This is a genomic window from Pseudomonas sp. I8001 (assembly GCF_013385345.1).
In the GTDB taxonomy this organism is placed as follows: Bacteria; Pseudomonadota; Gammaproteobacteria; order Pseudomonadales; family Pseudomonadaceae; genus Aquipseudomonas.
On record NZ_JACAQC010000059.1, the window covers coordinates 57,672 to 170,599 of the forward strand.

The 112,928-nt window shown below is 61.5% G+C and carries 108 protein-coding genes and 2 pseudogenes (2 of these 110 cut by a window edge); 70 read left to right on the top strand and 40 right to left on the bottom strand.

Translation table 11 applies throughout. The annotated features are described in order from the left end of the window. From HX839_RS29050 to HX839_RS29065, 4 genes are all read left to right on the top strand, one after another. Window positions 1-515: the final stretch of a methyl-accepting chemotaxis protein gene (locus HX839_RS29050; RefSeq protein ID WP_177009413.1), read on the top strand. Its footprint begins 1,120 nt before the window's first position; only the last 515 of its 1,635 coding nucleotides appear in the window; its start codon lies off the left edge, out of view; the stop codon is at window positions 513-515. 191 nt (window positions 516-706) lie between these two features. Next, window positions 707-1,270 (top strand): nicotinamide riboside transporter PnuC, encoded by a 564-nt coding sequence (gene pnuC, locus HX839_RS29055; RefSeq protein ID WP_003215352.1) that lies wholly within the window; start codon window positions 707-709, stop codon window positions 1,268-1,270. Next, entirely contained in the window at window positions 1,267-1,788 is a 522-nt protein-coding gene (locus tag HX839_RS29060; protein WP_177009475.1) for an AAA family ATPase, read from the top strand. The genes pnuC and HX839_RS29060 overlap by 4 nt, the downstream gene beginning before the upstream one ends. Before the next feature lie 141 nt (window positions 1,789-1,929). Next, on the top strand, window positions 1,930-3,447 hold the full coding sequence (locus HX839_RS29065; RefSeq protein WP_177068076.1) for an FAD-dependent oxidoreductase: 1,518 nt from the start codon (window positions 1,930-1,932) through the stop codon (window positions 3,445-3,447). Here HX839_RS29065 and ggt read toward each other — a convergent pair. Beyond that, window positions 3,444-5,168 (bottom strand): gamma-glutamyltransferase, encoded by a 1,725-nt coding sequence (gene ggt, locus HX839_RS29070; RefSeq protein WP_003215346.1) that lies wholly within the window; start codon window positions 5,166-5,168, stop codon window positions 3,444-3,446. The two genes, HX839_RS29065 and ggt, sit on opposite strands and share 4 nt — an antisense overlap. Window positions 5,169-5,319: 151 nt before the next feature. On the opposite strand from ggt, the gene HX839_RS29075 reads away from it, so the two are divergent. Then, window positions 5,320-5,976 carry a TetR/AcrR family transcriptional regulator gene (locus tag HX839_RS29075; protein ID WP_003215344.1) on the top strand — a complete coding sequence of 219 codons (657 nt, stop codon included), beginning with the start codon at window positions 5,320-5,322 and terminating at the stop codon, window positions 5,974-5,976. A gap of 121 nt (window positions 5,977-6,097) precedes the next feature. Here HX839_RS29075 and HX839_RS29080 read toward each other — a convergent pair whose 3' ends face one another. From HX839_RS29080 to HX839_RS29095, 4 genes are all read right to left on the bottom strand, one after another. Then, window positions 6,098-9,634: a molybdopterin cofactor-binding domain-containing protein gene (locus tag HX839_RS29080; protein ID WP_177068077.1), complete on the bottom strand. Its 3,537-nt coding sequence runs from the start codon at window positions 9,632-9,634 to the stop codon at window positions 6,098-6,100. Window positions 9,635-9,650: 16 nt separating this feature from the next. Further along, window positions 9,651-10,127 carry a (2Fe-2S)-binding protein gene (locus HX839_RS29085; RefSeq protein ID WP_087692683.1) on the bottom strand — a complete coding sequence of 159 codons (477 nt, stop codon included), beginning with the start codon at window positions 10,125-10,127 and terminating at the stop codon, window positions 9,651-9,653. A 256-nt stretch (window positions 10,128-10,383) separates the two neighbouring features. Next, window positions 10,384-10,818, bottom strand: a complete 435-nt coding sequence (locus HX839_RS29090; protein ID WP_003215338.1) for a MarR family winged helix-turn-helix transcriptional regulator — start codon at window positions 10,816-10,818, stop codon at window positions 10,384-10,386. Window positions 10,819-11,007: 189 nt separating this feature from the next. Then, a complete protein-coding gene (locus HX839_RS29095) occupies window positions 11,008-12,060 on the bottom strand; it encodes a 2,5-dihydroxypyridine 5,6-dioxygenase (RefSeq protein WP_102369162.1) in 1,053 nt (350 codons plus the stop codon). Window positions 12,061-12,368: 308 nt separating this feature from the next. Here HX839_RS29095 and HX839_RS29100 point away from each other — a divergent pair, with 308 nt between their 5' ends. The 16 genes and pseudogenes from HX839_RS29100 to HX839_RS29175 all read left to right on the top strand — a co-directional run bounded on the left by HX839_RS29100 (window position 12,369) and on the right by HX839_RS29175 (window position 32,454). Then, window positions 12,369-13,502: an FAD-dependent monooxygenase gene (locus HX839_RS29100; protein ID WP_003215332.1), complete on the top strand. Its 1,134-nt coding sequence runs from the start codon at window positions 12,369-12,371 to the stop codon at window positions 13,500-13,502. Beyond that, window positions 13,499-14,308 carry an alpha/beta fold hydrolase gene (locus HX839_RS29105; RefSeq protein ID WP_177068078.1) on the top strand — a complete coding sequence of 270 codons (810 nt, stop codon included), beginning with the start codon at window positions 13,499-13,501 and terminating at the stop codon, window positions 14,306-14,308. Before HX839_RS29100 ends, HX839_RS29105 begins: the two co-directional genes overlap by 4 nt. Before the next feature lie 11 nt (window positions 14,309-14,319). Further along, window positions 14,320-15,072 (top strand): hypothetical protein, encoded by a 753-nt coding sequence (locus HX839_RS29110; RefSeq protein ID WP_003215329.1) that lies wholly within the window; start codon window positions 14,320-14,322, stop codon window positions 15,070-15,072. 139 nt (window positions 15,073-15,211) lie between these two features. Next, complete coding sequence (locus HX839_RS29115; protein WP_003215327.1) at window positions 15,212-15,844, top strand: N-carbamoylsarcosine amidohydrolase; 633 nt, start codon at window positions 15,212-15,214, stop codon at window positions 15,842-15,844. A 222-nt stretch (window positions 15,845-16,066) separates the two neighbouring features. Continuing rightward, on the top strand, window positions 16,067-17,377 hold the full coding sequence (locus tag HX839_RS29120) for an MFS transporter (RefSeq protein WP_010169608.1): 1,311 nt from the start codon (window positions 16,067-16,069) through the stop codon (window positions 17,375-17,377). Between the two features lie 27 nt (window positions 17,378-17,404). After that, the gene (locus HX839_RS29125; protein ID WP_008436139.1) at window positions 17,405-18,487 is read left to right on the top strand and encodes a nucleoside hydrolase; all 1,083 of its coding nucleotides are present in this window, start codon (window positions 17,405-17,407) and stop codon (window positions 18,485-18,487) included. A 71-nt stretch (window positions 18,488-18,558) separates the two neighbouring features. After that, window positions 18,559-19,842: a glycosyltransferase gene (locus HX839_RS29130; RefSeq protein ID WP_102369165.1), complete on the top strand. Its 1,284-nt coding sequence runs from the start codon at window positions 18,559-18,561 to the stop codon at window positions 19,840-19,842. Between the two features lie 71 nt (window positions 19,843-19,913). Then, window positions 19,914-20,819 (top strand): AraC family transcriptional regulator, encoded by a 906-nt coding sequence (locus tag HX839_RS29135; RefSeq protein WP_003215319.1) that lies wholly within the window; start codon window positions 19,914-19,916, stop codon window positions 20,817-20,819. Between the two features lie 336 nt (window positions 20,820-21,155). After that, window positions 21,156-22,466 (top strand): sugar ABC transporter substrate-binding protein, encoded by a 1,311-nt coding sequence (locus HX839_RS29140; RefSeq protein ID WP_003215317.1) that lies wholly within the window; start codon window positions 21,156-21,158, stop codon window positions 22,464-22,466. A 178-nt stretch (window positions 22,467-22,644) separates the two neighbouring features. Beyond that, window positions 22,645-23,571: a carbohydrate ABC transporter permease gene (locus HX839_RS29145; protein ID WP_003215314.1), complete on the top strand. Its 927-nt coding sequence runs from the start codon at window positions 22,645-22,647 to the stop codon at window positions 23,569-23,571. 10 nt (window positions 23,572-23,581) lie between these two features. After that, entirely contained in the window at window positions 23,582-24,412 is an 831-nt protein-coding gene (locus tag HX839_RS29150) for a carbohydrate ABC transporter permease (protein WP_003215312.1), read from the top strand. A 37-nt stretch (window positions 24,413-24,449) separates the two neighbouring features. Beyond that, window positions 24,450-25,553: an ABC transporter ATP-binding protein gene (locus HX839_RS29155; protein WP_102606106.1), complete on the top strand. Its 1,104-nt coding sequence runs from the start codon at window positions 24,450-24,452 to the stop codon at window positions 25,551-25,553. Between the two features lie 18 nt (window positions 25,554-25,571). Continuing rightward, window positions 25,572-27,053 (top strand): mannitol dehydrogenase family protein, encoded by a 1,482-nt coding sequence (locus HX839_RS29160; RefSeq protein WP_008436132.1) that lies wholly within the window; start codon window positions 25,572-25,574, stop codon window positions 27,051-27,053. A 146-nt stretch (window positions 27,054-27,199) separates the two neighbouring features. Beyond that, window positions 27,200-28,681 (top strand): xylulokinase, encoded by a 1,482-nt coding sequence (gene xylB, locus HX839_RS29165; protein WP_177068079.1) that lies wholly within the window; start codon window positions 27,200-27,202, stop codon window positions 28,679-28,681. A 12-nt stretch (window positions 28,682-28,693) separates the two neighbouring features. Beyond that, window positions 28,694-29,632, top strand: a complete 939-nt coding sequence (locus tag HX839_RS29170) for a carbohydrate kinase (protein ID WP_177068080.1) — start codon at window positions 28,694-28,696, stop codon at window positions 29,630-29,632. Between the two features lie 156 nt (window positions 29,633-29,788). Next, window positions 29,789-32,454 (top strand): annotated as a pseudogene (locus HX839_RS29175) (autotransporter outer membrane beta-barrel domain-containing protein). Window positions 32,455-32,456: 2 nt separating this feature from the next. On the opposite strand, the gene aqpZ reads toward HX839_RS29175, so the two are convergent. Then, window positions 32,457-33,149, bottom strand: coding sequence for an aquaporin Z (gene aqpZ, locus HX839_RS29180; protein ID WP_177068081.1), 693 nt, complete (start codon window positions 33,147-33,149; stop codon window positions 32,457-32,459). A 278-nt stretch (window positions 33,150-33,427) separates the two neighbouring features. On the opposite strand from aqpZ, the gene HX839_RS29185 reads away from it, so the two are divergent. Then, window positions 33,428-33,688, top strand: coding sequence for a DUF2790 domain-containing protein (locus HX839_RS29185; RefSeq protein ID WP_003215297.1), 261 nt, complete (start codon window positions 33,428-33,430; stop codon window positions 33,686-33,688). A 162-nt stretch (window positions 33,689-33,850) separates the two neighbouring features. On the opposite strand, the gene HX839_RS29190 is transcribed toward HX839_RS29185, so the two are convergent. Together HX839_RS29190 and ilvA are read right to left on the bottom strand one after the other, a co-directional pair. Next, window positions 33,851-34,126, bottom strand: coding sequence for a DUF1652 domain-containing protein (locus HX839_RS29190; protein ID WP_003215295.1), 276 nt, complete (start codon window positions 34,124-34,126; stop codon window positions 33,851-33,853). 505 nt (window positions 34,127-34,631) lie between these two features. Continuing rightward, window positions 34,632-35,651: a threonine ammonia-lyase, biosynthetic gene (gene ilvA / locus HX839_RS29195; protein WP_177068082.1), complete on the bottom strand. Its 1,020-nt coding sequence runs from the start codon at window positions 35,649-35,651 to the stop codon at window positions 34,632-34,634. Window positions 35,652-35,909: 258 nt separating this feature from the next. Between ilvA and HX839_RS29200 the strand changes: the two genes are divergently transcribed. Continuing rightward, window positions 35,910-36,113, top strand: a complete 204-nt coding sequence (locus HX839_RS29200; protein WP_003215288.1) for a ParD-like family protein — start codon at window positions 35,910-35,912, stop codon at window positions 36,111-36,113. Then, on the top strand, window positions 36,110-36,865 hold the full coding sequence (gene map / locus HX839_RS29205; protein ID WP_177019825.1) for a type I methionyl aminopeptidase: 756 nt from the start codon (window positions 36,110-36,112) through the stop codon (window positions 36,863-36,865). The genes HX839_RS29200 and map overlap by 4 nt, the downstream gene beginning before the upstream one ends. 135 nt (window positions 36,866-37,000) lie before the next feature. Here the strand turns inward: map and HX839_RS29210 are convergent, their stop codons facing one another. Both HX839_RS29210 and HX839_RS29215 read right to left on the bottom strand, forming a co-directional pair. After that, the gene (locus HX839_RS29210; RefSeq protein ID WP_177035602.1) at window positions 37,001-37,942 is read right to left on the bottom strand and encodes a magnesium transporter CorA family protein; all 942 of its coding nucleotides are present in this window, start codon (window positions 37,940-37,942) and stop codon (window positions 37,001-37,003) included. Between the two features lie 6 nt (window positions 37,943-37,948). Then, window positions 37,949-39,535, bottom strand: coding sequence for a RimK family protein (locus tag HX839_RS29215; protein ID WP_003215278.1), 1,587 nt, complete (start codon window positions 39,533-39,535; stop codon window positions 37,949-37,951). Between the two features lie 94 nt (window positions 39,536-39,629). On the opposite strand from HX839_RS29215, the gene HX839_RS29220 reads away from it, so the two are divergent. Then, a complete protein-coding gene (locus tag HX839_RS29220; protein WP_003215276.1) occupies window positions 39,630-40,730 on the top strand; it encodes a GNAT family N-acetyltransferase/peptidase C39 family protein in 1,101 nt (366 codons plus the stop codon). On the opposite strand, the gene sfnG is transcribed toward HX839_RS29220, so the two are convergent. Continuing rightward, entirely contained in the window at window positions 40,714-41,805 is a 1,092-nt protein-coding gene (gene sfnG, locus HX839_RS29225) for a dimethylsulfone monooxygenase SfnG (RefSeq protein WP_177068083.1), read from the bottom strand. The two genes, HX839_RS29220 and sfnG, sit on opposite strands and share 17 nt — an antisense overlap. A gap of 263 nt (window positions 41,806-42,068) precedes the next feature. Here sfnG and HX839_RS29230 point away from each other — a divergent pair, with 263 nt between their 5' ends. Continuing rightward, window positions 42,069-43,304 (top strand): acyl-CoA dehydrogenase family protein, encoded by a 1,236-nt coding sequence (locus HX839_RS29230; RefSeq protein ID WP_177009426.1) that lies wholly within the window; start codon window positions 42,069-42,071, stop codon window positions 43,302-43,304. Here HX839_RS29230 and HX839_RS29235 read toward each other — a convergent pair. Then, the gene (locus tag HX839_RS29235; protein WP_008430805.1) at window positions 43,301-44,086 is read right to left on the bottom strand and encodes a sulfite exporter TauE/SafE family protein; all 786 of its coding nucleotides are present in this window, start codon (window positions 44,084-44,086) and stop codon (window positions 43,301-43,303) included. The genes HX839_RS29230 and HX839_RS29235 overlap by 4 nt on opposite strands. Window positions 44,087-44,168: 82 nt before the next feature. Next, window positions 44,169-44,948 (bottom strand): class I SAM-dependent methyltransferase, encoded by a 780-nt coding sequence (locus HX839_RS29240; protein WP_003215268.1) that lies wholly within the window; start codon window positions 44,946-44,948, stop codon window positions 44,169-44,171. 137 nt (window positions 44,949-45,085) lie between these two features. On the opposite strand from HX839_RS29240, the gene HX839_RS29245 reads away from it, so the two are divergent. The 5 genes from HX839_RS29245 to HX839_RS29265 all read left to right on the top strand — a co-directional run bounded on the left by HX839_RS29245 (window position 45,086) and on the right by HX839_RS29265 (window position 48,895). Then, complete coding sequence (locus HX839_RS29245; protein ID WP_003215266.1) at window positions 45,086-45,607, top strand: DUF3455 domain-containing protein; 522 nt, start codon at window positions 45,086-45,088, stop codon at window positions 45,605-45,607. A gap of 70 nt (window positions 45,608-45,677) precedes the next feature. Beyond that, window positions 45,678-46,205 (top strand): sigma-70 family RNA polymerase sigma factor, encoded by a 528-nt coding sequence (locus HX839_RS29250; protein WP_177068084.1) that lies wholly within the window; start codon window positions 45,678-45,680, stop codon window positions 46,203-46,205. Continuing rightward, window positions 46,202-46,885 carry an anti-sigma factor domain-containing protein gene (locus tag HX839_RS29255; RefSeq protein WP_003215263.1) on the top strand — a complete coding sequence of 228 codons (684 nt, stop codon included), beginning with the start codon at window positions 46,202-46,204 and terminating at the stop codon, window positions 46,883-46,885. The genes HX839_RS29250 and HX839_RS29255 overlap by 4 nt, the downstream gene beginning before the upstream one ends. Window positions 46,886-46,999: 114 nt before the next feature. After that, entirely contained in the window at window positions 47,000-48,253 is a 1,254-nt protein-coding gene (locus tag HX839_RS29260; RefSeq protein WP_087692701.1) for a chloride channel protein, read from the top strand. An 87-nt stretch (window positions 48,254-48,340) separates the two neighbouring features. Beyond that, window positions 48,341-48,895, top strand: coding sequence for a UPF0149 family protein (locus HX839_RS29265; protein ID WP_177068085.1), 555 nt, complete (start codon window positions 48,341-48,343; stop codon window positions 48,893-48,895). Window positions 48,896-49,030: 135 nt separating this feature from the next. Here the strand turns inward: HX839_RS29265 and HX839_RS29270 are convergent, their stop codons facing one another. Beyond that, window positions 49,031-49,660 carry a lytic polysaccharide monooxygenase auxiliary activity family 9 protein gene (locus HX839_RS29270; RefSeq protein WP_102369181.1) on the bottom strand — a complete coding sequence of 210 codons (630 nt, stop codon included), beginning with the start codon at window positions 49,658-49,660 and terminating at the stop codon, window positions 49,031-49,033. A gap of 212 nt (window positions 49,661-49,872) precedes the next feature. Further along, on the bottom strand, window positions 49,873-50,226 hold the full coding sequence (locus HX839_RS29275; protein ID WP_177019822.1) for a DUF1428 domain-containing protein: 354 nt from the start codon (window positions 50,224-50,226) through the stop codon (window positions 49,873-49,875). Between the two features lie 174 nt (window positions 50,227-50,400). On the opposite strand from HX839_RS29275, the gene HX839_RS29280 reads away from it, so the two are divergent. After that, window positions 50,401-51,201, top strand: a complete 801-nt coding sequence (locus tag HX839_RS29280) for an isocitrate lyase/phosphoenolpyruvate mutase family protein (protein WP_177068086.1) — start codon at window positions 50,401-50,403, stop codon at window positions 51,199-51,201. Here HX839_RS29280 and HX839_RS29285 read toward each other — a convergent pair. After that, window positions 51,198-52,097, bottom strand: coding sequence for a LysR family transcriptional regulator (locus tag HX839_RS29285; protein ID WP_003215249.1), 900 nt, complete (start codon window positions 52,095-52,097; stop codon window positions 51,198-51,200). The two genes, HX839_RS29280 and HX839_RS29285, sit on opposite strands and share 4 nt — an antisense overlap. Window positions 52,098-52,211: 114 nt before the next feature. Between HX839_RS29285 and HX839_RS29290 the strand changes: the two genes are divergently transcribed. The 5 genes from HX839_RS29290 (at window position 52,212) to HX839_RS29310 (ending at window position 56,171) form a co-directional block, all read left to right on the top strand. After that, window positions 52,212-53,111 (top strand): NAD-dependent epimerase/dehydratase family protein, encoded by a 900-nt coding sequence (locus tag HX839_RS29290; protein WP_008430823.1) that lies wholly within the window; start codon window positions 52,212-52,214, stop codon window positions 53,109-53,111. Further along, a complete protein-coding gene (locus HX839_RS29295) occupies window positions 53,108-53,938 on the top strand; it encodes an SDR family NAD(P)-dependent oxidoreductase (protein ID WP_032898621.1) in 831 nt (276 codons plus the stop codon). Before HX839_RS29290 ends, HX839_RS29295 begins: the two co-directional genes overlap by 4 nt. An 11-nt stretch (window positions 53,939-53,949) precedes the next feature. Beyond that, complete coding sequence (locus tag HX839_RS29300; RefSeq protein WP_102605861.1) at window positions 53,950-54,408, top strand: nuclear transport factor 2 family protein; 459 nt, start codon at window positions 53,950-53,952, stop codon at window positions 54,406-54,408. Window positions 54,409-54,492: 84 nt separating this feature from the next. After that, window positions 54,493-55,749 (top strand): 3-phosphoshikimate 1-carboxyvinyltransferase, encoded by a 1,257-nt coding sequence (aroA, locus tag HX839_RS29305; RefSeq protein WP_177068087.1) that lies wholly within the window; start codon window positions 54,493-54,495, stop codon window positions 55,747-55,749. Window positions 55,750-55,781: 32 nt separating this feature from the next. Next, complete coding sequence (locus tag HX839_RS29310; protein WP_177009432.1) at window positions 55,782-56,171, top strand: hypothetical protein; 390 nt, start codon at window positions 55,782-55,784, stop codon at window positions 56,169-56,171. Window positions 56,172-56,699: 528 nt separating this feature from the next. Here HX839_RS29310 and HX839_RS29315 read toward each other — a convergent pair. The 3 genes from HX839_RS29315 to HX839_RS29325 form a co-directional block, all read right to left on the bottom strand. Further along, a complete protein-coding gene (locus tag HX839_RS29315; protein ID WP_008436400.1) occupies window positions 56,700-56,918 on the bottom strand; it encodes a hypothetical protein in 219 nt (72 codons plus the stop codon). A gap of 153 nt (window positions 56,919-57,071) precedes the next feature. After that, the gene (locus tag HX839_RS29320) at window positions 57,072-57,446 is read right to left on the bottom strand and encodes a tautomerase family protein (RefSeq protein WP_008436392.1); all 375 of its coding nucleotides are present in this window, start codon (window positions 57,444-57,446) and stop codon (window positions 57,072-57,074) included. A 4-nt stretch (window positions 57,447-57,450) separates the two neighbouring features. Beyond that, a complete protein-coding gene (locus HX839_RS29325; RefSeq protein ID WP_008436391.1) occupies window positions 57,451-57,729 on the bottom strand; it encodes a carboxymuconolactone decarboxylase family protein in 279 nt (92 codons plus the stop codon). Window positions 57,730-57,836: 107 nt separating this feature from the next. Here HX839_RS29325 and HX839_RS29330 point away from each other — a divergent pair, with 107 nt between their 5' ends. Then, on the top strand, window positions 57,837-58,694 hold the full coding sequence (locus HX839_RS29330; RefSeq protein ID WP_177009435.1) for a LysR substrate-binding domain-containing protein: 858 nt from the start codon (window positions 57,837-57,839) through the stop codon (window positions 58,692-58,694). Here HX839_RS29330 and HX839_RS29335 read toward each other — a convergent pair. Next, window positions 58,691-59,296 carry an NAD(P)H-dependent oxidoreductase gene (locus tag HX839_RS29335; RefSeq protein ID WP_177068088.1) on the bottom strand — a complete coding sequence of 202 codons (606 nt, stop codon included), beginning with the start codon at window positions 59,294-59,296 and terminating at the stop codon, window positions 58,691-58,693. The genes HX839_RS29330 and HX839_RS29335 overlap by 4 nt on opposite strands. A gap of 90 nt (window positions 59,297-59,386) precedes the next feature. Here HX839_RS29335 and HX839_RS29340 point away from each other — a divergent pair, with 90 nt between their 5' ends. Beyond that, window positions 59,387-59,989 carry a TetR/AcrR family transcriptional regulator gene (locus HX839_RS29340; protein WP_177068089.1) on the top strand — a complete coding sequence of 201 codons (603 nt, stop codon included), beginning with the start codon at window positions 59,387-59,389 and terminating at the stop codon, window positions 59,987-59,989. On the opposite strand, the gene HX839_RS29345 is transcribed toward HX839_RS29340, so the two are convergent. Then, complete coding sequence (locus tag HX839_RS29345; protein WP_177019813.1) at window positions 59,986-60,660, bottom strand: GNAT family N-acetyltransferase; 675 nt, start codon at window positions 60,658-60,660, stop codon at window positions 59,986-59,988. The genes HX839_RS29340 and HX839_RS29345 overlap by 4 nt on opposite strands. 123 nt (window positions 60,661-60,783) lie before the next feature. Next, entirely contained in the window at window positions 60,784-61,674 is an 891-nt protein-coding gene (locus HX839_RS29350) for a LysR family transcriptional regulator (protein WP_003215222.1), read from the bottom strand. Between the two features lie 111 nt (window positions 61,675-61,785). Between HX839_RS29350 and HX839_RS29355 the strand changes: the two genes are divergently transcribed. The 7 genes from HX839_RS29355 to HX839_RS29385 all read left to right on the top strand — a co-directional run bounded on the left by HX839_RS29355 (window position 61,786) and on the right by HX839_RS29385 (window position 69,768). Beyond that, a complete protein-coding gene (locus HX839_RS29355; RefSeq protein ID WP_177068090.1) occupies window positions 61,786-63,012 on the top strand; it encodes an MFS transporter in 1,227 nt (408 codons plus the stop codon). A 46-nt stretch (window positions 63,013-63,058) separates the two neighbouring features. Beyond that, window positions 63,059-63,769, top strand: a complete 711-nt coding sequence (locus tag HX839_RS29360) for a FadR/GntR family transcriptional regulator (RefSeq protein WP_008436372.1) — start codon at window positions 63,059-63,061, stop codon at window positions 63,767-63,769. 106 nt (window positions 63,770-63,875) lie between these two features. After that, complete coding sequence (gene lhgO, locus HX839_RS29365) at window positions 63,876-65,069, top strand: L-2-hydroxyglutarate oxidase (protein WP_003215216.1); 1,194 nt, start codon at window positions 63,876-63,878, stop codon at window positions 65,067-65,069. A gap of 58 nt (window positions 65,070-65,127) precedes the next feature. Further along, window positions 65,128-66,453: an MFS transporter gene (locus tag HX839_RS29370; RefSeq protein ID WP_008436370.1), complete on the top strand. Its 1,326-nt coding sequence runs from the start codon at window positions 65,128-65,130 to the stop codon at window positions 66,451-66,453. Between the two features lie 81 nt (window positions 66,454-66,534). Next, window positions 66,535-67,392 (top strand): CAP domain-containing protein, encoded by an 858-nt coding sequence (locus HX839_RS29375; protein ID WP_003215212.1) that lies wholly within the window; start codon window positions 66,535-66,537, stop codon window positions 67,390-67,392. Window positions 67,393-67,531: 139 nt separating this feature from the next. Further along, on the top strand, window positions 67,532-67,951 hold the full coding sequence (locus HX839_RS29380) for an organic hydroperoxide resistance protein (protein WP_177042206.1): 420 nt from the start codon (window positions 67,532-67,534) through the stop codon (window positions 67,949-67,951). 140 nt (window positions 67,952-68,091) lie between these two features. Next, entirely contained in the window at window positions 68,092-69,768 is a 1,677-nt protein-coding gene (locus HX839_RS29385; RefSeq protein ID WP_177068091.1) for an ATP-binding protein, read from the top strand. Window positions 69,769-69,771: 3 nt separating this feature from the next. Here the strand turns inward: HX839_RS29385 and HX839_RS29390 are convergent, their stop codons facing one another. After that, window positions 69,772-70,899 (bottom strand): sensor domain-containing diguanylate cyclase, encoded by a 1,128-nt coding sequence (locus tag HX839_RS29390; RefSeq protein WP_177009439.1) that lies wholly within the window; start codon window positions 70,897-70,899, stop codon window positions 69,772-69,774. Between the two features lie 150 nt (window positions 70,900-71,049). Between HX839_RS29390 and HX839_RS29395 the strand changes: the two genes are divergently transcribed. From HX839_RS29395 to HX839_RS29405, 3 genes are all read left to right on the top strand, one after another. Then, window positions 71,050-71,577 carry a GNAT family N-acetyltransferase gene (locus HX839_RS29395; RefSeq protein WP_177009440.1) on the top strand — a complete coding sequence of 176 codons (528 nt, stop codon included), beginning with the start codon at window positions 71,050-71,052 and terminating at the stop codon, window positions 71,575-71,577. 133 nt (window positions 71,578-71,710) lie between these two features. Further along, window positions 71,711-72,751: an alpha/beta fold hydrolase gene (locus HX839_RS29400; protein ID WP_177068092.1), complete on the top strand. Its 1,041-nt coding sequence runs from the start codon at window positions 71,711-71,713 to the stop codon at window positions 72,749-72,751. Then, window positions 72,751-73,260 carry a cytochrome P460 family protein gene (locus HX839_RS29405; protein WP_003215197.1) on the top strand — a complete coding sequence of 170 codons (510 nt, stop codon included), beginning with the start codon at window positions 72,751-72,753 and terminating at the stop codon, window positions 73,258-73,260. Before HX839_RS29400 ends, HX839_RS29405 begins: the two co-directional genes overlap by 1 nt. Here HX839_RS29405 and HX839_RS29410 read toward each other — a convergent pair. From HX839_RS29410 to HX839_RS29425, 4 genes are all read right to left on the bottom strand, one after another. Beyond that, on the bottom strand, window positions 73,241-73,474 hold the full coding sequence (locus HX839_RS29410) for a molybdopterin-binding protein (RefSeq protein ID WP_008436351.1): 234 nt from the start codon (window positions 73,472-73,474) through the stop codon (window positions 73,241-73,243). The two genes, HX839_RS29405 and HX839_RS29410, sit on opposite strands and share 20 nt — an antisense overlap. A 164-nt stretch (window positions 73,475-73,638) precedes the next feature. Then, on the bottom strand, window positions 73,639-75,048 hold the full coding sequence (locus HX839_RS29415) for an OprD family outer membrane porin (RefSeq protein ID WP_177068093.1): 1,410 nt from the start codon (window positions 75,046-75,048) through the stop codon (window positions 73,639-73,641). Between the two features lie 204 nt (window positions 75,049-75,252). Continuing rightward, a complete protein-coding gene (locus HX839_RS29420; protein ID WP_003215190.1) occupies window positions 75,253-76,662 on the bottom strand; it encodes an amino acid permease in 1,410 nt (469 codons plus the stop codon). A 77-nt stretch (window positions 76,663-76,739) separates the two neighbouring features. Beyond that, entirely contained in the window at window positions 76,740-77,774 is a 1,035-nt protein-coding gene (locus tag HX839_RS29425) for a histone deacetylase family protein (RefSeq protein WP_177068094.1), read from the bottom strand. Window positions 77,775-77,892: 118 nt separating this feature from the next. Here HX839_RS29425 and HX839_RS29430 point away from each other — a divergent pair, with 118 nt between their 5' ends. Further along, on the top strand, window positions 77,893-78,393 hold the full coding sequence (locus tag HX839_RS29430; RefSeq protein ID WP_008436349.1) for an Lrp/AsnC family transcriptional regulator: 501 nt from the start codon (window positions 77,893-77,895) through the stop codon (window positions 78,391-78,393). A gap of 140 nt (window positions 78,394-78,533) precedes the next feature. Here HX839_RS29430 and HX839_RS29435 read toward each other — a convergent pair whose 3' ends face one another. Then, a complete protein-coding gene (locus HX839_RS29435) occupies window positions 78,534-79,571 on the bottom strand; it encodes an alpha/beta fold hydrolase (protein WP_177068095.1) in 1,038 nt (345 codons plus the stop codon). Between the two features lie 153 nt (window positions 79,572-79,724). Here HX839_RS29435 and HX839_RS29440 point away from each other — a divergent pair, with 153 nt between their 5' ends. Further along, window positions 79,725-81,356, top strand: coding sequence for a sensor domain-containing diguanylate cyclase (locus HX839_RS29440; protein WP_177068096.1), 1,632 nt, complete (start codon window positions 79,725-79,727; stop codon window positions 81,354-81,356). Window position 81,357: 1 nt separating this feature from the next. Here HX839_RS29440 and HX839_RS29445 read toward each other — a convergent pair whose 3' ends face one another. Further along, entirely contained in the window at window positions 81,358-82,263 is a 906-nt protein-coding gene (locus HX839_RS29445) for a LysR family transcriptional regulator (protein WP_177068097.1), read from the bottom strand. Window positions 82,264-82,364: 101 nt separating this feature from the next. Here HX839_RS29445 and HX839_RS29450 point away from each other — a divergent pair, with 101 nt between their 5' ends. The 4 genes from HX839_RS29450 to HX839_RS29465 all read left to right on the top strand — a co-directional run bounded on the left by HX839_RS29450 (window position 82,365) and on the right by HX839_RS29465 (window position 85,038). Next, window positions 82,365-82,961, top strand: a complete 597-nt coding sequence (locus HX839_RS29450; protein WP_177068098.1) for an NAD(P)H oxidoreductase — start codon at window positions 82,365-82,367, stop codon at window positions 82,959-82,961. A gap of 32 nt (window positions 82,962-82,993) precedes the next feature. Further along, window positions 82,994-83,587, top strand: coding sequence for a hypothetical protein (locus tag HX839_RS29455; RefSeq protein ID WP_177068099.1), 594 nt, complete (start codon window positions 82,994-82,996; stop codon window positions 83,585-83,587). After that, window positions 83,577-84,332 (top strand): hypothetical protein, encoded by a 756-nt coding sequence (locus tag HX839_RS29460; RefSeq protein WP_177068100.1) that lies wholly within the window; start codon window positions 83,577-83,579, stop codon window positions 84,330-84,332. The genes HX839_RS29455 and HX839_RS29460 overlap by 11 nt, the downstream gene beginning before the upstream one ends. A gap of 85 nt (window positions 84,333-84,417) precedes the next feature. Continuing rightward, a complete protein-coding gene (locus HX839_RS29465; protein WP_177068101.1) occupies window positions 84,418-85,038 on the top strand; it encodes a LysE family translocator in 621 nt (206 codons plus the stop codon). Window positions 85,039-85,040: 2 nt separating this feature from the next. On the opposite strand, the gene HX839_RS29470 is transcribed toward HX839_RS29465, so the two are convergent. Further along, window positions 85,041-85,745 (bottom strand): CerR family C-terminal domain-containing protein, encoded by a 705-nt coding sequence (locus HX839_RS29470; protein WP_003215166.1) that lies wholly within the window; start codon window positions 85,743-85,745, stop codon window positions 85,041-85,043. Between the two features lie 99 nt (window positions 85,746-85,844). Here HX839_RS29470 and HX839_RS29475 point away from each other — a divergent pair, with 99 nt between their 5' ends. Genes HX839_RS29475 through HX839_RS29485 form a run of 3 tightly spaced genes read left to right on the top strand, consistent with a single transcriptional unit; the run spans window position 85,845 to window position 89,948 of the window. Then, the gene (locus HX839_RS29475; protein WP_008436342.1) at window positions 85,845-86,957 is read left to right on the top strand and encodes an HlyD family secretion protein; all 1,113 of its coding nucleotides are present in this window, start codon (window positions 85,845-85,847) and stop codon (window positions 86,955-86,957) included. Next, entirely contained in the window at window positions 86,950-88,530 is a 1,581-nt protein-coding gene (locus HX839_RS29480; RefSeq protein ID WP_177068102.1) for a DHA2 family efflux MFS transporter permease subunit, read from the top strand. Before HX839_RS29475 ends, HX839_RS29480 begins: the two co-directional genes overlap by 8 nt. Then, a complete protein-coding gene (locus tag HX839_RS29485; RefSeq protein WP_008436338.1) occupies window positions 88,527-89,948 on the top strand; it encodes an efflux transporter outer membrane subunit in 1,422 nt (473 codons plus the stop codon). The genes HX839_RS29480 and HX839_RS29485 overlap by 4 nt, the downstream gene beginning before the upstream one ends. A gap of 155 nt (window positions 89,949-90,103) precedes the next feature. On the opposite strand, the gene HX839_RS29490 is transcribed toward HX839_RS29485, so the two are convergent. From HX839_RS29490 to HX839_RS29500, 3 genes are all read right to left on the bottom strand, one after another. Then, window positions 90,104-92,299: an OsmC domain/YcaO domain-containing protein gene (locus HX839_RS29490; RefSeq protein WP_087695051.1), complete on the bottom strand. Its 2,196-nt coding sequence runs from the start codon at window positions 92,297-92,299 to the stop codon at window positions 90,104-90,106. Window positions 92,300-92,400: 101 nt separating this feature from the next. Next, window positions 92,401-93,195, bottom strand: a complete 795-nt coding sequence (locus HX839_RS29495; RefSeq protein WP_177068103.1) for an alpha/beta fold hydrolase — start codon at window positions 93,193-93,195, stop codon at window positions 92,401-92,403. A 128-nt stretch (window positions 93,196-93,323) separates the two neighbouring features. Continuing rightward, window positions 93,324-94,208, bottom strand: a complete 885-nt coding sequence (locus HX839_RS29500) for a LysR family transcriptional regulator (protein WP_003215152.1) — start codon at window positions 94,206-94,208, stop codon at window positions 93,324-93,326. 112 nt (window positions 94,209-94,320) lie between these two features. On the opposite strand from HX839_RS29500, the gene argC reads away from it, so the two are divergent. Next, the gene (gene argC / locus HX839_RS29505; protein ID WP_177068104.1) at window positions 94,321-95,253 is read left to right on the top strand and encodes an N-acetyl-gamma-glutamyl-phosphate reductase; all 933 of its coding nucleotides are present in this window, start codon (window positions 94,321-94,323) and stop codon (window positions 95,251-95,253) included. Here the strand turns inward: argC and HX839_RS29510 are convergent. After that, window positions 95,237-96,367: an epoxide hydrolase family protein gene (locus HX839_RS29510; RefSeq protein ID WP_177068105.1), complete on the bottom strand. Its 1,131-nt coding sequence runs from the start codon at window positions 96,365-96,367 to the stop codon at window positions 95,237-95,239. The two genes, argC and HX839_RS29510, sit on opposite strands and share 17 nt — an antisense overlap. Before the next feature lie 122 nt (window positions 96,368-96,489). Here HX839_RS29510 and HX839_RS29515 point away from each other — a divergent pair, with 122 nt between their 5' ends. Continuing rightward, window positions 96,490-97,371 (top strand): LysR family transcriptional regulator, encoded by an 882-nt coding sequence (locus HX839_RS29515; RefSeq protein ID WP_003215146.1) that lies wholly within the window; start codon window positions 96,490-96,492, stop codon window positions 97,369-97,371. A gap of 16 nt (window positions 97,372-97,387) precedes the next feature. On the opposite strand, the gene HX839_RS29520 is transcribed toward HX839_RS29515, so the two are convergent. Further along, window positions 97,388-97,756, bottom strand: a complete 369-nt coding sequence (locus tag HX839_RS29520; RefSeq protein WP_177068106.1) for a hypothetical protein — start codon at window positions 97,754-97,756, stop codon at window positions 97,388-97,390. Between the two features lie 121 nt (window positions 97,757-97,877). On the opposite strand from HX839_RS29520, the pseudogene HX839_RS29525 reads away from it, so the two are divergent. Next, window positions 97,878-97,973: pseudogene (locus HX839_RS29525) on the top strand (AAA family ATPase); the annotation flags it as partial. 81 nt (window positions 97,974-98,054) lie between these two features. Beyond that, a complete protein-coding gene (locus HX839_RS29530) occupies window positions 98,055-99,113 on the top strand; it encodes an FAD-binding oxidoreductase (RefSeq protein WP_177068107.1) in 1,059 nt (352 codons plus the stop codon). 43 nt (window positions 99,114-99,156) lie between these two features. Here HX839_RS29530 and HX839_RS29535 read toward each other — a convergent pair whose 3' ends face one another. Further along, window positions 99,157-99,720 (bottom strand): recombinase family protein, encoded by a 564-nt coding sequence (locus HX839_RS29535; protein ID WP_177068108.1) that lies wholly within the window; start codon window positions 99,718-99,720, stop codon window positions 99,157-99,159. 316 nt (window positions 99,721-100,036) lie between these two features. On the opposite strand from HX839_RS29535, the gene HX839_RS29540 reads away from it, so the two are divergent. Next, window positions 100,037-101,104: a fatty acid desaturase gene (locus HX839_RS29540; protein ID WP_177068126.1), complete on the top strand. Its 1,068-nt coding sequence runs from the start codon at window positions 100,037-100,039 to the stop codon at window positions 101,102-101,104. A gap of 71 nt (window positions 101,105-101,175) precedes the next feature. After that, window positions 101,176-102,321, top strand: coding sequence for an EstA family serine hydrolase (locus HX839_RS29545; protein ID WP_008436310.1), 1,146 nt, complete (start codon window positions 101,176-101,178; stop codon window positions 102,319-102,321). Between the two features lie 176 nt (window positions 102,322-102,497). Here the strand turns inward: HX839_RS29545 and HX839_RS29550 are convergent, their stop codons facing one another. Next, on the bottom strand, window positions 102,498-103,064 hold the full coding sequence (locus HX839_RS29550) for a hypothetical protein (protein WP_177009453.1): 567 nt from the start codon (window positions 103,062-103,064) through the stop codon (window positions 102,498-102,500). Window positions 103,065-103,305: 241 nt separating this feature from the next. On the opposite strand from HX839_RS29550, the gene HX839_RS29555 reads away from it, so the two are divergent. After that, window positions 103,306-103,926, top strand: coding sequence for a LysE family translocator (locus HX839_RS29555; RefSeq protein ID WP_177068109.1), 621 nt, complete (start codon window positions 103,306-103,308; stop codon window positions 103,924-103,926). Window positions 103,927-103,996: 70 nt separating this feature from the next. Then, a complete protein-coding gene (locus HX839_RS29560) occupies window positions 103,997-105,160 on the top strand; it encodes a GGDEF domain-containing protein (protein ID WP_177068110.1) in 1,164 nt (387 codons plus the stop codon). 13 nt (window positions 105,161-105,173) lie between these two features. Here HX839_RS29560 and HX839_RS29565 read toward each other — a convergent pair whose 3' ends face one another. Then, window positions 105,174-105,653: a VOC family protein gene (locus HX839_RS29565; protein ID WP_087695027.1), complete on the bottom strand. Its 480-nt coding sequence runs from the start codon at window positions 105,651-105,653 to the stop codon at window positions 105,174-105,176. A gap of 96 nt (window positions 105,654-105,749) precedes the next feature. On the opposite strand from HX839_RS29565, the gene HX839_RS29570 reads away from it, so the two are divergent. Beyond that, window positions 105,750-106,718, top strand: a complete 969-nt coding sequence (locus HX839_RS29570) for an alpha/beta hydrolase (protein ID WP_177068111.1) — start codon at window positions 105,750-105,752, stop codon at window positions 106,716-106,718. A 292-nt stretch (window positions 106,719-107,010) separates the two neighbouring features. After that, entirely contained in the window at window positions 107,011-107,874 is an 864-nt protein-coding gene (gene dapA / locus HX839_RS29575; protein ID WP_177068112.1) for a 4-hydroxy-tetrahydrodipicolinate synthase, read from the top strand. 148 nt (window positions 107,875-108,022) lie between these two features. Here the strand turns inward: dapA and HX839_RS29580 are convergent, their stop codons facing one another. Both HX839_RS29580 and atzF read right to left on the bottom strand, forming a co-directional pair. After that, window positions 108,023-108,709 (bottom strand): GntR family transcriptional regulator, encoded by a 687-nt coding sequence (locus HX839_RS29580; protein WP_177068113.1) that lies wholly within the window; start codon window positions 108,707-108,709, stop codon window positions 108,023-108,025. A gap of 2 nt (window positions 108,710-108,711) precedes the next feature. Further along, window positions 108,712-110,511, bottom strand: a complete 1,800-nt coding sequence (gene atzF / locus HX839_RS29585) for an allophanate hydrolase (RefSeq protein WP_177068114.1) — start codon at window positions 110,509-110,511, stop codon at window positions 108,712-108,714. A 265-nt stretch (window positions 110,512-110,776) separates the two neighbouring features. Here atzF and HX839_RS29590 point away from each other — a divergent pair, with 265 nt between their 5' ends. Continuing rightward, window positions 110,777-112,153 (top strand): cystathionine beta-synthase, encoded by a 1,377-nt coding sequence (locus tag HX839_RS29590; RefSeq protein ID WP_003215116.1) that lies wholly within the window; start codon window positions 110,777-110,779, stop codon window positions 112,151-112,153. Next, window positions 112,150-112,928 carry the 5' portion of a cystathionine gamma-synthase gene (locus HX839_RS29595; RefSeq protein ID WP_008436288.1) on the top strand. 388 nt of this gene lie beyond the right edge of the window, so 779 of the gene's 1,167 nt are visible here — the first part of the coding sequence; its start codon is at window positions 112,150-112,152; the stop codon falls past the right edge of the window. Before HX839_RS29590 ends, HX839_RS29595 begins: the two co-directional genes overlap by 4 nt.

Below are 112,928 nucleotides of genomic sequence, written 5' to 3' on the forward strand. Positions count from 1 at the left end.
TTGGCGGCGTGCTGGAAGTGATCCGCTCGATTGCGGACCAGACCAACTTGCTGGCCCTCAACGCCGCCATCGAAGCGGCCCGCGCCGGGGAGCAAGGCCGTGGTTTTGCGGTGGTGGCCGACGAAGTACGGCTGCTGGCCCAGCGCACGCAAAAATCCACGGCAGAGATCCAGGCGATGATCGAGCGCCTGCAAGGCCATTCGGAGGCAGCGGTCAAGGTCATCAGTGACAGCCACCAGGCCTCGCAACTGACCATCGAACAAGCAGGCCAGGCGGGAGCGAGCCTGACTGCCATCGGCCAGGCGCTGCGTAATCTCAACGGGCTGAACGCCTCGATTGCCAGTGCCACGTTGCAGCAGGCGCATGTGGTGGAAGACATCAACCAGAACGTCACCCAGGCAGCCGGCTTGTCCCACAGCACCGCGCTGGCGGCGCAGCAGTCCAGCGTCGCGAGCGCGCACTTGAAAGGCCTGAGCGAACAACTCGACAGCCTTCTGCGCCAATTCAAGGTCTGACGCCGATGATCGTTCCCACGCTCTGCGTGGGAACGCATCCTGTGACGCTCTGCGTCACCGTTGCGCAGAGCCGGGACGCGGAGCGTCCGGAACTGCATTCCCACGCAGAGCGTGGGAACGATCTATCGTCGCACCGCCGCTCCCACATTGGTTACAATCAGCGCCCTCTTCGACTCCCCCAAGGAACCGCCATGTCCGGGCTTGAACTGTTTGCCGCCGCCCTGGGGGTGATCGCTGTCTGGTTGACGGTTAAACAGAACCCGTGGTGCTGGCCCATCGGCCTGGTGATGGTGCTGCTGTACACCTGGATCTTCTTCGATGTGAAGCTCTACTCCGACATGCTCCTGCAAGTGATCTACGCCGCCCTGCAACTCTACGGCTGGTGGCAGTGGACCCGCGCCGGTGAGGTCAAGCAAGGCCGGCAAGTCACCAGCCTGGGCCTGCAACCGATCCTGCAAGGCCTGGCTGTGGGTGCTGTGGGCAGCCTGTTGCTGGGCGCAGCCATGGCCCACTGGACCGACGCCGCCCAACCCTGGCTGGACGCGGCCCTGACCGGCTTCAGCCTGGTGGCGCAGATGTGGATGGCGCAAAAACGCGTGCAGTGCTGGCCGTTGTGGATCACCGTGGATGTGATCTTCGTCGGGCTGTTCCTCTACAAAGGCCTGTACCTCACCGCCGCGCTCTACGCCTTGTTCACCGTGATCGCCGTGCAGGGCTGGCGTGAATGGCGCGCCGACCCGGCGTTGCACGCATGAAGGTGGTGGTACTGGCCGGCCCGGAATCCAGCGGTAAAAGCTGGCTGGCCGCCCAGTTGCAGGCACATTTTGGCGGGGTAATGGTGGGCGAATACGTGCGTTATTTCATCGACCACCACCAGCGCGATACCACCCTGGCGGATATCCCGGAGATCGCCCGGGGCCAGTTGGCCTGGGAAGATGCCGCCCGCGCCGCGCAGCCGGCGTTGCTGATCCTCGACACCAACCTGCTGACCAACAAGCTGTGGAGCCAGACCCTGTTTGGCGACTACCCGGCGTGGCTCGACAGCGAACTGCTCGCCCGCCACTACGACCTGCACCTGCTGCTGTCGCCGGAAGACGTGGAGTGGACCGCCGATGGCCAGCGCTGCCAGCCGGAGTTTGCCGATCGCCTGGCGTTTTTTCAGGCCAGTCGTGACTGGCTGGAGCAACATCATCTACCGCTACGGGTCATCCGTGGGGATTGGCAAGCACGCCAGGACCAGGCCTTTTCAGCTGTGGAACAACTGCTGGATTGACCGGCGGGGACGGTTTTCATGCACCGCTCGTTAGGCACGACCCACTTTCAACGCTCTGGCGCGCAGGGCTGAAGACCGGTTATCGGGTCAACGCAGTCCTCTACCCGGGGCACAGGTCAATCCTTAAAAGGAGATTGGCCTATGAACATGCGCATCGTTGCCCGCTTGATCAACTTGCCCGAAGACCGTGGCGTTCGTGTTGAAACCGCCGCCCATCACATCCTGCTGGTGCGTTCGGGTAGCGAGGTTCGTGCCTATCAGGCGGATTGCCCCCACGCCGGGGCGCCCCTGGAGCAAGGCGTGGTCTGTAACGGGAGGATCATTTGCCCGTGGCACAAGGCGGCCTTCCGGGTGGATGACGGCCAGGTCTGCGAGCCGCCCGCGCTGGTGCAGCTCAAGCAGTACCCGGTGCAGATTCACGACGGCGTGGTCAGTGTGGGCGACGAGGCACTGCCCTCGCCCGTTGCCCCGCACACCAACGATTCGCGCTGCTTTATCGTGATTGGCGCCGGTGCAGCCGGTTCGGCGGCCGTGGCCACGCTGCGCCGCAAGGGTTTCAGCGGCCGGTTGTTGTGGATCGACCAGGAACAGGACCCCGCCTACGACCGCACCGCCCTGAGCAAATTCGTCATCTGCGGCGAGATGCCGCCGCAGGAAACACCGCCCTTGCTGGACGAGGCCACCTGCCACGCGTCGCGGATCCACGGCGAAGTGCGCCACCTCGACCCTCAAGACAAGCGCCTCGAGCTTGCGGACGGTCGCCACTTCGACTACGACGCCGCACTGCTGGCCACCGGCGGCGAAGCCAGGCCGCTGGATGTTCCGGGCACCGTACTCAACAACGTGTTCGTGTTGCGCTCCCGGGACGATGCGGCGCGTATCGTCAAGGCGGCTCAACCGGGCACATGTGCAGTGATCATCGGCGACAGTTTTATCGGCCTGGAAGCCGCGTCCGCCTTACGCAAGCGCGGGTTGACGGTGCAGGTGGTGGGCCGTCACGAGATTCCGCTGGCGGCTCAACTGGGCAAGCGCATCGGTGCCTCACTGCGCCAATTGCATGAAGCCAACGGCGTGATATTCCACACCGCCAGCGAGCCTGCACGCCTGGAAGGCCACATGGACGTGACGACGGTGGTGCTGAAAAACGGCCACAGATTGGCCGCAGACCTGGTACTGATAGGCGTCGGCGTCACGCCTGCCACGGGGTTTGTCGAGGGGCTGGAAAAAGCCGAGGACCAGTCGCTGAAAGCCGATGCCGGTTTGTCTGTCGCGCCCGGACTATGGGCGGCGGGCGATATGGTGACCTTTCCATGGAACGGCCAACCCGTGCGCATCGAACACTGGCGTGTGGCGCAGCAACTCGGGGTGCTGGCGGCGCGCAATATGCTGGGCGCACAACAGGTGTTTGCCGATGTGCCGTTCTTCTGGACGTATCACTTCGGCAAGACCTTTGAACTGCTGGGCCACCCCCGCCACTGGAATCAGCTCCACGTGGAAGGCGACCTGCAGCGCCACGACTTCATCGCCCTGCTCTGCCAGGGCGACGAAGTGGAAGCGGTAGTTGCCTGTGAACATCAGCGGGCCATGGCGCTGCTCTCGCAACGCCTGAAGCACCCGCTGAAGAAGGCCGAGGTGCTGGAGCTGATCCGCGGGCTTTAGTAGCCCAGTGACAACCCGGTATTGCGCCGAGGGTCGTTAGCCCCATAGAAACGGTTATTGCCGACCGGCTTGCCGTCCAGGGACGGCGCGCCTACCAGGATCGCCGCCAGGTGGTTAGCGTCCTGCGGGCCGGCAAACTTGTGGCCCCAGCCTTCGAGGATTTTCTGGGTGTCGGGGCTCAGGGCAAAGCGTTCGATATTGGTCGCCTCAGGCAGCCATTGCTGGTGGAAACGCGGGGCGTCCACGGCTTCCTGGATGTTCATCTTGTAGTCGATCACGTTGAGGATGGTCAGCAACGTGGCCGTGATGATACGGCTGCCACCCGGCGTACCCACCACCATCACCGCCTTGCCATCCTTGGTGACGATGGTCGGGCTCATGGACGACAGCGGCGTCTTGCCCGGAGCAATGGCGTTGGCTTCGCCCTGCACCAGGCCGTACATGTTCGGCACGCCGATCTTGGAGGTGAAGTCGTCCATTTCGTCGTTGAGGATCACCCCGGTCTTGCTCGCCATCACGCCCGCGCCGAACCAGTCGTTGAGGGTGTAGGTCACCGAGACCGCGTTGCCCCACTTGTCGACGATGGAGTAGTGGGTGGTGTTATTGCCTTCGTGGGGCGAAACGCCCGGCTTGATGTCCTGGGAGATCCCGGCTTTCTGCGGGTCGATGGCAGCGCGCAGTTTGGCGGCGTAATCCTTGTCCAGCAGGTGCTCGACCGGGTTCTGCACGAAGTCCGGGTCGCCGAGGTAGCTGTTGCGGTCGACGTACGCGTGGCGCATGGCTTCGATCTGGTAGTGCAGGCCCTGGGCCGAGTGATAGCCGAGGTCGGCCATCGGGTAGCCTTCGAGGATGTTCATGATTTCGCAGATGACCACCCCGCCCGAGCTCGGTGGTGGTGCGGACACCACGTGGTAGCCACGGTAGTCACACTCGATGGGCGCCAGTTCGCGGGTCTTGTATTTGTCCAGGTCGGCTTGGGTGATGATGCCTTTGCCCGATTGGCTGGAATCCACAATCGCCTTGGCTACCCAGCCTTTGTAGAAGCCATCGGTGCCCTTGGCGGAGATTTCCCGCAGGGTTTTCGCCAGGTCTTTCTGCACCAGCTTCTGGCCCACCAGCATCGGCTCGCCGCCGTGCAGGAAGATGCCGCGCAGGTCTTTGTCTTTCTTGAATTCGTCAGTAGCGGTGTGCAGCAGGTCGACATCGCCCTGCTCCAGGGCAAAACCGTCTTCGGCCAGCTTGATCGCCGGGGCGATGACCTGGGCGCGCTTGAGGGTGCCGTATTTGCTCAGCGCCAGTTCCATGCCCGACACAGTGCCGGGAACGCCGACCGCCAGGTGGCCCTTGGAGCTGAGGTCCGGGACCACGTTGCCGTCCTTGTCCAGGTACATGTCGGCGGTCGCGGCCAGCGGGGCTTTTTCGCGGAAGTCGAGGAAGGTCTTGCGGCCGTCGGCCAGTTGCACGGTCATGAACCCACCGCCGCCCAGGTTGCCGGCCGCCGGGTACACCACGGCCAGGGCGTAGCCCACCGCCACCGCCGCATCCACGGCGTTGCCGCCGGCCTTGAGCACATCCACGCCCACATGGGTCGCCAGATGCTGGGCGGTGACCACCATGCCATTTTCGCCAGCCACCGGGGCCTGGGAGGCCGCCTGCACGCCGCTGACAGTCAGCACCAGCGCGGTGGCAATCAAAGTTCGGGTAAACGGTTGGTATTTCATCCCTGGCTACTCTTTATTAGAAGAACTCGAAAGTAATACTTTTCCGATCCAAGCCCCAGCGTTATGCCGCGTTTGTGACAGAGCCTGTCGGTAACGGAATAATGCCCATGCTATATTCCGGGCCTTTACGCCGCGCAGCAGAGGCTTTTCGATGGTGATCAAGAAGACCGGTATCCGCGCCCAGCAAGCCGACCAGACCCGCGCGCGGATTCTCCAGGCGGCGGTCAAGGTCTTCACCCGCGACGGCTATTCCGGCGGGCGTGTGGAAAGCATTTCCCGCGAGGCCGACTCCAACGACCGCATGTTGTATTACTACTTCGGCAGCAAGGAGCACCTGTTTGTGTGTGTGCTGGAGCACACCTATGAACAGTTCAACAAGGCCGAAAGCAAGCTCAAGCTCGACCTGACTGCACCGGTGCAAGCGTTGCAGGCGCTGGTGGGGTTTATCTGGAATTACTACGTCAAGCATCCCGAGTTTGTGGCGATCCTGAGCATCGAGAACCTGCACCAGGGCAAGCATGCGAAGCAGTCGGGTGAACTGCGGCGGTTGTCCGGGGAGGCAGTTGGGGTGTTGCGGCCGATCATTGAAGCGGGCCAGGCCCAGGGGCTGTTTCGTGAAGATGTGGACATCAAGCATGTGTACTTGATGATTGCTTCGTTGTGCTACTTCTATAACTCCAACCAGCACACGCTGAGTTCGTTTTTGGGGGAGGATTTGGCGGATAAGACCCAGCAGCGGGATTGGCTGGGGTTTATCAGTGATCTGGTGTTGCGCGGGGTATGCGTGACACCGCCCATCCAACGGTAGAACCTGGATCTAAATGTGGGAGCGGGCTTGCTCGCGAATGCGGTGTATCAGTCAATATATTTGGCGACTGACGAACCGCTTTCGCGAGCAAGCCCGCTCCCACATTTTTTGACCGTGTGAATCAATGGGTACCGGGATTGGCTCGCAGGTGTGCCACGGTTTGCTCCAGGCCTTCCCACTGCGGTGCATGGGGTGCGAAGCGCCCGCGCAGGTAGGCGGCCAACTCCGCCACTTGGGTGTTCGACAAACTGTCCTTGAACGCCGGCATGTAACCCAGATCCTTGGTCGCCGGAGTGCTGATCCCTTGCAAAATCACCTTGATCAGGTTGTCCGGTTGATCGCTGTGCACATTGGTATTGGTCGCCAGTGATGGGCTGACGCCGAACAGCTTCGGGCCCTGCCCGTCGGCATGGCAGGCCTTGCATGAACCTTCGAATACCCGTCGCCCATTGGCATTGGGCACCGTCGCAGCTGCCACCACCTGCGCTTCGGCGGCGCCGCTGTCGTTCAGCGAAGCCAGGTATACCGCCATCGCGCGGATGTCGGTCTTGGGCAGTTTCGCCAGTTCAGTCACGACCGGTCCCATCGGCCCCGTTGCCACGCCATGGGCATCGGAATAACCAGTGCTCAGGTAGCTGAACAATTGGTCTTCGGTCCACGGCGTCGGCGCCTTGGACAAGCCATTCAAGGCCGGCGCTTCCCAACCGTCCACCCTGCCGCCCGCGAGGAACGCCTTGCCGCCCTTCTCCGCCCCCATCAGGTTGCGCGGCGAATGGCACGCCGCGCAGTGCCCCAAACCGTTGACCAGGTAAGCGCCACGATTCCATTGCTCGCTGCGCTGGGGCTGCACGCTGATTTCCCCACGGCGCAGGAACAGCGCATTCCAGCCGGCCATCAACGGCCGGATATTGAACGGAAACTTCATCGCATTCGGCACCGGTGCCTGGCTCACCGGTGCCTGGGACATCAGGTAGGCATACAGCGCCTGCATGTCGGCATCGTTGATATTGCGAAACGCCGTATAGGGAAACGCCGGGTACAGGTTGCGCCCGTCGCGGCCAATGCCGTCGCGCATCGCCCGCTCGAACGCCGGGTAGGACCAGTTGCCAATCCCGGTTTTCTCATCCGGGGTGATGTTGCTGCTGTAAAGGGTGCCGAACGGCGTATGCATCGCCAGCCCGCCGGCATTGGGGGCACCGCCCGGTGCCGTGTGGCACACCGCGCAATCCCCCACGGCGGCCAGCAAGCGCCCGCGCTCCAGCGTGGCCTTGGACCAGGTGCCTGCACTGGGCGGCGCAATCGGGGCAATTTCGCTGTGAAACGGCCACGCGGTAGCAGCCATGCCCAGCACCGCGCCAAAGGCGGCGAACAATGAGCCGAACAACCATTTGCGGCGCTTTTCCGGGGACTTCGCCGGCTCGCCCAGGGTGCCTGCATTCAGCGCCGCCAATACCCGCTCGGGGGTAATCGGCAGCTCGCGAAAACGGATGCCGGTGGCGTCATAGATCGCATTGGCAATCGCCGCCGCGCTGGGCACCGAGGCCGACTCACCGGCGCCCATCGGGGGCTGGTCCTGGCGCGGCATCATCAGTACGTCGATCTGCGGCACTTCCGGGAAGGTCAGGATCGGATAACCGCCCCACTCCTTGCTCGCCACGGTCGACTCTTCAAAGGTCACGCGTTCCTTGAGCACACGGCTGGTGGACTGGATCACATTGCCGTGGATCTGATGCTGCACCCCTGCGGGGTTGATCATCATCCCCGAGTCATGCCCGATCACCACCCGCGTCACCGAGACATCGCCGGTCTGCTTGTCGATGGCCACGTCCGCGACCCACGCCGCCCACGCCGCACCGAAGCCGGGGAACTTGCTGTGGATGTAACGCGCGTAGGCAAAGCCCCGACCACGCAGCAGGTGGTCCTCATTCGCGGTTTGCATCGGCGCGGTACGCGGTGCCCAGTTGGCGCGTTCGGCGGTGGATTTCACCAGGTCGATGGCGCGCTCGTCCTTCAGGTAACGCAGGCGGTACTCCACCGGGTCGACCCCGGCGGCAAACGCCAGTTCGTCGATATAGGATTCATGGGCGAAGGTGTTGGGCAACGCCGACACACCGCGCATCCACGAGGCGCGAACGATCGGCGCCATGTCGTTGATGGTGACGCGCATGTTCGCGATGTCGTAGGGCGGGATCGAGGTGCGGTCGCCCATCTCGAACATCGCCGCCACCGGCTCGACCCGGCCGGTCAACAGCAGCGCCAGGGTGGGCGCGCCGTTGGACGGGTAGCTGGTTTCAAAGTCATAGGCGGCGATGCTGCCGTCGGCGTTCAGGCCGCCGTCGACATCCATCAATTGCGCGGTGCCCTTGGGCTCCCACAGGTGCTCCTGTTCGCGGGTCAGTTGCACCCGCACCGGCTTGCCCACCGCACGCGACAGCAGCAAGGCGTCGGCGCATACATCATCGGCGCAGTTACGGCCGTAGCAGCCGGCGGCCTCCATGCGAATCACGTCGATGGACGCTTCCGGGCATTCCAGCAACCAGGCCAGGTCGGCCCGCAGCAGGTGCGGGTTCTGGCTGCCCGACCAGACGCGGCTGCCACCGGGCTGATAATCCGCCACGCCACAGGACGGGCCGATGGAGCCGTGCATCTGGTATGGCCACAGGTAGGTGCGCGGCATGCGCTGGCTGGCGGCGGCCAGGGCTGCGTCGACGTTGCCCTGGTCGAGCACGGTGCGGCGTACCCGCGGGTTGTCGCGGATTGCCTGCTCCACATCGCTCATGTCCGGCAGTGGGTGGTTCCAGGGTTTCCAGTGCACCTGCAGTTCCTGGGCGGCCTTGATTGCCTGCTCTTCGCGCAAGGCCACCACGCCGACAAAATCACGGATCACCACCACCGCAACAATGCCCGGGATATGGGCGATGGAAGACTCGTCGACCTTCAGCAGGCTGTTGCCGACAAAGTCACCGCAATCCAGGCCCGCATACGGTGGGCGGATCACCCGACCGTGGAGCATGTCCGGCACGCGCATGTCGTGCACGTACGTCAGTTCGCCGGTGGCCTTGCCCGGGATATCCACCCGGGCTGCGCCCTTGCCCACCAGGCGGTAATCGGCGGTGGCCTTGAGCGGTGCATCGCCGCTGATGCGCAGTTGGTCATGCTCGCCCGTCACCAGTTCGCCATAAGTGATGGTGCGCCCGTCTTCGCCGCGGATAACGCCTGCGTCGACCTTGAGACTTTGAGCATTTACGGACCAGCGTTGCGCCGCCCGCGCCAGCAGGAAACGCCGGGCTTCGGCGGCGGCATTGCGCAGCGGAATCGCGGAGATCTGCAAGGTTGCGCTGGCAATGGTCGCGCCCTGGTTCGGCGCACGCTCGGTGTCGCCCAGCACCATGCGCACCTGGTCCATGGTCAGGTCCAGTTCTTCAGCGACGATCTGCGCCAGGGAGGTGCGAATGCCGGTGCCCAGGTCCACGTGCCCGTTGAAGGCGTACACCAGCCCATCATCGTTCACTGCGATAAACAGCCCCAGCTCCTTGGGCTTGACCGTCGGTGTGCCGCCTTTGGCCACCGGCCCCGAAGGTGGCAGCACATCGTCGACGATCAGCAGGACGCCGGCCTTGGCCAGCCATTGGTCGCGGGAAGGGATTGCGTCAGTCATGGTCATCGATCCACGTTCAAGGCATTTGGCGGGCGGCACGCAGCACCGCGCGGAGGATTTCGATATGGGTGCCACAGCGGCAGAGGTTGCCCGACAGTTCGCTGCGCACCTCGGCTTCGCTGGGGTTGGGATTGCGGTCGAGCAAGGCCTTGGCGGTCATGATCATGCCGTTGAGGCAGTAGCCGCACTGGGCGGCCTGTTCATCGATGAAGGCCTGCTGCACCGGGTGCGGGGTCTGGCGGGTGCCGAGGCCTTCGAGGGTGACGATGTTGCGGCCCACGGCACCCGACAGGGGGAAGACGCAGGAGCGTGCAGCCACGCCGTCGATGATCACCGTGCAGGCGCCGCACTCCCCCAGGCCGCAGCCGTATTTGGGGCCGTTGAGTTGCAGGTCATTGCGCAGGATCAACAACAGCGGGGTGTCGGCCATTGCGCTGACTTCGCTGGTGTGGCCGTTGACCTCAAGCGTTACCGTGATGTTCTGGCTGGTCATTCGCTTCGCCCGTTGGATTTGGTGAAGTGTCCACTACATCAAACAGTCAAAAAAAAGCGTCGCGTACCTGGGGTCTCGCGACACACTTGACGGGTGAAGTGGTTACTACATCAACGTAGAGCAAAAACGGTGCCAGAAGATGGATGAATAGCTGTGGCGAGGGAGCTTGCTCCCGCTGGGTTGCGAAGCGACCCCAAAAGATGGGCCTGCTGCGCAGTCCGGCGGGAGCAAGCTTCCTCACCACAGGGGATCGGGGTCAGGTTTGGGGGTCTTCGATCATTTTGCGTAGCAGGAAGAGTACGGCGACGCGTTCGGCGGGGTTGAGGTTGCTCAGGGTCAGTTCGGTGATGGTGGCGGCGCAGGGCACGGTTTGCTGCACCAGGGCGGCGCCGGAGTCGGATAGGTTGACCACGACTTTGCGTTTGTCCTGCGGGTCGGGTTCGAGGGTGATCAGTTCGCGGGCCTTGAGGCGTTCGACGATGCCACGGATGGTCGCCTGGTCGACGGCGGTGGCCTTGACCAGTTCGGTGAGCGAACTTGCACCGTGATCGCGCAGGGCGCACAGGGTGACGAACTGCACGGCGGTGAGCTGGGAGTCGCCGACGTTCTGCTGGAAGATCGCCAGGTGACGCTGGTAGGCCTTGCGCAGCAGGTGGCCGACTTGCTCGGAGAAAACGTAGGAATCAGGCACGGCGGGCTCGGGAAGGCGGTGGTCGATGGGGTGGCATGATGGCGGGGTTGTGGAAATGACTCAAGGATCTCATTGCCGGAACGCGGTTGAAATGTGGGAGCGGGCTTGCTCGCGAATGCGGTGTGTCAGGTGGCGCATGTGTGACTGACGTACCGCATTCGCGAGCAAGCCCGCTCCCACATTGGATGTTTAGTGGGCCAGGGAGGCCTTGGGGGCTACGACGTCGCCGGCGATGACTACGGCCTCATCATCGAGGTAGACGTCGCAATTGCGCAGCGGGATGTCCATGTGGCACGGCGTCTTGCGGGTGCCGCCGACTTCGGTGTTCGGGCCGGTGGAGAACAGGAAGTTGCCGTAGAACGCGCGGGCGTCCATGCACATGCCGTCGTTCTTGTCGTGCAGGCCCATGGCCGTCCATTGCGCCCGTGGCTGCAGGCCCCAGCCGATGTGGGAGATGCCATATACCTCGGGGTCGTCGAAGTATTTCATGTAGTCGCGCAGGTATTCGGCCTCGAAACCACCGTGGATTCTGGTGATGAAGCCCTTCTCGATCTCCAGGGTGATTTTCTCCCGGGTGTAGGTCTTGAACGGCAGCAGGATGTCGCCGATATCCAGCACCAGCACGCCCTCTGCAGTTTCCTCATTGGGCCAGGAGAACAGGAAGCCGCTCGGCCAGTGGTCCCAGCGTCCCGGTTCGTCGGCAAAGCCGTATTCGGTGACGGACGGGTATTGCCCCAGCGCCGCCCGGAAATCACTGCCGGCGCGGGATTTGACGTGGATCGAGCGGGCTTTTTTCAGCAGTTCTTCAGCGGCCAGCACGCGCACTTTGTCCTCTTCGGTCGGCAGCATGCGCGCCAGCACTTCCGGGGGTTCAACCGCCAGCAGGATGCGCGTGCCGGTCTTGAGGATCTGTTCCTGCTCCGGCGAGTGCAACAGCATCATGGTGTCGACGATCAGGTCTGCCGCTTCCAGCGCCCGCTGCGCCGCGATATTGCCGGTCAGGGCAGTGTCGCCACAGTAGGCCGTCATGTCATTGCCCATCGCCCGGGGATGGTTGAACGACGGCAACTCCACCGCATACACCTTGGCCCCCAGGCGCTGCGCAGCGTCCATCGCGGCGCGCACGGTGCGCGGGTCGGAGTAATGGCTCTTGAGCACGGCGACGCTCTGGGTCGGGTCGACCTTCGAGAGCTTCAACACATGCTCAAACATCTGGGTCAGTTCGCAATCACTTACCGGCATTTCCTGTCTCCTCAGCTGCTGCACCAAGATCTTGCAGGGCGCTTCACTCTAGTGCGTTTTTATAGCGTATACGCCAATTAATCACGATAAGAACTGATTTCATCATGGACTGCAAGCACCACGCCAAAACGTTACGAATCCACACAAGCCCAGTTATATATGGAGATAACCGGTTACAAGGGATCGATATGGCCAAAAAAACAATTTTTCAGGCGTGGGCTTTTCATTTGAAAAAATGAGCGTATACACTTTAAAAACCTTGCGGACAGACGCCGCCGGCCATTATTCGAAAAAGAGGACCACGCCCCATGGGAAGCACACAAAAAATCGCAATCGTCGGCGCCGGCCTTGGCGGTGCCGCCGCTGCCACCCTGCTGCAACAGGCAGGGTTCGACGTGGACATCTACGAGCAGGCGCCGGAGTTTTCCCGCCTGGGTGCCGGGATCCACATGGGCCCCAACATCATGAAAATCTTCCGCCGCATGGGCATCGAAAAACAGCTGGACCTGATGGGGTCGCACCCCGAGCACTGGTTCAGCCGCGATGGTGAAACCGGCGACTACCTGTCACGCATTCCCCTGACTGGCTACGGCGCGTCCTACATCACCGTGCATCGCGGCGATCTGCACGCGCTGCAGATGTCCACTCTCAAGCCCGGCACCCTGCACTTCAACAAGCGCCTGGAAACCCTTGAAGAAACCGATACCCAGGTGCGCCTGACTTTCGCCGACGGCGAGGTAACCTACGCCGACATCGTGATCGGTGCCGACGGCATCAACTCGCGCATTCGTGAAGAGCTGCTGGGTGCCGAAAAACCGTTGTACAGCGGCTGGGTCGCGCACCGTGCGCTGATCCGTGGCGACCAGTTGGCCAAGTACGACCTGAAGTTCGAAGACTGCATCAAGTGGTGGACCGAGGACCGGCACATGATGGTCTACTACACCACCGGCAAGCGCGACGAGTACTACTACGTCACCGGCGTGCCGCACCCGGAATGGGACTTCCAGGGCGCCTTCGTCGACAGCAGCCGGGAGGAGATGTTCGACGCCTTCAAGGGCTACCACCCGACCGTCCAGGCCCTGATCGAATCCACCGAAAGCGTGACCAAATGGCCGTTGCGCAACCGCAACCCGCTGCCGTTGTGGAGCCGTGGTCGCCTGGTATTGCTGGGCGATGCCTGCCACCCGATGAAACCCCATATGGCTCAGGGCGCCGGCATGGCCATCGAAGACGCCGCGATGCTGACGCGCTGCCTGCAGGAAACAGGGATCGGCGACTACCGCACCGCGTTCGAGCTGTATGAAGCGAACCGCAAGGAACGCGCGTCCCGGGTGCAGGCCGTGTCCAACGCCAACACCTGGCTGCGCACCCAGGAAGATCCGGACTGGGTCTACGGCTATGACCTCTACGCCCAGCAACTGAAATCGGGGGTGGCGGCGTGAGCAGCTTTCTCTATGGCGGCAACGTCCAGGCCAACGGTATCCGCCAGCATTACCTGCGTTACGGCGGCAAGGGCCCGGCACTGATCCTGATTCCCGGCATCACCAGCCCGGCGATTACCTGGGGTTTTGTCGCCGAACGCCTGGGTTTGCACTTCGACACCTACGTGCTGGACGTGCGCGGTCGCGGCCTGTCGTCCACCGGACCGGAGCTGGACTACAGCGCCGACACCTGCGCCGATGACATTGGCGCGTTTGCCGACGCCCTGAAGCTCGACAGTTATCACCTGGTCGGCCATTCCATGGGCGCGCGGTTTGCCGTACGCAGTGCGGTGCGCCATCCACAAAGTGTCAACCGCGTGGTGTTGATCGACCCGCCGATGTCCGGCCCGGGTCGCCGCGAATACCCAAGCAAACTGCCGTGGTACGTCGATTCGATTCGTCAATCCCAGGTCGGCATGGATGCAGAGGCGATGCGCGCCTTCTGCGCCACCTGGACCGAGGAACAACTGCAACTGCGCGCCGAATGGCTGCACACCTGCTACGAGCCGGCGATCGTGCGTGCGTTCAATGACTTCCATACCGTCGATTTCCATCAGGACCTGCCGCACCTGGAGGCTCCTGCCCTGCTGATTGTTGCCGGACGCGGCGGTGTAATTCAGGCCGAAGATGTCGCGGAAGTCCGACAGTTACAGCCGACCCTACAGGTCGCCCATGTGCCAAATGCAGGACACATGATCCCCTGGGACGACCTTGAAGGCTTTTTCGCTGCCTTCGGCGACTTCCTCGGCCAGCCCCTGACTGCATAACGGAGACCATCATGCTCAAGCCTTATCGCATCGGCCAGATTGTGCCGAGCTCCAACACCACCATGGAAACCGAGATCCCGGCGATGCTTAACGCGCGCCAGGCGATCCGCCCGGAACGTTTCACCTTTCACTCCAGCCGCATGCGCATGAAGCAAGTGCGCAAGGAAGAACTGGCGGCCATGGACGGTGAGTCCGACCGTTGCGCCATCGAGCTGTCCGACGCCAAGGTCGACGTGCTGGGCTACGCCTGCCTGGTAGCGATCATGGCCATGGGGCTGGGTTACCACCGCAAGTCCGAGCAACGCCTGCGCAAGGCCACCGCCGACAACGACGCCAACGCCCCGGTGATCACCAGCGCCGGCGCCCTGATCGAAGGCTTGAAAGTCATGGGCGCCAAACGCATCGCCATTGTTGCGCCGTACATGAAACCGCTGACCGAACTGGTGGTGAACTACATCCGCGAAGAAGGCTTTGAAGTGGTGGACTGGCGCGCCCTGGAAATCCCCGACAACCTCGAAGTGGCCCGCCACGACCCGGCCAACCTGCCGGCGATTGTTGCCGGGATGAACCTGGAAGGTGTCGACGTAATCGTACTGTCGGCCTGCGTACAAATGCAGTCGCTGCCCGTGGTCGCGAAGGTCGAAGCCCAGACCGGCCTGCCGGTACTCACCGCCGCCATCGCCACCACCTACGCCATGCTCAAGGCCCTGGACCTGGAACCCATCGTCCCCGGCGCCGGCGCCCTCCTGTCGGGAGCCTACTAAAAACGCTTTTGTGGCGAGGGAGCTTGCTCCCGCTGGGGTGCGAAGCGCCCCCAAAAAAACAGGCCTGCTACGCAGCCCAACGGGAGCAAGCTCCCTCGCCACAAGGTTATGTGCACTGTCCATTACCGAGGACTGAAAGATGAGCGAACAATCCGCCGACGCCAACTACCAGGGCGTCTGGGGTAACCGAATCGGCTTCGGCAAAAAATCCGCCCTGCTGATGATCGACTTCATGCAAGGCTATACCACCGAAGGCGCGCCACTGTTTGCCCCCGAAGTGCGCATCGCCGTGGCCGAAAGCGTCGAGCTGCTGGCCTGCGCCAGGCGTCACGGAATCAGCGTGGTGCACACCAATATCCGCTACCATCCGGGCCATTTCGCCGACGGCGGTATCTGGGTAAAAAAGGCCCCGGTGATGAAAGACATGGTCGAGGGCAACCCCCTCGCCGCCTTCTGCACCGAAGTGCTGCCCCTGGCCAATGAAGTGGTCATCACCAAACAATACGCCAGCGCGTTTTTCGGCAGCAGCCTGGCCCCGATGCTGCACGCCCAGGGCATCGACACCGTGGTGCTCGCCGGCTGTTCCACCAGCGGCTGCATCCGGGCCACCGCAGTGGATGCGGTGCAACACGGGTTTCGTACCATCGTCGTGCGCGAATGCGTCGGCGACCGCCACCCGGCGCCCCATGAAGCCAACTTGTTTGATATCGACAGCAAGTACGGCGACGTGGTGAGCAAGCAGGAGGCGATGAGCAAGTTCAAGGAGCAATAACGCGTCAACAGGAACCACGACAAAGAGCGTGGTCCGGAAAAAACTGAGCGCCCACGCTGGAATGCAGTCGAATGTGGGAGCAAGCCCGCTCCCACACTTGATCACCTCCAACAGGGCACCTCAGTCTTCTGTCACTGCCTTTGGAAGTCGCTTTCACAGCACTCCGAAGTGCTGAAAAAGCGGCCGTATAAAAACCATAAGTCACCGCCAGGAGACACCCCAATGCCCATTGCGAATGCAGCGCCCGCGACTACGGTCGCCGATCCGGTCCACACGCTCTACCACAAGATCACCTGGAAGCTGATTCCGTTCCTGTGTTTCTGCTACCTCGCGGCCTACCTGGACCGCATCAACATCGGCTTCGCCAAACTGCAGATGCTCGACCAGCTGCACTTCAGCGAAACCGCGTTCGGCCTCGGTGCCGGGCTGTTTTTTGTCGGCTATATCATCTTCGAAGTCCCCAGCAACCTGATCCTGGAAAAGGTCGGGGCGAAGATCTGGATCGCCCGCATCATGATCACCTGGGGCCTGCTGTCGGCCTGCACCATGCTGGTCACCTCCACCACCCAGTTCTACATCCTGCGGTTCCTGCTGGGTGCGGCCGAAGCCGGGTTTCTGCCGGGCGTGCTGTATTACCTGACCACCTGGTTTCCCACCCATCGCCGGGGGCGGATCATCGCCCTGTTCATGATCGGCCTGCCGCTGTCCAGCGTGATCGGCGGCCCTTTGTCGGGCTGGATCATGGGCCACTTCGACAACATGGCCGGCCTGCGCGGCTGGCAGTGGCTGTTCCTGATCGAAGCGGTGCCCAGCGTGCTGCTCGGTGTGTGGACCTTCTGGGCGCTGCCCAATACCTATCAGCAAGCCAAGTGGCTGTCGCCGGAAGAAAAAACCCTGCTGGAAAGCGAGCTGCGCAAGGATGACGCCGACGGTGCCGGCAGCAAACACAGCTTCCGCGACGGCTTCTTCAACCTCAAGGTGTGGATGCTCGGCGGTATCGACTTCTCGATCCTGCTCAGTGCCTATGCCATGGGGTTCTGGATGCCCACATTCATCCGCAACGCCGGGATTACCGACACCTTCCACATCGGCATCCTCACGGCCCTGCCCAGCGTAGCGGCACTCTTGGGCATGCTGCTGATCGGCGCCAGCTCCGACAAACACCGCGAACGCCGCTGGCACATCATCGTGCCGTTCTTCATCGGCGCGGCGGCGATGGCTACCAGTACGTTCTTCACCCATAACGTGGTCGCCACCGTGGCGCTGTTTGCGATTGCCTCGGCGGCGATCATCGGTGCGGTGCCGGTGTTTTTCAGCCTGCCGGCGACCTTCCTGAAAGGCACCGCAGCGGCCACCGGCTTTGCCCTGGCCTGCTCGCTGGCGAACATCGCGGGCCTGGTGAGCAACTCGCTGATGGGCGTGGCGATTGACGTCACCGGCAGCAGCGCAGGGGCCTTGTGGTTTTTTGCCGGCTGCCTGATTCTCAGCAGCTTCCTGGTGATCGCCTTGCCGGCGAAGCTGGTAAACCGCTAACAACAACAATTTTTCGGGTGAGTCTCCATGCAAGGTTTCATCAAGCGCTGTGCCCTGCTTGTCGCCGTGGGCCTGTGTGCCGGTACGGCGCAGGCCGCAGAAAAGGTCATCTTCGACACCGACTTCAACGTGCTCAACGATGACGGCCAGGCCTTTATCATGCTCGCCCAGCTGCACGGGCAAAAACGCATCGACCTGCTGGGCATGACCCTGGTCAGCGGCAACGCCTGGGTCGACCAGGAACAGGTCGACGCCCTCAAGGCGGTGGAACGCATGGGTGTGGAGAAGGAAGTCGGCGTGTATTCCGGCGCCGCCTACCCGCTGCTGCATGACTACGCCACCTATGAGGCGGAAAAAGCCCTGTTCGGTTCCGGCTGGCCGGGTGCGTTCAAGAACCCGCGGCCAACCAGTGCCTCACAACTGGTCGCGCCACCGGACGGCCTGGCGACCCACACCAGGCTGCGCAAAGAAACCGCCGCCCAGTTCATCGTCGACAGCGTACGGGCCAACCCCCACGAGGTAACGATCCTGGCGGTCGGCCCACTGACCAACATTGCCCTGGCGATTCGCTCGGCACCGGACATCGTGCCGCTGATCAAGCGCATCGTGTACATGGGCGGCGCGCTGGAGATTCCGGGCAACACCACGCCGGCGGCGGAGTTCAACTGGTGGTTCGACCCGGAGGCGGCGAAGATCGTGTTGCGCTCGCCCATCGAACACGTGATTTTTCCCAACGATGTCTGTGAGAAAGTCACCTTCGACAAGTCGGTGTATGAGCGGGTGATCGCACACAAAGGCCCGATTGCCGACCTGTACAAGCACGAGTTCGGGCCACTGTTCGCCAAGGACCCGGCTTACCACAGCTTCACCTGGGACAGCCTGCCGGCACTGTTTCTCGTGAACCCCGGGATCGTCACCGAATCCCGCGAGCTGTGGGTGGACGTGGATGCCACCTTCGGCGCCGACTACGGCCGGGCACTGGGCTACAAGAAAGGCGCGCCGGTCGGCACGCAAAAGGCCAAGGTGGTCTTCGCGGTGGACCAGAAGCAGTTCTGGGACGGTTATGTAGGGTTGGTGACGCTGCCGACGCCGGTCAACATCTTCCGCTGAGTGCGCCGGAACTTGAGGGGCTGTGGTTTAATTGCGCGCCTTTGCCCAGCCCTTCAAGGAATCCGTTGTCGATGAATCAGCCCGCCACCAAAGTCCTGGTCATTGGCTACGTCTGGCCAGAGCCTCGCTCCTCGGCGGCCAGCGGGCACATGATGCAGATTCTGGAGAGTTTCCTGGCCCAAGGCTGGGACATCACCTTCAGCAGCCCGGCGGTCACCGGCGAACACAAGGCCGACCTGCCCGCCCTGGGCATTCGCGAATGCGCGATCGAGTTGAATAACAGCAGTTTCGACGCGTTTATCCAGCAATTGGCTCCGGATATCGTGCTGTTCGACCGTTTCATGATGGAAGAACAGTTCGGCTGGCGCGTGGAAAAATCCTGCCCGAATGCTCTTCGGGTGCTGGAAGCATCCGACCTGCAAAGCCTGCGGGACGCCCGCCACCAGCGCCTCAAGGATTTCCTGAAGGCGCACCCCGAAGCTGATGACTTCGACGCGCTGTTCAGCCGGGACCTGGCCGCCGAATTCGATGACATGGCCGATACCGACCTGGCCAAGCGCGAGATCGCTGCGATCTACCGCTGCGACATCAGCCTGATGATCTCCGATGTGGAAATCCAGTTGCTGACCGAACACTTCAAGGTGCCCGCTGCCCTGCTCCACTGGTGCCCGCTGATGCTGGCGCCGCCCACCGAAGCCTTTGCCCCCTTTGAGGACCGTGCCCACTTCCTGAGCATCGGCAATTTCCGCCATGCGCCGAACTGGGATGCGGTGTTGTGGATGAAGAACAGTGTGTGGCCGCTGATCCGCCAGCAATTGCCCGGCGCTCAACTTCACGTGTACGGCGCCTATACGCCACCCAAGGCCACCGCCCTGCACAACCCGGCCCAGGGCTTCCACGTGATGAATTGGGCCGAGGATGCATTGCAGGTCATGAGCGCTGCGCGTATCTGCCTGGCGCCACTGCGCTTTGGTGCCGGGATCAAGGGCAAGCTGGCCGACGCGATGCTCTGCGGCACACCCAGCGTTACCACACCGATTGGCGCCGAAGCCATGGGCGAACCGTGGCCCGGCGTGGTCGAACACAGCGCCGGTGCACTGGCGGCTGCGGCGGTTGCGCTGTATCAAGACCCGCCACGCTGGACCCAGGCCCAGGAAGATGGCCGGCAGTTACTGGCCCGCCGTTACGCCCACGACCTCCACGGCCCGGCCCTGGTGGAGCGCCTGGAGCAGTGCCGCCGCCAGTTGGCCGAGCACCGTCGGAACAATTTCACCGGCAGCATGCTGCGCCACCACCTGCACAAAAGTACCCAGTACATGGCGCAGTGGATCGAGGCGAAAAACCGTACGCTGTAGACACAGACGCTGGCGAGGTGGCGCGCAAGGGGGCATTATCCTTTTCGCAACCACAATAAAGCGACTGCAGCATGACCCGAGCAGCGAGAATCACCGATCCATCCTACGAGCTGATGGACGATCACAACGGTCTGTCCATCATCTATCGCCAACACGGCTTCCCGTGCCCGTTGGTGCGCTGGCATTTCCACAAGGAATACGAGCTGCACCTGATCGTTGCCAGCTCCGGCAAGGTGTTTATCGGCGACTACATCGGCAACTTCTACCCGGAAAGCCTGTTCCTCACCGGCCCCAACCTGCCCCACAACTGGATCAGCCAGGTGGCCGAGGACGAAGTGGTGCCCAAGCGCGACATGCTGGTGAACTTCACCGACGAGCTGTTCGACGGCGGCAGCCATGTCTTTGCCGAGCTCAAGACCCTGGCGCCACTGCTGGAACGGGCGCAATACGGCATCGAATTTCGCTGCAAGAAAACCATCGCCCAGGCCATGACCCTGATGCAGCGCATCGAGGACGCCCAAGGCATGGCGCGCCTGGGGCACTTCTTCATCCTGATGGAAGTGCTGAGTGCCTGCGAGGACTACCAACTGCTCTCCGGCGTGACCACGCCGCAACTGGCGGATGAACACAGCATCGACCGCACCAACCGCGCGGTGGACTACATTTTTGCCCACTACGCGCGGGAGCTGTCCCTGGAAGAGGTGGCCGAATACCTCGGCATGAAACCCACCTATTTCTCCCGCGTGTTCAAACAAGCCACCGGCCGCACCTTCATCGAATTCGTCAACCGCCTGCGTATCAGCAAGTCCTGCGAGCTGCTGGCCGATGGTGACAAGGCCGTGACCGATGTGTGCTTCGAGTCAGGCTTCAACAACATCTCCAACTTCAACCGCCGCTTCCAGCAGCTCAAGGGCATGACCCCCTCGCACTACCGGCGCCTGGCGGTGCAGCGCCTGACCGAGCAGAACCTCGCCTGAAAACGCGCGCTCCTGTGGGAACCCGCTTGTGTGGGAGCGGGCTTGCTCGCGAATGCAGTGTGTCAGGCAGCGCAAATGTCGGCTGATTCACCGCCTTCGCGAGCAAGCCCGCTCCCACATTTGCATCGCGCTCACGCAGGAAGCCGATCGCTCCCAGCGAATCGTTTCAGCAATTTTCCGCCTCAGTGCAAAAAAGTATCAGTAAAAGTGCTCCCAAGGATTTGTCAGCACGTCAATTGAAGGCTGTAATCAACGCACACTCTTCCAGCTGTCGTGGAAGACACAACAACAATAACTGTCCTTCTGCAGCCCCTGGGCGCAGAAATGGAGTGCGCGATGAAGTTCACAGCCAAAGCTCTGCTTGCCTGCACCTGCATGACCCTCAGCGCCGTCAGTCTTGGCGCGCAAACCCTGACCATTGCCACCGTCAACAACAGCGACATGATCCGCATGCAAAAGCTCTCGAAAACCTTCGAGACCGAGCATCCGGAGATCAAGCTGAACTGGGTGGTACTCGAAGAAAACGTCCTGCGCCAACGCCTCACCACCGACATCGCCACCCAGGGCGGACAGTTCGACGTGTTGACCATCGGCATGTACGAAGCTGCACTCTGGGGCGCCAAAGGCTGGCTGGAACCGATGAAGGACCTGCCTGCTTCCTACGACCTGGACGACGTTTTCCCTTCCGTGCGTGACGGCCTTTCCGTCAAGGGCTCGCTGTACGCCCTGCCGTTCTACGCCGAAAGCTCCATCACCTACTATCGCACCGACCTGTTCAAGGACGCCGGGCTGACCATGCCCGAGCACCCGACCTGGACCCAGATTGGCGAATTCGCCGCCAAACTCACCAACAAGGACAAGGAACAGTACGGCCTGTGCCTGCGCGGCAAAGCCGGTTGGGGCGAGAACATGGCGCTGATCACCACCCTGGCCAACGGCTACGGTGCACGCTGGTTCGATGAGAAGTGGCAACCGGAATTCAACGGGCCAGAGTGGAAAGACGCACTGAACTTCTACGTCGACAACATGAAGAAATCCGGCCCGCCGGGCGCTTCCAGCAACGGTTTCAACGAAAACCTGGCGCTGTTCAACAGCGGCAAGTGTGCGATCTGGGTCGACGCCAGCGTCGCCGGCTCGTTCGTGACCGACAAGACCCAAAGCAAAGTGGCTGACCACGTCGGCTTCACCTTTGCCCCGCACGAGAAGACCGACAAAGGTACTTCGTGGCTGTACTCCTGGTCCCTGGGGATTCCAACCAGTTCCAAAGCCAAGGACGCTGCCAAGGTGTTCACCACCTGGGCCACTTCCAAGGAATACAGCCAGTTGGTCGCCAAGACCGACGGGATTGCCAACGTACCGCCAGGTACCCGCAAATCGACCTACAGCGACGAATACATGAAGGCCGCGCCGTTTGCCAAGGTGACGCTGGAATCGCTGAAAGTCGCCGACCCGAAAGACCCGTCGGCCAAGCCGGTGCCGTATGTGGGCATCCAGCTGGTGACCATTCCTGAATTCCAGGCGATTGGTACCCAGGTCGGCAAGTTCTTCTCCAGCGCACTGACCGGTGGCTCCACTGCCGAAAAAGCCCTGGCGGATGCACAGACCTTCACCGAACGCGAAATGAAGCGGGCCGGTTATCCCAAGTAAAGCGGTCTCACCACACTGAATGTGGGAACCCGCTTTATGTAGGAGCCGGGCTTGCCCGCGATGCAGACAACTCGGTCTGTCAGTTTCACCGAGGCGCTCTCATCGCAGGCAAGCCAGCTCCCACATTTGACCGCACTCCGACCCGCATTCCGCATGTACCTGACTGGTCCTGATCACCATGAATACCACCACTGCCCAAGTGCAAACCGCTACGCCGGACAAGCCGCGTAAAAGCCGCCTGATCAACCCCGGCTGGTTCCTCGTCAGCCCCTCGGTGGCCTTGTTGCTGCTGTGGATGATCGTGCCGCTGGGCATGACCCTGTACTTCTCGCTGATTCGCTACAACCTGCTCTACCCCGGCGAAAACCAATTCGTGGGGCTGGAGAACTTCACCTACTTCATCACCGACTCGGGCTTCCTGCCCGGCGCCACCAACACCCTGTTGCTGGTGGGCAGCGTCTTGCTGATCAGCGTGGTGTTTGGCGTATTGATCAGCGCGCTGCTGGAAGCCAGCGAGTTCTTCGGTCGCGGCCTGGTGCGGGTGTTGCTGATTTCACCGTTCTTCATCATGCCCACCGTCGGTGCGCTGATCTGGAAGAACCTGATTTTCCATCCGGTGTCGGGGATCCTCGCCTACGTGTGGAAGCTGTTCGGCGCCCAGCCGGTGGACTGGCTGGCCCATTACCCCTTGCTGTCGATCATTATCATCGTGTCCTGGCAGTGGCTGCCCTTCGCGATCCTGCTGCTGATGACCGCCATGCAGTCCCTCGACCAGGAACAGAAGGAAGCCGCCCGCCTCGACGGTGCCGGCGCCATCGCGATCTTCTGGCACCTGACCCTGCCGCACCTGGCACGTCCGATTGCCGTGGTGGTGATGATCGAAACGATCTTCCTGCTCTCGGTGTTCGCCGAAATCTTCACCACCACCAACGGTGGCCCCGGCTACGCCTCGACCAACCTCGCCTACCTGATCTACAACCAGGCGCTGGTGCAGTTCGACGTGGGCATGGCCTCGGCCGGCGGCTTGATTGCCGTGGTCATCGCCAATATCGCGGCGATCATCCTGGTGCGGATGATCGGCAAAAACCTGACTGACAAGCCTTGAGGGCCGCGCCATGACGCTTCAACAATCCCGCCGCCTGCAAAGCGTGCTGCTCGGCACCCTGGCCTGGGCCATCGCGATCCTGATTTTCTTCCCGATCTTCTGGATGGTGCTGACCAGCTTCAAGACCGAAATCGACGCGTTCGCCACGCCGCCGCAGTTCATCTTCACGCCGACGCTGGAGAATTACCTGCACATCAACGAGCGCAGCAACTACTTCAGCTACGCCTGGAACTCGGTGCTGATTTCCTTCAGCGCCACCGCCCTGTGCCTGCTGATCTCGGTCCCGGCCGCCTACTCCATGGCGTTCTACGAGACCAAGCGCACCAAGGGCACGCTGCTGTGGATGCTCTCCACCAAGATGTTGCCGCCGGTGGGCGTACTGATGCCGATCTACCTGCTGGCCAAGAGCTTCGGCCTGCTGGATACGCGCATTGCGCTGATCATCATCTACACCCTGATCAACCTGCCGATCGTGGTCTGGATGGTTTACACCTACTTCAAGGACATCCCCAAGGACATCCTCGAAGCCGCCCGCCTGGACGGCGCCACCCTGTGGCAGGAAATGGTCCGGGTGCTGCTGCCGATCGCCAAGGGCGGCCTGGCTTCCACGGTGCTGCTGTCGCTGATCCTGTGCTGGAACGAGGCGTTCTGGTCGCTGAACCTGACCTCGTCCAACGCCGCGCCGCTCACCGCGTTGATCGCCTCCTACTCCAGCCCCGAAGGCTTGTTCTGGGCCAAATTGTCTGCCGTGTCGACCCTGGCCTGTGCGCCGATCCTGATCTTTGGCTGGATCAGCCAGAAACAGCTGGTCCGCGGTTTGTCCTTCGGCGCCGTGAAGTAACGGCTCCTTCAAAAATATTTAGAAGCGGAGGCCCATCATGGCCAACCTGAAAATCAAGAATCTGCAAAAAGGCTTCGAAGGCTTCTCCATCATCAAGGGCATCGACCTTGAGGTGAACGACAAGGAATTCGTGGTGTTCGTCGGCCCGTCGGGCTGCGGCAAATCCACCCTGCTGCGCTTGATTGCCGGCCTTGAAGAAGTCACCGAAGGCACCATCGAGCTGGATGGCCGCGACATCACCGAGGTCACCCCGGCCAAGCGCGACCTGGCAATGGTGTTCCAGACCTACGCCCTGTACCCGCACATGAGCGTGCGCAAGAACATGTCGTTTGCCCTGGACCTGGCCGGCGTCGACAAGAAGATTGTCGAGAGCAAGGTCAACGAAGCAGCACGTATCCTGGAGCTGGGCCCTTTGCTTGAGCGCAAGCCAAAGCAGTTGTCCGGCGGCCAGCGCCAGCGTGTCGCCATTGGCCGTGCGATTGTGCGTAACCCGAAGATCTTCCTGTTCGACGAACCCCTGTCCAACCTCGATGCCGCCCTGCGAGTGCAGATGCGCCTGGAGCTGTCGCGCCTGCATAAAGAGCTGCAAGCCACGATGATCTACGTGACCCACGACCAGGTCGAAGCCATGACCCTGGCCGACAAGGTTGTCGTACTCAACAGCGGCCGCGTGGAACAGGTGGGCTCGCCGCTGGAGCTGTATCACCAGCCGGCCAACCTGTTTGTCGCAGGCTTTTTGGGCACGCCGAAAATGGGTTTCCTCAAGGGCAAGGTCACTCGCGTTGACCCACAGAGCTGCGAAGTCGAACTGGACGCCGGCGGCCGCATCAGCCTGCCCCTGAGCAGCGCGAGCTTGAGCGTCGGCAGCGCCGTGACCCTGGGCATTCGCCCGGAGCACCTGGAAATCGCCGCGCCGGGGCAAGCCACCCTGACCGTCACCGCCGACGTCGGCGAGCGCCTCGGCAGCGACACCTTCTGCCACGTGATTACCGCCAGCAAGGAGCCGTTGACCCTGCGGATCCGTGGCGACATGGCCAGCCAGTATGGCGAGACCCTGCAGCTGTACCTGGACCCGACCCAATGCCATCTGTTCGACGCTGAGGGTGTTGCCGTGGCCCGCCCACTGCGCGCCGCCGCCTGATTTCGCGAGAATTTCCCGATGAAACTGAACAAGCAAAACCTCACGCAACTGGCGCCCGAAGTGCAACTGCCGGCCTATGCGATTGCCAATACCAGCCAGGGCATCGCGCACATCGGCGTTGGCGGGTTCCACCGCGCCCACCAGGCGTATTACACCGATGCTCTGATGAATACCGGCGTTGGCCTGGACTGGAGCATTTGCGGCGTGGGCCTGCGGGCTGAAGACCGCAAGGCGCGGGACGACCTGGCCGGCCAGGACTACCTGTTCACCCTGTATGAACTGGGCGACACCGACGACACCGAAGTGCGCGTGATCGGCTCCATCAGCGACATGCTGCTGGCCGAAGACGGCGCCCAGGCGTTGATCGACAAGCTGGCCAGCCCGCAGATTCGCATCGTCTCGCTGACCATCACCGAAGGCGGCTACTGCATCGACGACAGCAACGGCGAGTTCATGGCCCACCTGCCGCAGATCCAGCATGACCTGGCCAACCCGGGCTCGCCGAAAACCGTGTTCGGGTTTATCTGCGCGGCGTTGACCCAGCGCCGGGCCGCCGGGGTGCCGGCATTTACCGTGATGTCCTGCGATAACCTGCCCCACAACGGCGCCGTGACTCGCAAGGCGTTGCTGGCCTTCGCCGCGCTGCATGACGCCGACCTGCACGAGTGGATCAAGGCCAACGTGAGCTTCCCGAATGCGATGGTCGACCGCATCACGCCAATGACCAGCACCGCGCACCGCCTGCAACTGCATGACGATCACGGCATCGACGACGCCTGGCCGGTGGTCTGCGAGCCGTTTGTGCAATGGGTGCTGGAAGACAAGTTCGTCAACGGCCGCCCCGCGTGGGAGACGGTGGGCGTGCAGTTCACCGATGACGTGACACCGTATGAAGAGATGAAGATCGGCCTGCTCAACGGCAGCCACCTGGCATTGACGTACCTGGGCTTCCTGAAGGGCTATCGCTTCGTCCACGAGACCATGAACGACCCGTTGTTCGTGGCCTACATGCGCGCCTACATGGACCTGGACGTCACGCCCAACCTGGCGCCGGTTCCGGGTATCGACCTGACCGAATACAAGCAGACCCTGGTGGACCGCTTTTCCAACCAGGCGATTGCCGACCAGCTGGAGCGCGTGTGTTCCGATGGTTCGTCGAAGTTTCCCAAGTTCACCGTACCGACCATCAACCGCCTGATTGCCGATGGTCGCGAGACCGAGCGTGCTGCGCTGGTGGTGGCGGCCTGGGCGTTGTACTTGAAAGGCGTGGATGAGAATGGGGTGATCTACCGCATTCCAGACCCTCGCGCCGAGTTTTGCCAGGGGCTGGTGACGGAAGATGCGTTGATCAGCAAGCGGCTGCTGGGGGTGGAAGAGATTTTTGGTACGGCTATTCCCAACTCGCCCGAGTTTGTGGCAGCGTTTGAGCGGTGTTTCGAGAGCCTGCAGGATGTGGGTGTGAGCAAAACGCTGGAGCGGCTGCTCGCCAATCTCAACTGACGGAACCGAATCAAAAATGTGGGAGCGGGCTTGCTCGCGAAAGCGGTGGATCAGTCAATATTTGCATAACTGACACACCCTATTCGCGAGCAAGCCCGCTCCCACATTGACCGAGTTCTCCATAACAATATGCTGAGCGACCTACCATGACCCAGCAAAACCTCTACCTCGGCATCGACTGCGGCACCCAGGGCACCAAGGCCATTGTCCTCGACGCCAGCAGCGGCAAAGTCCTGGGCCTGGGCGCCGCCAGCCACACGCTGATCAGCGGTGCCAACGGCCGCCGCGAACAGCACACCCAGGAGTGGCTGGACGCGTTTACCGAAGCCACTCACCGCGCCTTGCAACAGGCCGGTGTGGACGGCCAGGACATCCTCGCCATCGGCGTTTCCGGCCAGCAACACGGCCTGGTGTTGCTGGATGACCAAGGCCAGGTGCTGCGCCCCGCCAAGCTGTGGTGCGACACCGAAACCGCGCCGGAAAATGATCGCCTGCTGCAACACCTGGGCGGTGAAAGTGGCTCCCTGGAACGCCTCGGCGTGGCCATCGCGCCGGGCTACACCGTGTCCAAGCTGCTGTGGACCCGCGAACAGCACCCGGAGGTGTTCGCACGCATCGCGCATATCCTGCTGCCCCACGACTACCTCAACTACTGGCTCACCGGCCGCGCCTGCGCCGAATACGGCGATGCCTCCGGCACCGGTTATTTCAACGTGCGCACCCGTGAATGGGACCTGGCACTGTTGCGCCACATCGATCCCGACGGGCGCCTGGAAGCTGCGCTGCCCGAATTGATCGAGGCCAACCAGCCCGTGGGCACCATCCTGCCAGCCATCGCCGAGCACCTGGGCATCAACCCGAACGCCCGGGTGTCCAGCGGCGGCGGCGACAACATGATGGGCGCCATCGGCACCGGCAATATCGCCCCCGGCGTGATCACCATGAGCCTGGGTTCATCCGGTACCGTGTATGCCTTTGCCGATCAGGCCAATGTCAGCCCGCAGGCGTCGGTGGCGACTTTCTGTTCATCCAGTGGCGGCTGGCTGCCGTTGATCTGCACCATGAACCTGACCAACGCCACCGGGGTCATCCGCGAGCTGTTCGACCTGGATCTGGTGGCGTTCAACGGGTTGGTGGCCCAGGCACCGATCGGCGCCGACGGCGTGAGCATGCTGCCGTTCCTCAATGGCGAGCGGGTGCCCGCCCTGCCCCACGCCACCGGCAGCCTGCACGGCCTGACGATGACCAATCTGACCCGCGCCAACCTGTGCCGCGCCGTGGTCGAAGGCACTACCTTCGGCTTGCGCTATGGCCTGGACCTGCTGCGCCAGACCGGCCTGCAGAGCCAGAGCATCCGCCTGATCGGCGGCGGCTCGAAAAGCCCGGTGTGGCGGCAGATGGTCGCGGATATCATGAACACCGAAGTGGTCTGCACCGAACAAAGCGAAGCGGCGGCCCTGGGTGCGGCAATCCAGGCCGCGTGGTGCCAGTCCGGTGAAAGCCTGGCGCAGTTGTGCCAGCGCTGCGTGAGCGTCGACGCAGCCAGCCGCACACTGCCGGATGCCGGCAGCGTCAGCGCCTACCAGCAGGCTTATGAGCGTTATCAACAGCACGTGGCATCCCTTTAAGAGCGAACGAATATGTATTTGGTATGTGGCGAAGCGCTGTTTGATTTTTTCAGCGAGGACGATGCCAGCGGCAAGGCATCCAGGGTCAATTACAAGGCGATTGCTGGCGGCTCGCCGTTCAACGTCGCGGTAGGCTTGCGTCGACTGGGAATCGACGCGGGCTTTTTCGCCGGGATCTCCGACGACTACCTGGGCCGACGCCTGTTGCAGGTGCTCAAGGACGAAGGCGTGGGCGAGGAGTACCTCGTGGAATTCTCAGCGCCCACCACCCTGGCAATGGTCGCAGTGGGTGCCAATGGCTCACCGCAATACAGCTTTCGCGGTGAAGGTTGCGCCGACCGCCAGTTGCAACTTGAGCATCTACCGGCGTTGGGCGACGAAGTGCGTGGCGTACACATCGGCTCGTTCTCACTGGTGGTGCAGCCGATTGCCGACACGTTGCTGGCCCTGGTACGCCGGGAAAGCGGCAAGCGCCTGATCAGCCTCGACCCCAACGTACGCCTGAACCCGGAGCCGAACATCGAGCTGTGGCGCGCCCGTGTGGCCGAGCTGGTCAAGCATGCCGACCTGATCAAGGTCAGTGACGAAGACCTGCACCTGCTCTACCCCGGCCAAACCCCGGAAAGCGTCCTGCAAGGCTGGTTGCAGCACCGTTGCCAGCTGGTGTTCCTGACCCGCGGCGGCGACGGCGCCACGGTGTTCAGCCGCCAGCACGGCAGCTGGTCGGCGCCAGCGGTCAAGGTGGTCATGGCGGACACGGTTGGTGCTGGCGATACCTTCCAGGCCGCGTTGATTGCCTGGCTGACCGAGCAGCAACTGGACTCGGTGGAGGGCCTGCAACAGCTGACCCGGGAGCAGATCAGCAGCATGCTCACCTTCGCTATCCGCGCCGCGGCACTCACCTGCAGCAAGACCGGTCCGGACCTGCCCTATCGTCGTCAGTTGGACTGACAAACGCGGCAAAAAAATCAATATGCCACTATGTAAGCCACGTATCACGTGGCTTACAGCCCTGCGGTTATCTGTCCGAAAATTCTGCATTGTGTAAAAAACTGTACTAGACCCAAGAAACATGTGCAGTTTCTATAACAAAAACAGGGCAGATCCATGCGCAATAAACGGACTTTTCAGCCTCGCGCCGTGTTGGCTGTCGGCATCCTCTCACTGCATTACCTGGCCCCCCAACAAGCCCTGGCGGCTTGCGTGTTCACCCCGGGTCCTGGCAACGATGCCTACACCTGCGACAGCGGGAGCAGTCCGACTGGCTTACGGACCTTGCCGGCAATAACACCCTGACCCTGCCCGCAGGCGGCACGGGCACCATCAACGGCAATATCACTTTCGGCGCCGGCACTGATTTTGTCGACATGAACTCCGGGCGCATTGTCGGGAGTATCACCCAGGGCGACGGTGCCGATCGCTTCCAAATCAGCGCCGGCACCGTGACCGGTGCGGTTTCCCAGGGCAACGGCATCGATGATTTCGTGATGAGCGGCGGGCAGATCCAGTCCCTGGCCCAGGGCGATGGCCGCGACACGTTCCTGATGACCGGCGGCACCATCGTCGGCGCTTTCGAGGATGGCGACGTGGCCCGGCAAACCGCAGGCACCATCGGCCGGGTCGACATGAAGCTCGACAACAACATCTACGACATGCCCGGCGGGTCGATCCTCGGCAACCTGGTGACCGGTTTCGGCACGGATACCATCATCGTCTCCGGCGGCAGCATCGGCGGCAATATCAGCACCAGTGGCGGCAACGACAGCATTACCGTCAGTGGCGGCGTGATCAACGGCGAGATCCGCGCCAGTGTCGGCAACGACACACTCAACTGGCTCAATGGCGGCCAGATCAAGTCCGCGGTGCTGATGGGCGATGGCGACGACACCGCGCTGCTCAGCGGCCTCGACGAAAACCTGCTCGGCACGACGCCTTCGATTGACGGCGGCCTGGGCAACGACCAACTGACCTTCGACAACACCACTTCCAGCACAGCCGCGCGCTATATCGGCTAGGAAACGGTCAACCTCAACAACAACGCGCGTTTCGACCTGGCCGGCGACTTTTTCCTCGGCGACAGTGCCAGCAATACCGGCACCTTCAACATCGATGGCAGCAGCACCCTGGGCGTGACGCAAGGCAGTATCCGCCCCTACACCGCAGGCGCACTGGCCACCCTGAATAATGCCGGCACCATCGACATGACCAGCCGCAGCAACAGCGCCACCGATACGTTGACGGTGTACGGCAACTACGTCGGCAACAATGGGCAGCTTTGGTTGCAAACCGTGCTGGGCGACGAGAACTCGGCCACCGACAAACTGGTAGTGTCTGACGGGACCATCAGCGGGCACACACAAATGACCGTGAGCAATCTCGGCGGCCTGGGCGGTCTCACACAAAACAGCGGGATCGAAGTGGTGCAAGCCCTCAACGGCGCCACCAGCAGCACCGATGCATTTGCCCTGAAAGGCTCGGTATCCGCCGGAGCTTATGAGTATCTGCTGTTCAAAGGGGGTGTCACTGCCGGCACGGAAAATAACTGGTACTTGCGTTCGTCGGTGGTCGCCGTGCAGCCACCGGTGGTGCCACCTGTCCCGCCGACGCCACCGGTGGTGGTGCCCGTTCCGCCGATTCCGCCAGTGCCGCCCGTGGTCGCGCCGGATGAACCGCCCGTGGAGCCACCGACCTCGCAACCCGTCGCCCCGGTCGAGCCCCCTGCTCCACCGCCCAGCCAGGTCGCGGCTGCCACCTCGCCGGAGTCGGCAGCGAGCAACCCGGTGTTGCCTGCCGCCATCGCCGGGGCCGAGCCGATTCCGTTGTATCGCCTGGAGGTGCCGGTGTACTCGGTGGTCGTCCCGGCCGCGCAGTTGATGACCCTGCAAGCCCTGGGCACCTTCCACGACCGCCAGGGCGAACAAAGCCTGCTCAGCGAGACCGGACCGGTTCCGGCGGGCTGGGGCCGTGCCTATGGCAGTGACTTCAACAAGAGCTGGTCGGGTACGGTATCGCCAAGCTTCGACGGTTCCATCAAGGGCTATCAAGTGGGCCATGACCTCTACGCCTCCGAGACCAGCGGCGGACAGCTCCAGCGTTTCGGCCTGTTCATCGGCCAAAGCCGCCTGCAAGGTGACATCAAGGGCTTTTCAATGGGCTTCCAGGACAACCGCTCCGGGCGGGTCAAGCTGGATGGCGATAACTTCGGCGCCTATTGGACCCTCACCGATCCCAAGGGCTGGTACGTTGACCTGGTGGCCATGGGCACGCGCTTCGACGGTGACAGCAAGTCCGACCGTGACGTGAAGATCGACAACAAGGGCCACGCCCTGGCCCTCTCGGCAGAAGCCGGCTACCCGATTACCGTCTCCGAACACTGGGTGGTGGAACCCCAGGTGCAGGTAATCAACCAGCAGATTGACATGGACCACCAGAATGACGGCATTTCCAAAGTTTCATTCGATTCCCAGGACTACTGGACCGGCCGCCTCGGCGCACGCCTGAAGGGGCGTTACCTGGTGCAGAACACCCCGATCGAACCGTATGTGCGAGCCAACGCCTGGCGCACCTTCGGTGGCAGTGACACGGTGACCTACGACGACGTGGACCGGATTAAAACCGATCACAAGTCATCCACTGCCGACCTCGGTGTGGGCGTTGTCGCCAAGTTGTCGTCCACCGTCAGCGTGTACCTGGCGGCGGACTACAACACCCAACTGGACAGCAACACGCTGGAGGGTTTCAGCGGTAACGCCGGGGTACGCATGAGCTGGTAGGCTCACGCCTCCCGGGGGCAGGTAACCGCGCGGGCAACGATGGCGCCCACCACCGCACCCGCTATCGGTGCCGCCCAGAATAGCCACAACTGCATCAGGTATTCCCCGCCGGCAAACAATGCCGGCCCGGTGCTGCGCGCCGGGTTGACCGAGGTGTTGGTGACGGGGATGGCCACCAGGTGAATCAGCGTCAGGGTCAGGCCAATGGCAATCGGCGCAAACCCGACCGCCGAACCCGGGCCGGTGACACGCATGATGATGAACACAAAAAAGAACGTCGCCACCGCCTCGACCACCAACGCGGCCAGCAGGCTGTACTGCCCGGGGCTCAACTGGCCATAGCCGTTGGCGGCGAAAGCACCCACTTCAAACCCCGGACGGCCACTGGCGATCAGCGCCAACACGGCGGCGGCGACAATCGCACCAGCCACCTGGGCAATGATGTACGGCACCACGTCCCCCCCCGGCATCCGGCGTCCCACCCACAAGCCGATAGTCACCGCCGGGTTGAAGTGCGCACCGGAAATACTGCCCACCGCGTAGGCCATGGTCAGCACCGTCAAGCCAAAGGCCAGGGCGACACCGGCAAAGCCGATCCCAAGCTCCGGAAACGCCGCGGCCAGTATCGCGCTGCCGCACCCGCCGAAGGTCAACCAGAACGTCCCAAGAAATTCTGCTGCGATTTTCTTTTGCAAACCAACTCCACCCAATGCCAACGCCATCCGATTGATGGACCCGGCGGCGACGGTAGCAAGCGGGGTTAACCGGCTCGTATCAGACTTTTCCGGTTAAAGCGCGCGAGATATCGACGGTGCTGAAGATGAAGCTTTTGTCAGTAAAGCCTCACTTAATCGATGGTTAATCCCCCCGGACGACAGTTGAGTCGACCGCACTCGCATGGCACCCGCCATTGCCCAGGGCGGCCGCGGCCCATCACGTTGTTGGGCCTGCGAACGACTTGCGGAGAAACACCATGAAACTGCGTACGTTAATGCTCGGCGCTGCACTGGCCCTGACGGCTGTAACGGGGATGGCGCAGGCTGACACCGCCCCCGTCATCACGCCTTACCACTACGGCGAGAAGATGGATGTGCAGAAGGTACTTGCCATGCACGAACCCGACACCAATGTCTGCAAAGTGATCAATGCCGATATCAAGTTCGTGGACAGCCAAGGGAAAGTCCAGGACGTGGGTTATCGCAAAATGTCCGAGGCGTGTGATTTCCAGAACTGATGTGATTGCAGCGCCGTTGCAGGGGGGAGCGAGCTCGCTCCTGCGGTCGCCAGGCGTTACCCTTGCCGGCCGCTTCACGGCCGAAAGGATCACGGAAACGGCGTTGGGCCTGGCATTTATCCAGGCCCGCAAGTCTTCACTGACTGAAGCTCAACCGTCCGTTTAATAGAAAGGACGCGCGCCGGCTCGTTTGAGGGCCGGGGCCTGGGTGTGGGTATGCTTGAGGTCTTCACGCAACTCGGTAATCAAGTTGCAGATCGCCCGACTGCTGTCGAGCTTGTTGGCGCAAATGCCGGTGACCACCAGGTCGACCCGGTCATGATCGATCTCGTGATAGACCTTGACCGTCAGCGAGGCGTCCGACGCCTTGGTGACTTCACAGCGCTTGGGCAGAAAACTTCCTTCAATGATGCCGCGTAGTTCCAGATCCGAAAGCATGGCCGACCTCTCCTTTTATGAGATTGCCAATCGATTGTTATCAATATTCTTATTGCTGGCGACCGTGATGAGACGTTCACCTTTTTGCGCCTTGCCAGCCCTGGCAGACGGCTTCACGTACCCAGCCTACTAGGCCGTTCAGAGTTGCGTTGGATCCTTTCCTCATAAGCGACAACGTTACTTATATAAGTTACGTGGCAGACCGCCATTAACCCGTTCGTTTGGGGGATCAGCAGCGGTATTTGTTGCTCATTCAGAGTTGTAACAGGATCTTATGAAGCATTAAACATGCCGTCGGGCATGGACTGCCAAGGCCCAGGAAAATCGGCATATTCGAACGAAATACTGGCCACCGACTCATGCATCCTGCAATAAGCACCGGTTGGCGTCATGCAAATTGAAAGACTGTAAAAACAAGCGCCTTCCCCAAACTATTTCCAGCGGAAATAAACACCCTCCAAACGGGTGGCTGCGACTAACATTAAATTTTCATTAGATTAAACGTTTAACCTGCTTGAGCCGCCACTCGTTCGGCAACATGTCGCAAACTATCAAAGTTAATATTGGCCCCCGAGTTGATCGCCACCCATGTTTGTCCCTGGATCCCGGTCTTCGCGACATGCTTGCGGATACCCGCCACCGCCAGCGCCCCCGAAGGTTCGGTAATTGATCGCGTATCGTCGTAGATCAGCTTGATGGCGCTGCACAGTTCGTCATTGCTGACGGTGATCACCTCATCCACGTGGTGTCGGCAGATTTCAAAACCATGGGCGCCTATCTGGGCCACGGCAGTCCCGTCGGCAAAGCTGTCGACGCTCGGCAGCACCACCCGGCTCCCTGCGCGCAAGGCTGCCAGCAGGCAACTGGAGCCTTCGGGCTCGACGCCGACGATGCGCACTTCGGGGCGCAGGTATTTGACGTAGGCCGCGATACCGGCGATCAATCCGCCGCCGCCCACGGGGACAAAGATCGCGTCCAGCGGGCCCTGCTGTTGGCGCAGCACTTCCATGCCCACGGTGCCCTGCCCGGCAATCACGTCCGGGTCGTCGAATGGCGAGACAAAGGTACTGCCTGTGGCCTCGGCCAGTTGCAACGCGTGGGCCAGGGCAAATGGAAAGCTCGCCCCGTGCAACACCGCCTCGCCGCCTCGGGAGCGCACGCCCAACACTTTCAACTCCGGGGTGGTGCACGGCATGACAATCGTCGCCTTGATCCCCAACTCCCGCGCAGCCAATGCCACGCCCTGGGCATGATTACCCGCAGAAGCAGTGATCACGCCCCGCGCCTTTTGCTCGGCACTGAGCTGCATCAGTTTGTTGTAGGCGCCACGAATCTTGAAGGAAAAGGTCGGTTGCAGGTCTTCGCGCTTGAGCAGGATCTGATTGTCCAGCAATGCCGACAGCGCCGGCGCCACCTGCAACGGCGTACGCACCGCCAGGTTGTAGACCGGAGCGGCCAGGATCTTCTTCACATAGTGCTCAAGCAATCCCGAATCCTGGGGCTGGCTCGCGGGGCGGGTACTCATGGATGTCTCCTGGGTGTTTGCAGGGCCCTGGAGACGGAAAAACAAAACCCGCCTCTAGGGCGGGTTTGGGTGCAGCCGTGTGCTATCCCGCCAAATGAGGAATGGCGGTAATAATGCTTGGCTGGCAACGAAAGGTTTGAAATGTCATGAATCAAAATTAACCGGCGCCATCCGGCAAGTCAATGGCGAAACGCCAGGCTTTACGCGAAGCATACGAAACGTATACGCTTTGTATATCAACCCTGCACAGTGAAGCTTATGGGCATCGTCAAGATCACCGACCAATTGCACGAACAACTCCGTCTGGCCAGCGCCACCATGGACCGTTCCATCAACGCCCAGGCCGAGTTCTGGATCAAGATCGGCCTGCTCGCCGAGCTCAATCCGCACCTGGCCTATAACGACCTGATCAACAAGCTGTTGCTGGACAAACCCGACCTGATCCGGGGGCGCAGCGAATGATCAAGACCACCGAACAACTTGCCGTGATGCGCGAATCCGGCCGCCTGTTGGCCCAGGTGTTTACCATGCTCGACGGTTTTGTCGCCGCCGGCCAGTCGACCCTGGAGATCGACAGCGCGGTGGAAGCCTTCATCCGCAATAACCTGCAATCGCGGCCGGCGAGCCTGGGCCAGTACGACTACCCCTTCTGCATCAATACCTCGATCAACGAGGTGGTGTGCCATGGCATGCCCAGCGCCAAGGCCGTGCTCAAGGACGGCGACATCGTCAACATCGACATCACCCTGGAGAAAGGCGGCTATATCGCCGACTCCAGCAAGATGTACATGATCGGCAATGTCTCGCCCAAGGCCCGGCGCCTGGTGGAAATGACCTTTGAAGCGATGTGGGCCGGCATCCGCCAGGTCAAGCCCGGCGCACGCCTGGGGGATATCGGCTACGCCATCCAGAACCATGCCCAGAGCAACGGCTACAGCGTGGTGCGTGAATATTGCGGGCATGGCATTGGCCGCGAGATGCACGAGGACCCGCAGGTCCTGCACTTCGGCCGCCCCGGTACCGGGCTCGAACTGCGTGAAGGCATGGTGTTTACCATTGAGCCGATGCTCAACCAGGGCAGCGCCAAGGTGCGCAGCTTGAAGGATGGCTGGACGGTGGTGACGCGGGACAACAGCTTGTCGGCGCAGTGGGAACATACGGTGGCGGTGACGCGGGATGGGTTTGAGGTGCTGACGTTGCAGCCGGACGTCTGAATGGCGCACATCCCCTGTGGGAGCGGGCTTGCTCGCGAAAGCGGTGTGACAGTCGCCATCTACAGTGACTGATCCACCGCTTTCGCGAGCAAGCCCGCTCCCACATTTAGACCTCAGTGATATTCAGGATTTTAGTCATACTGCCTTGTCGCCACTCCCCGCAATCCGCTTCAACCCCAGCACCATCAACCCCGCCCCGAGTCCCATCGCGGCCATGAACAACGGGTACGAAATCCACCACGGCGTGCCCGCCGTCATCATGCTGAATTCCGACATCCCGCCCACGCTGGCGATCAGGTTCAACGGCAGGAACACCACGTTGATCAGCGTCAGCTTGCGCAGCAGGTTGTTCATGCTGTTGTTCATCAGGTTGCCCCGGGCGTCGATCAGCCCGGAGAACACGTTGGAGTAAATCTCCGCCTGCTTGTAGCACTGGTTGTTCTCGATAATCAGGTCATCGATCAGGCCCAGTGTTTCAGCGCTGAAATGTTCCTTTTCCCCATGGTTGCGCAGGCGCGTCAGCACCGCGCCGTTGCTGTGCAGGGCGTTGATGTAATAGATCAGGCTTTCGCTGAGGTTGAACATCTGCATCAGGTGGCGATTGCTCATCGATGCATTGAACTGCTGCTGCAGTTCCCGGGCGACCATCTTGATCACCTTGAGGTGGCCCAGGTAGTGATGGATGTTGTTGAGCAGCAAGTCCAGCAACACATCCAGCGGCGTGCGCAATGGCCGGCGCGCACCCAGCCCGGAGAGCTGGCTGTCGTCGGTGGCGATCACCAGGAGTTGTTCCCCGGAAAACAGCAGGCCGCAGGACGATACTTCAAACACCAGGTTGCCGCCGCCCGAATAGTTCTCCGGGCGCTTCCAGATCAGGAACAGGTTATCGGGGTGGAACTCGATGCGCGACACTTCGTCCGGGTCCAGCGCCGAAGCCAGGGCGTGTTCATCGAGCTTGTAGCAGTCGCGCAGGTACTTGCGCTCGTGGGGGTCAGGATTGCTGAACAGCAAGACATCCCCGCCGTCCCCCAGGCTGTTGTACAACTTGCCATCGGTTAATTCAAAGCGCTGGATCATCGCGCGTCACCACACCTGGCCTTGACGCTTCAACTCCAGGCGTCGCACGAACTCTTCCAGTACCAGGGAATACAAGTCGTCTTGCAGGTAGGCATCTTCGATGCCGGCGTCCATGTTGGGGTTGTCGTTGACCTCGATTACCACCACCTTGTCGCCGGACTGCTTGAGGTCGACGCCGTACAGGCCGTCGCCGATCAGGTTGGCGGTTTTTACCGCCAGTTCCACCACCGCCTTGGGGGCTTCGTGAACCGCCAGGGTGCGGCACTCGCCGTTGATGTCCTGGCCGATGGCCTTGTGGTTGTAGATCTGCCAATGCCCCTTGGACATGAAGTACTGGCAGGCAAAGATCGGTTTGCGGTTGAGGACGCCGATGCGCCAGTCGTACTCGGTGTAGAAAAATTCCTGGGCCAGCAGCAACACGGAATGCTCGAACAGTTCGGCGGTGGCGGTCAGCAGCGCTTGCTGGCTTTCGACCTTGATCACGCCGCGGGAGAAACACCCGTCGGGGATCTTCAGCACCAGCGGGAAGCCGAGGCGCTCACCCACCCTTTCGAAATCTTCGGGTCGCTCCTTGTAGAGAATTTCGGTGGCGGGCATGCCCAGTTGATGGCTTTTCAGCAGGTCCGTGAGGTAGACCTTGTTGGTACAGCGCAGGATCGAGGCCGGGTCGTCCATCACCACCAGCCCTTCGCTTTCGGCCTTTTTCGCGAAGCGGTAGGTGTGGTTGTCGACGCTGGTGGTCTCGCGGATCAGCAGGGCGTCGTATTCGGCCAGGCGGGCGTAGTCCTTGCGTTCGATCAGTTCCACGTCGATGCCGAGCCCCTTGCCGACCCGGACGAAATTTTCCAGGGCGCGGGCGTTGGACGGCGGCAGTTGTTCCTGCGGGTCGTGCAGGATCGCCAGGTCATAGCGGGCCAGACGGCGGGAGCGCGGTTGACGCCAGATCTTGCGGCTGAAGTTGTCCAGGGCATTCGCGAATTGGTCTTCCTGGTCATCACGCAACTTGTGCAATACGCCAGACTTGATGCCTTCGATGTGCCAGCCGTTATTCTTGCGAAACTCAACTAACAGGATCGGGCAGGGAAACGCTTCAAACAATTGGCGGGCCAGATCCTGCAAGGGTTCAATATTGGTCCGACCAAAGTAAAGTGTCAGGGTAAAGCCTTCAGTGTTGCTGTAGAGATGATGACTCAAGGCTTTATCGAGGGTTTTATCCAGGTCATCCAGGGCCAGGCCGTACAGGGACTTTTTCGTCAGTTCGCTGATGGTGCGCACCGACGGAATCACCTTGTGCCCCCGCGCCTCGGCCAGCAGCGAGCAGTAATAGCCGTGCCCCAGGTACTTGTAGCTGCGGCACAGGTTGATCACCTGCACGCGCTTGCCCGTCTCGTTTTCCCGGGTTTGCTCAAGGTATTCCTGGGCGGTGACGATGTCTTCGCTGGGGAAGTACGAGGCCCAGTCTTCCTTGCGCTCGACAATGATCACGACTTGACTTGCACTCTTGGGAGGGCTGGAAAAATAACCGTTGGAAGTTATTGTCGCCGCCACTGTTTGCTCGGATACTTCACGCCAATGACCTTGTACCGCTGACATATTGATTGATCCGCTTTAGAGAACTAGACCTTTTCTATTAAGCACGATCTTTTAGAGAAGTCCCGTTTCGTTACGCAACTTTTACGGCGGTCACATGGCTCTTTCCTTTCGCGTTGCAACACCCGATGACGTGCCTGCATTGGTGGCATTGGAACAGCACTGTTTCACCACGGACCGGCTCTCCACCCGCAGCTTCCAGTGGATGGTCAGTCGCGCCCACGGGCAACTGCTGGTGGCAGAAAAACACGGCGAATTGCTGGGCTACGCCCTGGTGTTGTTCCACCGGGGCACCTCCCTGGCGCGCCTGTACTCCATCGCCATCGCCGAGTCTTCCCGGGGCCTGGGCCTGGGCAAACAGCTGCTGACGCGCATCGAAGCCTGTGCGGTGGAGCATGACTGCGCCTACCTGCGCCTGGAAGTGCGTACCGACAACCCCGGCGCCATCGCCCTGTATGAGCGCAACGGCTACCGGCGCTTTGCCCTGGTCAACGACTACTACGAAGACCACGCCCCTGCCCTGCGCCTGGAGAAACGCATCCTCCAGCACCAGGACGCGCGCGCCTTGAGCGTGCCCTATTACCAGCAAACCACCGACTTCACCTGCGGCGCCGCCAGCCTGCTGATGGCCATGGGTGCCCTGGAACCTGCGCGGGTGGCCCAGCGCCGGGAAGAACTGCAGATCTGGCGCGAGGCAACCACCGTGTTCATGACCGCCGGCCATGGCGGCTGCAGCCCCCAGGGTTTGGCGCTGGCCGCCTGGCGCCGGGGCTTTCGCGTGCGCATGCAGGTCAATGTCAGCGGGCCGTTGTTTCTCGACGGGGTGCGTGATCAGCATAAAAAAGACGTCATGCGTTTGGTGCATGACGCCTTCGAGGAAGAGTTGGCCTTGAGCGACGTTGAGCAAGTGCTCGGAGGCCCGCTGGATTTACCCCAGGTGCTGCGCGAAGGCGGCCAGCCGCTGGTGTTGATCAGCAGCTACCGCCTGACCCGCTCCAAGTCGCCCCACTGGGTAATCGTCACCGACTGCGACGAAGACTTCGTGTACCTGCACGACCCGGACGTGGATCACAGCCAGCACCGCCAGCCCATGGACTGCCAGCATCTGCCGGTCAGCCATGGGGAGTTCGAGCGAATGTGCCGGTTCGGCAATAACAAATTGCGGGCAGCGGTGGTGGTGTTCAGGCGACTTGCTTGATCCCGGCCTTGGCTTCCAGTTCGCGCACCAGCGGTAATACACGCTTGCCGAAGTATTCCACTTCTTCCTGAAAGTGCAGGAAGCCGGCCAGTACCAGGTCCACGCCGACCGCCTTCAAGGCGACGATGCGCTCGGCAATCTGCTGCGGGGTGCCGATCAGGTTGGTCTTGAAGCCGTCGTTGTATTGCACCAGATCCTCGAAGGTCGACTTGGCCCAGTTGCCCTCACCTTCCGGTGACGCCTTGCCAGCCTGTTTCGCCGCATCGCCAAACGCGTTGACGGCTTCCGGGTCGGCCTGCTCGATGATTTGCGCGAGCACGGCGCGGGCTTCTTCCTCGGTGTCGCGAGCGATCACAAACGCATTCACACCGACTTTCACCGAATGGTTATTGGCCGCCGCCTTGGCGCGAATGTCATCGACCTGGGCCTTGATGCCTTCCGGGGTATTGCCGTTGGTGAAGTACCAGTCCGACACCCGTGCCGCCATGTCCCGCGCGGCCCGCGAACTGCCACCCTGGAAGATTTCCGGGTGGGGCTCGCCCACTGGCTTGGGCTTGAGGCTGTAGTTGTCGAAGCGGTAGAAATCACCCCGGAAGGTGAAGTTGTCCTGGGTCCAGATGCCTTTCAGGGCGCGGATGAATTCCTCGGAGCGGCGATAACGCTCGTCGTGCTCCAGCCAGTGTTCGCCGATGGCCTGGAACTCGCCCTTGAACCAGCCGCTGACGATATTGACGGCAACGCGGCCGTTGGTGAGTTGGTCGATGGTTGCCAGTTGCTTGGCCGCCAGCGCAGGTTGCCAGGGGCCGGGCAAGATTGCCGCGATCACCTTGAGCTTGGTGGTGGCCGCCAGCAACGCGTGGCTGAACGCGACCGACTCATGCTGGTATTCGGCGCCATAACCGGCGGTGAAACGAATCTGTGTCAGGGCGTATTCAAAGCCGGCTTCTTCAGCCAACTGCGCCAGCTTGCGGTTGTAGTCGATGCCCCAGTGGGTGCGCTGTTCGATCTTGCTGACCACCAGCCCCCCGCTGACGTTGGGCACCCAGTAGGCAAATTTGACGGCTTGCTGACTCATTGGACTGTACCTCGCGGATTGGCATGTACGAGGTGTGGAGCAGCAACTGTGCCAGTGGGCGTGAGAGGCCCGCACTACCGGCCTTCGAGCGCGGAAACAGGCGAAAAGCAGCCTGCTCCGAGCTGTCGTGGATTGCAGCGGTTTGTCGTTTTGCTGTTGCAGGAACAACAGTTGAATCGGCACCCGTCCCGTAAATACGTGCCTTCGCGCCCGGCATGGACCGTGCAATAGCTCACCTATCTCACTGCCCAGGAACCGTCCCCATGACCGAACATCACGTGATCAATCCACTGTCCACCGGCGTCGATTATCACGCCCTGGCCGAACGCTTCCGGCCGATTTTCCAGCGCATCGCCGAGGGTGCCGTAGAGCGCGAACAAACCCGCGCCCTGCCCTACGAGCCGATCCAATGGCTCAAGCAAGCCGGCTTTGGCGCCGTGCGCGTCCCAGTGGAATACGGCGGTGGCGGCGCCTCCCTGCCCCAGCTATTCGAACTGCTGATCGAACTGGCCGAAGCCGACTCCAACGTGCCCCAGGCCCTGCGCGGGCACTTCGCGTTTGCCGAAGACCGCCTGAATGCCGCCCCCGGCGCGGCGCGAGACCTCTGGTTCAAACGCTTTGTCGACGGTGACATCGTGGGCTGCGCCTGGACCGAAATCGGCAGCGTGGCCATCGGCGATGTCGTCACTAAAGTCAGCCCCGACGGCGACAAATGGAAACTCAACGGTGAAAAGTTCTACAGCACCGGCAGCCTGTTTTCCGACTGGATCGACGTCTACGCCCAACGCAGCGACACCGGCGGCGATGTGATTGCCGCCACCCGCACCCGCCAGCCCGGCGTGGTGCAAAGCGATGACTGGGACGGCTTTGGCCAACGCACCACCGGCAGCGGCACCTCGCGTTTTACCGATGCGGTGGTGGAGGCGGAAAACGTCATCGACTTTGCCACGCGCTTCAAATACCAGACTGCGTTCTATCAGTTGGTGCTGCTCGCCACCCTTGCCGGCATCGGCCGCGCGGCCCTCAAGGATGTGGCGCATCAGGTGCGCAGCCGCAAACGGATCTACAGCCATGGCAATGCCGCCCATGTGAGCCAGGACTCGCAGATTCAGCAGGTGGTGGGTGAAGTTGCAGCGCTGGTGTATGCGGCCGAAGCCAGCGCATTGAAAGCCGCAGTTCCAGCTCAGCGGGCTTATGTGGCGCGGTTCGGTGGGGACGATGCCGTGGAGCGCGAAGCCAATGTGGCCGCCGAAATCGAATCAGCCACGGCGCAGGTGGTGGTCTCGGAACTGATCCAGCGCGCCACCACTGAACTGTTCAACGCACTGGGGGCTTCGGATGTGCGCCAGGGCAAAGCCCTCGACCGGCACTGGCGCAACGCCCGCACCGTGTCGTCCCACAACCCGGTGATCTACAAGGCGCGGATTGTCGGCGACTGGGTGATCAACCGCACCGAGCCGCCGTTTGTGTGGCAGATCGGCAATGGGCCGGCGCGTTAAAACGCCAGCTTGAAGCCGATCATCACCAGCATGAACGCCAGGCAAGGACGCAATATCCCGTCCGGGACCTTGCCGGCCATGTGGCTGCCGACATAAATCCCCGGCAGCGAGCCCAGCAATAGGAAGCCCAGCAGGGTCCAGTCCATGTTGCCCATGCTGGCGTGGCCGAGGCCGGCGACCAGGGTCAGCGGCACGGCGTGGGCGATTTCGGTACCCACCAGGCGCTTGGTGGCCAGGAACGGGTACAGGATAAACAGCGCCACCGTGCCCAGGGCACCGGCGCCGATGGAGGTCAGGGCCACCATGGTACCGAGGACAGCGCCGGTGATGATGGTCAGCGCATTAAGGTTGCGCGGCGCCATCTTGTAGTCGTCGCCGGCATGCCGCTGGGCAAAGGCCAACAGCTTGTTCTTGAACAGGATCGCCGTGGCCGTCAGCAGCAAGACCACGCCCAGGGACTGCTTGATCACCGCGTTCAAGGCGGCGGGGTCGGTGTCCAGGCTCTTGAGAAACCACAAGGTCAGCAACACGGCGGGCACGCTGCCCAGGGTCAGCCAGCCGGTGATGGTCCAGTCGATGTTGCGATTCTTGCTGTGAACCAGCACCCCGCCGGACTTGGTGATGGCGGCGTACAACAGGTCGGTGCCCACGGCGGTGGCCGGGTTGATGCCGAACCAGAGCAGGATCGGCGTCATCAACGAGCCCCCGCCTACACCGGTCATTCCCACGATAAATCCAACAATCAGGCCAGCAATCGAGAAACCAAAATTACCTACATCCATTACCACTACCTGCGGCCTTATAAAATTCTGGCCGCAGCATAGCGATTTTTCTTATAACTACTTATATCAAAACGATCTGACTTTATGCCTTTCTGATCAGCCGCTGGCTGCGATAAGCCTGGGTCTGGTACGGAAACGCAACCGTCTCACGGCCGCGCAAGGCCGGATGCGTGTTGATCAGCGACTGCAACTGCTCAGTCACCTGCGCCTTTTCTGCCGGTGGCAATGCGGCGATAAAGCTCACGGAAAGGAAGCGGTCCATGATCACTTCCTGGGGGCTGCCGACATGGCTGTAGGGGAAGCAGGTCATTTCGGGGGCGGAAAAATACTCGCCGGTAAAGGCCTCGCGCCAACGCCCGGTATGAAAGCGCGGTGTGTCGCCCTCGTAGGGCGTGATGATTTCGGTGATGGCCGCGACCCAGTCCACCGACTCATCCCGCACATTCCAGATCAACCCAAGGCGACCGTCCGGCTTGAGCACCCGGTGAATTTCCGCCAGGGCCGCTTCCGTGGAAAACCAATGGAACGCCTGGGCACACACCAGGGCATCAGCGGTGGCCGCCTCCAGGGGGATGGCTTCAGCGGTGCCCGACAGCAGGCGCACCTGGGGCAGCAGTTTGTGCAACTGCGCCCCCATTGCCTCCACCGGCTCCACTGCGATCAACGTCGGCGCCACGGTGCTGAGCAAGCGGGTGAACTTGCCGGTGCCGGCGCCCAGGTCGATGACCGTGGAGTGGGGATTGATCTGCAGGGCGTCGGTGAGCCAACCCGTGAGTTGCCGTGGATAGTCCGGCCGGCCTTGGGCGTACGTGACGGCCTGAGTAGAGAAACCCTGTTGAGCAGACTTGTGAACACCGGTCATCGTCAATCTCTCCTCTGGTAGTGCGGGGGCCCACAGTGTGCGCCCTTGAAGATTTATTTTCTAATCGCTGCATCCGTTTGCGCGTGCCGTGGGTAGTACAGGTAGCAGCGCCTTGCTGCCCTTATGGAGAGACACCGATGAACGCCAAAGCCCTGTTCTGCGTGACCTGCCTGTTCGCCGCTGCACCGACTGCCTTTGCCCAGACCGGTTTACCCGACAGCATCAAGGTGCCGGACGGCCACAAGGTGACCATGGAAACCACCGGAGTCGGCGAAATCACCTACGAATGCCGGGACAAGGCCAATGCTGCCGGCCAGACCGAATGGTTTTTCGTCGGTCCCAAGGCGGTGCTCAATGACCGCAGCGGCCAGCAGGTCGGCAGCTACTTCGGCCCGCCGGCCACCTGGCAGGCCAAGGATGGTTCGAAAGTCACCGGCACCCAGTTGGCCGTGGCGCCGTCCAGCCCTGGCAACCTGCCTTATCAACTGGTCAAGGCCAACCCCGCCGAAGGCAAGGGCGCGATGAGTGGCGTCGCGTATATCCAGCGGGTGGCCCTCAAGGGCGGCGTTGCGCCAGGCACGGAATGCACGGCGGCCAACAAGGGCAAGCAGGAAGTGGTCAAGTACCAGGCCGACTACATCTTCTGGGCGGCCAACTGACCAGATTCGTCTACGCTGCTGCCAAAGCGCCCCGGGCTCACCGCCGGGGCCTCCACCTGGAAACCTGTCTTTGCCTGAAGCCGATTTTGACTATCAAGCCTGCCTGCTGGCCTGCGCCCGTGGCGAACAACCGGCCTTGCGCCGGCTGTATCAACAGGAAAGCAGCCGGCTGCTGGGGGTCGCGTTGCGCATCGTGCGTAACAAGGCGGTGGCCGAAGATATCGTGCATGACGCCTTCATCAAGATCTGGAACGGCGCGGCCAGTTTTGACCCGCACAGAGGCTCGGCCCGCGGCTGGGTATACAGCGTGACCCGGCACCTGGCGCTAAATGCCGTGCGCAGCAATGGACGCGAAGTGCCCCTCAGCGAAGAGCATGAAAGCGCAGCGCCCACCAACACCTTCGACTATCAGGCGCACTCGGGACGAATCTACAGCTGCCTCGAACAACTCGACCCGGCCCGCCGCAACTGCATCCTGCATGCGTATGTAGACGGTTATTCCCACAGCGAAATCGCGCACAAACTCGGCACCCCGCTGGGTACCGTGAAAGCGTGGATCAAACGCAGCCTCGCGGCATTGCGTGAGTGCATGGCATGAACAGCATCGACGAACTGGCCAGCGAATATGTGCTGGGCACCTTGCCCACCGAGCAACGCACCGAGGTGGAACAGCGCCTGGCCACCGATGCCGACTTGCGTGCGGCAGTGGACGCCTGGGAACAGCGCCTGCTGCCACTGACTGAACAGGCCGCCCCGGCAACGCCTTCGGTGTATTTATGGCGACGCATCGAGCGCAGCCTGGGGCATTCAGCCACCCGGGACTCGCCGGTCTCATGGTGGAACAGGCTGGCGTTGTGGCGCGGACTGGCCGGCGCCGGCATCGCGGCGAGCCTGGTATTGGCGACACTGCTGTTGACCCGTACGGCCGCCATCAACCCGACCGCGTATGTGGTGGTGCTGGTAGCCCCGCAAAACCAGGCCCCGGGCTGGGTAATCCAGGCGAGCAATACCCAGGAAATCCAGCTGATTCCCCTGGGCATCATGGAAGTACCGGCAGACAAGACGCTGCAGTTCTGGACCAAGGGCGAAGACTGGCAAGGCCCGGTGTCGCTGGGCTTGGTCAAGCCTGGGCAGACCTTGTCTGTGCCCCTGGACAAACTCCCGCCACTGGCGCCGAACCAGCTCTTTGAGCTGACCCTGGAAAATCCCGGCGGGTCGAAAACCGGCAAGCCGACAGGTCCGATTCAGGCAATTGGCCGGGCCGTTAAAGTAATCTGAACGTAATGCAATGTTGTGGAAGGCCAGTTCGCGCATGTGCATTACATCTCGGGGCTATGGCGTCACCATTGCGCTATAGAATCGGGCTCGGAAACCCGGCTCCCTGGACCCTTCATGCCCTCAAAAACCCGTTCGCTGCTGATTCTCGCACTCGTCGTCATCTTCACCGGCATCGGCGCCGGCCTGGGCGGCATGCTCCTCGCCTTGCTGCTGCACGGCATCCAGCATCTGGCCTACGGCTACAGCCTCGACAGCCTGATCAGCCATGAAACCTTTTTGCTCGGCGTCACCGCCGCCGCGCCCGAACGCCGGGTGCTGGTGCTGATCACCTGTGGCCTGGTGGCCGGTGTGGGTTGGTGGTTGATCTACCGCTATGGCCGGCCACTGGTGAGCATCAAGCAAGCGGTCTCCGCCCAGGCACCGATCATGCCGCCCAAGACCACCCTCGCCCACGCCGTGCTGCAAATCATCACTGTGGCCCTCGGCTCGCCATTGGGCCGTGAAGTGGCGCCACGGGAAGTCGGCGCGCTGGCCGCCACCTGGTTGTCACAACGGGCGCGACTGGCGCCGGACATGCATCGGCTGATCGTCGCCTGCGGTGCGGGCGCCGGGCTGGCGGCGGTGTACAACGTGCCGTTGGGCGGCGCGGTGTTTGTGCTCGAAGTGTTGGTGGGTGTGTTCAGTTGGCCGGCGGCAGTGATTGCGTTGGCCACCTCGGCCATCGGCGCGTCGGTGGCCTGGATTGGCTTGGGCGCAGAGGCGCAATACGTGGTGCCGCACTTTGTGCTCAGCCCTGGTTTGATCGCCTGGGCGCTGGCCTGCGGGCCGGTGTTTGGCCTGGCCGCCTACGGATTCAACCGGCTGACCGGCGCGGCCCGCAGCAACGCCGCCCGTGGCTGGCGGTTGCCGGTACTGTCGTTGATCAACTTCACGATCATCGGGGGCCTGGCGATTTTCCTGCCGCAGATCCTCGGCAACGGCAAGGGCCCGGCGCAACTGGGCTTTGACAATGAGCTGACCATCGGCCTTGCCGCGGTGCTGCTGGTGGTCAAGGTACTGATCACTGCGAGCAGCCTGCGCGCCGGTGCCGAAGGCGGTTTGCTGACCCCGGCGCTGGCCAACGGCGCCCTGCTCGCCATCATCCTCGGCGGCGCCTGGAGCCTGTTGTGGCCCGGCGTGCCGCTGGGGGCGTTCGCGATCATCGGTGCGGCGGCGTTCCTGGCATCGAGCATGAGCATGCCGTTGACGGCAATCGTGCTGGTGGCGGAATTCACCCGCATCGACCATGACTTCCTGGTGCCGATCATTCTCGCGGTGGCAGGTTCGATGTGCATGAGCAAGCTGTGCGTCCTGTGGGAAAAGCGTTGAAGAAGCTGGATTAAAACCCCGACACGCGCCATCCTCCGCGCTTTAAGCCGCCCCATCAGCGGCGTTCCACGCACAAAGGATATGCCCATGCACGACCACCCCCTCGCCCCCGCCGATTTCGAGTTCATCGACGACACCCTGCTCAAGTACGGCGACGACCACTCGGTGCTGAACCTGGCCGAGCTCGACGGTTACTTCACCGCCCTGGTTTCAAGCCCCGCGCAGGTGGAGGTTGCCGAATGGTTTCCCGGTATCTTTGGTGGGCAGAACCCGGATTGGGAAAGCCCGGAAGAAGCTGGCCAGTTCCTTGAACTGTGCGTGCGCCATATGAACGCCATTGCCACGCAACTGGCGACCGACGCCAAGGGTTTCAAGGCACGTTTCGAGGAAACCGAGCATCAGGACCAGCCACTGACCCTGGCGGAAGAATGGTGCTTTGGTTATATCCGTGGCGCCGCTATCGGCAACTGGCCAGAGCTGCCTGCCGAACAGGCCGGGCAACTGGAAAAGATTTCCTGGTGCGCCGAGCAGGACAACTTTGAACTGCCGGCAGACCTGGATGTAAATGCCCATCAGCAACGGGTAGCCGCTATCGAACCGGCCGCCCGTGCGTTGCACGACTACTGGTTGGCCCAGCGCTGAACGCAACACCTGTGGCGAGGGAGCTTGCTCCCGCTGGGGTGCGAAGCGCCCCCGATTTTCAGGGCTGCTCCGCAGCCCAGCGGGAGCAAGCTCCCTCGCCACATTTTTTTGTTTTGCCTCCGGGTTCAGTTGCCGCTAGTTGAAATCGACGTCAAACGCCTGATAGAACGCATTGCCGGTGTTGGCCACGATCCACATCAACACCAGCACATGCCGGCCCTTCTTGCCCTTGGGCAATGTCACCTGATGTTCAACCTTGGCCTTCAGTTCAGCCGAGTGCTGGTAATACGGCACCTGGGTATAGAAGTCCTCGAAGAACGGTTTGGGCTCCAGTTGAGCGCGGCTGATGCGCTGCTTGGGGTCCCAACCGTCCTTGGTGATCAACCAGCGATAGCCACGGGTCACGTGCGCGGCGGTGTAAGCCCACTGCACCTTGAATACCTGGCCGGCTTCAACATTCAACAACGGCCAGTTAAACGGGGTGTTGAGCTTCTTACCCATTTCTTCGTCGGTGAAGTTCACGCAGTCGCGGGCATCGGTCTTGCCGCCGCTGAGGATGTGCCCGTCGGCGGGGGGCGTGACGCTCTGATCGTCAGTTTCGTAAGGTGCCGGAAACGGGCCGGCGTTGAGGGCCGGGAAGTTCTTGCCGCCTTCCATTTCGTTGACTTGCCAGTTTTCCAGCAGGCCACGCTCTACCGCCACCGAGCCACGACTGGCGGGTGTCACGACGCGACCATGCCTGAGTTGAGTCTGGGGTTTGTTCATTTCAGTCACTCCTTGATTGAAGACTTCCCCTCATGGGAAGCGCCTTGAACTTAGCCCACCTCGCCGGGTTGTCTACCCGACGTTTCTGTCAGACAAATCGCGTCAAGTCCTTGTTTTGCAGAGTTTTCGCACTGGTCTTGCACCAGAGTTATCGTCGGTCCTACCCTGCGACAGGCGATCGGACTACAGCCGCCGTCCATGAACGCCTGGCCTCAGGTGTTGAGGATCATCTCAAATCCGCCATAGATCATCCGTTGCCCATCAAACGGCATCGGATTGACGTCTGCCTTCAGGCGCGGGTCTTCCATCACCTTGCTCATCCCGGCGTCACGCACCTGCCGCGACGGCCAGACGATCCAGGAAAACACCACGGTTTCATCCTCCTTGAGCTTGACCGCCATGGGAAACGAGGTCACCTGCCCCTGAGGTACATCATCGCCCCAGCACTCGATGATATTCAGCGCACCATGTTCCTTGAACACCACGGCGGCGGCCTTGGCGTGCTGGATGAATTGTTCGCGGTTTGCGGTGGGCACTGCGATCACACAGCCATCTACGTAAGACATGATCACTCTCCTGATTCGACGGGTTGTTGTGCCTGTAGTCGATCCATCAGGCGCTCAATCGACATCAACGTGGGAAATGTCGACCAGTGGTGTGTTATCGATTGCGATGCCGGGCCGATTCTTGATATGACAGGCGCCTTCAACAACAAAGCCCACTCAAAGGACTGACCCGCCATGACCGCCCACGCTACCGCCTTCCACGCCCTGCACCATGCTCAACTGTTTATCCTGCCCAACGTCGCCGATGCCGGCGGCGCGCGCCTGGTGGCGCAACTGGGCAGCCAGGCCGTCGCCACCAGCAGCGCGGCCGTTGCCTGGACCCACGGCTACAAGGACGGCAATCAGCTGCCGCTGCCGCTGCTGGTCAGCACCGTGCAATCCATCGCCCGGGTGATTGACGTGCCGCTGAGCGTGGACATCGAGGCCGGTTATTCCGACGACCCGGAGCACGTGGGCCGGGTGATCAAGGCGGTGATCGACGCCGGTGCCGTCGGGATTAACATCGAGGACGGTGCCGGCACGCCTGAACTGCTGGCCCGCAAGATCGAAGTCGCCCGTCGTGTGGCGGACAACTGTGGCGTGAAGCTGTTTATCAATGCCCGCAGCGACGTGTATTTGAAAGGATTGGCCCCGGAGCCACAGCGCCTTGAAGAACTCCTCAAGCGCGCCGCGTTGTACCAGGGCGCAGGCGCCGACGGACTGTTTGCCGCCGGCATCCACCTGGAGCACGAAATCCAGCAGCTCTGCCAGGCGACCAACTTGCCAGTCAACGTGCTGGCCTGGGCCGGCCTGCCCGCGCCCGAGACGCTGCAAGCCTTGGGCATACGCCGCCTCACGGCCGGCTCGAGCATCGCCGAATTCCTGTATGGCGCCATGCACAGCCTGGCCGAAGGTTTCCTGCGAACCGGGAAGCTCGATACCCATGAGCTGAAGTCGTTCACCTACGGCGACTTGAATGGCCGCATGCCGGGTTAAGACGTCCCACGTACCAACGGCATATTGGCGACAATAAATTCGATAAACACCCGCAGCTTGGGCGGCACCTGCCGCCCCGACGGCCACAGCAGGTTGAACTGGCCGCCCTCACAGGTGTAATCCCCAAGCACCTCCACCAGATGCCCGGCCGCGAGTGCCTCGCGCACCACGAAGTCGGCCGCATAAGTCAGGCCCTGGCCTTGCACCGCCAGCTCCATGCGTCCTTCCACCGAATTGCAGATCATCGAGCGCGGCAGCTCAAGCTCCAGCGCTCGCTCGTCGCGGCGCATCTGCCAGGCCTGGAGTTTGCCGGAGGCGGGAAAGCGGAAATGGATGCAGCGATGTGCGTGCAGGTCTTCCGGGCAACGCGGCGTTCCGTTCCGAGCCAGATAATCCGGGGAGCCAACGACCAACATTCGATAGGTGCCCAGCGGACGCGCCGACAGCCCGGAATCCTTCGGCACGCCGCTGCGGATCACCGCGTCGAAACCTTCGGCAATCACGTCCGCCAGGCGGTCGTTGAAATCCAGGTCCAGCTGGATCTGCGGGTACAGCGCCTGGAACTCGCCGAACATCGCCAGGAACGGCCGCGCAATCATCGGCAGGCCAACCCGCAGCGGGCCCTGGGGCGCGACAAGGGTTTGCGACAGCTCTTCACCCGCCACTTCCAGCTCCGCCAGTACCCGCCGGCAGCGCTCGACAAACTGCGTGCCCTGGGCCGTGAGGGTGATGCTGCGGGTGCTGCGATGAAACAGCCGCACACCAAACTTTGCTTCCAGCCGGGCGATGCTCTTGCTCACCGCCGACGCCGAGATGCCCAGCGTCCTGCCAGCGCCGACAAAACTGCGGGCTTCAGCTGCCGCGACAAACACGCCGATGGCATTCAGGCTTTCCATACGCTTACCCATTAAGGACTCTGGAGTCCATTCTAAACAGAACTAAGGCCTGTTTTTCCGCTAATTGTTCACGCCTATGGTGGTGGCTCGTTCCCCAGCCACAGGCTTTTTCCCATGAAGATTTTCCTTACCGGTGCCAATGGTTTCGTCGGCGGCAGCGTTGCCCATCACTTGATCGCCCAAGGGCACAGCGTGCGCGGCCTGCTGCGCGACCCGCAGAAAGCCGGCCGCTTGCAGGCCCAGGGCATCACCCCGGTGATCGGCAGCCTGGATGACCGCCAATTACTGATCGACGAAGCACGCCAGGCCGACGCTGTGATTGATGCCGCCAACAGCGACCACGCCGGTGCCGTCGACGCGTTCATCGAGGCGCTGCGTGGCTCGGGCAAACTGCTGATCCACACCAGCGGCTCCAGCATCATCGGAGATGACGCGTTGGGCAATACCTTGTCCGAACACATCTTTGACGAAGACACCCCCTTCATCATCGAGGCCCCCAAGCAAGCCCGCTACGACATTGACCTGCGCATGATGGCTGCCGCCGACCAAGGTATTCGCAGCGTGGTGATCTGCCCGAGCAACATCTATGGCGTGGGCCATGGATTGACCGATCACAGCTTCCAACTGCCGTTCCTGATGGCCCGTGCCCGGGAAACCGGGGTGATGCGTATCGTCGGGGCCGGGGTCAATCGCTGGTCCAACGTGCACATTGATGACGTCGCGCAACTGTTCCTGCTGGCCGTGGAAAAAGCCCCGGCCGGCGCGTTTTACTTTCTGGAAAACGGTGAGGCGTCGTTTATCGATATGGCCGCCGCACTGGCCAAGCGCATGAACCTGGGCGCGGTGCAGTCATGGCCAGCCGAAGAAGCCGAGCAACATTGGGACCCGATGCATGTGCATTACACCTTCGGCACCAATAGCCGGGTCAAGGCCAAGCGCGCTCGCGCCGAGCTGGGTTGGGCGCCGCGTCACGCTTCGATCCTCGACTGGATCGGCAGCGAGATGCCGCTATGAGCCGAGTCTGGATGATTACCGGCAGCGCCGGCGGCCTGGGTGCCGGCATCGCCCGCGCGGCGCTGGTTAACGGCGACCAGGTGGTAGCCACCGACCTTGACCTGGCCCGTCTGGACCAGACCTACAGCAGCGACCAGGTGATGACCGCCGCGCTGGACATCCGCGATGAGCAACAGGCCCAAACGGTGGTGACCGCAGCAGTGGCGCGATTCGGACGCATCGATGTGCTGGTCAATAACGCAGGCTACGGACAGTTCGGGCCATTCGAGGAAGTCGAGCCCGAGGCCATCGAGCGTCAGTTCGCGACCAACGTATTCGGCACCTTCAACGTAACCCGCGCAGTGCTGCCGGTGATGCGCCGCCAGCGCAGCGGGCACCTGGTGATGATGTCGTCCAATGGCGGCTTCAAGGGCGTGCGTGGGGCCTCGATGTATTCGGCGTCGAAGTTTGCGATTGAAGGGTTTTCCGAAGCCCTGGCCGAGGAAGTCGCCGAGTTCGGCATCCGCCTGACGCTGTTGGAGCCCGGGGCGTTTCGTACTGACTTTCTCGACAGCCGCACGCTCAAGCTCGGCACCCGGGCACTTGAGGATTACGCCGAATTTCGCGCCCGCACGCTGGCGGTCTTCGAGGCTCGTAATCACCGGCAAATCGGCGACCCGTACCGACTCGGCCTGGCGGTTGTGCAATTGGCGGCTCTGGCAGCACCGCCGTTGCGCTTCGTCGCTGGCAGCGATGCGCTGAGTGTCGTCGAAGCCAAGCTGGACCAGGTTCGCGCCGATCTTGAACGCTGGCGCTCGCTGTCCACCTCCACCGATTTTCCTCAATAAAGGCCTCTGTCATGACTGACCTCATCACCCGCGTAGAACAGCTGGAAACCCGCTTCGCCCTGGAGCGCCTGATCAGTGAGTACGCCCACGCCTTCGACGCCCGCGACGAAACACTGCTGCGCAGCATCTGGCACGACGACGCACGGCTGGACCTGGGTGCCGCGTTTGGCTGCCATGACGGCGTCGCCGCGATCATAGCTTCCGCCCACCTCAACTGGGCAGCCATGCCGCATATGCATCACTGGATGGCCAACCCGCTGATCGACATCAGCGGCGATACCGCCAGCGCGAGGGTTGCGGTGGATTGCCTGTGCACCCATAACGAACTGGGGCAGGTGCAGATCAGCGGTCTTTATCACGATCGGTTCGAACGCCGGCAAGGGCAATGGGCGTTCAGCGAGCGGCGCTTTGAGCTGCATTTCCTGACACCACTGGCCGCCTGGAAGCCGGTGGCAGGGCTGGAGGCGTAGATCCATGCTCGACAAGGGTGGCGTGTTTGGCCGATTATTCGTGTCCGCCAAACGCCACCCGCCTTGAAGCAGGAGCCTTGTACCTTGAGTTCGCAGAAAACCGTGACCGTTACACCGCCCAACTTTCCTCTGAACGGCAAGGTAGCGCCCCCCGGCTCCAAATCCATTACCAACCGTGCCTTGCTGCTGGCGGCCCTGGCCAAGGGCACCAGCCGCTTGAGCGGCGCGCTGAAAAGCGATGACACCCGCCACATGTCGGTGGCCCTGCGGCAGATGGGTGTGGTGATCGATGAACCGGACGACACCACCTTCGTCGTCACCAGCATTGGCAAGCTGCAATTGCCGGCGCAGCCGTTGTTTCTCGGCAACGCCGGCACCGCGATGCGCTTTCTCACCGCCGCCGTGGCCACTGTACAAGGCACCGTGGTGCTGGACGGCGACGCCTACATGCAAAAACGCCCGATCGGCCCGCTGCTGGCGACCCTCGGCCAGAATGGCATCCAGGTCGACAGCCCTACCGGTTGCCCACCCGTGACCGTCCATGGCACTGGCCGCGTGCAAGCCAAGCGTTTCGAGATCGACGGCGGCCTGTCGAGCCAGTATGTGTCGGCGCTGCTGATGCTGGCGGCGTGCGGCGAAGCCCCGATTGAAGTAGCGCTGACCGGCAAGGACATCGGCGCCCGTGGCTATGTCGACCTGACCCTGGACTGCATGCGCGCCTTCGGTGCCCAGGTGGACATCGTCGATGAAAGCACCTGGCGCGTGGCCCCCACCGGCTACACCGCCCACGACTACCTGATCGAGCCTGACGCTTCCGCTGCCACCTATTTGTGGGCCGCCGAAGTGCTGACCGGTGGCCGCATCGACCTCGGTGTCGCCCCGCAGGATTTCACCCAGCCCGATGCCAAGGCCCAGGCAGTGATCGCGCAGTTCCCGCACATGCAACCGGTGGTTGTCGGTTCGCAGATGCAGGACGCAATCCCCACCCTCGCCGTGCTCGCCGCGTTCAACAACACACCGGTACGTTTCACGGAACTGGCCAACCTGCGGGTCAAGGAATGTGATCGGGTGCAGGCCCTGCATGACGGTCTGAATGAAATCCGTCCGGGCCTGGCGACCATTGAAGGTGATGACTTGCTGGTAGCCAGCGATCCGGCCTTGGCGGGTACCACCTGCAACGCGCTGATTGACACCCACGCCGACCACCGCATCGCGATGTGCTTTGCCCTGGCGGGCCTGAAGGTCTCGGGGATCAGGATCCAGGACCCGGACTGCGTCGGCAAGACCTATCCTGAGTACTGGAAAGAGCTGGAAAGCCTTGGGGTCCATCTGACCTGGTAAGCCGCCGGCGCCGGTAACGGGAGGGAGACTGCATGACAATTCGCCAACCCTGCCCACCCGGCGTCTGCGACTGCAATCGTGAGCAACTGCTCGACCTTCCCGGCGCCGATGTGCGCATCCTGCAACTGACCCGCCAGGAAGAAAAACGCCTGCTCGAACGCCTCGAAAACCTGCAAAGCCTGCCCGACCTTGAGCGCATGCAACAGCTGATGTACCAGCAACTGGGCATTCGCGTGCATATCGCGCCGGGTCATACGGAAGTGAAGACGATGCGCGGGATTCAGATCGTTATCGATGACTTGCCGGGGTTGTGTCGCAAGACCCGACAGTCGATTCCGGCAGCGATTCGCAAGGGAATGGAGAAACGGCCGGAGATTGCGTATCGGTTGCTGGATGCTCATGACTTGTTTCGCGAGGGTTGAGGGCAGCCTTCCATTTGCGGCGATTTTCACGCTTGAGTCTGCGGGCCTGTTGGTATTCGAGGCGAGCCTGGGCCATCTCCTGAGTACGCGGGGGCCGAAAACCGGCTTTGTAACGCTTGCGTTCGTGGCGAAGTAGAACGAGTTCTGCGCGCATTTGGCGGTGGCGGTGAGTATTGAGCAGGTAGAGGCTTAGCAGCGGGAACAGCAGCCCCGTTGTGTAGATAAAAACATGGGGCTGATAGCTGTAGGTGAACAGCACAATGAAAAAGCTCATCACACAACTGCCTGCCAGTATCCAGACGCCCCAGTCGCGACCTCGGAGGATAAGAAAGTTGCCCGCTGACAAGATAATGGAAGCGATGCCCACATCCAGCCCCGTGTAACTACGATAAGCAGGCACGCCTCGCATGTAGGTACTACCCATCGACGACCCCGCTACCGCAAGAGCAAAAAGCGCAAACATAAAAGCACAGACGAAAACCGGAAAATAGTGAGCCATAAAAGCTCTAGGGGAATTTCTCAGTTCCATTATTCAAACTCTTCATATAGGCCGATGGCCAGTGTCCGGATATTCCCGGAGACGCCGCTGCCTATGACACTCATGGTTGCACCCACTCCTGCCCCCGCAATCGCCGGGTCAGCATCGATCGCGGCAAACAACCGGCCGAGGTCGATACTGCCTTCGATCCGTTTGCGGGTGGTGCGATAGGCAGCTGGAAAACCGTCCTTCAAGACGCTGGAAGTCATTCCTTTACTCCTGGATTCCACAAGAGCGCAAAGAGTAAGACTGAGCCGCCTGAAAGGTTGTCAGAAAGGTCCTCCTTTCCAGACTGACATTTCCCGATCACCTCTCCATACCTTGTGGGCAATCATTCCAATTGGAAAAGTACGCCCGTGCTACTAATTCCCTCTTCCCCCCGCAAACGACCACTCATCCGCCGCCGTCGTCGTAATCACTACCATCACATCCTCAGGGCTCAGCCCAATCGCAGCCTCCAGCCGCTCCACCAACACCTGGTAAAACCGCCGTTTGGTCTCGGTATCACGAGGTTTACCGCCCGTGATCGCGATAAGTACATAGTCGTGGCTGCGCGGGCCGCCCAAATAGTTGGGGTCGATGATCATCTCGCCAATTTCGTGCTGGTGGATCACGTGGAAGCGATCCGCGTCAGGAATCTTGAAGCTCTCAACCAGGGCATCATGCAATCCCTGTGAAAGCGCTTGCAGATATTCAGGGGATTTCCCGCGGTGCAGGGAGATTCGAGCGTAAGGCATGGGGTTACTCCGCAGGATGGATGGCTGCCAACAGGTTCAGCGCCGACGCCGCTGTCGGCCAGCCGGAGTAAAACGCCAGGTGAGTGATGACTTCACCCAGTTCCTCGACGCTCAAGCCATTGCCAACCGCCCGCTGCAAGTGAAACGGTAGTTGCTCCAGACGGTACATCGCCACCAGTGCCGCCACGGTGATCAGGCTGCGCTCCCTGGGCGACAGGCCCTCGCGCTCCCAGATATCGGCGAACAGCACGTCGCGGGTCAGCTCGGTAAATTTGTTGCTCATGGACGCTCGCTCCGACAATTCAGTTGACGGGCAAAAACTAGCAAGCCAGGATCATTCCGAATATCAGATTTAATAGCATCCACCATCCCGTTTTAATGGACCATTCAATGCGCCGCCCCACCTTCGACCTTGATGTACTGCGCACCTTCGTCACCGGCGTCGAGCTGAACAGCTTTGCCAAGGCGGCGGATCGCCTGGGCCGTTCGACCTCAGCCGTCAGCGCGCAATTAAAGAAACTCGAAGAACAGGTCGGCACGCCGGTGCTGAGCAAATCCGGGCGTGGGCTGGTGCTGACGCCGGTGGGTGAAGCGCTGCTCGGCCACGCCAGGCGGTTGCTGGACCTCAATGACACTGTCTTCAGCAGCCTTAACGAAACCCAAACCGCAGGCACTTTGCGCCTCGGTTTGCAGGAGGATTTCGGCGAGCATGTGCTCAGTGACATCCTGCGGCGCTTCGCCAGGCTTTATCCGATGATCAGCCTTGAAGTGCGGATAGGCCGCAATGCCGAGCTGTTGACCCTGATCGACAGCGCGAGCCTGGACCTGGCGCTGACCTGGGAAACCGGTCAGACATCGTCCTGCCGCACCCGCCTGGGGCAAACACCCATGCACTGGATCGGGCCCCGGGACAAACCCCAACTACCGCGCGCCGAGGACGCGCCGCTGCCGCTGGTGATGTTCGAGGCACCCTGCGTATTGCGCAGCGCCGCCACCGAAGCCCTGGACCGCGCCGGCATTGCCTGGCGCATTGCCTTGACCAGCCCCAGCGTGGGTGGGATCTGGGCGGCGGTCGATGCCGGGTTGGGTGTGACCTTGCGCACCCGTATCGGTTTGCCTGCGCACCTGCGTGTACTCGACGGTCTGCCGCCGGTGCCGTCCCTTGGCTATGAATTGCATTGCAGCCATCCAGCGCCAGGCGCTGCGGTCGCACAGCTGGCAGCGCTCATACAGAGCAGCCTGGTTTAGGCGGTTTCGCAGGGTTGCAGGGTGACGAACAGTTGTCGCCCCAACTTCGCCGCCGTCTCCAGATGCTGTTCGGCAGCGCCGCTTTCCGAGTCCAGCAGCAGCTCGGATGTCAGCACTTTCGCACCGCAGTAATCAAAGATCCCATGGTCGATTTGCGTGCGCATGGCGTCGGCATAGCCGTGGCGTTCAAACACCCCTTTGTCCGCCCCGCCAACGCCCAGTAAGTGCACCTGCAAGTGGCCGAGTTTTTTCACCACCTTCGTCTCAAGGCTGTAGTCGATCGCCCAACCGTTGACGAATACCCGGTCGATCCAGCCCTTGAGCAAGGCCGGCATCGACCACCAGAAGATCGGGAACACCAGCACCAAGGCGTCGGCGCGGTCGAGTCGGGCCTGTTCGGCCAGTACGTCGGCCGGCGGCGTGGCGCGGGTGCGGTGCACTTTATGGTCGGCGGCGTTGTAACGCGGGTCGAAACCTTCAGCGGCGAGGTCGGCGATTTCAAAGGTGTGGCCGGCGGCGGTTATGCCGGCAGCCGCCTGTTTGGCGAGGCTGTGGGTCAGGGAGTGTGAGTCGTGGTGAGCAACAACGATCAGCGCGTGCATGGCAGTGACTCCGTCGGGGTAGCGATGAGAAGGCAAATTGAGTAGGCTTGAGCTAAGTTACCGTTGGTACGTTACTTTTGGTATATAAGCATGTCAAGCGATCAATCCCCTGCCCCTCGCCGCCGCTTGTCCCGGGATGACCGGTTGCGCCAGCTGCTCGACGTGGCCTGGCAACTGGTGCGAGAAGAAGGCACCGATGCCCTGACCCTGGGGCATCTGGCTGAGTTGGCCGGCGTTACAAAGCCGGTGGTGTATGACCATTTTGGCGATCGCGCGGGGCTGTTGGCCGCGCTGTATGAAGATTTCGACGCCCGTCAGAACCAGGTATTTGCCGCCGCAATCGAGGCCAGCGAACCCACCCTGGACGACCGCGCCTGGGTGATCGCCTCGTGCTACGTCGATTGTGTGTTGCTACAAGGGCGGGAAATTCCGGGAGTGATTGCGGCCCTGGCCGGCAGCCCGGAACTGGAGACCATCAAGCGTGAGTACGACGCAATTTTCCTTGGCAAGTGTCGCGATGCCCTCTCCCCCTTTGCCGTGGACGGTGTGATTGGCCAGCCCGGTTTACGCGCAATGCTGGGCGCGGCGGACGCCTTGTCCCATGCTGCGGCCAGCGGGGAGATCAGCCCGCTGGAGGCGCAACAGGAGCTGTTTGCGAGCATCAAGTCGATGGTGAGTCGAGGCGCGCGTTAGCCCAGCCTTGCGTGCACAAACATCCGAGCCTTGTGGGTCATCTGGTCGAAGTGACGATCACGCTGTTTTTCGGCATCGACCATCGCCCGCTTGCCGTGCTTTTGCAGGAGGTAGGTGTGGATCTGCCGCACCTCCAGCGAGCTGTAGATCGACGCCACATCCAGCAACCCCATCAAGCCGTCAGTGCTGTAGTCGCGGGTGTTCATCAACACCTGGGTACCGCGCACACCGCGCAGTTGAAAGCCCATGGACTCGAACGCCGGGACCTTCTCCACTGCGCAGGTCAGTTCGGCATGCGGGTAGCGAGCCAGCATGTCCTGCATCATCGCCCGCGCCACGCCTTTGCGCCGATGGCTGGCGTGCACCGCCATGTAAGCCACGCCGCACGCCTCGGGATCGTCCTTCACCGGCAGGTACAGCAGGAAGCCGATCACCTGCTCCTGCGCGTCCAGCGCGACGATCAATTCCACCGCAATGCCCTTGGACCCGTCCAGCGCTTCCAGGTACAGGTGCACCTCGTAGCCGATGGCGTACTGGTAGACGTTGTACAGCAGGTTGCTTGGCGGGATGGCGACCATGCTGATGTCCGTCAGGTAGTCGACCACCATCTGCAGGATCTGCGCGTTGATCGGCTCGGGGCATGGGGTTTCGTAATGGGTAAGGCTGAACATTTGAATTCCTGGTGTTTCATTTTAAGGCCCGGCGGATTGTACCTGCTGAAGGGCCGCCGTGGACCCGCAAGCCCCCATTGTGGCGAGGGAGCTTGCTCCCTCGCCACAAGGGGGCTGCTCGGCTCATTGCGCACATACCTCCCGCAGGCAACCGCGCAGCCAGCGATGGGCCAGGTCGGCGTCCAGGCGCGGGTGCCAGAGCATCGATACGGTGAAGTCCGGGAACACGAACGGCAGCGCAAAGCGGTAGAGGTCGCTGTGCAGGTTGGCGGTATGCCGCTCCGGCACGCTGGCGATCAGGTCGGTGCTGCGGGCCAGGGCCAGGGCGGTCGAGAAGCCGGCGACGATGGTCACCACGTCCCGGGTCAGCCCGAGCGCTTCAAGGGCTTGATGGATCTGGCCTTGATCACGGCCACGCCGGGACACGTAGATGTGCTGGCCTTCGGCGAAGCGCTGCGGCGTGACTTCGCCTTGGCTGAGCGGATGGCCCTTGCGCACCACGCCGATAAACCGGTCGCGGAACAGCGCCTGGGTCAGCACCTCGGGGCTGGCGCTGCTGTCGACCACGCCGGTTTCCAGGTCGACACTGCCATCGCGCAGCGGCGTACTGCCTTTGTCCGGCTTGTGCACGAAGCGCAACCGCACGCCAGGCGCTTCCCGGGCGATCCGCGTCAACAGCGCCGGGCCGAAGTTTTCAACAAATCCGTCGCTGGTGCGCAAGGTGAAGGTGCGTACCAGTTGGCTCACATCCAGCGTCGCAGCGGGTCGCAACACCGCTTCGGCGTCCTGCACCAGCTGGCTGACCTGTTCGCGCAACGCCAAAGCGCGCGGCGTGGGTACCAGGCCGCGGCCGGCACGGACCAATAACGGATCGCCGGTGGTTTCCCGAAGTCGCGCCAGCGCCCGGCTCATCGCCGACGGGCTCAGGCGCAAGCGTTGAGCGGCACGGGCGACGCTGCCTTCGGCGAGCAACACATCCAGGGTGACCAGCAGATTGAAATCAGGTGTCGACACGGCAAACCTCATAGGGCGTTTGGCGCACGTATAAAGTGCAACTGCTGCGCCTTCCGCCATGTTAGGTGACGGCGTAGATTTCTGACAGCGGTCAAACCCTGGAGCCTCTTGATGAAATCACCTGCACCCCGTGGCGATCTCGTCGCCCTGTCACTGTCCATGTTGCTGGCGTCCTTGGGCACCAGCATCGCCAACGTCGGCCTGCCGAGCCTGGTGCAGGCGTTTGATGCATCGTTCCAGGCGGCGCAGTGGGTGGTGCTCGCCTACTTGGTGGCGATTACCGCGGTGATCGTCAGCGTCGGGCGACTGGGCGACCTGATGGGCCGCAGCCGCCTGCTCTTGGCCGGGTTGTTGCTTTTCACCGTTGCCTCGGCCCTGTGCGGCATGGCTCCGTCCCTCGGGCTGTTGATTGCGGCCCGCGCCCTGCAAGGCCTGGGCGCGGCGGTCATGATGGCGATGACCATGGCGCTGGTGGGCGAGACCGTGGCCAAGGAACGCACCGGCCGCGCCATGGGGTTGCTGGGCACGATGTCGGCCATGGGTACCGCGCTGGGGCCAAGCCTTGGCGGGGTGTTGATCGCGGGGTTTGGCTGGCGCGCGCTGTTTTTCATCACCGTGCCGCTGGGTTTGCTGACATTTGCCCTCGCCCGGCGTTATCTGCGCGTCGACCGCCATGGGCAACAGCCCGCGCAATCCGGGTTCAGTTTCTTGTCGACTTTACGGGATTCAAGGCTAAGCGCTGGCCTGGCCATGAGCGCGCTGGTATCGGCGGTGATGATGGCGACCTTGGTGGTCGGGCCCTTCTACCTGACCCACGGTGCAGGCCTCGACCCCGCCTGGATGGGCCTGACAATGGCAGTCGGGCCCTGCGTTTCGGCATTGACGGGCATCCCTGCGGGACGTTTGACCGACCGTTTCGGCAGCGGCCCGATGACCATCGCCGGGCTGCTGGCGATGCTGGCGGGCTGCATGCTGCTCTCCCTGGCGCCGCTGAACCTTGGGGTTGCCGGGTATATCGCCCCGCTGATCATCCTCACCCTCGGCTACGCCCAGTTTCAGGCCGCCAACAACACCGCGGTGATGAGCGACGTACTGCCAGACCGCCGTGGCGTAGTCGCCGGCTTGCTCAACCTGTCGCGCAATGTGGGGCTGATCGCGGGCGCCTCGGCATTGGGTGCTGTCTTTGCGCACGTTTCAGGTGACCTCTCCACGGCCAGTCCCGCCGACGTGGGAAATGGGATGCAAGCCACGTTCGGCGTGGCATTGGCACTGATTGGTGTAGGTCTTTTCCTGGCCCTACGCGCCCGGTTCCGCGTAACACCTGTCTTGACAAGGTAAAATCGTAACGACTATTGTCTGACAACCTGATTACCAAGGTTTTCCCATGCTTGAGCTCCAGCGCCCTGATTCGCTCGTTATGCGCGTTGTCAGCGCCATTCGTGCAGAAATCGATTCCGGCCAACTGGCGCCCGAAGCGCGCCTGCCCACCGAACAGCAACTGGCTGAACAACTCAATGTCAGCCGTTCGGTGGTGCGCGAAGCGATTGCCCAGCTCAAGGCCGATGGCGTACTGACTGCGCGGCGTGGCCTGGGCTCATTTATCTCGCAAACCCCGGCCGGCACCGTGTTCCGCTTCCCGGAAAAAAACGGTCGCCGCCCGGACCTGGCGCAAATGTTCGAAGTGCGCCTGTGGATCGAAACCCAGGCCGCCTCGATTGCCGCCCAACGCCGCGACGCCGCCGACCTGCAGCGCATGAAGACCGCCCTGCAGGAAATGCACGACAAGCGCGCCGACTTCGACGCCGCCGCCCTGGCCGATGTGGAATTCCATCGCGCCATCGCCGAGGCCAGCAAGAACGACTATTTCGTGGCCTTCCATGACTTCCTCAGAAGCCAACTGGCCAGCGCCCGCAAGACCGCCTGGGAAAACTCCGCCACCCGCTTTGTCAGCGGCTCGGCCGATGCCACCCAGGAACACACTGCGCTCTACCAGGCCATCGTCGACGGTGATGCCCAAGGCGCTGCCGCCTGTGCCGAGGCTCACTTGCGCGCCGCAGCAAGGCGCCTGCATCTGGAATTGCCCGCTATCAATTGACCGATCCGAACCCGTTTAAAGCGTGCCGATGGCGCGCTGTTTTTTTAACAGAACCATTAGTCTGACAACCTGATAAGCAGACTGAAATGCGTAGGTACCCAAAACAATGATTTATGACTTTTGCATCATCGGCGGCGGCATCGTCGGTTTGGCCACCGCGATGGAGTTGCTCAAGCGCCAGCCCAACGCCTCGCTGGTGATCCTGGAGAAGGAAAGCCTGTTGGCCAAACACCAGACCGGCCATAACAGCGGCGTGATCCATGCCGGCATCTACTACGCGCCGGGCAGCCTCAAGGCCGACTTGTGCAAACGTGGCGCCGAAGCCACCAAGCAGTTTTGCACCGAGCACGGGATCAAGTTCGAGGTGTGCGGCAAGTTGCTGGTGGCTTCGACTGATCTGGAAGTACAACGGATGGAAGCGCTGTACGCCCGCTCGCAGCTCAACGGCATGAAAGTCGAACGCCTGGACGCCGACCAGTTGCGCCAGCGCGAACCGAACATCGTCGGGCTGGGCGGGCTGTTTCTCGACGCCACCGGCATTGTCGATTACCGCGAAGTCTGCGAAACCATGGCCCGGGTGATTCGTCGCGCCGGCGGGGAAATCTGCCTGGAACGCACCGTCACTGCGATCGTCGAGGACACCGACAAAGTCACCGTCAGCACCCGGGGCGAAAGCTGGCAGGCCAGGCATCTGGTGGTGTGTGCAGGTTTGCAATCGGACCGCCTGGCCGTGATGGCCGGCGTCAAGATCGACCACCAGATCATCCCGTTCCGTGGCGAATACTTCCGCTTGCCGGAATCGAAGAACACCATCGTCAACCACCTGATCTACCCGATTCCCGACCCGGAGCTGCCCTTCCTCGGCGTGCACCTGACCCGCATGATCGACGGCAGCGTCACCGTTGGCCCGAATGCCGTACTCGGCCTGGGTCGCGAGAACTACCGCAAATTCTCGGTGAACTGGCGCGACGTGGCGCAGTACGCGAGCTTCCCGGGCTTCTGGAAAACCATCTGGCAGAACCTCGGTTCGGGCAGCGTCGAGATGAAGAACTCGCTGTTCAAGTCCGGCTACCTGGAGCAGTGCCGCAAGTACTGCCCATCGCTCAACATCGAAGACCTGCTGCCTTATGAAGCCGGCATCCGCGCCCAGGCCGTGATGCGCGACGGCACCCTGGTGCACGACTTCCTGTTCGCCCAGACCCCGCGAATGCTCCACGTGTGCAATGCGCCCTCACCCGCTGCCACCTCCGCGATTCCCATCGGTTCGATGATCGCCGACCGCATGTTCAAGCCCCACTGACGCACCGCACCACGCCTCACTTTGACAATAAATATAATGACTCATAAGGAAGTACAGAATGACGGCTACAGCCCGCACCCCGGACGTTGAAACCCCCGAGCAAACCAGGAAACGCCTGCGCAAAGTCGCGGCCGCGACGATCTTCGGTTCGATGCTGGAGTGGTATGACTTTTACCTGTACGCCACCATGGCGGCGATTGTGTTCTCGAAGATTTTCTTCGATAACAGCGACCCGAAAGCCGCTACGCTGATGGCGTTTTCCACCTTTGCCATCGGCTTCATCGCGCGCCCGTTCGGCGGCATTCTGTTTGGCTACCTGGGCGACAAGTTCGGGCGTAAACAAGTGCTGGTGCTGACCTTCTGCATGATGGGCGTGTGCACCACACTGATCGGGCTGATCCCGAGCTACGCCTCCATCGGCATCTGGGCGCCGATCGTGCTGGTGTTTATCCGCATCATCCAGGGCCTGGGGGCCGGTGCCGAATTGTCCGGCGCGGCGGTTACCTCTTACGAGCACGCCTCAGAAGGCAAGCGCGGCAGCCAGGGTGCATGGCCGGCGCTCGGGCTGAACCTGGGCTTGCTGCTGTCTTCGCTGACCGTGTACCTGCTGACCATCAACGGCAATGAATTCCTGCTGGCCGGCGGCTGGCGGATTCCGTTCATTTGCAGCATCGCGCTGGTGGGTGTGGGCCTGTGGGTGCGCAACAGCATCCCGGAAACCCCGGAATTTAAGGAACTGAGCAAGGAAACCGCAAAGGCCAAGGCGTCGCCGCTCAAGGCGCTGTTCAAGAACGACCTCAAGGGCCTGGCCGTGGTGTTCTTCGTGGCGATTGGCTACAACGCGCTGAGCTACATCTTCAAGACCTTCTCCCTGGCTTACCTCACCCAGTTCAAGGGTGTCGATGTGCACGTCACGTCGCTGTCGGTGACCATTGCCAGCCTGATCGCCATCGTCGCCGTGCCATGCTTCGGCTGGTTGTGCGACAAGTGGAGCAGCAAGACCGTGCTGATGCTCGGCGGCCTGCTGTCGCTGCTGTTTGCCTACCCGTTCCTTGCGCTGCTCAATACCGGTGAAAGCCTGATGATCTACGTCGCCATTGGCGTGGGCACCGGCATCCTCGCGCCGATGATGTTTGCGCCGCAGGGTTCGTTCCTGAGCCGCCAGTTCCCGACCCAGACCCGCTCCTCGGGCTTTGGCACCGGGCGGGAAATCGGCACCGCGATCGCAGGTGGCCTGGCGCCATTAGGGGCGTTGTCGATGGTGGCGGCGTCGGCCACTCACTCCACTGATGGCGTTGTGATAATCCTCGCGATCTCGTCCCTGCTGGTGGTGGTGTTCGCCTTGTGCGATCAGGGCCGTAAACACTCGGCATTCAAGAACTGAGGCAAAAAGTTCGGACCAACGGGTGCATGGATGCCCCTTCATCGCGCATCATGGGCACTTTCAAGCTCAAGGGAAACGTCCATGCGCGTTCTGTCATTGATGATGGGTCTTACGACGCTGGCCGCCAGTCTGGTGTTTACCGCCCAGGCGCAGGCGGGTGAAGAAAGCCTGTTGGTCGACTCGATCAATCAATACCGCAGCCAGGTCCAGCGCTGCGGCAACCAGGGTTCCCAGGAATTGCCACCGCTGGCCAGCGACACGCGGCTGGTGTTGCCGGTCAACAGTGTCGGCGACTTGCAGCAGGCGCTGGCGCGGGCGGCGTACCCGATGGTCAACGTCCAGGCCATCAGCCTGTCCGGGCCCAGGAACGCCGAAGCCGCGATGAAAGCCGTGCGCGAAAGTTTTTGCCGGGTGGTGCTCGACCCGCAGTTCATTGATATCGGCGTGAGCAACAGCGGCCAGGACTGGCGCATCGTGCTGGCCCGCCCGCTGCTGACCAGCGGCCTGGGCGAGACCCAGACCGAAGGCAAGAAGGTGCTCGACCTGATCAACACCGCCCGCCAGCAACCACGCCAATGTGGCGCCCAGGCCTTTGCCGCCACCACACCCCTGAGCTGGAACGAAGCACTCGCCAACGCCGCCGCCGGCCACGCGCGCAACATGGCCAACGGCAACTTCTTCGATCACCTGGACCACGATGGCCGCACCCCGGGTGACCGGGCTGAACTGGCAGGCTACATCGGCCAGCAGATCGGCGAGAACATCGCCGCCGGCATGGACACCCCACGCAAGGTGGTCGACGGCTGGCTGGCCAGCCCCGGGCACTGTGCCAACCTGATGAACCCGCAGTTCCGCGAAATGGGCGCCGCCTACGCCATGGACCCGAAAAGTGATGCCGGCATCTACTGGACCGGTTTGTTTGGCGTGCAGCAGCAATAACGGTTTGTATCCCAACGTATCTTCCCGGCGAGGCGACACACTGCGAGGTGCAGGGCCCCGGCGATGACACATTGCGGATACGCCGGCGCGGTTTCCTGTGCACACCGGCCCACCCCGGGCCACTTGCGAGGAAACCGTCATGTCCCAGAACAGCACCGTGCTCTACACCGGCAAAACCCACACCACCGGCGGGCGTGAAGGCGCGTCCCACAGCGATGACCTGCACCTGGACATCAAGCTGTCGCCGCCCGGCTCCAAGGCGCCCGGCACCAACCCCGAGCAACTGTTTGGTGCCGGCTGGTCCGCCTGCTTTATCGGCGCAATGGGCAAAGCCGCACAAACCCTTCACATCCGCCTGCCCGCCGACACGGCGGTGAGTGCCGAAGTGGACCTGGTGAACAGCCCGGAAGATGGCTATTACCTGCAAGCGCGCCTGCGGGTCAGCCTGCCGGGTATCGAACACTCGGCGGCGCAGGCACTGGTGGACCGTGCCCACCAGACGTGCCCGTATTCCAAGGCCACCCGCGGCAATATCGCGGTAACGATTACGGTGGCCTGAAGGGAGCTCAGCAAAGCATTATCCGGCCGAGACACTAAAGTGCCATCTAGTGGATAATCCCGCTGAACTGGCTGAGTCCCGGGATGTCTGTAGCTTGGCATCCCTACCTCAGCGAACCGTGGCAAGAAGGCGTTCACCGAATGACAAACTGGCTGCAAGGCGGCGGCGAAATGGCCGAACGGGTCCGGCATCACAACTGGGCCAATACGCCATTGGGGCCTTTGGAACACTGGCCGGACGTACTGAAGACCACCGTCGCCCTGTGCCTTGCCTCCAGTTTCCCCCAGGCGATCGTCTGGGGGCCTGCGCTGATCACGCTTTACAACGACGGGTTTATCCCGATTCTCGGCGACAAGCCTGATGCCCTCGGGCGACCATTCAACGAGATCTGGCAGGAAGCCTGGCCCGAGATCAGTCCGATCGCGGATGCCGCCTTCGCAGGTGAAGCCACCTTTATCGAAAACTTCCCGCTGACGATCGAACGCGGCGGCGCGCCGGAGCAGGCGTACTTCACCTTCTGCTACAGCCCGATCCGCGACGTACAGGGCAAGGTGGTCGGCATGCTCGACACCGTGACCGAAACCACCGCCACCGTGGTTTTGTCCCAGCGCCTGGCCGAGCTGAATGCAAGCCTGGAGCAGCGCGTCACCGAAAGGACCACCCTGCTGACCCAGACCGAAGCCGCCTTGCGTCAATCGCAAAAGCTTGAAGCCATCGGCCAGTTGACCGGTGGCGTGGCCCACGACTTCAACAACCTGCTGACCATCATTCGCTCATCCGTCGACTTCCTGCGGATGCCGAGCCTGTCCGAAGAGCGTCGCCAGCGCTACATGAGCGCGGTCACCGACACCGTGGACCGGGCCGGCAAATTGACCAGCCAGTTGCTCGCATTTGCCCGGCGCCAGCCGCTGAACCCGGAAGTGTTCGATGCAGGCCTGCGGGTGAAAAACATCGGCGAGATGCTCGATACGGTGACTGGCGCGCGGATTCATGTGCACGTCGAACTGCCCGGGCAGCCGTGCTACATCCGCGCCGACTCCAGCCAGTTTGAAACCGCCCTGATCAACATCGCCCTCAACGCCCGGGACGCGATGAACGGCCAGGGTAGCCTGACCCTGCGACTGGACGCCGATCAAGCACTGCCGAGCATCCGTGGTGACGCCGGTTCACGCCAGGCGTTCATCGCCATTTCACTCACCGACACCGGCAGCGGGATTCCCGGGGAGACGTTCGAGCGCATCTTCGAACCCTTCTTCACCACCAAGGAAGTCGGCAAGGGCACCGGCCTGGGACTGTCCCAGGTGTTCGGCTTCGCCAAGCAATCGGGCGGCAACGTCGATGTGGCCAGCCAGGTTGGCCAGGGCACGGTGTTTACCCTGTACTTGCCGCAAGTGGTACCTGAAGAGAGCTTCCAACGTGACACCCCGGACACCTGCGGGCTGATCACCGAATGCGCCCAGCGCCATATCCTGGTGGTGGAAGACAACCTGGAAGTGGGCCGCTTTGCCAATCAGATCCTCCAGGACCTCGGCTACCAGACCACCTGGGCAACCAATGCCGAACAGGCGCTGGAACTGGCCGGCGCAGACGCGTTGGGGTTCGATGCGGTGTTTTCCGACGTGGTGATGCCCGGCATCACCGGGGTGGCCCTGGCCAGGGAACTGCGACGCCGCCGGCCCGGCCTGCCGGTGGTACTGACCTCGGGCTACAGCGAGGAGCTGGCGGAAAGCGGCTATGAAGGCCTGGTGTTCCTGCCCAAGCCCTACTCGGCCGACCAGGTCTCACAGGTGCTGGCCAAGGCGCTGCTCAAGGGCTGAGGCCTATTCCGCGACGGCCACCTGGTTACGCCCGAGGGCCTTGGCGCGGTACAGCGCCTTGTCTGCGGTGTTCATCAGGCCGTGCAGGTCCTGGTCCACCGCGCGAGCCCAGGCCACGCCGAGGCTGGCGGTCAACCCCTTGACCGGCTCGCTGGTCAGCCCGGCAATGGCCTTGATCAACTGCTCGGCGATGTCCCGCCCGGTCTCCAGCGACGTATCCGGCAGCAGCACCGCAAACTCCTCGCCCCCCAGCCGCCCATACACATCGGCCTGGCGAAACGACGCGCTGATCACCCCGCCGATCTGGCGCAGCACCTGGTCCCCGGCCTGGTGGCCGTAGGTGTCATTGATGTCCTTGAAGTGGTCCATGTCCATCATCAGCGCGCACAACGGCTGCTGGTTATGCCGGCACTGTTCGTAGAGCAACTGCGCATGCTCGAAAAACGCCCGGCGGTTCATCAGGCCGGTGAGTTCGTCGGTTTGCGCGGCGCGGGCGGAGATGTTGTGGGCTCGTTCCATTTGCCGGGTCAGGCGAAAGGCTTTTTCCAGGGCATCCGACAGCTTGCGCGTGGCGCCACCGACAAACGAAGAGAACACCAGCACCGCCAGGGCCATGCCGACTTGCATCGACGACGGTTGAAACAGCAGCCACAGGGTGCACGGCAGCAGCACCAGGCCCATGGAGACCAGGGTCATGTAGCGATAGGCTGAATAACACGAGACTGCGCTGACCGACATGCCCACGGTGAACAACATCACCAGGGCCTGGGACAGGCGGTCGTCGGTGGGCATCAGGGCGAATGCGCCGATGCCCCAGACCCCGGCCGACAACATCAGCGTTACCCAGTAGCGCCGCTCCCAGCGCGCGGGGGTGCGTTCACTGTTGGGGCAGCGAAACCAGTCCATGAACATCCACACCCGCAGCAACGACGTCCCCGCCAATACCACCAGCCAGACCAGCATTACCCGGTGATCAAAACGTTCCCAGCACAGCCAGCACAGCATGGCGGCCGCCATATAACTGCCGAACACTGCAGAGAATGACTGGCGAAACAGCTGGTGCAATCGATCTGTTCGTACCTGCTCCTCGATGAAGCAATCCTGGTCCTGCCCACGCCCAAGGCCATTCATTTGGTCCGCCTGATCTTACTGCCGCGACAAAGTGCCATTGTGGCATCCTGCCAGTAGCCCTAACAACTGAATCAAGCGTGCTAGAGCGCCGAAAGCAGGATAAATATAGGTGAACACCTTCTCGCTCGCTCCAAGGATCAGAGTCCACCCATGAATACCCACCCGATTACCACCGAACGCCTGATTCTCAGGCCCGCAGCGGCCGACGATGTGGCCAGTGTATTTGCCATTTATGGCGATCCCGAGACCAACCGCTACAACCCGGCGGGCCCCTTGACGGACCTGGGCCAAGCCGAGGCCGCCCTGGCTCGCTGGCTGCTGCACTGGGCAGAACATGGTTTCGGCCAATGGGCGATTGCCACACAAGAGGCGCCGGACCGCGTGATCGGCTTTGGTGGCATCACCTTGTACCCCTACAACGACGTTGAGCGGATCAACCTGGGCTACCGCTTTGCGGTCAGCGCCTGGGGCCAGGGCTTTGCAACCGAGATTGCCAGGGCGGCGTTGCAGTTTGCCTTTGTCGAACTGGACCAGCCGCAGGTGTACGGCGTGGTGCGTCCGGCGCATACAGCGTCGATCAAGGTGCTGGAGAAAATCGGCATGCAGTACATCGATGAGCTGGACGATGTACCCGGTCAGGCGCCGAGCCTGGTGTATGTGGCCCGGCGGGCCCTCTGACCTTTGTATCGCAGTGTGTCCAAACACCGCTGCGATACAAAACCTTTAACCCACGGGTTTTCTCGAAACAGACGGGATACACAACTACGTTCAACTGTGAGCCAGGCACACCACCCGCCGCCGGAGACTCACCATGCACACACAGTTGAACATCCCACCCCGCCGCCTGATGGGCGCGTCGCTGCTGGCCTTTGCGCTGTTGCAGTTCGGTGCCCTCGGCGTCGCCAGTGCACAGGACGCGCAAGCACCTGCGGCTGCCAGCGCAACTGCCCACAGCGCGCTCGGCCCGTTGAAGCATGTGAAAGCCGGCTTGCTGGATGTGGCCTACGCCGAAGTCGGCCCGGCCGATGGCCCGGTGGTGATCCTGCTGCATGGCTGGCCCTACGACATTGACAGCTACTCCGAGGTAGCGCCGCTGCTGGCTGCCCAGGGCTACCGGGTGCTGGTGCCTTACGCCCGCGGCTATGGCGATACCCATTTCCTGTCGGCAAAGACCCTGCGCAACGGCCAGCCGGCCGCCCTCGCCGTCGACCTGATCGACTTCATGGACGCGCTGAAGATCAAGCAGGCCGTGCTCGGCGGCTATGATTGGGGTGCGCGCACCGCCGACATCGTCTCGGCGTTGTGGCCTGAGCGGGTCAAGGCGCTGGTATCGGTCAGCGGCTACCTGATCGGCAACCAGGCCGCGGGCAAGAACCCATTGCCGCCCAAGGCCGAGTTGCAATGGTGGTACCAGTTCTACTTCGCCACCGATCGCGGCGCCGCCGGCTATGCGAAAAACACCCACGACTTTGCCAAGTTGATCTGGCAGATCGCCTCGCCAAAATGGGCATTCGACGACGCCACCTTCGACCGCAGCGCCAAAGGCCTGGACAACCCCGACCACGTCGCCGTATCGATCTTCAACTACCGCTGGCGCCTGGGGCTGGTGCAGGGAGAGAAAAAATACGCTGCGCTGGAGCAGAAACTCGCCACTGCACCCTCCATCAACGTGCCCACCATCACCATGGAAGGCGACGCCAACGGCGCGCCGCACCCGGCCGCAGAGGACTATGCCAAACGCTTTACCGGCAAATACGAATACCGGCTGATCACCGGCGGCATCGGCCACAACCTGCCGCAGGAAGCACCGCAAGCCTTTGCCAAGGCTGTGATCGATGCGGACCACCTGTGATGAAGCGCCTGCATCTTGCTGCACTCGTCGCTGCAACAGCTGCCGTGGTGGCCACCGCTACCGGGTTCGCCTTTGGCGGCCCGGCCACCAGCGAGCCTTCGCCGATCTACGGCGTGACCATTCCCGACGGCTACCGTCAATGGGAGCTGATCGCGCCGGCCCAGGAAGCCGACCCGCTGAATGAACTGCGGGTGGTGCTGGGCAATAAAGTGGCGCTCAAGGCGTACCGCGACGGCACGCTGCCCTTCCCCGACGGCACCGTGCTGGCGAAACTGGCCTGGAAGCACGTGCAATCGCCCGAGTTCAAGACCGCGTCGATTCCCGGCGCGGCAACCACCGTGCAGTTCATGGTCAAGGACTCGAAGAAATACGCAGCGACCGGAGGCTGGGGCTTTGGACGGTTCATCAATGGCAAGCCGGTGGACCAGGCGCAGCATGAGACCTGCTTTGCCTGCCATCAGGCGCTGGTGAAGAACCACGATTATGTGTTCACCCGGCTGGCGCCTTAGCGCAATAGCCCTTTTCAACAACAAACGCCGTGGCGCTCACGCCCGGCTTCAGGCCCAACTCGGCCACCGCGTCGCGGGTCACGATGGAAAACACCTTCGAACCGCCCGCCAACTGCTCGCCGCCGGGCAGGGTCAACACCACTTCGGCATTGACCGCGCCGTGCTGGACCTGGCTGACCTGGCCTTTGAATACGTTGCGTGCACTGACTTTCATGGAAACGGTTCTTGTCTTGACTTGTAGGTTGGGAATTGCCGCGCATGATTAAACGTTGCCTTGTGTAAAAACAACTGTAGCGCCCTGCTCTGGCTGGAACCCCACGCCAATAAAGAAGGCCGCCCAATGGGCGGCCTTCATCTGGAGCAGTTACCGACGACTGATTAAAACAGCGCGTAGGTGTAGTTGAAGATCAGGCGGGTCTGATCCTGGTCGGCGGTGCCGGTGTTATGGCCGTGGTAGCTGCCGGTACGGAACGTAGTACCGAAGCCTTTCAGCGGGCCTTCCTGCACGACGTAATCAAGACGGAAATCGGTTTCGCGTTCCGACTGATCGCTGCCACCGGCAACCTTGGCCTTGATGTCGCTGCCGTTCAGGTAGGCAATCGAGGCTTTCAGGCCCGGCACCAGGGTTCTGAAGTCATACAGGTACTGACCGAAATTGACCTGCTCGCCCGCACGGGAGAACTGGCCAACCACCGCGTCGGTGAACAGGTAGAAGTCGGAACCGGCCGCGCCTTGGGCGGTTGGATCGGCGATGCTGCCCTGGTTGACCCAGACGAAGCCACCGTCATCACTCACGCCGATATGGCCGAACATCAACTGGCTGCCGCCCAACTGATAGGTGAAGGCAGCACTGTAGGTTTTGTTGTCGACTTCACCGGCGTGCTTGGCATAGCCGCCGTTGTTGTTGAACGCATAGCCGGCCGAACCGTTTTTGCCGTCGCTGGTGCTGTCGAAATAACGCAGGTCGGTCTTGAACGACTGGTCATTGCCCAACGGCAATACGTGGACCAGGCCGAAATAGTTCTGTTTGTAGAAGTCTTCCAGGTTGGCGTAGTAGTACTGCAACGTCAGGTTTTTAGCGATGACGTTGTCAGAAGAACCAAACGGCTGGTAGTCGACACCACCGAAACGGAAGCTGTCGCTGTCGCGAGTGGCACCGGCCACGCTCAAGCCCGTGGAGTTGCTCGATGCACGACCTTCAGCCTTGTTCAGCTCGCCGCCGGTGAAGGTGACGTTGGGAATGTCCTTGGAAGTCAGGATGCCGCCGTCAAAGGTCTGCGGTGCGGCACGGCTGTCGTTGGACACCAGGATCGGCAGGATCGGCGCCAAACCACCGCCCACGTGCAATTCAGTCTGGGAAATACGGAATTTAACGTTGCCGGCTGCGCGACCGAAGCTGTCAGCAGGCTCGGTGCCGTTGTTCTTCACCGGGAAGAAGCTGTTACCGTTACCCGACAGGCCATTGCCCGCTGCGTGGCCATCGCCACCGTCCAGACGCAACGCGCCGAAAGCCATCACGTCGAAACCTACGCCGACGGTGCCCTGGGTGTAACCGGATTTATAGTCGAAACGCAGTACTTGAGCCGCTTCCCGCAGGTCGTTCGCCGTGCCGGAGTGAACGTCGGCGTTGTAGTACATGGTGCGCGAACTGATCGAAGAATGACTGTCTTCGAGGAAGCCGCTATGGCCGTCACCCGTGCCGAGTGAGCCAAGACCAAAGCCGTCTGCGCTGGCGTGTTGTGCAAGGACAGCCGCCGTGATGGCCAACGCTAATGTAGAGAGTTTCATTTACTGCGCCCCTGTGAACATTATTTTTTTACTGTCCTTCGAGCGAATACCGTTGCGGCCCTGCAAACGCTGCGGATTGTGGCATGGGGCCGATGGCGCAGATTGTGAAATTTTTGTCATGTGCCGATGAAAAAACCGTCATGAAAAGGCCGTACAAGCCGGCCTTTTTCGAGGGTTGAATGGCCTGCGGTTGTACGACAACCGCTACTGCGCCGTGCGCTGATCAGGCTGGAGTCGGTGGCGAAAATGCGAGAAATGGTAGGCAACCGCCAGCCACATAAACCATGCAGGCATCACGCAAAGGGCCAGGCGGGTATCTGGGCGAAGTGCCAGCAGGCAAAGTACGAACGCCATGAAGCCAAGTGAAACCCACGCCAACGGCACGCCACCGGGCATTTTGTAGAGGGATTTTTCATGTAGCTCCGGGCACTTTTTCCGATAGGCGATGTAGGACGCCAGGATGGTCGACCAGGTAAAGATCACCAGGATCGCCGAAACGGTGGAGACGATGGTAAAGGCCGTCATCACTTCCGGGACTATAAACAGCAGCAACAAGCCCAGCAGCATCAGGAAGGTGGTAAACGCCAGGCTGATAAACGGCACGCTGTTTTTCGACAGTCGTCGGAATATCCCGGGTGCGTCTCCCAGGTCCGCCAGGCCGAACAACATGCGACTCGCCGAAAACACCCCGCTGTTGGCCGAAGAAGCCGCTGAGGTCAGTACCACGAAATTCACAATCCCGGCGGCGGCGGGAAAGCCGGCCACCAGGAACAGCTCGACAAAGGGGCTCTTGCTGGGCGACACCTGCTCCCAGGATGTCACCGCAATGATGCAGGCCAAGGCCAGCACGTAGAACAGGATGATCCGCAGCGGAATCGAGTTGATTGCCTTGGGCAGTGTCTTCTCCGGCGAACGGGTTTCGGCCGCCGCCGTGCCGATCAACTCGGTACCGGCAAACGAGAAGATCGCCATCTGGAACCCGGCAAAGAAGCCGAACACGCCATTGGGAAACGCCGCCTGTTTATCCAGCAAATGATTCAGGGAAGCCGTGACGCCGGTGGGCGACACAAACGAGCTGGCAATCAACACCACGCTCACACTGATCAGGGTCACCACGGCGATGATCTTGATGATCGCAAACCAGAACTCCACCTCGCCGAACAGCCGCACCGTCAGCACATTCAAGGCAAACAGGGTCAGCAGCATTGCAATCGCCGGTATCCAGGCCGGCACGTGCGGGAACCAGTACTGGAAAAAGCCCCCGACCACCACCGCATCCCCCACCACCGCCACGCTCCAGCTCAGCCAGTACGACCAGCCAAGAAAAAACGCCGCACGCGGCCCCAGGTAGGCACCGGCAAAGTCGGCGAAGCTCTTGAAGTTCAGGTTGGACAGCAGCAGCTCACCCATGGCGCGCATCACGAAATACACAAACAGCCCGATGATCATGTAGATCAGGATGATCGAGGTGCCGGACAGCGCGATGATCTTGCCCGAGCCCATGAACAGGCCGGTGCCGATCGCACCGCCCATGGCCATCAGTTGGATATGGCGGTTGTTGAGGGTGCGTTGCAAAGCGGGCTTTTCAATCAGCCCGGGCACGGTTGTTTTCATCACAAAACCTCTTGTTATGTTTTTGAGTTTTGGCAGAAAAAAGTCAGGCGTTGTTTATTGTTGGAATGGCATCGGGATCAGGCGTGTTTGTTCTCGAAACCGTGCAGCACGTTGACCGCGTTGATGCCGATTTCATCGACCATGTAGCCGCCTTCCATCACAAACAGCGTCGGCACGCCGACGCTGGCGATGATCTCGCCGATGCCGAGGAAGTCGCGGCTTTCCAGCAGGAAATGGCTGATGGGGTCGTCCTTGAAGGTGTCGACGCCGAGGGAAATCACCAGCACTTGCGGCGAGAACTTTCTGAGTTGATTGCAGGCGTCGAGCAACGCTTCTTTGTAGGTGGCCCAACCGGTGTTTTTCGCCAGCGGGTAATTCAGGTTGAACCCCTCGCCCGCCCCGGCACCGCGCTCGGCACTGAAGCCCGAATAGTAGGGATACGACACGGACGGATCGCCATGCAGCGAGACGAACATCACGTCGCTGCGGTTGTAGAAGATGTTCTGCGTGCCGTTGCCGTGGTGGAAATCCACGTCCAGCACCGCGACCCGTTTGGCGCCTTGGGTGATCGCCTGTTGCGCGGCAATGGCTGCGTTATTCAGGTAGCAATAACCGCCCATGTATTCCCGCGCCGCATGGTGGCCCGGTGGCCGGCACAGGGCGAAGGCGCTGTTGTGGCCTTCATCAATCAATGCCAGGCCGGTGAGTGCGATATCGGCGCTGGTCTTCACCGCTTCCCAGGTGGTGCTGGTGATCGGTGAACCGGCATCCATCGCGAAAAACCCGAGCTTGCCGTCGATGAATTCCGGCACCTGCTCATTGGCCAGGTCCCGCACCGGCCACACCAGCGGCAAGGCGTCATGGGCACGGCCAATCGCCGTCCATTCGGCCCAGGCAGTTTCCAGGAAGGACACGTAGCGTTCGCTGTGGGCATTGACGTAACAGGCCCGGTCGAACGTGCGCGGCACGATGATATCGCCCAGCCCAACGTGCTTGACCCGATCACGCACCGTGTCGGCGCGGCTGGGTTGTTCGAAGGACGGCTTGAGCACGCCATCCTTGAGTTCGGTGCCATGGTGCAAACGATGAGAGTCGCTGAAAACAGTCAACATGAAAGACATCCACCCGTGAAAGACAGGTGATTATTTTGTTCTGGCTGCGGTGGGCTTTCTTTGCTTTTACGTGCGCCGATGCTAGCGTAATCGGGATTTTTTACCCCAAAGAGCCGCCATGAAGAAAAATAAAACCAGACAGGTCGCACTTGACGACACCGATCTCGCCATCCTCGCCTTGCTGCAGGAAGACGCGAGTATTTCCAACGCCGAACTCAGCGAGCGGCTGTCATTGAGCCTCACTCCATGCTGGCGACGGCGCAAGCGGCTGGAGGAAGAAGGCGTGATCAAGGACTACCAGGCCAACCTCGATCGCAAGATGCTGGGCCTGGAGATCATGGCGTTTGTGCATGTGCGGTTTGCCGTGCATTCCGACCATACGCCAGAGGACTTTGAGGCCGTGATCAAGGAGCTGCCGCAGGTGCAGTCCTGCCACAAGATCACCGGGGATGCGGATTATCTGCTGCAGGTGCTGGCGGAGGATCTGGACGCCTACAGCGATTTTGTGGAGAGCGTGTTGCGGCGGCAGTTGGGGATTGCGTCGATTCAGTCGAGCCTGGCGTTGCGGGAGGTGAAGGCGACAAGTCGGGTGGCGATTCCGGGGCGGGTGGGGAAGTGATCCAATGCAAATACCATTGTGGCGAGGGAGCTTGCTCCCGTTGGACTGCGTAGCGGTCCTGTCGTTGGAGGCGCTTCGCACCCCCAGCGGGAGCAAGCTCCCTCGCCACAGGCTGTGTGTTGTCCGAAGACATCTGACGGCTAGTGCAGGGACTGCTGCAGGAACTCGCTGATCAGGCTGAGTACCTGCTGCTGGATCTGCGGCTTGGGACGAGCACCCTTGGCATCCAGGCAAATGAAGCCTTCGCCGGGGTCGCTCTGTTCAATCCGCTCCACCGCGCCCGGCTTGCAGATAGGCAGGAAGCTGAAGTGCGTGGCGTCGCTGATTTCCACGTAGCGTGAAGTCTTCTGCGGCAGGCGCTTGGCCAAGTCGGCCGACTCGAGTGCGGCGGGCAATTCCGGCGACGGCGTGCCCGCCGCAATCACCAGCGTGGGGCGGTTCAGCGCCGCGAGGCTGGCATCGCTGAAGCCGCGGGCGAAGCCCAGGTCCAGCGAAACGATGGCCGCCACGCGCTTGTCGCTCAAGTCCTCGGCCAGGCGCTGTTTGGCCTGCTCCGTGCGACCCACCTCGATCAGGTCGTACGCTTTGCAAGGGGCAATCTCGGGATGCACTTTGCAATCCTCGGTGAAGCGCTGCGGGTCGAAGCGTGCGCCGCCAACTTCCATCGCGGTCCAGCCGCCGAGTGAGTGCCCCACTACCGCGATCCTGTGGTCGGCCACCGCGCCAAAACGCTTGGGCTGGGCAATCACGGCATCAATCACCCGATGGATATCCAGGGGCCGTTTCCACAGCTCGGAAGCGGCCGGCTGTGTGCGGTCCTTGCTGGTGGTGCCGGGGTGGTTGGGCGAGGCGACGATATAACCCTGCCCGGCCAACGCACTGGCGAGCCAGGACTGGTTGATCCAGTTGCCGAAGATGCCGTGGGAGATCACCACCAACGGATGCTCGCCGGCGGCCGGTGCGGCGTCCTTCAAGGCCGGCGCGCCGACAAACACCGGATTGTCAGCAATCAGTTCTGGTGTGCCGGAAGCATGGGTCGGGTACCACACCGCCACCTGCAACGGCCTGCCGTGCTCCGCGTCGGGAATCACTATTTCCTGGAACCCGGTCCTCATCTCACTGGCCTGAGCCAGCCCGGTGACAACCATCAACAACAGAGCAGCACACAGCGTTTTCATCCTTGAGTTCCCTAAGTGGCTAAGCGCCATATTCTGGCATGGCCGTCATGGGAAAGCAGGTGGGAAATCAATGCGCGTATAAATCATCAGGCTATGGCAACTATCCGAATGGTACGTCTACCATGTAGTCACACTCCTTTCAGATAGCCCCCAATGATCAAAGCCAGCCTGCGTAGTCACCTGACCCTCTGGTTTGCCGGTTTGTCGCTGCTCACCCTGGTGAGCGTAGGGTTCTACGTTGGGCACATCGCTACCGAGCAACTGAAACTGGCCAGTGGCAATGCCTTGTTGAGCACTGCCCGCTCCACCGCCGCGCTACTGGCGGTGCAGCTGCGTGAACGCCAGCTCGAAGTGTCGCTGCTCAGCCGCGCACCGCTGTTCAGACGGGGCAACCTGGACGATCCGGACATACTGACCTCCATGGAACAACGCACCCAGTCCCGCGCCGAGTACGCGTGGATGGGCGTCGCCGACACAGACGGGCGTGTGCGCCAGGCGGTGAATGGGCTGCTGGTCAACCAATCCGTAACGGCACGGCCCTGGTTCCAGGCCGGTTTGCAGGGCAACTACACCGGCGATCCCCACGAGGCGGTATTGCTTGCCAAGCTGCTGCCGGGCTCCAACGGTGAGCCCTGGCGCTTCATCGACTTTGCCGCACCGATTCGCAATGCCGGGGGCCAGGTGATCGGCGTACTGGGGGCTCACGCCCACTGGACGTGGGTGACACAAATTGTCGAAGCGGCCAAAGGCAATACGCCGGACATCGAGGCGCTGATCATCGACAACGACGGCAAGGTGCTCTACCCGGAACAACTGGCCGGCCAGCAACTGCCCCAGGACCGCCTGGCCAATGACACCGGCTGGTCGGTCGACAACGGCTACGTGACCAGCGCCGTGGCGGTGCCCAGCCCGTCGAATTCCAGCCTGACCTGGTACATCGTGATGCGCCAGCCGCTGGAAATCGCCCTGCACCCTGCCCGCGTATTGCTCTACAAACTGCTGCTGTTGGGCGTCATTGCCGCGGTGATTTTCGGCTTCGTGGCGTATTACCTGGCGTCGTACCTCAGCCGGCCCATCGAAGAACTCGCGCGTTCAGCCAAGCAGGTCCAAAACCAACAGCCTGGCGCGTATTTCCCTCAAGACCATTTCGTACTGGAAATCGCCCAGCTCGGGCGCTCCATCAAGGGCATGACCCAATCGCTGCTTGGCAAAGAGCGCGAACTGCAGGACACCAATGCGTCCCTGGAAGCCACCGTCGCCCAGCGTACTGCCGCCCTCACCCAGGCCAATGCCGAGCTGTTGAACCTGGCCAGCCATGACGCCCTGACCGGCGTCTACAACCGTCGGCGCTTCGATGAAAAACTGGCGGAGTACAGCCTGCTGTTCCAGCGCAGCGGGCGCGCATTTGCCTTGCTGCTGATCGACGTTGATCATTTCAAGCGGATCAACGATACCCATGGGCATGCCGTCGGGGACGATGTACTGCGCCAGCTCGCGCAGTTGATTCAGGACGCCACCCGCGCCACTGACTTCGTCGCCCGTTACGGCGGTGAAGAGTTTGCGGTGCTGTTGCCGGAAATCGAAGCGCCGGACAGCCCGGATGTGGTGGCCGAGAAGATTCGCGCGGCAATTTCCGGAGCGTATTTCGAGACCGCTGGGCAGGTCACGGTGAGTATTGGCGTCGGGCTCGTTGAAGCGTCGGACAGCGACACCACAGTGCTGATCAAGCGTGCGGATCAGCAGTTGTATCGGGCCAAGTCGTCGGGGCGTAACCAGGTGGCGTGAGTCACTTTGACTGAACGTTTGCCTTCAAGAACGCGAGAAAGGTCTTGAAGGCGAACGAGCGATTTTTGGTGCTGGGGTAATACAGGAAAAAACCGGGCCGCTCCGGGAGCCAGTCCTCCAACAACCGCACCAGCTTGCCGGCTTGAACGAGCGCTTGGATCTGCTCCTCATGGAAGTAGCCAATACCGGCGCTGTTCAACACGGCGTCCAGCGCCACGTCCATGTCATCGACGGCCATATTGCTGTTGACGTCGATCCGTATCACATCGGCGTTCTTCTCGAACTCCCACGAGTAGGCGCGCTCGGATGTCGGAAAACGAAAGGCAACGCAGTCATGCTTCAGTAAGTCCTGGGGCTTACGCGGCGCGGAGTGCCCGGATCGTTGCAAGTAGTCAGGGCTGGCAACGACGGCAAACCTGAGGCTCGGGCTGACCGGCACCGCGATCATATTTTCCGAGACAACATGACCGAGTCTCACCCCAGCGTCCATCCCATCCTGGGTGATGTTCAGCAGACGGTCTTCAGCAAACAGTTCGACACTGATATTCGGATACTCGCGCACGAAGTCAGTACATAGCTTCGATAAAAACAGCCTGGCGGCCTGGCGTGCTGCGGTTATTTTCAACGACCCGGTCGGGGACTCCCGAAAGGGCATAATTCCCTCAACCGCTTCATCGATGCCCTTGATGGCCGGTGCAAGATTTTCAAACAGCTTAAGCCCCACTTGCGTCAATGAAACGCTGCGGGTAGTGCGGTTGACCAGACGTAATTGCAGTTGCTCCTCCAACTGACGAATCGAATGACTGATGGCCGATGGCGAGACGCCCAGTTCGACGCTGGCCTTCTTGAAACTCTGGTGCCTGGCCACGGCAGAGAACGTAATGAGGTCGGCAAGCCTTGGTTTCATTGATGAATACTCTTCAATACTGAGTTATTTTTACAGCCATTATCAGAACAATAATCTTGCATTAGTCTCTGCACTTCAGCAACTTGAACAGAGGCGACATCATGAAAACAGCACACATTATCTGGGCTCACCCACGGGAAAATTCACTCACCTCGCAAGTCGTGACCGCACTTAAAGCCGCCGCTGCCGAAAAGGAAATCAACGTGCGCGAACTGGACCTGTACCGCGCCGGTTTCGACCCGGTACTGCGCGAGGAAGACGAACCCGACTTCAGCAACTCGGATAAGCCATACAGCGAGCAGGTTTATCAGTTGTTTGACCAGATGGCCGGATCAGACATGGCCTTTGTCGTGTTTCCGGTCTGGTGGTATTCCATGCCAGCGATTTTGAAAGGCTACGTTGACCGGGTCTGGAACTACGGTTTGACCTACGGCAACGGCAAGCAACTGCCCTACTCTTCCATCCGCTGGATTGCCCTTGTGGGCGGCGCGCAGGGCAAGTTCGAGTCGCATAAAAAAGATGCCTACATGCAAGACCTGCTCAACGATGGCATCGCCAAATACTCCGGCGTGGAAGACTCCAGGGTCACGTTCTTGTACAACACCCTGGCGTTTGAGGAGAGTATCGAAGACATGAACCATCATCATCATGGCTTGATCCAGCAGGCGAAACACGAGTTGTATCTGCTGGCTGCATAACGCTGAGGGCGCCTCACAGGAATCGAGCGTCGATGGCACGCCACTGCTTCCGTGGCGACTTGTTGAATCATCTCGTTGACGGCTTAAAGTTTCAAGCGACCTGGCCGACCTACTACAGACACGTATCGGGACGCTTATGCTCTATGAAAAAAACAACTGGTTTGATCGGATTGACATGTATTGCTGTTGTTACCACCTGCCTGGGGGGCGAAACAAGTACATCTGACCTGAACGATAAAAAGATCAAGTTAATAACCGACACAGCCGCCACGATTTGCGCTAGCTTTTCGGACAAAGGCGAAAGCAGCGAGTTGAAGGTGGCAGGCGGAGTTAATGCGCAGCTGTCAAAACTATCACGCGCACTGGCTGACCTCGGGCTGAACCTCAAGGCTGACTACGACACACAACAGCATCAAGGCGTTTTAAAAGACCAAGTCCTTGATGCAATCAAAGAGTCCAACTCGTGCCGGCTCGACGTGTTCCACTCATTATTAAACGATACTAATCAGTCGCGCACACGCGCCAAACAGCCGCCCACTACGAGCAATAACCAAACCACCCACGGAAACGGCAGTCATAATATTCAAAACGTATCCGGAGGCGTAGTAAATATAAATGCGAAATAAAACCAGGCGGTATGCCGGAGTATTGGTTCTGGGCATTTTCTCTAACGCCTATGCTGACCAGACCACCCATAGAGACTGCAGTTCGAATATCGAAAACATCCAACAGGGAGGCACCGTAAACATCAGCTGTTACTTCAACAAAAACTCTCCGCAGGACGTGTACCTGATCGCAACTCACCCCACGCTTGTCGAAGCAGAAAAGGTCCACTTTCTGAATATGTTTGAGGATAACGGCAGATCTTATCTTTCGCTCGCGCTAAAAAACATATCTGAAATCCCCGCTCGTGACGTGACAGTTGATTTGATGGATCCATCCTCCGCCGGTACTTACTCAGCGCTCAAGCCGTTCAAATTGAGCCAAAGCAAAGTGGCCGCCCAGCTGGGGACTCGAAAATGGACAATCCCAAGGCATTCAAGCATGGACTTTCCTTTTGTCTCGCTAGAGCAACTTGTTGCAAAAGTCCACTCCAGCGTCGATATCGAGCACTTCTGCCCTTTTGATGGAAGCTTGGTTGCACAAGAAGCGCCGGACAAGCCTTCCACACCGAACAGCCCTGATGCAGGCACCTACTCACACATAGTAAGAGTCCCGATAGTCATTAAAGTCCACTACAAGACAATCTTTGAAGAGACCATCACGAAGTACCTGACCGCATTCGTGCTCTACGCAGATCGCCGTAGCACCCGCGATGTGTGGTACCCCAGCGTTGGCAAGCCGTTACCGTTGAAGTGTGCGAAGTATTAGTCGGTCCGCCCTGTAAAGTTGTACACCACCTTAAAGCCTGGCAGGCTTATGCTAAGGCCCTTTCCTGTTTCGGCGTCGCCTGCCCATGCCCATCACCGACAACCTGCTCGCCTTCACCTTCGCCGCCACGTTGCTCACGTTGACGCCCGGACTGGACACGGCCCTGGTATTGCGCACTGCAACGGTGGAGGGCAAGCAACAAGCGTTGCGCGCCACCCTGGGTATCAATGCCGGCTGCCTGCTGTGGGGTGCAGCGGTGGCCTTTGGGCTGGGCGCGTTGATTGCCGTGTCCGAGGTGGCCTTCAACGTCTTGAAGTACTGCGGCGCGGCTTACCTGGCGTGGCTGGGCTTGAACATGCTGGTGCGTCCGCGCAGTTCGCTGGCGTCCGTCGAGGCCGATGGAAAACCCGGTGCCAACTGGTTCCTGAAAGGCATGATGGGCAACGTGCTCAACCCCAAGATCGGGATTTTCTACGTGTCTTTCCTGCCGCAGTTCATTCCCCAGGGGCATCCGCTGGTGGCGTGGACGTTCGGGCTGGTGAGCATCCACGTGGTGATCAGCCTGGCCTGGTCACTGATACTGATCGGTGCCACGCAGCCATTGGCCGGTGTGCTGCGGCGTGAAAAGGTGATCAAGTGGATGGACCGCACCACCGGCATGATATTCGTGCTGTTCGCGGCCCGGCTGGCCTTCAGCAAGCGCTGAAGTCAGCGCCGGTCCCGATGCCGTACCAGGCCTTCCAGGGTAAACCGCGCCTGCATCAGCACCACATCCCGCACCAGTTCCATTTCCTTCTGGCTCACTTCGGTCCAGTTCAAGGCGGAGAGCAGCTTGGGTTTCTGCACCCGAAACGCCAGGCCCTGGGTGAACAGCGCCATCGAGTGGATCACCGTGCGCTCGTCGTCAACGGCAAGGCCGGCAACGCGCGCGATCAGCAGGCGGATCACGTTGGCGATGCGCGCCTTGAAGCGTTCCTCGAACGCCATGGTCGCGCTTTCAGGGCAGAGCCCGGCCTGATGGCGATCAAGAAACGCCCGCCACGCGGTTGTCTGGGGACTGTCCTGGATCGTTGAAACCACCGCGCCGAGAATGCCCAGTGAGGCGTCGATCAACCTCTGATCGTCGACCCCGGGATCGGCCAGTGCACCTTCCGCAGCTTCAACGGTGGGCGCCATCTTCTGCCACAACAGCGCGATCAAGTGCTCGACGCATTCCAGGTACACGCCTTCCTTGCCATCGAAGTAGTACTGGATCGCGGGCGCATTGACGCCGGCAGCATTCGCGATGTCTCGCGTGGACGCGCCGTCGTAGCCACGCTCGCCAAATACCTCGACAGCCGCCTCGATAATGCGTGCGCGGGTTTCTTCACCCCGCTGATAACCCCCTTCGGCGGCCGGTTTGTGTCGTGCCATGTGCCACTCCATTTTTTTAACGTAACCAAAATATACCAGTTGACAAAAATTCGCGAAAAAACGAATTTATTCCAACTGATATAAAACTGGAGTGACTTGATGTCCGCTGCACCTCCCTCTCCTCAGGTCATTCCTGAAACCACCGTCAACGGCCAACGTGGCAAAGCCCGACGGATTCTACTGTCACTCGCCGGCGTGGCGCTGTTGGCCGGGCTGGCGTGGGGCGCCTGGTGGTGGCTCACCGGGCGCTTTATCGAGACCACCGACGACGCCTATCTGCAAGCCGACAGCATCAGCGTGGCGCCGAAAATCAACGGCTACGTCGCCGAGGTGCTGGTGGCCGACAACCAGAACGTGAAGCGTGGCGACGTGCTGGTGCGCCTGGATGCGCGCAAATACCAGGCAGTCAGTGACGAAGCCTCGGCGACGATTGCGGCCCGCGAGGCTGACTTTGCCAAGGCCCAGGCCGACCTGGTACAACAGGACTCGACCATCGCCGAAGCACGGGCCCAACTGCAAGGCGCCCAGGCCGACGCCCAGCACGCGCAAACCGAAGTCGCACGTTATGCGCCGCTGGCGCGTTCCGGGGCCGAGCCGGAAGAACGCCTGGCGCAGCTCAACAACCAACTCGCCCAGGCCCGCAGCACCGTGGCCGCCAAGCAGGCCGCGTTGCGCTCCAGCCAGACCCGCTACGGCACCCTCGAAGCCCAACTCAAGCAAGCCCAGGCGCAACTCGGCGTGGCCAAGGCCAGCGAAGCCCAGAGCCAGCTGGATGTGGACGACGCGGTGATTCGCAGCCCGCTCGATGGCCGCGTCGCTGATCGCGGTGTACGCGTCGGCCAATACGTGCAGCCAGGCACACGCTTGTTGACCGTGGTGCCGGTGAGCGCGATCTACCTGACCGCCAACTACAAGGAAACCCAGATCGGCGAGATGCGCGCCGGGCAGACCGTCACCGTGCATGTGGACGCACTGCCAGGCCATGATATTCAGGGCCATATCGACAGCCTGTCCCCCGGCACCGGCGCACAGTTCGCGTTGCTGCCGCCGTCCAACGCCACCGGCAACTTCACCAAGATCGTGCAGCGCGTGCCGGTGCGGATTTCCCTGGATGTACCGGATGACGACGTGCGCCAGGCACTGGTGCCCGGCTTGTCCGCCACCGTGGAAGTCGACACCCGCACCCACAAGGCAGACGCCAACCATGGCTGAAGCCATCTTGACCGAAGTGCCCGCGGACAAACCGCGCAACGCTTCGCTGACCGACTGGATCGCAGTCGCCGCCGGCTCGCTGGGCGCCTTGCTGGCGACTCTGGACATCTCGATCACCAACTCGGCGCTGCCGCAGATCCAGGGCCAGATCGGCGCGACCGGTACCGAGGGCACGTGGATCGCCACCGGTTACCTGATGTCGGAAATCGTCATGATTCCCCTCGCCGCCTGGCTGACCCGGGTATTCGGCCTGCGCCGGTTCCTGATCGGCACCGCGTTGATGTTCACGTTTTTCTCGATGTTCTGCGGGTTGTCTTCCAGCCTCGGCGCGATGATCGCCGGGCGCATCGGCCAGGGTTTTGCCGGCGGCGCGATGATCCCGACCGCACAGACCATCGTACGCACCCGCCTGCCTGCCCAACAGTTGGCAATCGGCACCACGATGTTCGGCATGACGGTGATCCTCGGCCCGCTGCTGGGCCCGGTGATTGGCGGCTGGCTCACGGAAAATATCAACTGGCGCTGGTGCTTCTTCATCAACTTGCCCGTCAGCATCACCTTGATCACCTTGCTGATCACCGGCCTGCCCAGCGACCGCATGAACCTCCAGCAATTCATCAAGGCCGACTGGCTGGGCATCATTGGCCTGGCCATGGGCCTGAGTTCGCTCACCGTGGTGCTGGAAGAAGGCCAGCGCGAACACTGGTTCGACTCGCAGTTGATCATCTGGTTGAGTATCACGATGGTGATCGGCTTTTTCCTGATTGCCGTCGGGCAAGTCCGCTCGAGTACGCCGATCCTGCGCCTGCAACTGGTGCTCAACCGCAGCTTTGGCAGCGTGCTGCTGATCGCCACGGCGGTCGGCGCCGGGCTCTATGGCACGGCGTACCTGGTGCCGCAGTTCCTCGGCATCCTGTCGGGCTATAACGCGCAACAGTCGGGTTCGATCATGTTGCTGTCGGGGATCCCGGCGTTCCTGCTGATGCCGATCCTGCCGCGAATGCTTGGCCGCCTGGACCTGCGGATGATGGTCGGCGTGGGTTTGTTGATGTACTGGGCCAGCTGCTTTCTCGACACCCAGCTCACCGCCCAGAGTGTCGGCCATGATTTCTACTGGTCGCAGATCCTGCGGGGCTTCGGGCAGATCCTGGTGATGATGCCCCTCAGCCAACTGTCGATGCGCTCGGTGGAAACCCGCGATGCGGGTGACGCGGCCGGGCTCTACAACATGTCACGCAACCTCGGCGGTACCTTGGGGCTTGCGCTGCTCGGCGTACTGATGGACCGGCGCAGCCACTTCCACGACGATATGTTGCGCGAAGGCATCCAGGCCAACACCCAGTTGACCCAGGATCAAATGGCGAGCGATACCGCCAGCTACCTGGCGCAAACCGGCGACCCGTCCACCGCCTCGCTGCAGGCCCTCAGTCATCTGGCCAACGACATCGCCCAACAAGCGGCGGTGATGGCCTACAACGACGCGTTCTACGTGTTGGGACTCGCCATGCTGGCGTGCCTTCCCCTGATCTTCATCCTGAAAAAGCGCGCGGCGCAGGCAGGCCAACGAACATGATTTATCGCTCACTTCCCTTGCTCTTCACCGTCGGCCTGCTGACGGCGTGTACCGTGGGGCCGGACTACCAGGGCGCGCCGGATGCCGCGCCAAAGACCCTCGCGGCCGGGCGCTTGCCCCACGCCGACATAGGCTTGCCGCGCACACCTGCGGTCGCCCAGTGGTGGCAAGCCCTGGGCGATCCGCAGCTCAACCAATTGGTGGCCCAAGCCCTGCAAAACAGTCCGGACATGGCGACCGCCCAGGCGCGCCTCAAGCAATCGCGAGCCAGCCTGAGTGGCGCCAACGCCAACGCCCTGCCCAAGATCACCGGCGATGCAGCGATGCTGAAGCTGCGCTCCCCCGACACCTCGGCGCTGGGTGGCAGCAGTGGCGGTGGGCGCGGGCCATTGAGCCTTTACCTCGCCGGCTTTGATGCCAGCTGGGAGGCCGACCTGTTCGGCGGCACCCGGCGTGCAATCGAGGCGGCCCAGGCGGAGAACGACGCCTCGCAGGCGCAACTGGCCGATGCCCAGGTGCAACTGGCAGCCGAGGTGGTGCAGACCTATGCCGACGTGCGTGACCAGCAGGCGCGACTGGCACTGGTGGACGCCAGTGTCGAGATTGAGGAACAGGCGCTGGACCTGACCCAGCAGCGACGCAGCCGTGGCGTGGCCTCGCAGTTGCAACTGGAGCAGGTCCTGACACAGGCCGAAAACACCCGGGCCCAACGCCTGCCGCTGCAAGCGTCAATCGTCGAGGCGATTGACCAGTTGAACCTGCTCTGCGGCCTGGAACCGGGCGAGTTGGACGCGAGCCTCAACACTCCCCGCGCCCTGCCCGCTATCCCTAGCCAGGTACCCTTTGCCGACCCGGCGGCGATCCTGAAAGCACGCCCGGATATCCGGGTGGCCGAGCGCCAACTGGCTTCCAGCAACGCGCAGATCGGCGAGAAAACCGCCGACTGGTTTCCCAAGCTCAGCCTGATGGGCGACTTGTCGTTCTCGGCGGCCGATCCCGGGCACCTGGCGCGCAAGGACAGCGGCACCTGGCTGCTGTTGCCGCGGCTGACCTGGAACGCATTGGATTTCGGCCGGGTGGCGGCCAGTGTCAAAGGTGCGCAAGCCGGGCGCGACGAGGCCCTGGCCCATTACAAAAGCGTGGTGTTGAGTGCGTTGCGTGATGCGGATGTGGCCCTGGCGCGGTATGGCAACCAGCGGCAGAACGTGGTGCTGCTGCGTAACGTGGAATCTTCGGCGGTACGGGCTGCGGACCTGACGCGCCAGCGTTATAAGGCAGGTACGGCGAGCACGCTGGATTGGCTGGACGCGGAACGTACGCGGTACCAGGCGCAGGAAAGCCGGATTTCCGGGGATGCGCTGTTGCTCAAGGACTTTGCGTCATTGCACAAGGCGCTGGGGTTGGGATGGACGTTGTGACAAATAACCCGAGTGACCACTGACCTGTGGCGAGGGGGCTTGTCCCCCGTTGGGCTGCGCAGCGGCCCCAAAAAAGAGGGACTGCTACGCAGTCCAACGGGGGACAAGCCCCCTCGCCACAACAAGCCCTCTCACCACAGGTACGGTGTCAGCTTTTAATTGGCCGTATTGGCCCGCGCCGCGTGCAGCTTCTTGTAGCTGTCGATCAACCGCAGGTGCCGGTCCAGCCCTTCCAGCTTCATGCTCGTCGGCGTCAAACCATAGAACCGCACACTGCCATTCACCGACCCAATCGCCGCGTCCATCCGCTCGTTGCCAAACATCCGGCGGAAATTCACTTCGTAGTCCGCCAGTTCCAGGTCTTCGTCCAGCTCCATCTCCAGCACCGCATTCACGGCCTGATAGAACAAGCCGCGCTCGACGGTGTTGTCGTTGTACTGCTGGAACATCTCCACCAGTTCCTTGGCTTCTTCGAACTGCTGCAGGGCCAGATAAATCAGCAGCTTCAATTCCAGGATGGTCAGCTGACCCCACGCCGTATTGTCATCGAACTCGATGCCGATCAAGGTGGTGATGTCGGTGTAGTCGTCCAGCTCGCTTTCCACCAGACGCTCAACCAACCCCTTCAATTCCGCTTCGTCGAGGCGATGCAGGTTCAGGATGTCTTCGCGGAAAAACAGCGCCTTGTTGGTGTTGTCCCAGATCAGGTCGTCGATCGGGTAGATCTCCGAATAGTCGGGCACCAGGATGCGGCAGGCGGTCGCGCCGATGTGCTCGTACACCGCCATGTAGACTTCCTTGCCCATGCCTTCGAGGATGCCGAACAAGGTGGCGGCTTCCTCGGCATTGGAGTTTTCACCCTGGCCGGAGAAGTCCCATTCGACGAACTCGTAATCCGACTTCGAGCTGAAGAAGCGCCACGACACCACGCCGCTGGAGTCGATGAAGTGCTCGACAAAGTTGTTCGGTTCGGTCACCGCATGGCCTTCAAACGTCGGCTGCGGCAGATCGTTCAGGCCTTCAAAGCTGCGGCCTTGCAGCAGTTCGGTGAGGCTGCGTTCCAACGCCACTTCCAGGCTGGGGTGCGCGCCGAACGAGGCGAATACGCCGCCGGTGCGTGGGTTCATCAACGTCACGCACATCACCGGGAATTCACCGCCCAGGGACGCATCCTTCACCAGTACCGGAAAGCCCTGGGCTTCCAGGCCCTGGATACCGGCCAGGATACCGGGGAATTTCGCCAGCACTTCCTGAGGTACATCCGGCAGCGCGAATTCACCTTCGATGATTTCGCGTTTTACCGCGCGTTCGAAGATTTCCGACAGGCACTGCACTTGCGCTTCAGCCAGGGTGTTACCGGCACTCATGCCGTTGCTGAGGTACAGGTTCTCGATCAGGTTGGACGGGAAATACACCACCTCGCCATCGGACTGGCGCACGAACGGCAGCGAAACAATGCCGCGCTCTTCGTTGCCGGAGTTGGTGTCGTAGAGGTGTGAGCCGCGCAGCTCGCCGTCACGGTTGTAGATGTGCAGGCAATGCGCGTCGAGTATCTCCGGTGGCAGTTCGTCCTTGCGGCCAGGCTTGAACCAGCGCTCGTCCGGGTAATGCACAAACGCCGCATTGGCGATGTCTTCGCCCCAGAACTGGTCGTTGTAGAAGAAGTTGCAGTTCAGCCGCTCGATAAACTCGCCCAATGCCGACGCCAATGCGCCTTCCTTGGTCGCGCCCTTGCCGTTGGTAAAGCACATCGGCGAGTGCGCGTCGCGGATATGCAGCGACCATACGTTGGGCACGATATTGCGCCACGAAGCGATCTCGATCTTCATGCCCAGGCCCGCGAGAATGGCCGACATGTTGGCGATGGTTGTTTCCAGCGGCAGGTCCTTGCCCGCGATGTAGGTGCCCGCGTCGGACGCCGCGCTCGGCATCAGCAATGCCTGGGCATCGGCATCCAGGTTTTCCACTTCCTCGATGACAAACTCCGGCCCGGCCTGCACGACTTTTTTCACGGTGCAGCGGTCGATGGAACGCAGGATGCCCTGGCGGTCTTTATCGGAGATGTCCGCCGGCAATTCGACCTGGATCTTGAAGATCTGGTTGTAGCGGTTTTCCGGGTCGACAATGTTGTTCTGGGACAGGCGAATATTGTCGGTAGGGATGTTGCGGGTTTCGCAGTACAACTTCACAAAGTAAGCCGCACACAACGCCGACGACGCCAGGAAGTAATCGAACGGACCGGGGGCCGAGCCATCGCCCTTGTAGCGAATAGGCTGGTCGGCCACCACGGTGAAGTCGTCGAACTTGGCTTCAAGTCGAAGGTTGTCGAGAAAATTGACTTTGATTTCCATGCGGGATTACCAGAATAGCGAGCAAAATATGGCCGCCATTATCCGGGTTTCGAAGCGTAAGTCTTGTGCTTTCGGGCCTGGCCGATCGTTGGCGATGGGTATCAGCCGTGTTGAAAGTCCGCAATCTGCTGCCACATCGCGATCGGGTTGGAGTACATCGGGAAGTGCCCGCACCGGGCAATCGGCGCCAACCGCACGCCTTGCGCCTGGATATGCGCCAGGTACGACAAATGGGCATTCTGCTCGCCGTACATGAACATGCGCGGGCATTCCAGGCCGAGGAACTTGCCCATCAAGTCGGCGTTATCCGACAGTTCGACCATCGACTGGAAGATCCCCCGCACCGCCCCGGCACGCACCTTGTGCCGCAGGCTCGCCGAATACAGCGCGCTGGCGTAGGCCGGTGCCTGCCGGGTGCGCTCGATAAAGGCGCTGAAAAACGCCTCGGGATCGTCCGCCGGGTAGTCGACGATCTGCCGGCTGAGAAAGCAGTCTTCCGGGGCGATATTGCCTTCGATATCGACAAAGCTCAGCACCCGGCCCGGCAACCGGTGCGCTAACATCAGCGCGGTAAGCCCGCCCATGGAGTGGCCTACCAGATGGAAGCGCTCGATGTTGAAATGCTCCAGCACCTGCAAGGCGGTTTGCAGCAGGAACGGGATGGAGATCTTCGACAGGTCATCGCAATGGCTCTCACCGCAACCCGGGGCGTCATAAGCCAAAAATGGATGACCGTCGAAGGCAGGTTGCTGGACGATGTCGGCGTAATCTTCCTTGGTCGAGCCAAAGCCATGCAGGAACACGATTGGCGCCAGGGTACCCGCGCGGTGGATCGCGGCGATGTTCAACGGCACATCGGCGACGACGATGGGGAGTTGTGTGTGGGTGAATGGCATGGTGAAGACTCCCTGAAAAACCGATTGGCGGCTCAAAAGCCGTTAATTTCAACCGTATTCAGGTTTCTGTAAATTCCTGATTCGGGAAGGTATTCATAGGCTGATCGTATGAGTCGTTCCATAACGCCCTACCCCGCACTCAATCCCCACAACACGTCCAACACATGTTGCGTAGGCCGCTCAACCTCCCCGGCGCGATGGGCGATCCCCAATTGGCGCCACAGCAACGGTTGCAACGGCCGCATCGCAATCCGGGTGTCGTGCAAGGGTGTGGACGCTTCATGGGGCAACAACGTGGCCCCGTAACCGGCGGCCACCAGGCTTTTGATTGCGTCGTTGTAATTCAGCTGAATACGCGCCGTCGGCTGGTAGCCGTCATTGGCAAACCACTCCGAGGTCAGGCGCGAAAGCCGGGTGGTGCCGTCATTCAGTATCAACGGTTGTGCGGCCAGCCAGGCGGGGGTCACCACTTCCGGGCATTCCCGACGCGCCGGCAAAAATGCCATGACCGGGTCGCGCCGCCAGGGCTCGATCCGCAAGCCCTTCACCGGTGCCTGGGGCAGCGCCACCAGGCCAATCTCCAGGGCGCCCTCGGCCAGCTTCTTCAATGTGTCCTGCGACGTGAGCACCGCCACCTGCACATCAATGGCGGGATGATGTTGGCTCAAGGTTTCCAGGGCTTGCGGCAGCAACTGTGCGATGGCTCCGGTTGAGGCTCCCAGACGCACCCGCCCCGCCAGCCCCTGCACCTGTCGCTCCACGTCTTCAAGCGCCTGCTCGGCATCCGCCAACAAGCGGCGCGCGCGCTCCACCAGGGTTTCGCCAATCGCTGAAGGCTGCACCCGCCCACGGGTACGCGATAGCAGCTTGCCGCCCACTCGCGCCTCCAGGTCGGCGATGTGCAGGCTGACGGTGGGTGGCGCCAGGTTAAGCATGCGGGCGGCCTCGGCGAACGAACCGAGGTCGGCAATCGCCACCAACGTACGCAGGCGGTCCAGGCTGATTTCGCGCATCGGTCAATCCTCGTTCATAAAAACTGAACTTCATCGTTTGGAAATTCAACTTTTCCTATCCTAGCGGCTGGCCGAAGATTGGAACACCTGATTTCCTATCCGAGTGCATCCCATGGCAAATCCTCTTGTATTCATCGACGGCGACCAAGGCACCACCGGGCTGCAGATCCATCAACGCCTGCGCGACCGCACCGATCTGCAACTGATCACCCTCAGCCCTGAACACCGCAAGGATCCGCAGCAGCGCGCCGAGATGATCAACGCCTGCGACATCGCGATTCTCTGCCTGCCCGACGACGCCGCACGGGACGCCGTCGCCAGCATCCACAATCCGGCCGTGCGGGTGATCGACGCGAGTTCGGCACACCGCACTCATCCCGACTGGACCTACGGTTTCGCCGAGATGAACCCGCAACAGGCGCAACGCATTGCCACGGCGCAGCGGGTGAGCAATCCCGGTTGCTATCCCACCGGCGCGATTGGTCTGTTGCGCCCGTTGCTTGAGGCCGGGCTGCTGCCCGGGGACTACCCGACGACCATTCATGCGGTCTCGGGCTATTCCGGCAAGGGCCGCGCCGGGGTGCAGGAACATGAGGGCACCGACGCCTCGCAGGCGCCCGCGTTCCTGGTGTATGGGCTGGGAATGGCACACAAGCATGTGCCGGAGATTCAGCAGCAAAGCGGGCTGACGGAAAGGCCGACCTTTGTGCCGGCCTACGGGGCTTTTCGCCAGGGGATCGTATTGACCATCCCCCTGCAACTTCGGTTATTGGCGCCGGGTGTGAATGGCTCGCGGTTGCATGACTGTTTGACTCAGCACTACCGCGATACGAATCACGTCCAGGTGCTGTCGATGCAGGCCGCCAAGGAGCTGACCTACCTTGACCCTCAAGCGCTGAACGGCACGGACGATGTGCGCCTGATCGTGTGTGAAAACCACGAGACGGGCCAGGTCCTGCTGGCGGCGATATTCGACAACCTCGGCAAGGGCGCCGCAGGTGCCGCCGTGCAGAACCTGGATTTGATGATCAAGCCGAGACCGTAGCGATAAAGGCGCGCAGGTCCGCCAGCATCAACGCCGGCTGCTCCCAGGCCGGGAAGTGACCGCCGGCGGGCATCTCGCTCCAGTGCACGATGTTGAAGGTCTTTTCGGCAAATGAGCGCGGCGGCGGCACGAACACCGGGTCACGAAAGGCGGCAAATCCGGTCGGCACCTGGATGCGGGTGCCGGCCGGGAATTTTGACGATCCCTCAAGGCGCTTGCCGTGATACATCCACGTCGCGGTGACCATGGAAGATGGCGCGAGATACAACATGATGTTGGTCAGCAGTTGCTCCTCGGTAAAGGTGCCCCAGAGATCCGGACTGCCATCGGCGGTAGTGGGCAGATCGGCCCATGTGCCGATTTTTTCGAGGATCCATCCCGCGGCCCCCACCGGGCTGTCGGCCAGCGCGACACCCAGGGTCTGCGGGCGGGTTTCCTGCTGGTGGTTGTAGCCGGTTTCCCAGTCGATCAGCACGTCACGCCGGGCGACGAAAGCCTCCTCCTCCGGCGTGGTCGCAACGGTGCCCTGGGCCAGCAGGTCGGCCATGTTCAGGTGAATCCCCAGTAACGCTTCGGGCCGATCATGGGCCATCCACCCGGCGATGCCCGAACCCCAGTCACCGCCCTGAACGATGAAGCGGGTTGGCCCGAACAGCCGGGCCATCAGCCCATGCATGAGTTCGGCCGCCCGACGTGGACCAATCACTCCGGTGATCGGCCTGGAGAATGCAAACCCCGGAAGCGACGGCACGATCACATCGTGTCCGTCAGCCGCCAACGGTTCCAGCAGCGCCTCGAACTCCAGGTACGAACCTGGCCAGCCATGGAGCAGCAGGATCGGCGGCCTGGAACCGTCGCCCCGCACATGGACGAAGTGCAGGTGCTCGCCCTCAATCTCGGTGATGAAGTTGGGCAGTTGGTTGAGGTGTTTTTCGACCCGGCGCCAATCATAGGATTCCAGCCAGTAAGCGACCAGGCGCTGAAGGTCGCGCACGCCAACGCCCGACTTCCACCCTCCCAAATCGGGAAGCTGGGTCCAATCGTAGGCGGCGACTTTGTCGCGGATGGCCACAAGACGTTCGTCGGGGATATTGATGGTGTAGGGCAAGATCATGGGATTCTCCCGGTGAGTTTCCGTATTACATTGCTTTACGCAATACTGAACCCGACAAAAACCGATTTGAACCCCATTACGCCGCTCAAGGCCTTTGCGAAAAACGCACAAGTGAGTTTCCCGTGGACATAACGGACGAACTGGAAATCTTTACCCTCGTGGCCGAGACCGCGAGTTTCTCGGCGGCCGCGCGTCGCTTGAACCTTGCCCCCTCCTCCATCGCGCGGGTGCTGGACCGCATGGAAGCCCGGCTGGGCGTACGCCTGTTGCTGCGAACCACGCGCTCACTGACCGTGACCCCGGAGGGCGCCGCCTATCTGTCGTGCGCCCGGCGGATCCTCACGGACCTGCGGGAAACCGAACAGCAGATTACCGACCAGAGTTCACCCCGCGGACGCCTGCGGGTCAGCAGTTCGCTGCTGTATGGCAGGACCTTCGTGATCCCGTTGTTGGGCGAGTTCATTCAGCGTTACCCGGACATCCTGGTGGACATCAACCTGACCGATACCGTGGTCGACATCGCCGCCGGGCAAGCCGACGTCGCAGTGCGATTGGGCCCGCTGCCCGACAGCAGCCTGACGTCCCGCCGGCTGGGCGCCACCCACAAGGTCATCATTGCTGCGCCGAGCTATCTGGCACGACGCGGCACGCCGCAGGTGCCGGAAGACCTGCTGGATCACGACTGCATCGGTTTCAACTTCAAGCGTGCGGCGCCCACCTGGCCGTTTCGCAAGGATGGCCACGACTATTCACTGACGATCAAGGGCCATGTCGAAACCAATAACGGTGACACCCAGGGCCAATTGGCGGCCGAGGGCATCGGCATCGCGCGGGTCTGCGCCGAGACCGTGGCGGACGCCATTCAGGCGGGTCGGCTGGTGCCGCTGCTGGAGGCATTCAATCCAGGCGATGGCGAAGAGATCCATGCCGTGTTCCTCGGCGGTACCCACACGCCGGCGCGGGTCCGGTGTTTTGTCGACTACCTGGTTGAGCGGTTCCAGTAGGCGCGAAATTGCATGATTACTCGGCAACGAGTTCGACGTAGTTCGACTCCCCGCCTCCCGTCGCGCCCGACAACCAGCCCCAGACGAAGGCCAGGGTGGTACGCCCGGCGTCATCCACGCCTAGCGTGCCCCGGGACCAGCCGGCAAGAATCTCGCCCTCGGTGGTCAGGCACTGGTACAGCAACTCGATGGTATCGGGGCCTGTGGCGCGCCCGACTTGATTGCCCATGCGAATCCGGCCGCCCTGGTAGGTGCCCCATATGGCGTTTTCATCGACGTGGTAATGAAACACGGTGCCTGTACCGGACACACCATGGGTGTTGCCCGCGACGATAAACCGGCGGTTGTCCAGGCGTTCGCTGATTTGGCAAAAGGCATTTGGCATTGACAGGCGCTTCCTTGGTCGAGAGGGTCCATTCCGGGGCGCCCAACCTACCTCATATGGCTTTTGTCGGTCATGTAAAACCTGCACAATTGTGGGCTGTCCCGCGACAGGACGTCCCTTCATGCAACGCATCGTGATTCTCGGTAATGCGGGCAGCGGAAAATCCACCCTCGCCCGCGCCCTCGGACAACGCCTGGGCTTGCCCGTGGTGCACTTGCGCGGTGGCCGGCAGCTTGCCGAGTTTCTCGAGCGCTTGCCCGCAGCCTCTGCAGGCTGCCTTGAATAAATGGAGCAGGATATGAAAGAGCAAGGAGAAAAGCGCGTCGTGGTCATTGGCGCAGGCATCGTCGGCGCTTCACTGGCGTATCACCTGGCCGTCAAAGGCGCGAGCGTGACCTTGGTCGAGGCTGCAGAAGTCGCCTCCGGCGTGACGGCCACTTCATTTGCCTGGATCACCACTTCACACCGAGGGCCGGACCCGATCGCCGCCTTGCGTGGCGAGGCCATCAACGACTATCACCGTCTTGAAACCCAACTGCCGGGCCTGAACATTCGTTGGACAGGCGCCCTGTCTTACGGCGCGAACTCAAGGGCGTTGCAGCAGCCTTCGGCGCACCGGTTGTCACGCTCGCAGATTCTCGACCTTGAGCCCAACCTGAAAAACCCTCCTGAGCATGCCCTGTATGTCGCGGAAGAAGGCGCCCTGGATGCGGTGCACGCCACCCATACGTTGGTCGGTGGCGCCCAGACGCTAGGGGCGAAGGTACTCACGCAGACCCAGGTTCTCGGCTTCAAAACCGCGAACGGCCGGGTGACGGGCGTCGAAACCGCCAAGGGCATCATCGATGCCGACGTTGTGGTAATGGCCGCCGGGACGGGCATCTCGACGCTGGCAGACATGCTTGGGGCGCCCCTTCCCATACACGCGTCGCCCTCCATTTTCATCCGCTACACCGCGCAATCCAACCTGGTGCAGACACTTATCTCCAGCCCGGAAATGGAAGTCAGGCAAGCGGCCGACGGTACGTTGCTGGCGGCAGAGGATTACCTGGGCGATGCCGTGGAAAACCAGCCGATGGCAATCGCGCTACGCACGGCCAACACCATTCGGCACGAGCTCCATGGCGTTGATTCGATTGAGCCGGAGTTGGCATGTATCGGACTCAGGCCCATTCCCGCAGACAACCTCCCCATCATTGGTTATCTACCCAACGTGGAGGGCGTGTACATATGTGTGATGCACCCTGGGGTTGCGTTGGCCGCAATAGTGGGACGTCTTGCCAGTGAAGAAATCAATGATGGCAAGACTTCCACCGCTTTCGGGCCATGCCGTCCTGACAGGTTTTTTCAACTGTAGGATCTTGTTGGCAGCCGCTCCCTCGTGCAACCTGAAGAAGCCCCTATCTGGATCTCAGGTACCGATAGAGCGTCTGCCGACTGATTTCAAAATCACGCGCCAATTTGGATCTACTTTCTCCAGCAGCGGCCCGGTCAATTAAGTTTACAACCTGATTGTCAGACAGCTTTTTCTTGCGACCTCTATAAGTCCCACGATTCTTTGCACTGGCAATTCCCGCCGCCTGTCTTTCCCTCATCGCAGCGCGCTCGAACTCTGCAATCAGCTCCATTACCGCAATGATCGACTCCACGACTTCAAGACAGTCATGCCGGAAAACCAGGTTTTCGTTCAAACACTCCAACGTGACCTGCTTTTCAATCAACCGGCGAATGATGGCGCACAGCTGCTCCGTGCTTGAAGTCAGCGCTGCCATGCTGTCCACCACCACGGTATCCCCGCACTGCAGGTAGCGGAGTAGCCTTTCCAGGCCTGCAGGATTCGCGGCATTGTCTGCCGGCTCATCGCAAAACACGGCATCAAATACATCGTCGCTTGTTATTTTCTCTACGCCACCCTCGGGCTCTTTTAGAGCGCGCCGAAAATATTTGATGCGATGCAATCTCATGGTGCCTCCTTGGCAATACTTGTACAGCGTCATTTTATACTTGTACAAACTGTAACTAAATCATCAATTCCTTACACCGCACTTGTAACACTGAACCCACCCAAAATACACAGTTGCAAAGAGTTGAACTTCCCTTATCATTTTGAAGCATGGAATTCTAACAAGCTTTTCGCAAAAAAGTCGATTTCGTATTCCTTGAATGCCCCGTGCAACTCAAGCAACCCATATGAGTATCTACTGTTTTACAGCTCAAACAATTGACATGACCGGCTTGACGCGGCTGTTAATTTCTCGATTGCAATCAGAGGATGAATGGATGAATGTCTTGGAAGGCGCCATCGAAATTGATCGCCCAACTACCGATCAGGAAAAGATTGATAAGGTAACCCGCAGTATTACCGATCATGGGAACTACCTGCGAAAGCGTTATCCGATCCTGCAGCACCAGGATGCTCTGGGCGCGAGTGTCATGGCGTTTTCCCTGATAGGGATGGTCATTACGGGAGGGCTCTATCTAAAGGGTTTTATCCCCGCATGGATGTGTATTCTGGTCAATGCGCTGCTGACTTCGTTCATTCATGAAATCGAACATGACCTGATTCATCGCCTTTATTTTAGAAAACAGCCGCTGGCCCATAATGCCATGATGCTCTTCTGCTGGCTGGCACGCCCGGGTATGCCCAGCCCGTGGCTAAGACGCAGTCTGCACTTTCATCACCATAAGGAGTCCGGAACTGATTCTGATGTTGAAGCCTGGATCACCACGAGCGGCAGTCCTTGGGGAATACTGCGATTACTGAAACTGGTGGACGGATTTGTATTTGGTTTTCTTAATGCGGTGTTTGCCCCGGGATGGCGGCAAAAGGTAAAATTGTTAGGCAAGATCATTCGGCTCAATACACCATTCGGGCTTCTGTATTGGGGGTGCTGGTATGTGTTCCTCGGCTACCACCTGTATGTCTGGCTTGGGTCAATTACCGGGATAGAGGTTCACAGCTCTGCTACGACGCTGGAACTAATGGATATCGTCAATACTGCAGTGGTTATTCTTATAGCGCCCAATATGATACGGCAGTTCTGCCTGTTCTTTATAAGTTCAAATATGCACTATTACGGCGATGTTGCCCCGCGTAACGCATTACAACAAACCCAGGTGATGAACCCTTGGTGGCTGTGGCCGTTCCAGTTGTTCTGTTTTAACTTTGGCAGCACTCACAGCATCCATCACTTCGTGGTGAGAGACCCGTTTTATCTGCGTCAGATGACGGCACCTCATGCTCATAAAGTCATGGCCCAGGCCGGTGTCAGGTTCAATGACTTCGGCACCTACAAACGAGCCAATCGCTTTTCCATGGAGCACTCCCAAACTCGGTCTCGTGGGTGAATTCCTCCACAACCATTATCGGTGTTCGGCAAGTATCAAGGGCCGCACTTCAAATACGAGGACGTTGAGGTATGAAAGCGCAAGGGATATGTGCGAAGCAGTTTGAAGCGGTCAAGCAGGCCTTCGAGGACATGTTCGATGATCCGCAGGAACGTGGGGCCGGCCTGTGCGTGCAGGTAGGCGCAGAGATCGTTGTCGACCTGTGGGCCGGCATGGCAGACCAGGCGGGCACGAAACCCTGGACCCGCGATACGCTGGCCAATACCTTCTGCGTAATAAAACCCTATGTCGCGGTGGCCGTCCTGATGTTGGTTGAGGCGGGCAAGCTGGAGCTGGATGCACCCGTGGCCCGTTACTGGCCCGAGTTCGCCCGGAGCGGGAAAGCAAAGGTCACCCTGCGCCAGGTGATGAACCATACCGCAGGCCTGCCGGCGCTGCGGGGGCCCGACCATAACCCCATGATGTATGACTGGGAGCACATGCTGCGACTCCTGGAGGCCGAGCCGCTGTGGTGGGAACCGGGAACAGACCTGGGCTACGGCACCACCACGTTTGGCTGGATCCTCGGCGAGTTGATTCGCCGGGTGGACGGACGAGATCCCTGTGTGTTTATCCACGAAGAGATTCTCGATCCCCATGAGTTGGACGTGCACCTTGGCGTGAACGAAGAACACTTTCACCGTATCGCGCGTTTCGACAGTGCCACGGGACGAGTCGGTGACCCTTACTCGCAGGCGTTGCGAACCGTGGTGAAAAACGAGCCGTCGCATATCGCGACGCTCGCCTTCACCAACCCCGGAATGGTGCCCAGACGAACCAGTGACCCTCGCTGGTGGGCCTACCGGCAACCCGCCGTGTGTGGACACGGTTCGGCTCACGGCCTGGCCGGTTTCTACAGTGCATTGATGGCAGGAAACTTTATCGGTCCCGAGCTGCTTACTGAATTCAGCCGTGAGCACAGTCATGGCATGGATCGAGTATGGATGCGCCCCATGCGTTATGGATTGGGTTGCATGCTCGAGCAGCAACGCGACCCGACGGCTTCCCATGCAATGGGCCCGAACACCTTTGGCCATATCGGGCTTGGTGGCCCGATCAGTTTCGCTGATCCCGAAAAACAAGTGAGCTTCGGTTTTGTCACCACGACTTCGGGCAGCCATTCGATGATTGATCCACGCCCACGCCGACTTTCATCCCTTGTCTATGCGGCGCTTTGAGAGGCAAGGGGCGGATCTGTTCATCTGAGGCTTTCAAGGGGGCGCACTACTGCCGAATGCAACGCAGCAAGTTTGTGGCAAGACACAAGTGGCTGATGGCAAACCGAAACCTTCCCCTCCCGGCCAACAATGAGTCATTGGCTTATGAACGAAGGCTGGTACAACGACGACATGATTTATTTATAAATAAATTCATACGCCTCGATATAAGAACCTATCTTGTTTGAATGAGCAGTCACCCACACTGCATTCATGCCTGTCTTTCTTTGATCGTTGAATTCCGACTGAGTGGTACAAAGCGCAACCCAGCGCTCAGTCTTTAAATCCTTAATCCGCAGACCCGCCTCACAACGACTGAACTTTCCAACGTAGGGCCCCGGAGTCACCAGCTCGTAAGGTGACGCATACTGAACAATGTCGCCGGGCAACAGGTACGTAACGACGTCATAACTGTGCAAGGACAAAATCAGACCCACGCAAAAACCACCAAAAAAAGATTCTCCAACACGGTTCGGGTTTCTTACAGCCGGACGATAGTAGGTGGCCCTTGCAGCAAAAAAGAGTCCAACCAGACAACCAATGACTATATAGGTCGTCCACTCGGGAATCGATGGCATTAAAACCGTTCGCATTACAATGCGACCGGCCCAGAGCGTATAAGCAATCCATGCTCCAAATAACAGACACACCACCAACAACAAGGTTCTTTTCTTTGATTTGTTTTCAAATGAAGGATATTCCATTCCCTGCCTACTCTATTTTTAATTCCCGGGAAAAGCGCTTCGTGCTTCACGCCAACTTCCTTTACCCGATTGGCATGCCGGGCATATTAACGATATGAGCGTCATGGTGACCGATCTATTTACCCACGACTCACAGACATGGCCAGAGCGCCATCGGTTCTACCCATTAGCGCAAATTGTTCAACCGCCTCACATCCCTTATCCTCGTGGCCTTACCTGCCAGCGCCCGCCGGAGCCCCCCATGGACCTCGCCACCCTCACCCTCTTCCTCCCGGCCTGCTTCGCCCTGAACATGGCGCCAGGCCCGAACAACCTGCTGTCCGTGAGCAACTCCACCCGCTACGGCTACCGCAATTCGTGCCTGGCAGGCGTCGGGCGACTGCTGGCCTTTGCCGGGATGATCGCCCTCGCGTCCGCCGGGCTGGCGGTGGTGCTGCAAACCTCGGAGTTGTTGTTCTACGGGATCAAGATCCTGGGGGCGGCGTATCTATTTTATCTGGCGTATCAACTGTGGCGGTCCAATCCGCATGCGGAGGCTGAGTCGACGGCGCCCAAGGCGGGCTTGTGGGCCTTGGCGCGACAGGAGTTCCTGGTGGCCGCCGGCAATCCCAAGGCAATCCTGATTTTTACCGCCTTCCTGCCGCAATTCGTCGACCCGGCACGTCCGATCACGCCGCAATTCGCCCTGCTGGGAGCGATGTTTCTGGCGCTGGAATGGTTCGCCATCAGCGCCTACGCCTATATGGGTTTGCATATGCGCCGCTGGTTCGCGCAGCCTCGGGGCAAGCGGATTTTCAACCGCTGCTGTGCGGGGTTGTTGTCGGCTGCCGCGACGGTATTGCTGATGGCGCGCAGGGCCTGAGCACTGCGAAAAACCGGCGAAAACGCTTACAATCGCCGTCTCACCGCAACTCAGGCAGGCCAGTTCGCCCATGGCGCTCGACCCCATCACCATACTGGTCCTCACCATCGCCCTGGCAGGCGCCGCCGCGCTGTACCTGGCGGTCGAGTGGCGCAACGTTCGCGAACCGTCGCTGCTGTACTGGACCGCCGGTTTCGCCATCATCAGCGTGGGCAGCACCCTGGCGCTGTTGCGGGCCAGCGGCCTGCTGTTGATCGGCATCTGGTTCGCCAACGGGTTGCTGATCACCGCCCACTGGCTGTTCCTGCTGGGCGTTGCGCGTTTCACCCAGGTGCGCCTGTCTCGCGCCTGGTACCTGATGTTCGTGGCCTGGTTTGCCATGCTGCTGTTGCCGGAAGGACAGTCGTGGTCCAGGGCCATGCTGCTGGCCAACTCGCTGCTGGTTGCCCTGCCGACCCTGCGGGCCAGTTTCCTGTTACGCCCCCATGGCCGATCACTCAGCGTGGGCGCGGTGCAACTGCGCTATGTGCTGCTGGCCCACGGGCTGTTCTATCTGGCCAAGTCGCTGGTGGCGATCGTGCCGGGGACACTGATCGACCTGACAGCGTTTCGTGGCGAGATCATTCAGGTGTCGCTGGTGGAAGGCGCCATGGCGATCATGCTGATTGCATTGTCGATGACCGGCACCGAGCGCTACCGCCGTGAGGAACAGATTGCACGGTTGGCCGCCCGCGACCCGTTGACCGCGCTGTATAACCGCCGCGCCCTTGAAATGCGGGCACCGAGTCTGCTGAACGAAGTCTCGCAGGCCCGGCCAGGTGCCCTGCTGTTGATCGACATCGACAATTTCAAGCTGATCAACGACCTGTACGGCCATACCGCGGGCGACCGGCTGCTGGTGGCCCTGAGCGAGATGATTCGCGCGCAGTTGCCCGATGATTCGCTGGCGGCGCGGTTGGGTGGCGACGAGTTCGTGATCCTGCTTAATGACACCTCGAACGCGCGCATTGTCGCGCTGGGCAGCGCCCTGCGCGAACAGTTTCATCAGGCTGCCTCGCAGGCGTTCGCTACGCCCGAAGCGGTGACATTGAGCATCGGCGCCAGCCTGTTCGACACGCCGCCCGCCAGCCTCGCGGCCTTGATCGAGCAAGGCGACGCGGCGCTGTATGAATCCAAGCGTGGCGGACGCAACCGTATTCGTCTGGTGGACCGGACTGCGGTGGGCGCCGATTGACTCAATCGGTGCATCAACCTTTAAGCGCCGCTTCAATCCCCGCAATATCAATCCTGGTCATCCCCATCATCGCATCAAACGCCCGCTTGGCCGCTGCCGGGTCGGGATGGGTGATCGCCGCGCTCAGTACACGCGGGGTAATCTGCCATCTCACCCCCCATTTATCCTGGCACCAGCCGCAGACGTTTTCCTGGCCGCCATGGCTGACAATCGCGTGCCACAAGCGGTCGGTTTCCGCCTGGTCGTCGGTGGCCACCTGGAACGAAAACGCCTCGTTGTGCTGCACGCCGGAGCCTCCGTTCAGCCCCAGGCAAGGAATACCCATGACGGTGAATTCCACGGTCAACACATCGCCCTGTTTGCCCGCCGGATAATCCCCGGGGGCGTGATGGACCGCGGTCACTGCGCTGTCCGGGAAGGTCCTGGCGTAGAAGTTGGCAGCGTCCAGTGCACTGCCGTCGTACCAAAGGCACACCGTGTTTTTGCTGAGCATGAGTGTTCTCCAGCGTGGAGGTTCGGACTTGCAGTGTAGTACCGCTACCGACAAGAATGCGTTCGCGTCCTGACATGAACCCAAACGGTGCAGAGAATGAGTAATGGTGTAAGGATCGACCCGCGAATCATCCCGGTTCCGCGGTCCATCAGCCCCGAGGCCCAGGCGATGCTGCAACGCATGGTGAACGCCGATGGCGTGCCGCTGAACAGCCTGTACACCCTGCCCGCACCCGATGACTACGCTGGCTGGCGCCGCATGCAGGCCGCAGTTGCCCAACAGTACGCGGCGTCCCAGGCGGGACAGACGGCAGACCACGTTGAGACATTCACCGTGGAAGACGCCACCGTGTACCGGGCGACGCCGGCATACGGGGCCGAGTTCGCCTATATCGACCTGCACGGCGGCGCCCTGGTGTTCGGCGGCGGCGAAAACGCCCGCCTCGCCGCCGGCAAGCACGCCGACCTGCACAACCTGACCTGCTACGGCGTGGACTACCGCATGCCGCCTGACCATCCGTACCCGGCGGCACTCGATGACTGTATGGCCACCTACCGGCATGTGCTGAAGCACCACACCCCGGACAAGATCGTGATCGGCGGACGCTCGGCCGGAGGCAACCTCGCCGCTGCCATGGTGCTGCGCGCCCGCGACGAAGGCTTGCCGCTGCCGGCCGCGCTGGTATTGCTGTCACCTGAAGTGGACCTGACCGAATCGGGCGACAGCTTCCAGGTCAACCGCACCGTCGACGTGGTGTTGCCCAACCCGCTGATGAGCACCAACCTGCTGTACGCCGCTGGCGCGGATTTGTCTCACCCGTACCTGTCGCCGCTGTTCGGGGATTTCGCACCAGGCTTCCCGCCGACGTTCGTGCAAAGCGGCACCCGCGACCTGTTCCTGTCCAACGCCGTACGCCTGCACCGGGCGCTGCGCCGGGCCGAGGTACCGGTGGAACTGCACATCTTTGAAGCAATGCCCCACGGCGGTTTCATGGGCGCGCCGGAAGACGCAGAACTGTCGGCAGAGCAGGTGCGTTTCGTGCGCCACTGGTTGAACCGCGACTGATCGCCGTGAGTTGACACACCCTGTAATAATCCATAAAGATAAGCGCCTTCTTCAGGGTGTGTCCTCAATGTCTGCAACGACCTTCAACTTTTCCGTCATTGGCTTGATTGCCAAGGCGCAAGGTTGCGTTGCGCACGCCCTCAAATCGAAGAAACAGTCGCTCATGTGACCGGGGCGCGCTGTCCCGTCAGATGAGCTGACAGGACATTGAGCGCGAAGGCCCCCTCCTCTTGCTTACTTCCCTCTGCCCTTCTGACGGTGACGAAATCGGTCAACCATCAGGAGAAAGCGCATGTCATCGTTTCAAGGTATCTGGGTTCCCGTCGTTACACCGTTTCATAACGGCGTTATCGACTTCATCGGCTTGCGCCGCCTGGTCTGCCATCTGCTGGAACAAGGCGCGGCCGGGATCATGGTCTGTACCACCACCGGCGAAGCCGCAGCACTGAGCCGCCGTGAGCAGTTGGCGATGCTGGATGCCGTACTGGAACTGGTACCGCCGCAGCAGGTGGTAATGGGCCTGGCGGGGTATAACCAGATTGAGCTGCTGCAGTTCCAGAGTGAAATCCTGCAACGCGCGGTGGCCGGTTTGCTGGTACCGCCGCCGAGCTACATCCGCCCGTCCCAGGCGGGCCTTGAGGCGTTCTTCCGCACCGTGGCCGATGCGTCCAGTGTGCCGATCATTCTGTATGACATTCCCTACCGCACCGGTATCGCCTTCGAACAGGCGACGTTGCTGAACATCGTCGCCCATGAACGGATCGTCGCGATCAAGGATTGTGGCGGCAACCTGGCCAATACCCTGGCGCTGCTGGCCAGCGGGAATGTGGATGTGTTGTGTGGCGAGGATGTGCAGATATTCAACGCGCTGTGCCTGGGAGCGACCGGCGCGATTGCCGCGTCGGCGCATGTGCGTACCGCAGATTTTGTGGCGCTGCATCGACAGGTTCGCGACAACCGGTTGCTGGCGGCTCGCGAGACGTTTTTCGGGCTGCTGCCGTTGATTCACACACTGTTCGTGGAGCCCAATCCGGCACCGGTGAAGGCCGCGCTGGCGATGGAGGGTTTGATCGGCAGTGAGTTGCGGGCGCCGATGTTGGGGGCGAGTGAGACGGTGACAAATCGGTTGCAGCAAGTATTAGGCGTGCGGCAATGACCCGTGGCGAGGGAGCTTGCTCCCGCTGGGCTGCGCAGCAGCCCCAATTCAGGCACCGCGTTTTCGCCAGGTAAAATGGGGTGACCGGTTTTGGGGGCGCTTCGCACCCCAGCGGGAGCAAGCTCCCTCGCCACAGGGCACGGGCTGCTTATCCTCTCGCCACCGCCAACCGATGCAACGTGATCTTGCGCACCTCCTGCTTGCTCACCTCGATGTGAGTCTTGAGCAGTTGCTGCGCCAGATCGCTGTGCCGTGCCGAGATCGCATCGAGGATGCTTGCGTGTTCCTCATAGGTCGCTGCAATACGTGATTGCTGAGTGAAATCCAGCCGCCGAATGATGCGGATTTTCTCGGTTATCTCGTAATGCATGCGCGCCATTTCAGCGTTGCCCGTGGCCTGCACCAACCCGCAGTGGAATTCCTCATCCAGCGCGCAGACGACCTGTGCGTCATCCAGCCGGGCACTTTCGTCCACCCGCCAGATCGCCTCGAGCCCTTCAAGCCCCTGCTCCGCGATGCCACACAAGCGGCTGACGGCGGCCAACTCCAGTACGATCCGAACGTCGTAAAGCTCTTCGAAATAGTTGAAGTCGAACGGCCGCACCTGCCAGCCACTCCTGAAAAACACCTCCAGGTACCCTTCCCGCTCCAGCCGATACAGCGCCTGGCGCACCGGCGTGCGGCTGGCCTGCATGCGCTCGGCCACATCGCCTTCGCTGAAGCGATCACCCGGCAGCAGGCGAAAGCCGAAGATGTCGTCCTTCACCTGCTGGTAGACCCGTTCCGCCAGGCTGTCCGGCCGTTCGCCGGGTTTTCTCATGGTTGAGAGCTGCATGCCTAGTTCCTGCTCGCCATGTAGGCGCGCCAGCCGCCGAATTCGGTGATGTCAGTGGCGCCTGCCAGGGCCCAGGGCTCGCAGATAAAACCCTTCACGCTGCGCCCGTCCGCCAGGGTGAGGTTGCCGATGCCCAGCGGCGCAGGGATCTCGGCGACGAACTCACCAAAGCGGGCGACAGGCATGTCCCACAGCTCGACGATGATCGAGCGGCCCGAGTCATCCCTGGCCAGCCCCGGCTTGGGCGGAACCGTGCCCGGCAGTGCATGCAGGCGGTAGTTGCCCGCTGTCAGGGTTTGCTCCACCAGCACGGCGTTGCGGCTGGTCAGCTGGAAGTTCAGCGGCATCCCGGTGAGATGCGCCCCAACCACCGCCACCCGCACGCTGCCGGGCGCCTGTCGCACCGGTGCCGGTTGCGGCAGATTGCGTTGGGTAGCGCCCAGCGGAAGATCAAGGCCGGCCTGCCAACGCTTGCCCAGATGCGCCAGGGCGGCGTCGTGCCAGGCCGGCGCGATAAGGGTGATGCCGCACGGCAGGCCGTCGCTGCGCAGCCCGGCGGGCACGGCCAGTGCCGAGAGGTCGGCCAGGTTGGTGAAGTTGGTGTAGAAGCCAAACTGCGAGTTGTAGAGCACCGGCTCCACGGCCATTTCCGCCAGGGTGCGGATCGTCGGCGATGTCGGCACCAGCAAGGCGTCGAAACCGGCCAGGGTGTCGTTGATGCGGCGGCTCAGTTCGGCGCGCAGGTATTCGGCTTTATAGGCATCGCAGGCGCTGTACGTGTGGCCGTTTTCCACAATGCCACGCACCACCGGGTTGATCGCTTCGGCGTTGCTGGCGAGCATGCCTTCCAGTGCCACCGTGCGCTCCGCAACCCAGGAGCCGTAATAGAGCTGCTCGGCGAGTTGCTGAAACGGGCTGAAATCCACCGCCGTGATTTCGGCGCCGAGGGACTGGAACCTGAGCAGCGCCTGTTCAAATACGGCCTGGTTCTGCGCGTCGCCAAAAAACTCCAGGCTGGCCGGAACCGCCAGCTTGATTGTGGCGCCGACCGCTACGGGAGCAGTGTTGGGATTGACGCGTGAATAGGCGTCGCTGGCGTCGTAAGCAGCAGCGAGGCCCGCAACCGTCTCGGCATCTTCAACCGTCAGCGCAAATACCGAAATACAGTCCACGGTACGACAGGCCGGCACCAGTCCGGTGTTGGACAAGCGCCCCTTGGTCGGCTTCAACCCGACGATATTGTTGAAGCCCGCCGGCACCCGCCCGGAACCGGCGGTGTCGGTGCCCAGGGAAAACGCCACCAGCCCGCGGGCAACCACCGAGGCCGAACCCGAGCTGGAACCGCCGCTGACATAGTCCGGGTTAAAACTGTTGCCCACCGCGCCGTAGGGCGAGCGTGTACCCACCAGGCCGGTGGCGAACTGATCGAGGTTGGTCTTGCCCATCAGGATCGCCCCGGCCGCCCGCAACCGCGCCACCACCGAGGCATCCGCCGCGGCGGTATAGGCAAACTCAGGACACGCCGCCGTGGTTTCCCAACCCGCCGCATCAATATTGTCCTTGATGGCAAACGGCACGCCATACAACGGCAACTGGTCGATATCGCCGTCGACCGCCGCAAGCCGCTCGGCCAACTGCGCCAGCTGGTCACGCAATTGCTGCGGTTGCACCTGGCTGATCCAGGCATTGTCCTCGGAGGGAAACGTGCTCGCCAGGGTCAACAGGATATCGGGAGTCAGCGCCTGGCTGCGGTAGGCAGCTTGCCATTCACCCAGGGTCCAGCCGAGTTGTTCGTTGCGCATTGAGGATTCCATCTTGTATCCAAGTTTGGATTTCTTTTAGCAATCCCTGGGCCAATCAGCTGCAAGCCAATGAATACGTGAGGTTGACAGAAAACCCGCCGATGGATCGCCTCCAGCCGTGCTCCGTCATGAAGCAGCAATGCGCCAAAAAAAGACATTCTGGCGGCCGCGCGGTTGCGAGCGGCCCGATACCGGCCTATGTTCGAAACCATGTTGTAAACGCTGCTGTCCATCCCATACGCCCTTTCCGTAGCCAGGTGACGACATGCCCACCGCTTCCCGCCCCGCCGTGCTCGAACTGATTGGCAATACCCCGCTGGTGCGGGTCAGCCGCTTCGATACCGGCCCGTGCACGCTGTTCCTCAAGCTTGAATCCCAGAACCCCGGCGGCTCCATCAAGGACCGCATTGGCCTGGCCATGATCGACGCCGCCGAGCGGGATGGCCGCCTGCGCCCCGGCGGCACCATCATCGAAGCCACCGCCGGCAATACCGGCCTCGGCCTGGCCCTGGTGGGACGCGCCAAAGGCTACCGGGTGGTACTGGTGGTGCCGGACAAGATGTCCACCGAGAAAGTCTTGCACCTGAAAGCCATGGGCGCCGAGGTGCACATCACCCGCTCGGATGTCGGCAAGGGCCACCCCGAGTATTACCAGGATGTGGCGGCGCGACTGGCCAAGGACATTCCCGATTCGTTCTTCGCCGACCAGTTCAACAACCCGGCCAACCCCCTGGCCCATGAGACCAGCACCGCCCCGGAAATCTGGGCCCAGACCCAACATGACCTGGATGCCATCGTGGTTGGCGTTGGCTCGGCCGGCACCCTCACCGGCCTGACGCGCTTCTTCAAGCGCGTGCAACCTGACCTGGCCATGGTGCTGGCCGACCCGGTGGGCTCGGTAATGGCCGAATACAGCCGCAGCGGCACCATGACCGAACCCGGCTCGTGGGCCGTGGAAGGTATCGGCGAAGACTTCATCCCCTCCATCGCCGACCTCTCCAGCGTGCGCCACGCCTATTCCATCAGCGACGAAGAAAGCTTCGACCACGCCCGCCAACTGCTGCGGGCCGAAGGCATTCTCGGTGGCTCCTCCACCGGCACCCTGCTGGCCGCCGCCCTGCGTTATTGCCGCGAACAGACCGAGCCCAAGCGCGTGGTCACCTTCGTCTGCGACACCGGCACGCGCTACCTGTCGAAGGTCTACAACGACCAATGGATGAACGACGCCGGCCTGCTGCAATACAAACACTACGGCGACCTGCGCGACCTGATCGCCCGTCGTTTCGAGGACGGCCGGGTGATCAGCGTCGGCCCCGACGACAGCCTGCTCACCGCCTTCCAGCGCATGCGCCTGGCCGACGTCTCACAGCTGCCGGTGCTGGTGGACGGCAAGCAACTGGTGGGGGTGCTCGACGAGTCGGATGTATTGCTCGGCCTGCATCAGAACGCCGCGCACTTTTCCATGACCGTGGGCAGCGCCATGACCAACGCCCTTCACACCCTCGCACCCAGCGCCAGCCTTGCGCAATTGCAGGCCGAGCTGGATCGCGGGCTGGTGGCAATCATTGCCGACGCCTCGGGCTTTCACGGCCTGATCACCCGCGTCGACCTGCTCAATCACCTACGGAGATCCCTTGCATGACCCAGCACGATAAAAGCGCCTTCGCCACCCGCGTGATCCATGCCGGGCAATCCCCGGACCCGACCACCGGGGCGCTGATGCCGCCGATCTACGCCAACTCCACCTACCTGCAAGACAGCCCCGGCGTTCACAAGGGCTTCGACTACGGGCGCTCCCACAACCCGACGCGCTTTGCCCTGGAACGCTGCGTGGCCGACCTGGAAGGCGGCACCCAGGCGTTCGCGTTCGCCTCCGGGCTGGCGGCGATTTCCACCGTGCTGGAACTGCTCGACGCCGGTTCCCACGTGGTTTCCGGCAATGACTTGTACGGCGGCACCTTCCGCCTGTTCGACAAAGTGCGCCAGCGCAGCGCCGGGCATCGCTTCAGCTTCGTCGACCTGACCGACCTGTCGGCCTTCGAAGCCGCGCTGCAGGACGACACGCGGATGGTCTGGGTCGAAACCCCGAGCAACCCGCTGCTGAGCCTGACCGATCTCAGTGCCATCTCCCGCATCTGCAAGGCCCGGGGCATCATCTGCGTGGCCGACAACACCTTCGCCAGCCCGTGGATCCAGCGCCCGCTGGAGCTGGGTTTCGACATCGTGGTGCACTCCACCACCAAGTACCTCAACGGCCACTCCGATGTGATCGGCGGCATTGCGGTGGTCGGCCAGAATCCTGAACTGGCCGAGCGCCTGGGCTTCCTGCAAAACTCCGTGGGCGCGATTGCCGGGCCGTTTGACGCGTTCCTGACCCTGCGCGGCGTGAAGACATTGGCGCTGCGCATGGAGCGCCA

Excerpts from the sequence above, each read along its gene's own strand:
- HX839_RS29335 (WP_177068088.1), bottom strand. The coding sequence starts at position 59,296 with ATGCACGCGCTGATCGTTGTTGCTCACCACGACTCACACTCCCTGACC.
- ggt (WP_003215346.1), bottom strand. The coding sequence starts at position 5,168 with ATGAAATACCAACCGTTTACCCGAACTTTGATTGCCACCGCGCTGGTG.
- HX839_RS29170 (WP_177068080.1), top strand. The coding sequence starts at position 28,694 with ATGTATTTGGTATGTGGCGAAGCGCTGTTTGATTTTTTCAGCGAGGAC.
- HX839_RS29130 (WP_102369165.1), top strand. The coding sequence starts at position 18,559 with ATGAATCAGCCCGCCACCAAAGTCCTGGTCATTGGCTACGTCTGGCCA.
- xylB (WP_177068079.1), top strand. The coding sequence starts at position 27,200 with ATGACCCAGCAAAACCTCTACCTCGGCATCGACTGCGGCACCCAGGGC.
- HX839_RS29125 (WP_008436139.1), top strand. The coding sequence starts at position 17,405 with ATGCAAGGTTTCATCAAGCGCTGTGCCCTGCTTGTCGCCGTGGGCCTG.
- HX839_RS29460 (WP_177068100.1), top strand. The coding sequence starts at position 83,577 with ATGCGAAATAAAACCAGGCGGTATGCCGGAGTATTGGTTCTGGGCATT.
- HX839_RS29320 (WP_008436392.1), bottom strand. The coding sequence starts at position 57,446 with ATGCCTTACGCTCGAATCTCCCTGCACCGCGGGAAATCCCCTGAATAT.
- HX839_RS29425 (WP_177068094.1), bottom strand. The coding sequence starts at position 77,774 with ATGTTGACTGTTTTCAGCGACTCTCATCGTTTGCACCATGGCACCGAA.
- HX839_RS29110 (WP_003215329.1), top strand. The coding sequence starts at position 14,320 with ATGCTCAAGCCTTATCGCATCGGCCAGATTGTGCCGAGCTCCAACACC.
- HX839_RS29065 (WP_177068076.1), top strand. The coding sequence starts at position 1,930 with ATGAACATGCGCATCGTTGCCCGCTTGATCAACTTGCCCGAAGACCGT.
- HX839_RS29135 (WP_003215319.1), top strand. The coding sequence starts at position 19,914 with ATGACCCGAGCAGCGAGAATCACCGATCCATCCTACGAGCTGATGGAC.
- HX839_RS29375 (WP_003215212.1), top strand. The coding sequence starts at position 66,535 with ATGCGCGTTCTGTCATTGATGATGGGTCTTACGACGCTGGCCGCCAGT.
- HX839_RS29500 (WP_003215152.1), bottom strand. The coding sequence starts at position 94,208 with ATGCGCGAAATCAGCCTGGACCGCCTGCGTACGTTGGTGGCGATTGCC.
- map (WP_177019825.1), top strand. The coding sequence starts at position 36,110 with ATGATCAAGACCACCGAACAACTTGCCGTGATGCGCGAATCCGGCCGC.
- HX839_RS29385 (WP_177068091.1), top strand. The coding sequence starts at position 68,092 with ATGACAAACTGGCTGCAAGGCGGCGGCGAAATGGCCGAACGGGTCCGG.
- HX839_RS29115 (WP_003215327.1), top strand. The coding sequence starts at position 15,212 with ATGAGCGAACAATCCGCCGACGCCAACTACCAGGGCGTCTGGGGTAAC.
- HX839_RS29410 (WP_008436351.1), bottom strand. The coding sequence starts at position 73,474 with ATGAAAGTCAGTGCACGCAACGTATTCAAAGGCCAGGTCAGCCAGGTC.
- HX839_RS29435 (WP_177068095.1), bottom strand. The coding sequence starts at position 79,571 with ATGAAAACGCTGTGTGCTGCTCTGTTGTTGATGGTTGTCACCGGGCTG.
- HX839_RS29440 (WP_177068096.1), top strand. The coding sequence starts at position 79,725 with ATGATCAAAGCCAGCCTGCGTAGTCACCTGACCCTCTGGTTTGCCGGT.
- HX839_RS29315 (WP_008436400.1), bottom strand. The coding sequence starts at position 56,918 with ATGACTTCCAGCGTCTTGAAGGACGGTTTTCCAGCTGCCTATCGCACC.
- HX839_RS29465 (WP_177068101.1), top strand. The coding sequence starts at position 84,418 with ATGCCCATCACCGACAACCTGCTCGCCTTCACCTTCGCCGCCACGTTG.
- HX839_RS29215 (WP_003215278.1), bottom strand. The coding sequence starts at position 39,535 with ATGTCAGCGGTACAAGGTCATTGGCGTGAAGTATCCGAGCAAACAGTG.
- HX839_RS29360 (WP_008436372.1), top strand. The coding sequence starts at position 63,059 with ATGCTTGAGCTCCAGCGCCCTGATTCGCTCGTTATGCGCGTTGTCAGC.
- HX839_RS29580 (WP_177068113.1), bottom strand. The coding sequence starts at position 108,709 with ATGCAGCTCTCAACCATGAGAAAACCCGGCGAACGGCCGGACAGCCTG.
- HX839_RS29220 (WP_003215276.1), top strand. The coding sequence starts at position 39,630 with ATGGCTCTTTCCTTTCGCGTTGCAACACCCGATGACGTGCCTGCATTG.
- HX839_RS29570 (WP_177068111.1), top strand. The coding sequence starts at position 105,750 with ATGAGTAATGGTGTAAGGATCGACCCGCGAATCATCCCGGTTCCGCGG.
- HX839_RS29540 (WP_177068126.1), top strand. The coding sequence starts at position 100,037 with ATGAATGTCTTGGAAGGCGCCATCGAAATTGATCGCCCAACTACCGAT.
- HX839_RS29445 (WP_177068097.1), bottom strand. The coding sequence starts at position 82,263 with ATGAAACCAAGGCTTGCCGACCTCATTACGTTCTCTGCCGTGGCCAGG.
- HX839_RS29200 (WP_003215288.1), top strand. The coding sequence starts at position 35,910 with ATGGGCATCGTCAAGATCACCGACCAATTGCACGAACAACTCCGTCTG.
- HX839_RS29080 (WP_177068077.1), bottom strand. The coding sequence starts at position 9,634 with ATGACTGACGCAATCCCTTCCCGCGACCAATGGCTGGCCAAGGCCGGC.
- dapA (WP_177068112.1), top strand. The coding sequence starts at position 107,011 with ATGTCATCGTTTCAAGGTATCTGGGTTCCCGTCGTTACACCGTTTCAT.
- HX839_RS29295 (WP_032898621.1), top strand. The coding sequence starts at position 53,108 with ATGAGCCGAGTCTGGATGATTACCGGCAGCGCCGGCGGCCTGGGTGCC.
- HX839_RS29100 (WP_003215332.1), top strand. The coding sequence starts at position 12,369 with ATGGGAAGCACACAAAAAATCGCAATCGTCGGCGCCGGCCTTGGCGGT.
- HX839_RS29160 (WP_008436132.1), top strand. The coding sequence starts at position 25,572 with ATGAAACTGAACAAGCAAAACCTCACGCAACTGGCGCCCGAAGTGCAA.
- HX839_RS29405 (WP_003215197.1), top strand. The coding sequence starts at position 72,751 with ATGAAGCGCCTGCATCTTGCTGCACTCGTCGCTGCAACAGCTGCCGTG.
- HX839_RS29380 (WP_177042206.1), top strand. The coding sequence starts at position 67,532 with ATGTCCCAGAACAGCACCGTGCTCTACACCGGCAAAACCCACACCACC.
- HX839_RS29430 (WP_008436349.1), top strand. The coding sequence starts at position 77,893 with ATGAAGAAAAATAAAACCAGACAGGTCGCACTTGACGACACCGATCTC.
- HX839_RS29390 (WP_177009439.1), bottom strand. The coding sequence starts at position 70,899 with ATGAATGGCCTTGGGCGTGGGCAGGACCAGGATTGCTTCATCGAGGAG.
- HX839_RS29480 (WP_177068102.1), top strand. The coding sequence starts at position 86,950 with ATGGCTGAAGCCATCTTGACCGAAGTGCCCGCGGACAAACCGCGCAAC.
- pnuC (WP_003215352.1), top strand. The coding sequence starts at position 707 with ATGTCCGGGCTTGAACTGTTTGCCGCCGCCCTGGGGGTGATCGCTGTC.
- HX839_RS29285 (WP_003215249.1), bottom strand. The coding sequence starts at position 52,097 with ATGGAAAGCCTGAATGCCATCGGCGTGTTTGTCGCGGCAGCTGAAGCC.
- HX839_RS29325 (WP_008436391.1), bottom strand. The coding sequence starts at position 57,729 with ATGAGCAACAAATTTACCGAGCTGACCCGCGACGTGCTGTTCGCCGAT.
- HX839_RS29370 (WP_008436370.1), top strand. The coding sequence starts at position 65,128 with ATGACGGCTACAGCCCGCACCCCGGACGTTGAAACCCCCGAGCAAACC.
- HX839_RS29300 (WP_102605861.1), top strand. The coding sequence starts at position 53,950 with ATGACTGACCTCATCACCCGCGTAGAACAGCTGGAAACCCGCTTCGCC.
- HX839_RS29290 (WP_008430823.1), top strand. The coding sequence starts at position 52,212 with ATGAAGATTTTCCTTACCGGTGCCAATGGTTTCGTCGGCGGCAGCGTT.
- HX839_RS29240 (WP_003215268.1), bottom strand. The coding sequence starts at position 44,948 with ATGACCGGTGTTCACAAGTCTGCTCAACAGGGTTTCTCTACTCAGGCC.
- HX839_RS29275 (WP_177019822.1), bottom strand. The coding sequence starts at position 50,226 with ATGTCTTACGTAGATGGCTGTGTGATCGCAGTGCCCACCGCAAACCGC.
- HX839_RS29340 (WP_177068089.1), top strand. The coding sequence starts at position 59,387 with ATGTCAAGCGATCAATCCCCTGCCCCTCGCCGCCGCTTGTCCCGGGAT.
- HX839_RS29330 (WP_177009435.1), top strand. The coding sequence starts at position 57,837 with ATGCGCCGCCCCACCTTCGACCTTGATGTACTGCGCACCTTCGTCACC.
- HX839_RS29155 (WP_102606106.1), top strand. The coding sequence starts at position 24,450 with ATGGCCAACCTGAAAATCAAGAATCTGCAAAAAGGCTTCGAAGGCTTC.
- HX839_RS29495 (WP_177068103.1), bottom strand. The coding sequence starts at position 93,195 with ATGCCATTCACCCACACACAACTCCCCATCGTCGTCGCCGATGTGCCG.
- HX839_RS29145 (WP_003215314.1), top strand. The coding sequence starts at position 22,645 with ATGAATACCACCACTGCCCAAGTGCAAACCGCTACGCCGGACAAGCCG.
- HX839_RS29420 (WP_003215190.1), bottom strand. The coding sequence starts at position 76,662 with ATGAAAACAACCGTGCCCGGGCTGATTGAAAAGCCCGCTTTGCAACGC.
- atzF (WP_177068114.1), bottom strand. The coding sequence starts at position 110,511 with ATGCGCAACGAACAACTCGGCTGGACCCTGGGTGAATGGCAAGCTGCC.
- HX839_RS29345 (WP_177019813.1), bottom strand. The coding sequence starts at position 60,660 with ATGTTCAGCCTTACCCATTACGAAACCCCATGCCCCGAGCCGATCAAC.
- HX839_RS29310 (WP_177009432.1), top strand. The coding sequence starts at position 55,782 with ATGACAATTCGCCAACCCTGCCCACCCGGCGTCTGCGACTGCAATCGT.
- lhgO (WP_003215216.1), top strand. The coding sequence starts at position 63,876 with ATGATTTATGACTTTTGCATCATCGGCGGCGGCATCGTCGGTTTGGCC.
- HX839_RS29075 (WP_003215344.1), top strand. The coding sequence starts at position 5,320 with ATGGTGATCAAGAAGACCGGTATCCGCGCCCAGCAAGCCGACCAGACC.
- HX839_RS29450 (WP_177068098.1), top strand. The coding sequence starts at position 82,365 with ATGAAAACAGCACACATTATCTGGGCTCACCCACGGGAAAATTCACTC.
- HX839_RS29190 (WP_003215295.1), bottom strand. The coding sequence starts at position 34,126 with ATGCTTTCGGATCTGGAACTACGCGGCATCATTGAAGGAAGTTTTCTG.
- HX839_RS29415 (WP_177068093.1), bottom strand. The coding sequence starts at position 75,048 with ATGAAACTCTCTACATTAGCGTTGGCCATCACGGCGGCTGTCCTTGCA.
- HX839_RS29140 (WP_003215317.1), top strand. The coding sequence starts at position 21,156 with ATGAAGTTCACAGCCAAAGCTCTGCTTGCCTGCACCTGCATGACCCTC.
- HX839_RS29550 (WP_177009453.1), bottom strand. The coding sequence starts at position 103,064 with ATGGAATATCCTTCATTTGAAAACAAATCAAAGAAAAGAACCTTGTTG.
- HX839_RS29590 (WP_003215116.1), top strand. The coding sequence starts at position 110,777 with ATGCCCACCGCTTCCCGCCCCGCCGTGCTCGAACTGATTGGCAATACC.
- argC (WP_177068104.1), top strand. The coding sequence starts at position 94,321 with ATGGCAAATCCTCTTGTATTCATCGACGGCGACCAAGGCACCACCGGG.
- HX839_RS29455 (WP_177068099.1), top strand. The coding sequence starts at position 82,994 with ATGGCACGCCACTGCTTCCGTGGCGACTTGTTGAATCATCTCGTTGAC.
- HX839_RS29395 (WP_177009440.1), top strand. The coding sequence starts at position 71,050 with ATGAATACCCACCCGATTACCACCGAACGCCTGATTCTCAGGCCCGCA.
- HX839_RS29210 (WP_177035602.1), bottom strand. The coding sequence starts at position 37,942 with ATGATCCAGCGCTTTGAATTAACCGATGGCAAGTTGTACAACAGCCTG.
- HX839_RS29475 (WP_008436342.1), top strand. The coding sequence starts at position 85,845 with ATGTCCGCTGCACCTCCCTCTCCTCAGGTCATTCCTGAAACCACCGTC.
- HX839_RS29280 (WP_177068086.1), top strand. The coding sequence starts at position 50,401 with ATGACCGCCCACGCTACCGCCTTCCACGCCCTGCACCATGCTCAACTG.
- HX839_RS29230 (WP_177009426.1), top strand. The coding sequence starts at position 42,069 with ATGACCGAACATCACGTGATCAATCCACTGTCCACCGGCGTCGATTAT.
- sfnG (WP_177068083.1), bottom strand. The coding sequence starts at position 41,805 with ATGAGTCAGCAAGCCGTCAAATTTGCCTACTGGGTGCCCAACGTCAGC.
- HX839_RS29560 (WP_177068110.1), top strand. The coding sequence starts at position 103,997 with ATGGCGCTCGACCCCATCACCATACTGGTCCTCACCATCGCCCTGGCA.
- HX839_RS29270 (WP_102369181.1), bottom strand. The coding sequence starts at position 49,660 with ATGAACAAACCCCAGACTCAACTCAGGCATGGTCGCGTCGTGACACCC.
- HX839_RS29255 (WP_003215263.1), top strand. The coding sequence starts at position 46,202 with ATGAACAGCATCGACGAACTGGCCAGCGAATATGTGCTGGGCACCTTG.
- HX839_RS29470 (WP_003215166.1), bottom strand. The coding sequence starts at position 85,745 with ATGGCACGACACAAACCGGCCGCCGAAGGGGGTTATCAGCGGGGTGAA.
- HX839_RS29520 (WP_177068106.1), bottom strand. The coding sequence starts at position 97,756 with ATGCCAAATGCCTTTTGCCAAATCAGCGAACGCCTGGACAACCGCCGG.
- HX839_RS29490 (WP_087695051.1), bottom strand. The coding sequence starts at position 92,299 with ATGGAAATCAAAGTCAATTTTCTCGACAACCTTCGACTTGAAGCCAAG.
- HX839_RS29535 (WP_177068108.1), bottom strand. The coding sequence starts at position 99,720 with ATGAGATTGCATCGCATCAAATATTTTCGGCGCGCTCTAAAAGAGCCC.
- HX839_RS29095 (WP_102369162.1), bottom strand. The coding sequence starts at position 12,060 with ATGCCGGTAAGTGATTGCGAACTGACCCAGATGTTTGAGCATGTGTTG.
- HX839_RS29545 (WP_008436310.1), top strand. The coding sequence starts at position 101,176 with ATGAAAGCGCAAGGGATATGTGCGAAGCAGTTTGAAGCGGTCAAGCAG.
- HX839_RS29510 (WP_177068105.1), bottom strand. The coding sequence starts at position 96,367 with ATGATCTTGCCCTACACCATCAATATCCCCGACGAACGTCTTGTGGCC.
- HX839_RS29245 (WP_003215266.1), top strand. The coding sequence starts at position 45,086 with ATGAACGCCAAAGCCCTGTTCTGCGTGACCTGCCTGTTCGCCGCTGCA.
- HX839_RS29265 (WP_177068085.1), top strand. The coding sequence starts at position 48,341 with ATGCACGACCACCCCCTCGCCCCCGCCGATTTCGAGTTCATCGACGAC.
- HX839_RS29085 (WP_087692683.1), bottom strand. The coding sequence starts at position 10,127 with ATGACCAGCCAGAACATCACGGTAACGCTTGAGGTCAACGGCCACACC.
- HX839_RS29400 (WP_177068092.1), top strand. The coding sequence starts at position 71,711 with ATGCACACACAGTTGAACATCCCACCCCGCCGCCTGATGGGCGCGTCG.
- HX839_RS29260 (WP_087692701.1), top strand. The coding sequence starts at position 47,000 with ATGCCCTCAAAAACCCGTTCGCTGCTGATTCTCGCACTCGTCGTCATC.
- HX839_RS29120 (WP_010169608.1), top strand. The coding sequence starts at position 16,067 with ATGCCCATTGCGAATGCAGCGCCCGCGACTACGGTCGCCGATCCGGTC.
- HX839_RS29150 (WP_003215312.1), top strand. The coding sequence starts at position 23,582 with ATGACGCTTCAACAATCCCGCCGCCTGCAAAGCGTGCTGCTCGGCACC.
- HX839_RS29060 (WP_177009475.1), top strand. The coding sequence starts at position 1,267 with ATGAAGGTGGTGGTACTGGCCGGCCCGGAATCCAGCGGTAAAAGCTGG.
- HX839_RS29485 (WP_008436338.1), top strand. The coding sequence starts at position 88,527 with ATGATTTATCGCTCACTTCCCTTGCTCTTCACCGTCGGCCTGCTGACG.
- ilvA (WP_177068082.1), bottom strand. The coding sequence starts at position 35,651 with ATGAGTACCCGCCCCGCGAGCCAGCCCCAGGATTCGGGATTGCTTGAG.
- HX839_RS29555 (WP_177068109.1), top strand. The coding sequence starts at position 103,306 with ATGGACCTCGCCACCCTCACCCTCTTCCTCCCGGCCTGCTTCGCCCTG.
- HX839_RS29530 (WP_177068107.1), top strand. The coding sequence starts at position 98,055 with ATGAAAGAGCAAGGAGAAAAGCGCGTCGTGGTCATTGGCGCAGGCATC.
- HX839_RS29355 (WP_177068090.1), top strand. The coding sequence starts at position 61,786 with ATGAAATCACCTGCACCCCGTGGCGATCTCGTCGCCCTGTCACTGTCC.
- HX839_RS29565 (WP_087695027.1), bottom strand. The coding sequence starts at position 105,653 with ATGCTCAGCAAAAACACGGTGTGCCTTTGGTACGACGGCAGTGCACTG.
- HX839_RS29235 (WP_008430805.1), bottom strand. The coding sequence starts at position 44,086 with ATGGATGTAGGTAATTTTGGTTTCTCGATTGCTGGCCTGATTGTTGGA.
- HX839_RS29185 (WP_003215297.1), top strand. The coding sequence starts at position 33,428 with ATGAAACTGCGTACGTTAATGCTCGGCGCTGCACTGGCCCTGACGGCT.